Source organism: Serratia sp. CY82433 (assembly GCF_052166535.1).
GTDB classification, from domain to species: Bacteria; Pseudomonadota; Gammaproteobacteria; order Enterobacterales; family Enterobacteriaceae; genus Serratia; species Serratia sarumanii.
In genome coordinates, this window is record NZ_JBJNOR010000002.1 from 113,232 (window position 1) to 228,574 (window position 115,343).

The 115,343-nt window shown below is 60.7% G+C and carries 99 protein-coding genes, 1 riboswitch and 1 other annotated feature (2 of these 101 cut by a window edge); of the genes, 37 read left to right on the plus strand and 62 right to left on the minus strand.

Annotated elements, in window-relative coordinates:
* The 3 genes in view from ppdD to hofC are tightly spaced (at most 5 nt apart) and all read left to right on the plus strand, a layout consistent with a single transcriptional unit that may run on beyond the window.
* Nucleotides 1-390, plus strand: the 3' portion of a protein-coding gene (ppdD, locus tag ACJ8PI_RS14125) for a prepilin peptidase-dependent pilin (protein WP_041033285.1). 48 nt of this gene lie to the left of the window's left edge; only the last 390 of its 438 coding nucleotides appear in the window; its start codon lies off the left edge, out of view; its stop codon occupies nt 388-390.
* A gap of 5 nt (nt 391-395) precedes the next feature.
* Nucleotides 396-1,838: a type II secretion system protein GspE gene (gene gspE / locus ACJ8PI_RS14130; protein ID WP_164134593.1), complete on the plus strand. Its 1,443-nt coding sequence runs from the start codon at nt 396-398 to the stop codon at nt 1,836-1,838.
* Nucleotides 1,835-3,034 (plus strand): protein transport protein HofC, encoded by a 1,200-nt coding sequence (gene hofC / locus ACJ8PI_RS14135; RefSeq protein WP_049213093.1) that lies wholly within the window; start codon nt 1,835-1,837, stop codon nt 3,032-3,034. Before gspE ends, hofC begins: the two co-directional genes overlap by 4 nt.
* Nucleotides 3,035-3,087: 53 nt before the next feature.
* Here hofC and ACJ8PI_RS14140 read toward each other — a convergent pair whose 3' ends face one another.
* Nucleotides 3,088-4,131, minus strand: a complete 1,044-nt coding sequence (locus ACJ8PI_RS14140) for a GMP reductase (RefSeq protein ID WP_015376656.1) — start codon at nt 4,129-4,131, stop codon at nt 3,088-3,090.
* A 362-nt stretch (nt 4,132-4,493) separates the two neighbouring features.
* Between ACJ8PI_RS14140 and coaE the strand changes: the two genes are divergently transcribed.
* Genes coaE through yacG form a run of 3 tightly spaced genes read left to right on the plus strand, consistent with a single transcriptional unit; the run spans nt 4,494 to nt 6,109 of the window.
* Nucleotides 4,494-5,108 (plus strand): dephospho-CoA kinase, encoded by a 615-nt coding sequence (coaE, locus tag ACJ8PI_RS14145; RefSeq protein ID WP_033637119.1) that lies wholly within the window; start codon nt 4,494-4,496, stop codon nt 5,106-5,108.
* Nucleotides 5,109-5,113: 5 nt separating this feature from the next.
* Nucleotides 5,114-5,866, plus strand: a complete 753-nt coding sequence (gene zapD, locus ACJ8PI_RS14150) for a cell division protein ZapD (protein ID WP_039568833.1) — start codon at nt 5,114-5,116, stop codon at nt 5,864-5,866.
* Nucleotides 5,867-5,917: 51 nt separating this feature from the next.
* Nucleotides 5,918-6,109 (plus strand): DNA gyrase inhibitor YacG, encoded by a 192-nt coding sequence (gene yacG, locus ACJ8PI_RS14155; protein WP_004932737.1) that lies wholly within the window; start codon nt 5,918-5,920, stop codon nt 6,107-6,109.
* Between the two features lie 39 nt (nt 6,110-6,148).
* On the opposite strand, the gene mutT is transcribed toward yacG, so the two are convergent.
* The 3 genes from mutT to secM form a co-directional block, all read right to left on the minus strand.
* Nucleotides 6,149-6,553, minus strand: a complete 405-nt coding sequence (mutT, locus tag ACJ8PI_RS14160; protein ID WP_033652916.1) for an 8-oxo-dGTP diphosphatase MutT — start codon at nt 6,551-6,553, stop codon at nt 6,149-6,151.
* 79 nt (nt 6,554-6,632) lie between these two features.
* Nucleotides 6,633-9,341 (minus strand): preprotein translocase subunit SecA, encoded by a 2,709-nt coding sequence (gene secA / locus ACJ8PI_RS14165; protein ID WP_033637114.1) that lies wholly within the window; start codon nt 9,339-9,341, stop codon nt 6,633-6,635.
* Between the two features lie 82 nt (nt 9,342-9,423).
* The gene (secM, locus tag ACJ8PI_RS14170) at nt 9,424-9,954 is read right to left on the minus strand and encodes a secA translation cis-regulator SecM (protein ID WP_033649205.1); all 531 of its coding nucleotides are present in this window, start codon (nt 9,952-9,954) and stop codon (nt 9,424-9,426) included.
* Between the two features lie 26 nt (nt 9,955-9,980).
* On the opposite strand from secM, the gene ACJ8PI_RS14175 reads away from it, so the two are divergent.
* Nucleotides 9,981-10,496 (plus strand): DUF721 domain-containing protein, encoded by a 516-nt coding sequence (locus ACJ8PI_RS14175; protein ID WP_033637110.1) that lies wholly within the window; start codon nt 9,981-9,983, stop codon nt 10,494-10,496.
* Between the two features lie 104 nt (nt 10,497-10,600).
* Here the strand turns inward: ACJ8PI_RS14175 and lpxC are convergent, their stop codons facing one another.
* From lpxC to mraZ, 16 genes are all read right to left on the minus strand, one after another.
* Entirely contained in the window at nt 10,601-11,518 is a 918-nt protein-coding gene (gene lpxC / locus ACJ8PI_RS14180) for a UDP-3-O-acyl-N-acetylglucosamine deacetylase (protein ID WP_025159644.1), read from the minus strand.
* A gap of 103 nt (nt 11,519-11,621) precedes the next feature.
* Nucleotides 11,622-12,776 (minus strand): cell division protein FtsZ, encoded by a 1,155-nt coding sequence (ftsZ, locus tag ACJ8PI_RS14185; RefSeq protein WP_004932757.1) that lies wholly within the window; start codon nt 12,774-12,776, stop codon nt 11,622-11,624.
* A 74-nt stretch (nt 12,777-12,850) separates the two neighbouring features.
* Entirely contained in the window at nt 12,851-14,107 is a 1,257-nt protein-coding gene (gene ftsA, locus ACJ8PI_RS14190) for a cell division protein FtsA (protein ID WP_004932758.1), read from the minus strand.
* Nucleotides 14,104-14,955: a cell division protein FtsQ gene (gene ftsQ / locus ACJ8PI_RS14195; protein WP_033637108.1), complete on the minus strand. Its 852-nt coding sequence runs from the start codon at nt 14,953-14,955 to the stop codon at nt 14,104-14,106. The genes ftsA and ftsQ overlap by 4 nt, the downstream gene beginning before the upstream one ends.
* A gap of 1 nt (nt 14,956) precedes the next feature.
* Nucleotides 14,957-15,877: a D-alanine--D-alanine ligase gene (locus ACJ8PI_RS14200; RefSeq protein WP_033641257.1), complete on the minus strand. Its 921-nt coding sequence runs from the start codon at nt 15,875-15,877 to the stop codon at nt 14,957-14,959.
* Nucleotides 15,870-17,345, minus strand: a complete 1,476-nt coding sequence (gene murC, locus ACJ8PI_RS14205; protein WP_033637105.1) for a UDP-N-acetylmuramate--L-alanine ligase — start codon at nt 17,343-17,345, stop codon at nt 15,870-15,872. Before murC ends, ACJ8PI_RS14200 begins: the two co-directional genes overlap by 8 nt.
* An 83-nt stretch (nt 17,346-17,428) precedes the next feature.
* Nucleotides 17,429-18,493, minus strand: a complete 1,065-nt coding sequence (gene murG, locus ACJ8PI_RS14210; RefSeq protein WP_004932773.1) for an undecaprenyldiphospho-muramoylpentapeptide beta-N-acetylglucosaminyltransferase — start codon at nt 18,491-18,493, stop codon at nt 17,429-17,431.
* A gap of 3 nt (nt 18,494-18,496) precedes the next feature.
* Complete coding sequence (ftsW, locus tag ACJ8PI_RS14215; protein ID WP_004932776.1) at nt 18,497-19,699, minus strand: cell division protein FtsW; 1,203 nt, start codon at nt 19,697-19,699, stop codon at nt 18,497-18,499.
* Nucleotides 19,696-21,015, minus strand: a complete 1,320-nt coding sequence (murD, locus tag ACJ8PI_RS14220; RefSeq protein ID WP_033652914.1) for a UDP-N-acetylmuramoyl-L-alanine--D-glutamate ligase — start codon at nt 21,013-21,015, stop codon at nt 19,696-19,698. Before murD ends, ftsW begins: the two co-directional genes overlap by 4 nt.
* A gap of 2 nt (nt 21,016-21,017) precedes the next feature.
* A complete protein-coding gene (gene mraY, locus ACJ8PI_RS14225) occupies nt 21,018-22,100 on the minus strand; it encodes a phospho-N-acetylmuramoyl-pentapeptide-transferase (RefSeq protein WP_004932782.1) in 1,083 nt (360 codons plus the stop codon).
* Nucleotides 22,094-23,455: a UDP-N-acetylmuramoyl-tripeptide--D-alanyl-D-alanine ligase gene (gene murF, locus ACJ8PI_RS14230; RefSeq protein ID WP_101427780.1), complete on the minus strand. Its 1,362-nt coding sequence runs from the start codon at nt 23,453-23,455 to the stop codon at nt 22,094-22,096. The genes mraY and murF overlap by 7 nt, the downstream gene beginning before the upstream one ends.
* The gene (murE, locus tag ACJ8PI_RS14235) at nt 23,452-24,939 is read right to left on the minus strand and encodes a UDP-N-acetylmuramoyl-L-alanyl-D-glutamate--2,6-diaminopimelate ligase (protein WP_164134595.1); all 1,488 of its coding nucleotides are present in this window, start codon (nt 24,937-24,939) and stop codon (nt 23,452-23,454) included. The genes murF and murE overlap by 4 nt, the downstream gene beginning before the upstream one ends.
* On the minus strand, nt 24,926-26,689 hold the full coding sequence (locus ACJ8PI_RS14240) for a peptidoglycan glycosyltransferase FtsI (RefSeq protein ID WP_004932790.1): 1,764 nt from the start codon (nt 26,687-26,689) through the stop codon (nt 24,926-24,928). The genes murE and ACJ8PI_RS14240 overlap by 14 nt, the downstream gene beginning before the upstream one ends.
* Before the next feature lie 42 nt (nt 26,690-26,731).
* Complete coding sequence (gene ftsL / locus ACJ8PI_RS14245; protein WP_012005204.1) at nt 26,732-27,052, minus strand: cell division protein FtsL; 321 nt, start codon at nt 27,050-27,052, stop codon at nt 26,732-26,734.
* Nucleotides 27,049-27,990, minus strand: a complete 942-nt coding sequence (rsmH, locus tag ACJ8PI_RS14250) for a 16S rRNA (cytosine(1402)-N(4))-methyltransferase RsmH (protein ID WP_033637099.1) — start codon at nt 27,988-27,990, stop codon at nt 27,049-27,051. Before rsmH ends, ftsL begins: the two co-directional genes overlap by 4 nt.
* A 2-nt stretch (nt 27,991-27,992) precedes the next feature.
* Nucleotides 27,993-28,451, minus strand: a complete 459-nt coding sequence (gene mraZ / locus ACJ8PI_RS14255; RefSeq protein ID WP_025159638.1) for a division/cell wall cluster transcriptional repressor MraZ — start codon at nt 28,449-28,451, stop codon at nt 27,993-27,995.
* 862 nt (nt 28,452-29,313) lie between these two features.
* On the opposite strand from mraZ, the gene ACJ8PI_RS14260 reads away from it, so the two are divergent.
* On the plus strand, nt 29,314-29,754 hold the full coding sequence (locus ACJ8PI_RS14260) for an L-alanine exporter AlaE (RefSeq protein ID WP_033637098.1): 441 nt from the start codon (nt 29,314-29,316) through the stop codon (nt 29,752-29,754).
* Nucleotides 29,755-29,791: 37 nt separating this feature from the next.
* On the opposite strand, the gene cra is transcribed toward ACJ8PI_RS14260, so the two are convergent.
* The 5 genes from cra to leuO form a co-directional block, all read right to left on the minus strand.
* On the minus strand, nt 29,792-30,796 hold the full coding sequence (gene cra / locus ACJ8PI_RS14265; RefSeq protein ID WP_004932801.1) for a catabolite repressor/activator: 1,005 nt from the start codon (nt 30,794-30,796) through the stop codon (nt 29,792-29,794).
* A gap of 218 nt (nt 30,797-31,014) precedes the next feature.
* Complete coding sequence (gene ilvN / locus ACJ8PI_RS14270; protein ID WP_004932806.1) at nt 31,015-31,506, minus strand: acetolactate synthase small subunit; 492 nt, start codon at nt 31,504-31,506, stop codon at nt 31,015-31,017.
* A 2-nt stretch (nt 31,507-31,508) separates the two neighbouring features.
* Complete coding sequence (ilvI, locus tag ACJ8PI_RS14275) at nt 31,509-33,227, minus strand: acetolactate synthase 3 large subunit (protein WP_033637097.1); 1,719 nt, start codon at nt 33,225-33,227, stop codon at nt 31,509-31,511.
* Nucleotides 33,228-33,543: 316 nt separating this feature from the next.
* A complete protein-coding gene (locus tag ACJ8PI_RS14280; RefSeq protein WP_049213084.1) occupies nt 33,544-35,352 on the minus strand; it encodes an AMP-dependent synthetase/ligase in 1,809 nt (602 codons plus the stop codon).
* Nucleotides 35,353-35,818: 466 nt separating this feature from the next.
* A complete protein-coding gene (gene leuO, locus ACJ8PI_RS14285) occupies nt 35,819-36,766 on the minus strand; it encodes a transcriptional regulator LeuO (RefSeq protein ID WP_033649194.1) in 948 nt (315 codons plus the stop codon).
* A gap of 872 nt (nt 36,767-37,638) precedes the next feature.
* Here leuO and leuA point away from each other — a divergent pair.
* From leuA to leuD, 4 genes are read left to right on the plus strand one after another with little or no spacing between them, the layout of a single operon-like run.
* A complete protein-coding gene (gene leuA / locus ACJ8PI_RS14290) occupies nt 37,639-39,213 on the plus strand; it encodes a 2-isopropylmalate synthase (protein WP_004932820.1) in 1,575 nt (524 codons plus the stop codon).
* A 2-nt stretch (nt 39,214-39,215) separates the two neighbouring features.
* Nucleotides 39,216-40,307, plus strand: coding sequence for a 3-isopropylmalate dehydrogenase (leuB, locus tag ACJ8PI_RS14295; protein WP_033649192.1), 1,092 nt, complete (start codon nt 39,216-39,218; stop codon nt 40,305-40,307).
* A 1-nt stretch (nt 40,308) separates the two neighbouring features.
* On the plus strand, nt 40,309-41,709 hold the full coding sequence (leuC, locus tag ACJ8PI_RS14300) for a 3-isopropylmalate dehydratase large subunit (protein WP_164134596.1): 1,401 nt from the start codon (nt 40,309-40,311) through the stop codon (nt 41,707-41,709).
* 9 nt (nt 41,710-41,718) lie between these two features.
* Nucleotides 41,719-42,321 carry a 3-isopropylmalate dehydratase small subunit gene (gene leuD, locus ACJ8PI_RS14305; protein WP_025159634.1) on the plus strand — a complete coding sequence of 201 codons (603 nt, stop codon included), beginning with the start codon at nt 41,719-41,721 and terminating at the stop codon, nt 42,319-42,321.
* 38 nt (nt 42,322-42,359) lie between these two features.
* Here leuD and ACJ8PI_RS14310 read toward each other — a convergent pair whose 3' ends face one another.
* The 3 genes from ACJ8PI_RS14310 to sgrT form a co-directional block, all read right to left on the minus strand.
* Nucleotides 42,360-43,832: a DASS family sodium-coupled anion symporter gene (locus tag ACJ8PI_RS14310; RefSeq protein WP_049196036.1), complete on the minus strand. Its 1,473-nt coding sequence runs from the start codon at nt 43,830-43,832 to the stop codon at nt 42,360-42,362.
* 144 nt (nt 43,833-43,976) lie between these two features.
* The gene (locus ACJ8PI_RS14315; RefSeq protein WP_033652907.1) at nt 43,977-45,173 is read right to left on the minus strand and encodes a sugar efflux transporter; all 1,197 of its coding nucleotides are present in this window, start codon (nt 45,171-45,173) and stop codon (nt 43,977-43,979) included.
* Between the two features lie 154 nt (nt 45,174-45,327).
* On the minus strand, nt 45,328-45,504 hold the full coding sequence (sgrT, locus tag ACJ8PI_RS14320; RefSeq protein ID WP_170310358.1) for a glucose uptake inhibitor SgrT: 177 nt from the start codon (nt 45,502-45,504) through the stop codon (nt 45,328-45,330).
* An 88-nt stretch (nt 45,505-45,592) separates the two neighbouring features.
* On the opposite strand from sgrT, the gene sgrR reads away from it, so the two are divergent.
* The 7 genes from sgrR to ilvN (ACJ8PI_RS14355) all read left to right on the plus strand — a co-directional run bounded on the left by sgrR (nt 45,593) and on the right by ilvN (ACJ8PI_RS14355) (nt 53,033).
* Entirely contained in the window at nt 45,593-47,254 is a 1,662-nt protein-coding gene (gene sgrR, locus ACJ8PI_RS14325; RefSeq protein WP_164134597.1) for an HTH-type transcriptional regulator SgrR, read from the plus strand.
* Nucleotides 47,255-47,291: 37 nt separating this feature from the next.
* A riboswitch (TPP riboswitch) is annotated at nt 47,292-47,410 on the plus strand.
* 57 nt (nt 47,411-47,467) lie between these two features.
* Nucleotides 47,468-48,454 carry a thiamine ABC transporter substrate binding subunit gene (gene thiB, locus ACJ8PI_RS14330; protein ID WP_033637088.1) on the plus strand — a complete coding sequence of 329 codons (987 nt, stop codon included), beginning with the start codon at nt 47,468-47,470 and terminating at the stop codon, nt 48,452-48,454.
* The gene (gene thiP / locus ACJ8PI_RS14335; RefSeq protein ID WP_164097704.1) at nt 48,430-50,037 is read left to right on the plus strand and encodes a thiamine/thiamine pyrophosphate ABC transporter permease ThiP; all 1,608 of its coding nucleotides are present in this window, start codon (nt 48,430-48,432) and stop codon (nt 50,035-50,037) included. Before thiB ends, thiP begins: the two co-directional genes overlap by 25 nt.
* Entirely contained in the window at nt 50,024-50,728 is a 705-nt protein-coding gene (gene thiQ, locus ACJ8PI_RS14340; protein WP_025301552.1) for a thiamine ABC transporter ATP-binding protein ThiQ, read from the plus strand. The genes thiP and thiQ overlap by 14 nt, the downstream gene beginning before the upstream one ends.
* Before the next feature lie 88 nt (nt 50,729-50,816).
* On the plus strand, nt 50,817-50,930 hold the full coding sequence (gene ivbL / locus ACJ8PI_RS14345) for an ilvB operon leader peptide IvbL (protein WP_154747116.1): 114 nt from the start codon (nt 50,817-50,819) through the stop codon (nt 50,928-50,930).
* A gap of 111 nt (nt 50,931-51,041) precedes the next feature.
* Complete coding sequence (ilvB, locus tag ACJ8PI_RS14350) at nt 51,042-52,736, plus strand: acetolactate synthase large subunit (protein ID WP_060388135.1); 1,695 nt, start codon at nt 51,042-51,044, stop codon at nt 52,734-52,736.
* Nucleotides 52,737-52,739: 3 nt separating this feature from the next.
* Nucleotides 52,740-53,033: an acetolactate synthase small subunit gene (ilvN, locus tag ACJ8PI_RS14355; protein ID WP_016929110.1), complete on the plus strand. Its 294-nt coding sequence runs from the start codon at nt 52,740-52,742 to the stop codon at nt 53,031-53,033.
* 26 nt (nt 53,034-53,059) lie between these two features.
* Here the strand turns inward: ilvN (ACJ8PI_RS14355) and ACJ8PI_RS14360 are convergent, their stop codons facing one another.
* Complete coding sequence (locus ACJ8PI_RS14360; RefSeq protein ID WP_033637083.1) at nt 53,060-53,830, minus strand: DedA family protein; 771 nt, start codon at nt 53,828-53,830, stop codon at nt 53,060-53,062.
* Between the two features lie 214 nt (nt 53,831-54,044).
* Between ACJ8PI_RS14360 and ACJ8PI_RS14365 the strand changes: the two genes are divergently transcribed.
* The 3 genes from ACJ8PI_RS14365 (at nt 54,045) to rluA (ending at nt 60,272) form a co-directional block, all read left to right on the plus strand.
* Nucleotides 54,045-56,411, plus strand: coding sequence for a DNA polymerase II (locus tag ACJ8PI_RS14365; RefSeq protein ID WP_164134598.1), 2,367 nt, complete (start codon nt 54,045-54,047; stop codon nt 56,409-56,411).
* A 246-nt stretch (nt 56,412-56,657) separates the two neighbouring features.
* Complete coding sequence (gene rapA / locus ACJ8PI_RS14370) at nt 56,658-59,564, plus strand: RNA polymerase-associated protein RapA (protein ID WP_060428665.1); 2,907 nt, start codon at nt 56,658-56,660, stop codon at nt 59,562-59,564.
* 57 nt (nt 59,565-59,621) lie between these two features.
* Nucleotides 59,622-60,272 (plus strand): bifunctional tRNA pseudouridine(32) synthase/23S rRNA pseudouridine(746) synthase RluA, encoded by a 651-nt coding sequence (rluA, locus tag ACJ8PI_RS14375; RefSeq protein WP_033637080.1) that lies wholly within the window; start codon nt 59,622-59,624, stop codon nt 60,270-60,272.
* A 142-nt stretch (nt 60,273-60,414) separates the two neighbouring features.
* Here the strand turns inward: rluA and djlA are convergent, their stop codons facing one another.
* The gene (gene djlA, locus ACJ8PI_RS14380; RefSeq protein WP_033637079.1) at nt 60,415-61,236 is read right to left on the minus strand and encodes a co-chaperone DjlA; all 822 of its coding nucleotides are present in this window, start codon (nt 61,234-61,236) and stop codon (nt 60,415-60,417) included.
* A gap of 227 nt (nt 61,237-61,463) precedes the next feature.
* Here djlA and lptD point away from each other — a divergent pair, with 227 nt between their 5' ends.
* From lptD to apaH, 6 genes are all read left to right on the plus strand, one after another.
* Nucleotides 61,464-63,818: an LPS assembly protein LptD gene (gene lptD / locus ACJ8PI_RS14385; RefSeq protein WP_060457181.1), complete on the plus strand. Its 2,355-nt coding sequence runs from the start codon at nt 61,464-61,466 to the stop codon at nt 63,816-63,818.
* Between the two features lie 65 nt (nt 63,819-63,883).
* Nucleotides 63,884-65,185 (plus strand): peptidylprolyl isomerase SurA, encoded by a 1,302-nt coding sequence (gene surA / locus ACJ8PI_RS14390; protein ID WP_033637077.1) that lies wholly within the window; start codon nt 63,884-63,886, stop codon nt 65,183-65,185.
* Nucleotides 65,172-66,164 carry a 4-hydroxythreonine-4-phosphate dehydrogenase PdxA gene (pdxA, locus tag ACJ8PI_RS14395; RefSeq protein WP_164134609.1) on the plus strand — a complete coding sequence of 331 codons (993 nt, stop codon included), beginning with the start codon at nt 65,172-65,174 and terminating at the stop codon, nt 66,162-66,164. Before surA ends, pdxA begins: the two co-directional genes overlap by 14 nt.
* Complete coding sequence (gene rsmA, locus ACJ8PI_RS14400) at nt 66,157-66,975, plus strand: 16S rRNA (adenine(1518)-N(6)/adenine(1519)-N(6))-dimethyltransferase RsmA (RefSeq protein ID WP_033637076.1); 819 nt, start codon at nt 66,157-66,159, stop codon at nt 66,973-66,975. The genes pdxA and rsmA overlap by 8 nt, the downstream gene beginning before the upstream one ends.
* Before the next feature lie 12 nt (nt 66,976-66,987).
* On the plus strand, nt 66,988-67,365 hold the full coding sequence (gene apaG / locus ACJ8PI_RS14405; protein WP_016929119.1) for a Co2+/Mg2+ efflux protein ApaG: 378 nt from the start codon (nt 66,988-66,990) through the stop codon (nt 67,363-67,365).
* A gap of 2 nt (nt 67,366-67,367) precedes the next feature.
* Complete coding sequence (apaH, locus tag ACJ8PI_RS14410; protein ID WP_033637075.1) at nt 67,368-68,219, plus strand: bis(5'-nucleosyl)-tetraphosphatase (symmetrical) ApaH; 852 nt, start codon at nt 67,368-67,370, stop codon at nt 68,217-68,219.
* 44 nt (nt 68,220-68,263) lie between these two features.
* Here the strand turns inward: apaH and ACJ8PI_RS14415 are convergent, their stop codons facing one another.
* From ACJ8PI_RS14415 to ACJ8PI_RS14430, 4 genes are all read right to left on the minus strand, one after another.
* On the minus strand, nt 68,264-70,153 hold the full coding sequence (locus ACJ8PI_RS14415; protein WP_041033219.1) for a PhoX family protein: 1,890 nt from the start codon (nt 70,151-70,153) through the stop codon (nt 68,264-68,266).
* Nucleotides 70,154-70,333: 180 nt separating this feature from the next.
* Entirely contained in the window at nt 70,334-70,816 is a 483-nt protein-coding gene (gene folA / locus ACJ8PI_RS14420; protein WP_033637073.1) for a type 3 dihydrofolate reductase, read from the minus strand.
* Nucleotides 70,817-70,959: 143 nt separating this feature from the next.
* Complete coding sequence (locus ACJ8PI_RS14425) at nt 70,960-71,424, minus strand: threonine/serine exporter (RefSeq protein ID WP_033637072.1); 465 nt, start codon at nt 71,422-71,424, stop codon at nt 70,960-70,962.
* Nucleotides 71,421-72,221, minus strand: coding sequence for a threonine/serine ThrE exporter family protein (locus ACJ8PI_RS14430; RefSeq protein ID WP_041033215.1), 801 nt, complete (start codon nt 72,219-72,221; stop codon nt 71,421-71,423). Before ACJ8PI_RS14430 ends, ACJ8PI_RS14425 begins: the two co-directional genes overlap by 4 nt.
* A 127-nt stretch (nt 72,222-72,348) precedes the next feature.
* Here ACJ8PI_RS14430 and ACJ8PI_RS14435 point away from each other — a divergent pair, with 127 nt between their 5' ends.
* Complete coding sequence (locus ACJ8PI_RS14435) at nt 72,349-72,963, plus strand: LysE family translocator (RefSeq protein ID WP_049234047.1); 615 nt, start codon at nt 72,349-72,351, stop codon at nt 72,961-72,963.
* A gap of 35 nt (nt 72,964-72,998) precedes the next feature.
* On the opposite strand, the gene kefC is transcribed toward ACJ8PI_RS14435, so the two are convergent.
* The 8 genes from kefC to pvcA all read right to left on the minus strand — a co-directional run bounded on the left by kefC (nt 72,999) and on the right by pvcA (nt 84,734).
* Nucleotides 72,999-74,852 carry a glutathione-regulated potassium-efflux system protein KefC gene (kefC, locus tag ACJ8PI_RS14440; protein ID WP_033637070.1) on the minus strand — a complete coding sequence of 618 codons (1,854 nt, stop codon included), beginning with the start codon at nt 74,850-74,852 and terminating at the stop codon, nt 72,999-73,001.
* Nucleotides 74,845-75,402, minus strand: a complete 558-nt coding sequence (gene kefF / locus ACJ8PI_RS14445; protein ID WP_033637069.1) for a glutathione-regulated potassium-efflux system oxidoreductase KefF — start codon at nt 75,400-75,402, stop codon at nt 74,845-74,847. Before kefF ends, kefC begins: the two co-directional genes overlap by 8 nt.
* A gap of 176 nt (nt 75,403-75,578) precedes the next feature.
* Nucleotides 75,579-78,803 carry a carbamoyl-phosphate synthase large subunit gene (gene carB, locus ACJ8PI_RS14450; protein WP_038873387.1) on the minus strand — a complete coding sequence of 1,075 codons (3,225 nt, stop codon included), beginning with the start codon at nt 78,801-78,803 and terminating at the stop codon, nt 75,579-75,581.
* 17 nt (nt 78,804-78,820) lie between these two features.
* Nucleotides 78,821-79,969: a glutamine-hydrolyzing carbamoyl-phosphate synthase small subunit gene (gene carA, locus ACJ8PI_RS14455; RefSeq protein WP_048232622.1), complete on the minus strand. Its 1,149-nt coding sequence runs from the start codon at nt 79,967-79,969 to the stop codon at nt 78,821-78,823.
* Nucleotides 79,970-80,439: 470 nt separating this feature from the next.
* Nucleotides 80,440-81,261: a 4-hydroxy-tetrahydrodipicolinate reductase gene (dapB, locus tag ACJ8PI_RS14460; protein ID WP_033649157.1), complete on the minus strand. Its 822-nt coding sequence runs from the start codon at nt 81,259-81,261 to the stop codon at nt 80,440-80,442.
* Nucleotides 81,262-81,524: 263 nt separating this feature from the next.
* Complete coding sequence (locus tag ACJ8PI_RS14465; protein ID WP_049234044.1) at nt 81,525-82,784, minus strand: glycosyltransferase; 1,260 nt, start codon at nt 82,782-82,784, stop codon at nt 81,525-81,527.
* A gap of 24 nt (nt 82,785-82,808) precedes the next feature.
* The gene (locus ACJ8PI_RS14470) at nt 82,809-83,672 is read right to left on the minus strand and encodes a TauD/TfdA dioxygenase family protein (protein ID WP_033649154.1); all 864 of its coding nucleotides are present in this window, start codon (nt 83,670-83,672) and stop codon (nt 82,809-82,811) included.
* Nucleotides 83,673-83,768: 96 nt separating this feature from the next.
* Complete coding sequence (gene pvcA, locus ACJ8PI_RS14475) at nt 83,769-84,734, minus strand: L-tyrosine isonitrile synthase (protein ID WP_033637062.1); 966 nt, start codon at nt 84,732-84,734, stop codon at nt 83,769-83,771.
* A 211-nt stretch (nt 84,735-84,945) separates the two neighbouring features.
* On the opposite strand from pvcA, the gene ACJ8PI_RS14480 reads away from it, so the two are divergent.
* Nucleotides 84,946-85,851: a LysR family transcriptional regulator gene (locus ACJ8PI_RS14480; protein ID WP_223182365.1), complete on the plus strand. Its 906-nt coding sequence runs from the start codon at nt 84,946-84,948 to the stop codon at nt 85,849-85,851.
* 274 nt (nt 85,852-86,125) lie between these two features.
* Here ACJ8PI_RS14480 and ispH read toward each other — a convergent pair whose 3' ends face one another.
* Genes ispH through ribF form a run of 5 tightly spaced genes read right to left on the minus strand, consistent with a single transcriptional unit; the run spans nt 86,126 to nt 91,842 of the window.
* Nucleotides 86,126-87,079: a 4-hydroxy-3-methylbut-2-enyl diphosphate reductase gene (gene ispH, locus ACJ8PI_RS14485; protein ID WP_033637058.1), complete on the minus strand. Its 954-nt coding sequence runs from the start codon at nt 87,077-87,079 to the stop codon at nt 86,126-86,128.
* Nucleotides 87,060-87,530, minus strand: coding sequence for an FKBP-type peptidyl-prolyl cis-trans isomerase (gene fkpB / locus ACJ8PI_RS14490; protein WP_033637057.1), 471 nt, complete (start codon nt 87,528-87,530; stop codon nt 87,060-87,062). Before fkpB ends, ispH begins: the two co-directional genes overlap by 20 nt.
* A 1-nt stretch (nt 87,531) precedes the next feature.
* Nucleotides 87,532-88,041: a signal peptidase II gene (lspA, locus tag ACJ8PI_RS14495; RefSeq protein ID WP_041033196.1), complete on the minus strand. Its 510-nt coding sequence runs from the start codon at nt 88,039-88,041 to the stop codon at nt 87,532-87,534.
* Nucleotides 88,042-88,054: 13 nt separating this feature from the next.
* Nucleotides 88,055-90,871 carry an isoleucine--tRNA ligase gene (ileS, locus tag ACJ8PI_RS14500; RefSeq protein WP_049196019.1) on the minus strand — a complete coding sequence of 939 codons (2,817 nt, stop codon included), beginning with the start codon at nt 90,869-90,871 and terminating at the stop codon, nt 88,055-88,057.
* 32 nt (nt 90,872-90,903) lie between these two features.
* The gene (gene ribF, locus ACJ8PI_RS14505; protein WP_033649147.1) at nt 90,904-91,842 is read right to left on the minus strand and encodes a bifunctional riboflavin kinase/FAD synthetase; all 939 of its coding nucleotides are present in this window, start codon (nt 91,840-91,842) and stop codon (nt 90,904-90,906) included.
* Between the two features lie 390 nt (nt 91,843-92,232).
* On the opposite strand from ribF, the gene rpsT reads away from it, so the two are divergent.
* Nucleotides 92,233-92,496 (plus strand): 30S ribosomal protein S20, encoded by a 264-nt coding sequence (rpsT, locus tag ACJ8PI_RS14510; RefSeq protein ID WP_004932960.1) that lies wholly within the window; start codon nt 92,233-92,235, stop codon nt 92,494-92,496.
* 71 nt (nt 92,497-92,567) lie between these two features.
* Here the strand turns inward: rpsT and nhaR are convergent, their stop codons facing one another.
* The 4 genes from nhaR to dnaK form a co-directional block, all read right to left on the minus strand.
* Nucleotides 92,568-93,467 (minus strand): transcriptional activator NhaR, encoded by a 900-nt coding sequence (nhaR, locus tag ACJ8PI_RS14515; RefSeq protein WP_004932962.1) that lies wholly within the window; start codon nt 93,465-93,467, stop codon nt 92,568-92,570.
* Nucleotides 93,468-93,659: 192 nt separating this feature from the next.
* A complete protein-coding gene (gene nhaA, locus ACJ8PI_RS14520) occupies nt 93,660-94,826 on the minus strand; it encodes a Na+/H+ antiporter NhaA (protein ID WP_033649145.1) in 1,167 nt (388 codons plus the stop codon).
* A 236-nt stretch (nt 94,827-95,062) separates the two neighbouring features.
* Nucleotides 95,063-96,187: a molecular chaperone DnaJ gene (dnaJ, locus tag ACJ8PI_RS14525; RefSeq protein ID WP_033637051.1), complete on the minus strand. Its 1,125-nt coding sequence runs from the start codon at nt 96,185-96,187 to the stop codon at nt 95,063-95,065.
* Nucleotides 96,188-96,293: 106 nt separating this feature from the next.
* On the minus strand, nt 96,294-98,207 hold the full coding sequence (gene dnaK / locus ACJ8PI_RS14530; RefSeq protein ID WP_004932972.1) for a molecular chaperone DnaK: 1,914 nt from the start codon (nt 98,205-98,207) through the stop codon (nt 96,294-96,296).
* Nucleotides 98,208-98,532: 325 nt separating this feature from the next.
* Between dnaK and satP the strand changes: the two genes are divergently transcribed.
* Nucleotides 98,533-99,132 carry an acetate uptake transporter gene (gene satP, locus ACJ8PI_RS14535; RefSeq protein WP_033638663.1) on the plus strand — a complete coding sequence of 200 codons (600 nt, stop codon included), beginning with the start codon at nt 98,533-98,535 and terminating at the stop codon, nt 99,130-99,132.
* A gap of 44 nt (nt 99,133-99,176) precedes the next feature.
* On the opposite strand, the gene ACJ8PI_RS14540 is transcribed toward satP, so the two are convergent.
* The 3 genes from ACJ8PI_RS14540 to tal all read right to left on the minus strand — a co-directional run bounded on the left by ACJ8PI_RS14540 (nt 99,177) and on the right by tal (nt 102,300).
* Entirely contained in the window at nt 99,177-100,484 is a 1,308-nt protein-coding gene (locus tag ACJ8PI_RS14540; protein WP_164134599.1) for an MFS transporter, read from the minus strand.
* 124 nt (nt 100,485-100,608) lie between these two features.
* Complete coding sequence (gene mog / locus ACJ8PI_RS14545) at nt 100,609-101,196, minus strand: molybdopterin adenylyltransferase (RefSeq protein WP_004932980.1); 588 nt, start codon at nt 101,194-101,196, stop codon at nt 100,609-100,611.
* A 150-nt stretch (nt 101,197-101,346) separates the two neighbouring features.
* A complete protein-coding gene (gene tal, locus ACJ8PI_RS14550; RefSeq protein ID WP_033637049.1) occupies nt 101,347-102,300 on the minus strand; it encodes a transaldolase in 954 nt (317 codons plus the stop codon).
* Nucleotides 102,301-102,683: 383 nt separating this feature from the next.
* Between tal and ACJ8PI_RS14555 the strand changes: the two genes are divergently transcribed.
* Entirely contained in the window at nt 102,684-104,120 is a 1,437-nt protein-coding gene (locus ACJ8PI_RS14555; RefSeq protein WP_033637048.1) for an alanine/glycine:cation symporter family protein, read from the plus strand.
* 106 nt (nt 104,121-104,226) lie between these two features.
* On the plus strand, nt 104,227-105,003 hold the full coding sequence (gene yaaA, locus ACJ8PI_RS14560; protein ID WP_033638662.1) for a peroxide stress protein YaaA: 777 nt from the start codon (nt 104,227-104,229) through the stop codon (nt 105,001-105,003).
* A gap of 46 nt (nt 105,004-105,049) precedes the next feature.
* On the opposite strand, the gene thrC is transcribed toward yaaA, so the two are convergent.
* The 5 genes from thrC to ACJ8PI_RS14585 all read right to left on the minus strand — a co-directional run bounded on the left by thrC (nt 105,050) and on the right by ACJ8PI_RS14585 (nt 110,781).
* Nucleotides 105,050-106,339, minus strand: a complete 1,290-nt coding sequence (gene thrC / locus ACJ8PI_RS14565) for a threonine synthase (protein WP_033649143.1) — start codon at nt 106,337-106,339, stop codon at nt 105,050-105,052.
* 3 nt (nt 106,340-106,342) lie between these two features.
* On the minus strand, nt 106,343-107,272 hold the full coding sequence (gene thrB / locus ACJ8PI_RS14570) for a homoserine kinase (RefSeq protein ID WP_047569370.1): 930 nt from the start codon (nt 107,270-107,272) through the stop codon (nt 106,343-106,345).
* Between the two features lies 1 nt (nt 107,273).
* Nucleotides 107,274-109,733: a bifunctional aspartate kinase/homoserine dehydrogenase I gene (gene thrA / locus ACJ8PI_RS14575; protein WP_085286467.1), complete on the minus strand. Its 2,460-nt coding sequence runs from the start codon at nt 109,731-109,733 to the stop codon at nt 107,274-107,276.
* A 24-nt stretch (nt 109,734-109,757) separates the two neighbouring features.
* Nucleotides 109,758-109,875, minus strand: a sequence feature (Thr leader region).
* Nucleotides 109,814-109,900: a thr operon leader peptide gene (gene thrL / locus ACJ8PI_RS14580; RefSeq protein WP_071525951.1), complete on the minus strand. Its 87-nt coding sequence runs from the start codon at nt 109,898-109,900 to the stop codon at nt 109,814-109,816. It overlaps the preceding feature by 62 nt.
* A gap of 194 nt (nt 109,901-110,094) precedes the next feature.
* A complete protein-coding gene (locus ACJ8PI_RS14585; protein ID WP_164134600.1) occupies nt 110,095-110,781 on the minus strand; it encodes a tRNA/rRNA methyltransferase in 687 nt (228 codons plus the stop codon).
* 629 nt (nt 110,782-111,410) lie between these two features.
* On the opposite strand from ACJ8PI_RS14585, the gene arcA reads away from it, so the two are divergent.
* Nucleotides 111,411-112,127: a two-component system response regulator ArcA gene (gene arcA / locus ACJ8PI_RS14590; protein WP_004933003.1), complete on the plus strand. Its 717-nt coding sequence runs from the start codon at nt 111,411-111,413 to the stop codon at nt 112,125-112,127.
* A gap of 51 nt (nt 112,128-112,178) precedes the next feature.
* Here the strand turns inward: arcA and creA are convergent, their stop codons facing one another.
* Entirely contained in the window at nt 112,179-112,658 is a 480-nt protein-coding gene (gene creA, locus ACJ8PI_RS14595; RefSeq protein ID WP_033637043.1) for a protein CreA, read from the minus strand.
* Between the two features lie 342 nt (nt 112,659-113,000).
* Here creA and robA point away from each other — a divergent pair, with 342 nt between their 5' ends.
* Nucleotides 113,001-113,870, plus strand: coding sequence for an MDR efflux pump AcrAB transcriptional activator RobA (gene robA, locus ACJ8PI_RS14600; protein ID WP_033637041.1), 870 nt, complete (start codon nt 113,001-113,003; stop codon nt 113,868-113,870).
* Here the strand turns inward: robA and gpmB are convergent.
* Nucleotides 113,867-114,514, minus strand: coding sequence for a 2,3-diphosphoglycerate-dependent phosphoglycerate mutase GpmB (gene gpmB, locus ACJ8PI_RS14605; protein WP_025305227.1), 648 nt, complete (start codon nt 114,512-114,514; stop codon nt 113,867-113,869). The two genes, robA and gpmB, sit on opposite strands and share 4 nt — an antisense overlap.
* A gap of 101 nt (nt 114,515-114,615) precedes the next feature.
* Here gpmB and yjjX point away from each other — a divergent pair, with 101 nt between their 5' ends.
* A complete protein-coding gene (yjjX, locus tag ACJ8PI_RS14610; RefSeq protein WP_033637040.1) occupies nt 114,616-115,134 on the plus strand; it encodes an inosine/xanthosine triphosphatase in 519 nt (172 codons plus the stop codon).
* An 11-nt stretch (nt 115,135-115,145) separates the two neighbouring features.
* On the opposite strand, the gene trpR is transcribed toward yjjX, so the two are convergent.
* A protein-coding gene (trpR, locus tag ACJ8PI_RS14615) for a trp operon repressor (protein ID WP_004933017.1) crosses the window boundary here: on the minus strand, nt 115,146-115,343 show its 3' portion. It continues 132 nt past the right edge of the window; only the last 198 of its 330 coding nucleotides appear in the window; the start codon falls outside the window, past its right edge — the gene reads right to left on this strand; the stop codon is at nt 115,146-115,148.

Consider the following 115,343-nt stretch of genomic DNA (forward strand, 5'->3'; position numbering starts at 1 on the left):
GCCATCATCGCCATCCTCAGCGCCATCGGCATTCCCGCCTACCAGCGCTACATCCAGAAAGCGGCGATGACCGACATGCTGCAAACCATGTCGCCGTACAAACTGGCGGTCGAGCTGTGCGTGCTGGACGAAGGCGCCCCCACCGGCTGTGAAGCCGGCAGCAAAGGCATTCCCACCGGCGGCACGTCGCGTTACGTCAGCGGGGTGAAAGTCGTCAAAGGCGTGATCACACTGACCGGCACCCAAACGCTGCAGGGGCTGGCGGTGGCATTAACCCCCAAAGTGAACGCCGATGGGCTGACCCGCTGGAGCCGGCTGTGCAGCAGCGAAAACGCAACGCTGGTTGAAGTGTGCCAGGAAGTCTTCCGCTTCGACAACGCGGCGGAGTAACGGCGATGAACGCGCAAATCAGCGAAGAAGTTCACGCCCTGTGCCGGCGCTATCAGGCGCTGGCGCTGAACGAAGATCCGACCACCCTGACGATCGCCCTCAACGAAGAGGCGCCGCAAGGGCTGCTGGCGGCGCTGCGTTTCGCCACCGGCAAGCGCATCCATCTGGAGCAATGGCCGGCGGCCAGGCTGGAGCAGGCGCTGAACCAACGCCAGGAACCGCTACCGGCGCCGCTGGCGGCTGAAGAAGACAGCGCCGACATCGCCTACCCCGACGACGGCGACGCGCCGGTGGTGCAGTTCATCAACCAGACGCTGCGCCTGGCCATTCAGCGTCGCGCCTCGGACGTCCACTTCGAGCCCTTTCGGCAGCATTTTCGCATTCGCCTGCGCATCGACGGCGTGCTGCAAACCCTCGCCTCGCCGTCACCCCAGCTGACCGCACGCCTCATCGCCCGGCTGAAGATCCTCGGCCAGCTGGATATCGCCGAGCGCCGTCAGCCTCAGGACGGGCAGCTCAGCCTGACGCTGGACGGCGCGCGCTATGCCATGCGTATCGCCACTCTGCCGACGCTACACGGCGAAAAGGTGGTGCTGCGCGTTCAGCAGGGCGAACAGCAGGAGCTGCCGCTGGATCAACTGGGCATGAGCCGAGCGGATCTGGCGCGCTACGCGGCGGCGCTGGCCTGCCCGCAAGGTTTGATCCTGGTGACCGGCCCGACCGGCAGCGGCAAGACGGTAACGCTGTACAGCGGCCTGCGCCAGTTGAACGATGCGCAAAGCAACCTGTGCAGCGTCGAAGATCCTGTCGAGATCCCGCTGTTCGGCGTCAATCAGACCCAGATCAACGCCAAAACCGAGCTGAGCTTCGCCCGGGTGCTGCGCGCCCTGCTGCGCCAGGATCCGGATGTCATCATGATCGGCGAGATCCGCGATGCGGAAACCGCCGAGATCGCGGTCAAGGCCGCGCAAACCGGCCACCTGGTGCTGTCGACGCTGCATACCAACTCCACCGGCGAAACCCTGACGCGCCTGATGCACATGGGTATCCCCGGCTACCTGCTCGCCGGCTGCCTGAAGCTGGTCATCGCGCAGCGGCTGGTGCGCAGGCTGTGTCGCCACTGCCGCTACCCGCACAGCCAACCCACGCATTTTCCTGCCTCGGTCTGGCCGGAACCGCTGACCGCCTGGCGCGCCGATGGCTGCGAGCATTGCTTCGGCGGCTACTACGGGCGCATCGGCGTGTATGAACTGTTGCCCATTACGCCGGAAATACAGGCGGCGTTGCTGGCGAACGCCGCTCCCAGCCGGCTGGCGGATATCGCCCGCGAACAGGGGCAGCTTTCGCTGCTGCAGGCGGGCCTGGCGCTGGCCAGCGAAGGCGCGACCTCGCTGGAAGAGCTGTACCGCGTGATCGACGTCGTCCAGCTCGGCGTAACCGCGCCATGAAAGCGCGCCGGCTGTTTCTGTGGCAGGCTTTCGACGCCCAGGGTGCCCTGCGCCACGGCGAACTGATGAGCGATGAAAAACGGCAGGTGAGCCGGTTACTGATTGAGCAAGGTATGCAACCCTGGCGGATCGGGCACGGCAAACGCGTCACGCCCGGCCAGTGGCGCGGAGAACCTTTGATCCACTTCACCCGCCAACTCGCCACCCTGCTGCAGGCCGGGTTGCCGCTGGTCAATACGCTGCAGCTTCTGGCGGCAGAGCACCCTTCGGCGGCCTGGCGTTGCCTGTTGCGCCAGTTGGCAGAACAGGTGCGCGAAGGGCAGCCGCTCTCCGAAACCCTTGCCGCGCAGCCAGGCGTTTTTCCACTTATCTATCGCCAACTGATCGCCATCGGCGAGCTAACCGGCAATCTCGATCGCTGCTGCCTGCAGCTGGCGCAGCAGCAGGAAGCCCAATTGCTGCTGCGCCGCAAAGTGACCAAAGCGCTGCGCTATCCCCTCTTCATCTGTGCGGTGGCGCTGCTGGTCAGCGTGCTGATGCTGGTGATGGTGCTGCCGGAATTCGCCAAGGTTTATCAGTCGTTCGATGCGCCGCTGCCCTGGTTTACCCAAGGGTTATTGGGGTTGTCCGCGCTGCTGATCGCCGTTGGCCCCTATTTGGCGCTGCTGCTCGGCGCATTGCTGTTCGGCTATTGCCGCTGGCTGCATCCGCGCCCGCCGTGGCGCCGACGTGAGCAGGCCGCCTTGCTGCGCCTGCCGCTGATCGCCCGGCTGGTGAGCGGCGGCGCGCTGAGCCAAACGTTTCGTATTCTGACCATGACCCAACGCGCGGGTCTGACGCTGGTGGAAGGGTTGAACGCGGCGGCGCTGGCGGCCGACCATCTGCTGTACCGACAGGCGCTGGAGCAGGTGCAGCGGCAGCTCGCCGAAGGCGAGGCGTTTCATCACGCCCTCGCCCTGCAACCGCTGTTTCCGCCGCTGTGCCGGCAGCTGGTGCGGGTGGGCGAAGAATCGGGCTCGCTGGACGTCTTGCTGGATAAATTGGCGCAGTGGTATGAACGGCAGACGCACGAGCTGGCCGATACGCTGGCGCAAACGCTGGAGCCGCTGCTGATGCTGGTGGTGGGCGGGATTGTCGGCGCTTTGGTGATCGCCATGTACCTGCCTATCTTTCAACTGGGGAGCGTGCTGGGATAAAGGAGAGGTATAGCGGGCGCCGCGGTACGCGACGCCCGAATGCAAGGTGCGGCTTATTTGCTGCCGAAGACGCGGTTTTCCTGCTCCGCCACGCGGATAAAGGTGGTGCGCTTGGTCAGCTCTTTCAGGCGCTCGGCGCCAACGTAGGTGCAAGCAGAGCGCAGGCCGCCGAGGATATCGCGCACGGTAAACTCCACCTCGCCGCGCAGCGGCAGTTTGACGGTTTTGCCTTCGGCCGCGCGATACTCCGCCACGCCGCCGACGTGGCGCTTCATCGCCGACTCGGAGCTCATGCCGTAGAACAGCATGAACTTTTCGCCGTTCTCTTCCACCACGGTGCCTTCACACTCGTCGTGGCCGGCCAGCATGCCGCCCAACATCACGAAGTCAGCGCCGCCGCCGAAGGCTTTAGCGACGTCGCCCGGCACCGAGCAGCCGCCGTCGCTGACGATTTGGCCGCCCAGCCCGTGGGCCGCATCGGCGCATTCAATCACCGCCGACAGCTGCGGGTAGCCCACGCCGGTCTTCACGCGGGTAGTACAGACTGAGCCCGGGCCGATGCCAACCTTAACGATGTCGGCGCCGGAGAGGATCAGCTCTTCCACCATCTCGCCGGTCACTACGTTGCCGGCGCAGATCACGTGATTCGGGCAGGCTTCGCGCGCTTTCTGCAGGAAGGCGACGAAATGTTCAGAGTAGCCGTTGGCCACGTCGATGCAGATGAATTTCAGCGCCGGAGACAGAGCCAGGATCTGCTGCATTTTGGCGAAGTCGGCTTCGGAGGTGCCGGTGGACACCATCACGTGGCGCAGCACCGATTCCGGCATGCGCTGCACGAAGTCAGCCCATTGCTCGACGCTGTAATGTTTGTGTACGGCGGTGAGAACGTCGAAAGAAGCCAGGGCCTCTGCCATGCGGAAGGTGCCCACCGTGTCCATGTTGGCGGCGATAATCGGCACGCCGGACCAGCTGCAACCTGAATGCTTGAAGGTAAACTGACGTTCCAGTTCAACCTCGGAGCGGCTTTTCAGCGTGGAGCGCTTAGGGCGGATCAACACGTCTTTAAAGCCCAACTTCAAATCTTCTTCAATACGCATGACTTATGATTTCCTGGTTAATGGCGACGGATCGCAAGGAGGATATTCGAACCTCTGCCCGACGGCTTTCCAGTGGCGCAAAAAGACGGCGGCGAGATTAATGCCAGTTCCAGTGACGTTATAATACGCGCTAATAATCGCCGAACAAGACTGCGAATTCGCCTTTATTTACGCTACAATCCGACAAATTTACCTGCATAATCGCAGTGTGATTGCCCGCTCATTTTTGCCGTGCCGCTGCACTTTTTCTCGCCGCCCGAACGGTGCCGACGCGCAAGCGCCGCCTGCCGACTTGCACTTCTGCGCGATCGCTTTATGATTCGACTATTATTTTTTTATGAACATCGGATGCACCTAACACCATGGCCTACATTGTTGCGTTGACCGGGGGCATAGGCAGCGGCAAGACGACCGTCGCGAACGCCTTTGCGCGCCACGGCGCAACCCTTGTCGATGCCGACGTGATCGCCCGTCAGGTCGTCGAGCCGGGCACCCCTGCCTTGGCCGCGATCGCCGAACGATTTGGTAATGAAATGTTGCTGCCGGACGGCGCGTTGAACCGTGCTGCGCTGCGTCAGCGCATCTTCAGCCATCCCGATGACAAAACCTGGCTGAACCAGCTGCTGCATCCGCTGATACACCGTGAAACCCAGCGCCAACTGGCGCAGGCCGCCAGCCCGTACGCGCTGTGGGTGGTGCCGTTGCTGGTGGAAAACGGCCTGCAGGATCGCGCCGATCGGGTGCTGGTGATCGACGTCGACGCCGAAACCCAGCTGGCTCGCACCATCGCGCGCGACGGCGTCAGCCGTGAGCAGGCGCAAAGCATTCTCGCCGCCCAGGCCACGCGCCGGCAGCGCCTCGCCGTGGCGGATGACATTATTGACAACAGCGGCGCCGCTCAGGGGATAGAGCCACAGGTCGCCGCACTGCATCGTCGCTACCTTGAACTGGCGGCAACAGCGCCCCAACAGGATTAAACTGCATGAGTGATGTTTCCCCAACCGTTCTCTTTGAACACCCGCTGAACGAAAAAATGCGCACCTGGCTGCGCATCGAATTCCTGCTGCAACAGCTGCACGGCCAACGCGCCCTGAGTGAAACCGCCATCGCCCTCACCTTCTTTCGCACCGTCTCCGACTTGCTGGACGTGCTGGAGCGCGGCGAAGTGCGCACCGAACTGCTCAAAGAGCTGGAGCGCCAGCAGCAAAAACTGCTGGCCTGGGCCGATGTGCCGGGCGTGGACATGGCGCTGATCGACCAGCTGCGCGGCCAGTTGAAGTCGCGCGCATCGGCGCTGATGGCGGCGCCGCGCCTCGGCCAGGCGCTGCGCGAAGACCGGCTGATCGGCCTGGTGCGCCAGCGGCTGAATATTCCCGGCGGCTGCTGCAGCTTCGATCTGCCGACCCTGCACATGTGGATGCACGCGCCGCAGCAGGATCGCGACGCCGACGTCGCCACCTGGCTGCAGTCGCTGGATCCGCTGAACCAGGCGCTGACCATGGTGCTGGATCTGATCCGCCAGTCCGGACCGTTCCGCAATCAAATCAGCCTGAACGGCTTTTTCCAGGACAACGCCGAAGGGGCGGATCTGCTGCGCCTGCGCCTCCATCTGGCGCCACAGCTTTATCCGCAGATTTCCGGCCACAAGACGCGTTATGCCATTCGTTTCCTGCCGCTGGACAGCGAAAATGGCGTGGTGCCTGAACGCCTGACGTTCGAACTGGCCTGTTGTTGAACTTGTGAAAGAAAGCCTTCTCAGCACTGACAGAAGGCGTAAGGAACCGTTATGACGACCGTAGTAAAATGCCCAACCTGTGGCACCGGCGTGGTTTGGGGTGAAGTCAGCCCGTTCCGGCCGTTTTGCAGCAAGCGCTGCCAGCTGATCGATCTCGGCGAGTGGGCCGATGAAGAGAAGCGCATTCCGAGCAACAGCGATCTGTCGGAAAGCGAAGACTGGAGTGAAATGGACGATCGCTGATCGCCCACGGTTGGCCTGGCGGGCGCCAGGCCACGCTTGTCATTGCGCGGCGTTCGCCTGCGCCACCAACAGTCGGATGATGCCGACGTTGGCTTCCGGGAATTCGTCTTCACGCAGATCCGCCTGTTTTACCCAGCGCATCGGTTGCCCTTCACGGCCGAACGGCTCGCCTGCCCAGGCCTCCACCAGATAAAAATTCAGCGTCACGATGCGATCGCTGAAGCGATGCTCCACCACCTCCAGCAGCTCGGCACGTTCGGCTTCGATACCGGTCTCTTCCCGCAGCTCGCGGCTCAGCGCCTGTTCCGGCGTTTCACCCTGTTCGATCTTGCCGCCGGGAAACTCCCAGAACCCGGCCATGTGCGCGTCGGCGGCGCGGCGGGTAATAAAGATCTCCCGTTGCGCATTGCGGATGATGCCCACGGCGATATTCAGATGTTTCATCTCACCCTCCTGATGGGTGTCAAAAAACAGGGGCTCAGCAAGCTGAACCCCTGGTGTTATCGGTTAACCGCGGCCGGCATTACTGCAGGCGGCCGTGGCACTGCTTGTATTTCTTGCCGGAGCCGCATGGGCATGGATCGTTGCGGCCCACTTTACGCTCGGCGGTCGCCGGCGCGTTCGGATCTTCGGTCACCAGCGCGTTCTCGTCGTGGTGGCTCAACTGTTGGTGCTGCGCCAGGCGCTCGGCCTCTTCACGGCGCTGCTGTTCCAGCGCTTCCACCTCTTCCGGCATCCGCACCTGAACCTTGCTCAGCACGCTGATCACTTCATATTTCAGCGATTCCAGCATGGTGGCGAACATGTTGAAGGATTCGCGCTTGTACTCCTGCTTTGGATCCTTCTGCGCATAGCCGCGCAGGTGGATACCCTGACGCAGGTAGTCCATCGCCGCCAGGTGTTCTTTCCATAGGGAATCCAGCGTCTGCAGCATCACGCCCTTCTCGAAGTTGCGCATCATTTCGCTGCCGACCACGTCTTCCTTACGCTGGTACTGCTCTTTGGCGTTCTCCAGAATGCGTTCGCGCAGCGTCTCTTCGTGCAGCTCCGGCTCTTTGTCCAGCCATTGTGCGATCGGCATCTCCAGATCGAAGTCGTTCTTCAGGCGCTCTTCCAACCCCTGAATGTCCCACTCTTCTTCCAGCGACTGCGGCGTGATGTAGTTGTCGATGGTGCTCTTGAACACGTCCTCGCGGATGCTGGCGATGGTTTCGCTCACGTCGGACACGTCCAGCAATTCGTTACGCTGGCTGTAGATGGCGCGGCGCTGATCGTTGGCGACGTCGTCGTATTCCAGCAGCTGCTTACGGATGTCGAAGTTGCGGCTCTCTACCTTGCGCTGGGCGTTGGCGATCGCCTTGGTCACCCACGGGTGCTCAATCGCTTCGCCTTCTTTCATACCCAGTTTACGCATCATGCCGGACACGCGATCCGAAGCGAAGATACGCATCAGGGCATCTTCCATCGACAGGTAGAAGCGGGATGAACCGGCATCGCCCTGACGACCGGAACGGCCGCGCAGCTGGTTATCGATACGGCGCGATTCATGGCGCTCGGTGCCGATGATATGCAGGCCGCCTGCCGCCAGCACCGCGTCGTGGCGTTCTTTCCAGGCGGCTTTGATGGCTTCAATCTGCTCTTCGGTCGGCGCTTCCAGCAGCGCTACTTCGGCCTGCCAGCTGCCGCCCAGCACGATATCGGTACCACGGCCCGCCATGTTGGTGGCGATGGTCACCGCGCCGCTCTGGCCGGCCTGGGCGACGATATCCGCTTCCATGGCGTGGAACTTGGCGTTCAGCACCTTGTGGTCGATGCCCGCTTTGGTCAGTTCGCGGGAAACCACTTCGGATTTCTCGATCGAGATGGTGCCCACCAGCACCGGCTGGCCTTTGGCGGTACGCTCGCGGATGTCTTCGATGATGGCGCCGATCTTCTCTTTCTCGGTCATATATACCAGATCCGGCATGTCCTTACGGATCATCGGACGGTTGGTTGGCACCACGATGGTGTCCAGCTTGTAGATCGAGCTGAATTCGAAGGCTTCGGTATCGGCGGTACCGGTCATCCCCGCCAGCTTCTCGTACAGGCGGAAGTAGTTCTGGAAGGTGATCGAAGCCAGCGTCTGGTTCTCGTTCTGGATCTCCACGCCTTCTTTGGCTTCCACCGCCTGGTGCAGGCCGTCGGACCAACGGCGGCCCTGCATGGTACGGCCGGTGTGTTCGTCGACGATGATCACTTCGCCATCTTTCACGATGTAGTCAACGTCGCGGGTGAACAGCACGTGGGCGCGCAGCGCGGCGGTAACGTGGTGCATCAGCATGATGTTGGTCGGCGAGTACAGCGACTCGCCCTCATCCATGATGCCGGCTTCCACCAGCATCTCTTCGATCAGGATCAGGCCGCGTTCGGTCAGGTGGACCTGGCGCGCCTTCTCATCCACCGAGAAGTGCCCTTCACCCTTGAAGGTGTCGGAGTCTTCTTTTTCCTGGCGGATCAGTTTAGGGATCAGCTTGTTGACCTTGATGTACATCTCGGAGCTGTCTTCGGCCGGGCCGGAGATGATCAGCGGCGTACGCGCTTCATCGATCAGGATGGAGTCCACCTCATCCACCAGCGCATAGTGCAGTTTGCGCTGCACGCGCTCTTCCGGGCTGAACGCCATGTTGTCGCGCAGGTAGTCGAAGCCGTATTCGTTGTTGGTGCCGTAGGTGATGTCGGCGGCGTAAGCTTCACGCTTGGCCGGCGCCGGCATGCCCGGCAGGTTGATACCGATGCTCAGGCCGAGGAACTCGAACAGCGGACGGTTGTTTTCGGCGTCACGCTGCGCCAGATAGTCGTTGACGGTCACGACGTGCACGCCGCGGCCGCTCAGGGCGTTCAGGTAAGCCGGCAGCGTCGCGGTCAGGGTTTTACCTTCACCGGTGCGCATCTCGGCGATGCAGCGATCGTTCAGCACCATGCCGCCCAGCAGCTGCACGTCGAAGTGACGCATGCCGAACACGCGTTTGCTCGCCTCACGCACTACGGCGAAGGCTTCCGGGATCAGGCTTTCCAGCGATTCGCCCTTCTCCAGGCGCGCGCGGAATTCGTTGGTTTTCGCTTTCAGCTCATCATCGGACAGTTTTTCCATGTCCGGTTCCATGCGGTTGATCTGCTCAACCACTTTGCGCATGCGGCGCAGGGTACGATCGTTACGGCTGCCAAAAACTTTGGTTAATAATTTCACTAACATGATGTTTGATATCTCTGTCATGACGGCCTGACACGGCAGTCAACTTGCTATTATTTATGGTTTTTGTGCCCGAAGGGCGGAGTCAGACGAGCGCGGCAGGCCCGGCGCGAATGCCCTGTACCTGCGCCACCCACAGGCCGGTCTGGTGCCGTGCCAGCGTTGGCAGCACCTCAAGGTGGGTGTGGCGAATGATGGTCGGCGGCTTCGGCTCGTGCGTCAGCAGCGCGTTGAGGGTGGACAGCAGCGCCAGTTGCGCCACCTGCAAAGGGGGTTCCGCTTCGGCTTCGCTCTCCTGCACCCGCGCATAAACCGCCTGCGGCGCCAGCGCGAAAGAGAGGTGACGAATGACGGTGCGCAGCGCATGTTGCTGCCAATAATCTACGCTGAAGGTAGGACGGCGGTGCGCGTCCTGCAGCAGGGCCAGGCTGTTGAAGGTGCCATTGGCCGCATTTTGCCGGTTAAGGCTGGACGACGTATTCGGCAGTGCGGCCTGATCGGGGGCGCCGGACAAACTGGAAGACGCGCCAAGCGTGGCCGCAACCATCCCTAACAGGAGATGGGGCCAGAAATAACGTCTGCCAAATTGTCGCCAACGATTTAGAATACCGATCACGAGTTTATAATCCGCCGGAGCCCATTATGCGCGATAGCCGTCCACAATTATTAGATGTCCTGTTCGACGACGCGTCTGCCGGCAGCAAAGGGCCGCTGCATAACGTCCAGCAACGCGCGGTGGCGCTGCTCAAGCTTAACCGTGCAGTGAAGGGCCTGTTGCCCGCTCCCCTGCATCCCTGGTGCCGCGTCGCGAATTTCCGACAGGGTATTTTAGTGCTCGAAACGGCAAATGCCAGTTGGATGATGCGCTTGCGCTACGAACAACCCGCTTTGCTGTCTGCACTACGAGCGCAAATTCTACCATCATTGTCGTCGATCGACATCAGGATTAATCCGGCCTTGATGGCGAAAGGCAGCCACCAGGTGCAAAACGCAGAGAAAGCGCCGGAAAAACCGGTGCCGATGCGGCATTTGAGTCTGGAAAGTGCGGAAGAACTGAGAGGATTGGCGAGCCGTAGCCCGGAAAAACTGCGCAAGATATTGGAACGGCTGGCTGCATTGGCCGGAGAGGGTACCAACACAACCAGTCGTGATAAGTAATCAGCGACACAACTGCAAAACATCAGACCGCATCACGAGCCTGAATGCTCAGGCTCTCAGAGGATGCGCCTGCCGTTATTCGCAGCGGGCGAGGAATTCAGACCTTACGCCAATACGGTAGACGGTGCCTTGAATGCCAACGGCATTTCGGCTTCGTCCTGGAAGGTCACGTATTCCCACGCTTCCTGCTTGGCCAGCACGGCCTGCAGCAGTTTGTTGTTCAACGCGTGGCCAGACTTGTACGCGGTAAACGCGCCAATGATGTTGTGGCCGCACATGAACAGGTCGCCGATGGCGTCCAGCATTTTGTGACGTACGAATTCGTCTTCGAAACGCAGGCCGTCTTCGTTCAGCACGCGGTAGTCATCCACCACGATGGCGCAGTCGAAGCTGCCGCCCAGGGCCAGGCCGCGGGACTGCAGGTATTCGATGTCGCGCATGAACCCGAAGGTGCGCGCGCGGCTGATTTGACGCACGAACGACTCAGCCGAGAAATCAAGACGATAGCGCTGAGAGCTGGCGTCGATAGCCGGGTGATTGAAGTCGATGGTGAAGTCCAGGCGGAACCCGTTATGCGGGGACAGCTCGGCCCATTTGTCGCCATCTTCAACACGCACGGTCTCTTTCAGACGCAGGAATTTCTTCGCCGAGTTCAGCTCTTCGATGCCGGCATCCAGCAGCAAGAACACGAACGGACTGGCGCTGCCGTCCATGATTGGGATTTCAGCGGCGTCGACTTCGATGACAATGTTGTCGATGCCCAACCCAGCCAGCGCGGCGTTGAGGTGCTCAACGGTCGAAATACGCACGTCATGCTCATTCACCAGGCAAGTACAGAGCATGGTATCACGCACGGATTTTGCATCAGCCGGAAAATCAACCGGTGGATTCAAGTCAGTGCGACGATAGATGACCCCGGTATTAGCCGGCGCTGGGCGCATTGTCAGCGTGACTTTCTTGCCGGTATGCAAACCGACGCCAGTCGCCTGAACAATACGTTTTAATGTCCTTTGTTTGATCATCGTTTTATCTCGCAATGTTATCCATCCTACCAGCCAAGCATACAGCATGGCTGGCGGGACAGTTTAGCACAAAGAGCGGAGATTCCAAATTCTCAGGATATTCTTAGTCTGCCTGTTTACGCAGGAAGGCTGGAATATCAAGATAGTCGGGCTCTTTATTCGGTTGCGCAGCTTGGTCGTTGACCACCTTGGCGGCAGGTTTTACTTCCTGCGGCAGAGGCGACATGCCGTGCTGCTGATAACGGTGATCCATCACCGGCTGGCTGGCCTGCTTATTGGTCACCAGGGTGATTTCAGGACGTTTGTCCATACCGATACCGGTTGCAACCACGGTAACGCGCAGTTCGTCGTTCATTTCCGGATCCAGCGAGGTACCGATAACCACGGTCGCGTTGTCGGAAGCGAACGCACGGATGGTGTTACCCACGGTTTCGAACTCATCCAGACGCAGGTCGAAGCCGGCGGTAATGTTGACCAGCACGCCGCGCGCGCCGGACAGGTCGATGTCTTCCAGCAGTGGGCTGGAGATCGCCATTTCGGCCGCTTCTTCGGCACGGTCTTCACCGCAAGCCACGCCGGAACCCATCATCGCGTAGCCCATTTCGGACATCACGGTGCGCACGTCGGCGAAGTCGACGTTCATCAGGCCCGGACGGGTGATCAGCTCGGCGATACCCTGCACCGCGCCTTTCAGCACGTCGTTGGCCGCGCCGAACGCGTCCAGCAGAGAGATGCCGCGCCCCAGAACTTTCAGCAATTTGTCGTTCGGGATGGTGATCAGCGAGTCCACGTGTTTGGACAGCTCAGCGATACCCTGCTCCGCGAATGCCATGCGCTTCTTGCCTTCGAAGTTGAAAGGCTTGGTCACCACGGCCACGGTCAGAATACCCAAATCTTTAGCCACTTCAGCCACCACTGGCGCCGCACCGGTACCGGTACCGCCGCCCATGCCGGCCGCGATGAAGACCATGTCTGCGCCGTCCAGCGCTGCGCGCAGGGCTTCGCGGTCTTCTTCCGCTGAATTGCGACCCACTTCCGGGTTCGCGCCCGCACCCAGACCTTTGGTAATACCGCTACCGATCTGGATGGTTTGGCCAACCGCCGTTTTGCGGAGCGCCTGGGCGTCCGTGTTCACAGCGAAGAATTCAACACCTTCGATGCGCTCGCGCACCATGTGTTCAACGGCGTTGCCACCGCCGCCGCCGACGCCGATGACTTTAATCACCGCGTCATTGGTTAGTTCCATTGGTTCAAACATAGTTTCTCTCCGTTTTGTGCCTGTCGCTGCGAGATCATAAAAAGATTACTCAGCATGATCTCTTTGTTGAAACATTAAAACTCTTTTCTCAGCCAGCTATTGATGCGTTTAAACCAATTGCCCACCGAGGCGCGTTTTTCTACTTCCGTCTCACCGCTCAGGTGAGACTCTTTTCCATAGTGCAGCAGACCTACCGCCGTCGAGTAGTAAGGCTCCTGCGCATAATCCGTCAGACCCGTGATGTTCAAGGGTTGGCCGATGCGTACCTGAGTGTGAAACACCCGTTGCGCACAGGCTGCCAGGCCATCAATCTGGGCGGCGCCACCGGTCAGCACGATACCTGCCGCCAGATGATGCTTCACCCCTTGCTGACGCAGTTGCTCCTGCAATTGCAAAATTTCATCGTTAACCAGATTCAACAGTTCGGTGTAGCGTGGCTCAATGACTTCAGCCAGCGTCTGTCTTTGCAGACTGCGCGGAGGACGTCCCCCGACGCTAGGCACCTCTACATTCTCATCCTTGCTAACAATCGACCCAAGCGCACAGCCGTGTCGAACTTTAATCGCTTCCGCGTCGGTCGGCGGCGTGCCGAAGGCGTAGGCGATATCGCTGGTGACCACGTTCCCGGCATAAGGGATCACTTTGGTGTGGCGCAGCGCACCGCCGGTGTACACCGCCATATCCATGGTGCCGCCGCCGATATCCACCACGCAAACGCCGAGTTCGCGTTCATCTTCGGTCAGCACCGCGTAGCTCGCGGCCAGACCGGCGAAAATAAGTTGGTCAACTTTCAGGCCGCAACGTTCCACGGCCTTGACGATGTTCTTCGCCATATCGTTATGGCAGGTAATCAGATGCACCTTGGCCTGCATGCGCACGCCGGACAGCCCAACCGGGTTTTTGATGCCTTCCTGATAATCGATGGCGTATTCCTGAGGAATCACGTGCAGAATGCGGTGTTCGTCGCGCACGCGCACCGATTTGGCGGTATGCACCACGTTCTCCACGTCATCCTGCGTCACTTCCTCTTCCGAGATCGGCACCATGCCGATTTCGTTCTGGCAGCTGATGTGTTTGCCCGACAGCGCCAGATACACCGAGGAGATCTGGCAGTCCGCCATCAGCTCGGCCTGATCGATGGCGCGCTGTACGCACTTCACCACCGACTCCAGGTCGTTTACGCCACCCTTATCCATGCCGCGAGACGGGCAGCTGCCCACCCCGATAATGTTGACCATGCCATCGGGCAGAACTTCCCCTACCAACGCGGAGACTTTTGCAGTACCGATCTCCAGTCCAACTACCAGTTTTCTGTCCGTCGACTTGATCATTGTTGTTTTGCCTGTGCCTGATTCTGTTGCTGATTACTGTTTTGCTGACCGCCAAGCGCCTGCGGATCGACCAACACCGGAGCCCACCCTACCGAAGCGCCGGACTCGTAGCGCAGATCGACATAGCTGACACGCTTGCTCTCCGCCTGGCCCTGCTGCTGCAATACCGGGTAAAGCTCGATAAACCGCTGCAAACGCCCATTGCGGTCATCGCGCCCCAGCTCAAGCCGGACATCGTTGTCCAGCGCCAGCTGCCAGGAATGGCGCGCGGTCATCGCCGCCATTTTCAGCGTATATTTGCTGGCCGCCAACGAAGCGCTCATCGCCCGATAGCCTTCCAGCACATCCTGCTCGCTCCCTTCCGGCCCGTAGAGCAGCGGCAACTTCTGCTTGCCCGCCCGCTCCGCCGGCACGCTGAACGCTTTGCCTTCGGCGTCCACCATGTGCAAATCGTTCCAGCGCGCCACCGGGACGTACTCCACCAGATGGATCTTCAGCTCATCCGGCCATTGTTTGCGCACGCTGGCCTGCTTGATCCACGGCAGACGTTCGATCTGCTGCTGGATGACGTCCACATCCTGCGTCATAAAGGTGCCGGGCGCGCCCAGCGCCAGGATCGCCTGACGAATATCATCGTTGGTGGTGTAGTGGCGTTCGCCGGTCACCACCAGCCTTGAGAGCGGCAGGCGACTGGCGTCTTTCATCCAGCCAAGCACCGCCCAACCGCTCCACACGACCGTTCCCAACACCATCAGCAGGAAAATCATTCCCGCCAACTGGGTTCCATTGCTGCGGCGCGGGCCGTTATCGACCTCGCGATCGCGCGCATTCAGGGCAGCTTGCGACATATCAGTCGGCCAACTCCAAAATTCTCGCCACCAACTGCGAGAAGCTTAATCCAAACTGGCGCGCCGCCATCGGCACCAGGCTATGACTGGTCATGCCCGGAGAGGTGTTCACCTCAAGCAGATAGAAGCTGCCATCGCTGTCTTGCATCACGTCGACGCGGCCCCAGCCGCTGCAGTCCAGGCCGCGATAGGCGCGCAGCGCCAACGCCGCCATCTCGGCTTCCTGCTCGGCGCTCAAACCGCTCGGGCAGAAGTACTGCGTGTCATCCGAAATGTACTTGGCCTGGTAGTCGTAAAACACGCCGGCCGGCTGGATGCGGATCGACGGCAGCACCTGGTCGCCCAGCATCGCCACGGTATATTCCGGGCCGCTCAGCCACTTCTCCACCAGCACATCGTCGTCATGACGGAAGGCCTCTTCCAGCGCGGCTTCCAACGCGGCGCTCTCGGTGACCTTGCTCATGCCGACGCTGGAGCCTTCTCGGCTCGGCTTGACGATCAGTGGCAGGCCGAGATCCGCCACGCGCGCCAGCAGCGCCGCTTTTTCAGCGCCGAGATACAGCTGGCGATTCAGCGCCACGTAAGGCGCCACCGGCAAGCCCATCGACTGCCACACCATCTTGGTGCGCCATTTGTCCATGGTCAGCGCCGAGGCCATCACGCCGCTGCCGGTATAAGGCAGCTCGAGGAACTCCAGCAGCCCCTGCAGGGTGCCGTCCTCGCCGCCGCGGCCATGCAGCGCGATAAACACTTTGGTGAACCCCTGCTCTTTCAGCTGGGTCACCGGGAAATCGCGGGTATCGACGCCGTGCGCATCGATACCGGCTTCGCGCAACCCGGCCAGCACCGCGGCGCCGGATTGCAGGGAAACGTCACGTTCAGCGGAGGTGCCGCCCAGCAGAACTGCAACTTTATCAGCCATGGTGCTCCTCCTCTTTCTTCGGCGGCTGCAGCTTCAGCTCGGCCAGTTTACGGGCGATTTTGCCCACGTTGCCGGCGCCTTGCACCAGCACCAGGTCTTCATCCTGCAGCAGCTGCGCCAGGGTTTCCGGCACGGTATCGGCATCGGAAACCAGGATCGGATCCAGCTTACCGCGGCTGCGGATGGTGCGGCACAGCGAACGGCTGTCCGCGCCCGGGATCGGCGCTTCGCCGGCGGCGTACACGTCGAGCATCAGCAGCACATCCACCTGCGACAGCACGTTGGCGAAATCGTCGTACAGATCGCGGGTGCGCGTATAACGGTGCGGCTGGAAGATCATCACCAGACGCTTGTCCGGCCAGCCGGCGCGCGCCGCTTTCAGCGTGGCGTCCACTTCGGTCGGATGGTGGCCGTAGTCGTCCACCAGCATCGCGCTGCCTGCTTTGCCGTTGACCGGCTCCAGCGGGAACTCACCGAGGAAATCGAAGCGGCGCCCGGTGCCCTGGAAGCCCGCCAGCGCGCGCAGGATATCTTCGTCGTCGATGCCTTCTTCGGTCGCTACCGCTACCGCCGCTGCGGCGTTCAACGCATTGTGGCGGCCCGGCGCGTTCAGCGTCACCGTCAGCAACGGCTTGTCCTGACGGCTCAGGGTAAAGTGCCCCTGCGGCCCAATCTGCCGGTAGTCTTCGATGCGCACATCGGCATCGTCACTGAAGCCATAGGTGGTGATGTGGCGACCCACGCGCGGCAACAGCTCGCGCACTACCGGATCGTCGATGCACATCACCGCGCGGCCGTAGAACGGCAGGTTGTGCAAGAAATTGATAAACGTCTGCTTCAGGTTCTCAAAGTCGCCCTGGTAGGTGTCCATGTGGTCGGCTTCGATATTGGTGACCACGGCCACCATCGGCTGCAGATGCAGGAACGACGCATCGCTCTCATCCGCTTCCGCGATCAGATAACGGCTGGACCCCAGTCGCGCATGGGTGCCCGCCGCCTTCACCAGCCCGCCGTTGACAAAGGTCGGGTCCAGGCGGGCTTCGGCGTAAATGCTCGAAACCATCGCCGTGGTGGTGGTTTTGCCGTGCGTGCCGGCGATAGCGATGCCGTGGCGAAAACGCATCAGCTCCGCCAGCATCTCTGCGCGGCGGATCACCGGGATGCGCGCTTCACGGGCGGCGACGATCTCCGGGTTGTCGGCGGAGATGGCGGTAGACACCACCACCACGCTCGCATCCAGCACGTTTTCCGGACGGTGATTGAAGTAAATCGTCGCCCCGAGCGCGCTCAACTGTTGGGTGACCGGATTCGGCGCCAGGTCGGAGCCGCTGATCTGATACCCTTCGTTTGCCAACACTTCGGCGATACCACCCATGCCGGCACCACCGATGCCGACAAAGTGAATGTGCCGGACGCGACGCATCTCGGGCACGATAGTACGTAGTTTCGCCAGTTGTTGTGTATTCATCACTCTCTCTAATCCGGATCCGGTACCCCGGCCCTACATCACATTGCTTTTATTCAGGTTCGGCGCACCGACCCCTGCACTCGTTACTTGGCGAGCCGCACCAGCTCCGCCGCCACGCGCTCGGTGGCGTCCGGAATGGCGACCGCGCGCGCTTTCTCGGCCATGGCCAGCAGCGTCTTGCGATCCCAGCTCGCCAGCAGTTCGGCCACCACATCGGCGTTGAACTGCGGCTGTTCGATAATCTTCGCCGCGCCGGCTTCTTCCAGCGGGCGCGCGTTCCAGTACTGCTGACGATCCTTATGCATGAACGGCACGAAGATCGCCGGCAGCCCCGCCGCCGCGATTTCGCTGACGGTCAACGCGCCGGAGCGGCAGACCACCACGTCGGCCCAGGCGTAGGCGGCGGCCATGTCGTCGATGAACTCGGTCACCTTGTGCTGCGTCTGCCCTACCCTTTCGTAGTCGCGCAGCACCGTTTCCAGCGCGCCCTTGCCAACCTGATGCCAGAGCGTAATTCTATCGCCCAAACGCGCCGCGACTTCAGGAACTGTCTGATTCAGCACGCGCGCGCCCTGACTTCCGCCAATCACCAGCACGCGGATCGGGCCTTCGCGCCCCTGCAACCGCTCCGCCGGCAGCGGCAGCGCCAACACGTCGGTGCGCACCGGGTTGCCCACCACCTCGGCGTTCGGGAACGCGCCGGGGAAGGCCTGCATCACTTTGGCGGCGATGCGCGCCAGCCAGCGGTTGGTCAAGCCGGCGATGCCGTTCTGCTCGTGCAGCACCACCGGGATGCCGCACTGCCAGGCCGCCAGGCCGCCGGGGCCGGAAACGTAACCGCCCATCCCCAGCACCACATCCGGCTGATAGCTGCGCATGATGGCTTTCGCCTGGCGCACCGCCTGCCAGATCCGCAGCGGCGCAGTCAGCTGGGCCTTCAGGCCTTTGCCGCGCAGGCCGGAGATGCGGATAAAATCAATCTCGATCCCGTGCTTCGGCACCAGATCGGCTTCCATTCGGTCTGCGGTTCCGAGCCAGCGCACCTGCCAGCCCTGCGCCATCAGATGATGCGCGACCGCCAGCCCCGGGAACACGTGCCCGCCGGTACCGCCTGCCATCACCATTAAACGCTTAGGTTTCCCGCTCATCCCTTACCTCTTCACAAACGCCTGAGCCTTGGTCAGGCGCGTTTCATAATCAATTCGCAGCAACAGTACGATGGCCGTCGACATAATCAGCAAACTTGAACCGCCGTAACTGATCAGCGGCAGCGTCAGACCTTTGGTCGGCAGCATGCCCGCCGCGGCGCCGACGTTAACCAGCGCCTGGAAGCTGAACCATACGCCGATCGCGCAGGCCAGGAAGCCGGAGAAGCGTTGGTCGATCTCCAGCGCGCGGCGCCCGATGGACATCGCGCGAAAAGCGACGAAGAATACCATTAACAGGGCTAAAACCACACCGATATAGCCCAGTTCTTCACCCAAAATGGAGAAGATGAAGTCGGTGTGCGCTTCCGGCAAATACTCGAGTTTCTGCACCGAGTTGCCGAGCCCCTGCCCCCAGAACTCGCCGCGGCCAAACGCCATCAGCGACTGGGTCAGCTGGTAGCCGCTGCCGAACGGGTCGGCCCACGGGTTCCAGAACGAGGTCACGCGGCGCATACGGTACGGTTCCGCGATGATCAGCAGCACCACGGCGAACACGCCGGAGCCGATGATCGCCAGGAACTGCCACATTTTCGCGCCGGCCAGGAACAGCATCGCCAGCGTGGTGATGAACAGCACCACCACGGTACCGAGGTCCGGCTGCGCCAGCAGCAGCACCGCCAGCACCACCATCACGCCCATCGGCTTGCAGAAGCCCCAGAAGTTGCTGCGCACCTCTTCCACCTTGCGCACCAGATAGCTCGCCAGGTAGCAGAACAGCGACAGCTTGGACAGCTCCGCCGGCTGAATACGCAGCGGGCCGAGCGCGATCCAGCGCGAGGCCCCGTTTACCGAGCTCCCCACCACCAGCACGATCAGCAGCATCACGATCGACATCAGCAGCATCACGTTGCTGTAACGCTGCCAAACTTCCATCGGGATACGCAGCGTCACCAGCGACAGACCGAACGCCAGGCCGAGGTACAGCGCGTCACGTTTGGCGAACAGGAACGGATCGTCTGCCAGGCGTTGGCCGATCGGCATCGACGCCGAGGTCACCATCACGAAGCCGATGATCGCCAACCCGAAGGTCAGCCACAGCAGGGTGCGATCGTACAGCACCATGTTGACCGCATCGTTGTCGCGCGCGCCGGTCACCCAGTCTTTCATCCGTTCTGTCAGCCCGAAGTTCGGCAAGCGTAGTTTCATCCGCCAAGCTCCTGCGCCAAGCGGGCGAACTCATCGCCGCGCACTTCAAAATTACGGAACTGATCGAGGCTGGCGCAGGCCGGCGACAGCAATACCATGTCGCCGGGCTGTACGCGGCCGGCGATGGTGCGCATCGCCTGCTCCATGGTCTCGGTCAACGTCGCCACTTCCGGCCGCAGCTGTGCCAGCTGGGCGCCGTCGCGGCCAAAGCAGTACAGACGCACGTTGTCGCCCTGCAGATAGCGCGCCAGCGGCGAGAAATCGGCGGACTTGCCGTCACCGCCCAGCAGCAGATGCAACGTGCCGTCTACCTGCAGGCCGTTCAGCGCCGCTTCGGTGCTGCCGACGTTGGTGGCTTTGGAATCGTTGATCCAACGCACGCCGTTGTTCTCCCAAGCCAACTGGAAGCGGTGCGCCAGGCCGGTGAAGGTGGTCAGCGCCTTCAGGCTGGACGCGCGCGGAATATTGACCGCATCCGCCAACGCCAGCGCCGCCAGGGCGTTGGTGTAATTGTGGCGGCCGGTCAGTTTCATCTCGCGCGTATTCAGCACTTTCTCACCGCGCACCCGCAGCCAGGTTTCCCCCTGCTGACGGTTCAGGTGATAGTCGCCCACGTCGGCGCCGAAGCTGACGCAGCGCGCGTCGGCGCCGCGCACCGGCATGGTCAGCGCGTCGTCGGCGTTCACCACGCACACCGCGGCGTTTTCATACACGCGCAGCTTGGCGCCGCGATACTGCTGCAGGCCGAACGGATAGCGATCCATATGATCTTCGGTCACGTTCAGGATGGTCGCCGCCGCCGCTCGCAGGCTATACGTCGTTTCCAACTGGAAGCTGGACAACTCCAGCACGTAAAGCTGGCATTCCTGACGCAGCAGGCTCAGCGCCGGCAGGCCGATATTGCCGCCCACGCCCACCGCCCAACCGGCGGCTTTCGCCATCTCGCCCACCAGGGTGGTGACGGTGCTTTTACCGTTGGAGCCGGTGATCGCCACGATCGGCGCCTGCGCTTCACGGCAGAACAGTTCGACGTCGCCGACGATTTCCACGCCGGCGTCCGCCGCGGCGCTCAATGCCGGGGTCGCCAACGCGACGCCCGGACTGGCGACGATCAGATCCGCCGCCAGCAGCCAGTCCTGATTCAGATCGCCCAGATGGCGCTCCACGCTTTCAGGCAGTTTGTCCAACCCTGGCGGCGCGATACGGGTATCCATCACGCGCGGCGTCACGCCGCGCGCCATGAAGAAATCGACACAGGACAGGCCGGTGAGGCCCAACCCGATGATGACGACTTTTCTACCCTGATAGTCTGCCATGATTAACGCACCTTCAGCGTTGCCAGGCCAATCAGCACCAGCATCAGCGAAATGATCCAGAAGCGCACGATAACGCGCGGCTCCGGCCAGCCTTTCAATTCATAGTGGTGGTGAATCGGCGCCATGCGGAAAATGCGTTGCCCGCGCAGCTTGAACGATCCCACCTGCAGGATCACCGAGAGCGTCTCTACCACGAATACGCCGCCCATGATCACCAACAAGAACTCCTGACGCAGCAGCACCGCGATGGTGCCCAGCGCGCCGCCCAGCGCCAGCGAACCGACGTCGCCCATAAACACCTGGGCCGGGTAAGTGTTGAACCACAGGAACCCGAGGCCGGCGCCGACGATGGCGGTACACACGATCACCAGCTCACCGGCATGACGCAGATACGGAATATGCAGGTAGTTGGCGAAGTTCATGTTACCGGTCGCCCAGGCCACCAGCGCGAAGCCGGCCGCCACGAATACCGTCGGCATGATCGCCAGGCCGTCCAGGCCATCGGTCAGGTTGACCGCGTTGCTGGTGCCGACGATGACGAAATAGGCCAGCAAGATATACAGCAGGCCCAGCTGCGGCATCACGTCCTTAAAGAACGGCACAACCAGCTCGGTGGCTGGCGTGTCTTTTCCTACGGCGTACATGGCGAATGCGACAATCAGCGCAATCACCGACTGCCAGAAATACTTCCAGCGGGCGATCAGCCCTTTGGTGTCCTTACGCACCACCTTGCGGTAGTCGTCGACGAAGCCGACGATGCCGTACCCCACCAGCACGAACAGCACGCACCAGACATACGGGTTGGACGGGTAAGCCCACATCAGCACCGAAATGGTGATGGAGGTCAGGATCATGATGCCGCCCATGGTCGGCGTGCCGCGCTTGCTGAAGTGCGACTCGGGGCCGTCGTTGCGCACCACCTGGCCGAAGGACATTTCTTGCAGACGCTTGATCACCCGCGGGCCCATCCACAGCGACAGGAACAGCGCGGTCAGCAGGCTGACAATGGCTCGGAACGTCAGATAAGAAAAGACGTTGAAGCCTGAGTAATACTTGACCAAATGCTCGGCCAGCCAAACTAACATGGTGCTTTCTCCTGTAACGCGCGTACTACCTGCTCCATTGCGGCACTACGTGAACCTTTGATTAACACGGTAATGACCGCATGTTCCGACAGTAATTCCGCCACGCGCGCGATCACTGCAGTCTTGTCCTGATAATGTTCGCCGTTGCCGGACGCTTCGCTCAGCACGCGGCTCAAACCACCGACGCTGATCACTTTGTCGACCCCGGCCAGACGGGCGGCTTCGCCCACCTGACGGTGACACTCTTCCGCTTCCGCACCCAGCTCGGCCATATCGCCGACCACCATCACGCGGTAGCCCGGCATCTCTGCCAGCACCTGCGCCGCCGCGGTCATCGACCCGACGTTGGCGTTATAGCTGTCGTCCAGCAGCAGCTTGCCTTCGGCCAGCGCCACCGGAAACAGACGCCCCGGCACCGCCTGCAGCTGTTTCAGCCCCTGACGCACCGCTTCGAGGGTGGCGCCCACCGACATCGCCAGCGCCGTCGCCGCCAGCGCATTGGCCACGTTGTGGCGCCCCGGCAGCGGCAGCGCGATCTCGGCGGTGCCGAACGGGCTGTGCAGCGTGAACTGCGTGCCCGCGCCGTTTACCCGCACGTTATCCGCGAAGAAGTCCACGCCTGCGGCGGCCTGCGGCGAGAAGCGCCAGACGGTTTTGCCGCCCAGCATGTTCTGCCAGTGCGGCCAGTCGTTGTTATCGGCGTTGATGATCGCCACGCCGTCGGCCGGCAGGCCGGTAAAGATTTCACCTTTCGCCTGGGCGACGCCGGCCAGCGAGCCAAAGCCTTCCAGGTGAGCCGCCGCCAGGTTGTTCACCAAAGCGGTTTGCGGCCGCGTCAATGCGGTGGTGTAAGCAATTTCGCCAATGTGGTTAGCGCCCAGCTCTATCACGGCAAAATCATGCTGCGGTTCCAGACGCAGCAACGTCAGCGGCACGCCGATGTCGTTATTGAAGTTGCCGGCGGTATACAGCACTTCGCCGCATTCGCGCAGAATGGCGGCGGTCATTTCTTTCACCGATGTCTTGCCCGAGGAGCCGGTCAGCGCCACCACTCGCGCCGGCACCTGCTGACGCACCCAGGCGCCAAGCTGCCCCAGCGCCAGACGGGTGTCTTGCACCACCAGCTGCGGCACGTCCACCAATAAGCGCTTACTGACCAGCAGCGCCCCGGCGCCTGCGGCTACGGCATCCGCCGCGAAGTCGTGAGCGTCGAAACGCTCGCCTTTCAGCGCCACAAACAGGCAACCGGCGGTCACCTTGCGGGTGTCTGTCGTCACCTCGACAATTTGGCAATCGGCGCCAATCAGCTCAGCGCTCAATACCTCAGCCAGTGTCTGAAGAGAGACAGGGATCATGCCAGCACCCCCAGCAGTCGGGCGACCGTCGTGCGGTCGGAGTAATCCAGGCGGCGGTTGCCCACCAGCTGATAATCTTCGTGGCCTTTGCCCGCTACCAACACCACGTCCTGTTCCTGCGCCTGCATGATGGCGCTGGTTACCGCTTCGGCGCGGCCGTGGATCACCAGCGCCTGCCCGGCGTCCAGCAATCCGGTCAGGATGTCGTTGATAATCGCGCGCGGCTCTTCGGTACGCGGGTTGTCATCGGTGATCACCACGCGATCGGCGAACTGTTCGGCGATGCCGCCCATCAGCGGACGCTTGCCCTTGTCGCGATCGCCGCCGCAGCCGAACACGCACCACAGCTGCCCCTGGCAGTGCAGGCGCGCGGCTTCCAGCGCTTTCTCCAGCGCATCCGGCGTGTGGGCGTAATCCACCACTACCGTCGGTTTGCCCGGCGCGTTAAACACTTCCATGCGGCCGCAGACCGGCTGCAGACGGCTGCCGGTTTCCACCAGCGCCTCCAGCGGATAGCCCAGCGACAGCAGCGTCGCCAAGGCCAACAGCAGGTTGCTGACGTTGAACGCGCCCATCAGGCGGCTTTCGATCTCGCCGTCGCCCCAGCTGGAGCTGAAGCGAACGGTGGCGCCGTTGTCGTGATAGTCGACCGCCGTGGTTTTCAGCCAGCGACCGTGACAGCCCGGCTGCAGGTTGCCCTGCATCGTCACCGCCACCGCATCCGGCAGCTTGCTCAGCCAGCGCTGACCGACTTCATCGTCGGCGTTGATGATCGCCTGCCCCACGCTGTGGGCGGCGAACAGCGACCATTTGGCCGCCTCGTAATTGGCCATATCACCGTGGTAATCCAGGTGATCGCGGCTCAGGTTGGTGAAGACCGCCGCGGCGAACGGCAGCGCCGCCACCCGGTGTTGCACCAGACCGTGCGAAGAAACTTCCATGGCGGCGAAGGTCGCGCCCTGTTCCGCCAGCTCGTTTAATACGTGTTGAACATCCACCGCAGAACCGGTGGTATTCTCGGTCGGGCACACCTGGCCCAGCAGGCCGTTGCCGACGGTGCCCATCACCGCGCTGGTTTCGCCCAGCAGTTGGCTCCACTGCGCCAGCAGCTGCGTAGTGGTGGTTTTGCCGTTGGTGCCGGTCACGCCGACCAGACGCAGACGCTCGCCCGGCTGGTGGTAAAAACGCCCGGCCAGCGCGGAAAGGCGCTGGTTCAGTTGGCTCAGGTAGATCACCGGCGCGCCGTGCATTTCAACGATGGCGCCGTCTTCGGCCTGACCGTCAGCTTCGGCGATCACGGCGGCGACGCCCTGCGCGATGGCCTGCGGAATATAGCGGCGTCCATCCGTTTGATGGCCGACAACGGCGACAAACAGATCCCCGGCAGCCGCCACACGGCTGTCTAATGTCATTTCCCGCAGCGCGCGCCCGGGGGCCGTCGGCACCCACGGGGCGAGTAAGTCGCGCAAATTACGATCTGCCACCTGAACCCTCTTTCTTGTTAATCACTAATTCGCTTTTGTCACCGGTAGGCAACGCGTCAGGCTCGACGTTCATGGTGCGCAATACGCCGCCCATGATGGCGCCGAACACCGGCGCGGAGATTGCGCCACCATAGTATTTCCCACCCTGCGGGTCGTTGATGACGACCACCAGGGCAAAACGGGGGTTACTTGCCGGCGCGACGCCGGCGGTATAAGCGATGTATCGGTTGACGTATTTGCCGTCCGGGCCCACTTTTTTCGCGGTACCGGTTTTGATGGCGATACGGTATCCCTTGATGGCGGCTTTCACGCCGCCGCCGCCCGGCAGGGCCACGCTTTCCATCATGTGCACCACGGTGCGCACCAGAGGTTCAGGGAAAACGCGCTCGCCGGCGACCGGAGGGTCAACCTTGGTGATCGACAATGGGCGATATACGCCCAGGCTGCCGATCGTTGCATAGACTCGCGCCAACTGTAACGGAGTTACCATCAGCCCGTAGCCGAAAGAGAAGGTGGCCCTCTCTATGTCAGACCACCGTTGTTTTTTTGGGTATATGCCACTGCTTTCTCCGACCAGCCCCAAATTGGTCGCTTTTCCCAGCCCAAAACGAGAGTAAGTATCTACTAACGCTGAGGACGGCATCGCTAACGCCAGCTTTGAAACACCGACGTTACTCGACTTCTGCAAGATCCCGGTCAATGACAGCTCCGAGTACCGCGCCACGTCTTTGATCTCGTGGCCCTGAATGCGGTACGGGATGGTGTTCAGCACGCTGTTTTCTCTCACCACGCCGTTTTGCAGCGCGGTCATCACCACCATCGGCTTCACGGTTGAACCGGGTTCAAAAATATCGGTGATAGCACGGTTACGCATGGTCTCTTTCGGCGTACCGGCCATGTTGTTCGGGTTGTAAGACGGGCTGTTGGCCATCGCCAGCACTTCGCCGGTGTTCACGTCGATCAGCACCGCAGTGCCCGACTCGGCCTTGTTGAACGCCACCGCGTTGTTCAGCTCGCGATACACCAGCGCCTGCAGGCGTTCATCGACGCTCAGCACCAGGTTGTGCGCCGCCTGGCTGTCGACGGAGGAAATATCTTCGATCACCCGGCCGAAGCGGTCCTTACGCACCGTTCTCTCGCCCGGTTGCCCGGTCAGCCAGCGGTCGAAGCTCTTCTCGACGCCTTCGATGCCTTGCCCGTCGATATTGGTCACGCCGATGATATGCGACGTCACCTGCCCCGCCGGATAGTAACGGCGCGACTCCTGCCGCAGGTAGATCCCCGGCAGCTTGAGTTTGTGGATGTAGTCGCCGATCGCCGGGTTCACCTGGCGCGCCAGATAAACGAAGCGCCCTTTCGGGTTAGCGTTGATGCGGTTTGAGAGTTGGTCCAGCGGGATGTTCAGCGCATCGGAAAGCGCTTTCCAACGGCTGTCCAGCGTGATGCCGCCGCGCTCGTTCAGCTCTTTCGGATCCGCCCACACCGCATTGACCGGCACGCTGACCGCCAACGGCCGGCCGGCGCGATCGCTGATCATGCCGCGCGCGGTCGGCACTTCCTGCACGCGCAGCGAACGCATGTCGCCTTCTTTCACCAGACGATCGGGGTTGATGACCTGCAGGTACGCGACGCGCAGCATCAGGCCGACCATCGCCAGCAAAATGCAGCCGCACAGCAACGCAAAACGCCAGCTGACAAAGCTGGCCTGATCTTCCTGGCGTCTCAACTTACCGGGGCGCGCTGCTTTCATGCGTTTCCTTTCTACTCCGTGTCATTATTCCGGTTAAACCATTCATTGTTTAACGATGATATTTTCCTGCGATGGATCAACGTGTTGCATCTGCAGTTTTTCTGTCGCGATACGTTCAACCCGGCTGTGATCGCCGAGGGCGTTCTCTTCTAAAATCAGGTTGCGCCACTCGATATCCAGCGCATCGCGCTCCAGAACCAGCTGTTCGCGCTCGGCGGTCAGCAGGCGGGTGCGGTGCGCGGTGGTCACCACGAAAACCGCGGAGACCAGTGACGCAATCAGTAAAATCAGGGGGATCTTGGCATTGCGCAGCAGATCGCCGCCAATCACCCCGACCAGGCCGTGACGTTCGTTGCCAATCACGCGGGCATCCTCTCAGCAATACGCAGCACCGAGCTGCGCGCACGCGGGTTGTCCGCCACTTCCGCTTCCGACGGCATCATTTTGCCCAGCGCTTTCAGCGTTCGCCCGCCCATGCTGCGCAGTTGCTCTTCGGTCAACGGAATGCCCGCCGGCACCTGGGCGCCGCGGCTGTGGTGACGCATAAAGCGTTTGACGATGCGGTCTTCCAGCGAGTGGAAGCTGATGATCGACAAACGGCCCCGTGGGGCCAGCACTTCCAGCGCGCCGTCGAGCGCACGCTCGATCTCTTCCAGCTCGCTGTTGATATAGATGCGGATCGCCTGGAAGCTGCGCGTCGCCGGATGCTTGTGCTTTTCACGGAACGGGCTGGCATCGGCAATCAGATCCGCCAACGCTTTGGTGCGCGTCATCGGCTCCACGCGGTTTCTTTCCACGATGGCGCGCGCGATGCGCTTGGCGAAACGCTCTTCGCCAAAGGTTTTCAGCACCCAGGCGATGTCGTCCGCTTCGGCCTTCATCAGCCACTCTGCGGCGGACAGGCCGGTGGAGGGATCCATGCGCATGTCCAGCGGGCCATCGCGCATAAAGGAAAACCCGCGCTCTGCGTCGTCAAGCTGCGGCGAAGAAACGCCCAGATCGAGCAGAACGCCGTCGATCTTGCCCACCAATTCACGTTCCCGCACGTAGTGCGACAACTCGGAGAATGGGCCGTGTACGATGGTAAAACGAGGATCTTCAATAGATTTGGCGGCTGCAATCGCCTGAGGGTCACGGTCAATCGCCAGCAAGCGTCCTTCCGGCCCCAGTTGGGACAGAATCAGACGAGAATGGCCACCGCGACCAAAAGTACCGTCGATATATATGCCGTTGCTGCGGATGTTGAGGCCGTTGACGGCTTCGTCCAGCAGGACGGTGGTGTGTTTATAGTTTTCCAACATGCTTATAGCGACAAGTCCTGTAGCCGCTCAGACAACGGTTCCTGAGTCGACTGTTCAGCGTCAATATCATCCTTGACTTGTTGATACCAGGTCTGTTCATCCCACAGTTCAAACTTGTTGAACTGACCGACCAGCATCACTTCTTTCGTGAGCCCGGCGTGTTGCCGCAGCGTATTGGCGAGCAGCAAACGGCCGGCACTATCCATCTGACACTCACTGGCATGCCCCAGCAGCAGGCGCTGAACGCGGCGCTCGGCGGGATTCATGCTCGACAGACGTGATAATTTTTGTTCAATAATTTCCCATTCGGGCAAAGGATAAAGCAGCAGGCAGGGCTGATGGAGGTCAATGGTACAGACCATTTGGCCTTGCGATTCCTCGTTGAGCAATTCCCGATATCGGGTAGGTACGGCGAGCCGCCCTTTGCTGTCGAGGTTGACCATCGTCGCTCCACGGAACATTCCTGAGCTACCCCTTAGTGACCGTTTTCACCACTTTACCCCACAAATTCCCACACAATGGAGTTTACGGAGGGTATGAAAACCTTGTCAAGCCAGAGCGCCAGCGCTTTGGCAATATTTCTCTGGTCATTTTGGGAGCTGACTCGCGAAAGAAACTCTGATTATTCGACGATTAAAAATTAACACCATGATAAACGGAGAGAATTTTCTAAGCGGAAAGAATCTGATTAAAAACCTTACGAACTGGCGATTAATTAACTCATTACTTCCTTCTGCAAGCCATGTCTCATTTTTCAGCTCGGCAATCTCAGTGCGGTAACCGCTGGCGAGCCGCGCCCGCCAAGGCTCGGCGCCTGGCGAATCGATCGCGGAATAAGGCCATAACTCCTTGAGTTAATAACGCTCAATCGTTATTCACCGTAAAACCGGTCGCTATTTTACTTCAATTTGCACTGCCGTGATGAGGCCGCGAAAAAAATAAATGGCTCGGATATTACGAGCAGAAGTAATTTCGATTTAAATCAATTTGGTAAGATTATTCCCAAAATACCTGTTTACAATTATGGTTTCATTTTCTTACACCTTTATTTCCACAATTTCTGCCGGAAAAAATCCTCACTTGAAGCAAAAAATCGCAACCACATGTTTTTAATGAGTTTATTTTAAAATGCCGATTTTAATCCCTCCGCCCTCACCTCTTCCCCGGTTCCGCGGGACAAAAACCGAACAAATGTTAAAAATAAAAATATAAACCTAGTTAAAAAACATAATGCAGATTAGTACACTATAAAAAACGCAAAAACCCAGATTTAACATCCAAGCATTAATAATTTAACAGCAGGTTAACCAAGGGGGATGACACATGCTTTCGCCCGCCGCTCACTGGCGTAGCGCCGCTGCCGATACGTTCGCACTGGTGGTGTACTGCTTTATCGCCGGCATGGCGATAGAAGTGTTGATCTCCGGCATGAGCTTTCAGCAATCCCTCTCTTCGCGCCTGCTGTCGATTCCGGTCAACATCCTGATCGCCTGGCCCTACGGCCGCTATCGCGATCTGTTTATTCGCACGGCGCGCCGCTGCCCGCGCGGCCAGTTCGTGCTGCGCAACCTCGCCGATCTGCTGGCCTACGTCAGTTTCCAGTCGCCGGTTTATGCCGCCATTCTGTGGAGCGTAGGCGCCGACGGCCCACAAATGCTGGCGGCGGTGACCAGCAATGCGCTGGTCTCCATGGCGATGGGCGTGGTGTATGGCTATTTCCTGGAATATTGCCGGCGGCTGTTCCGGGTGGCGGGCTATGTCTAAACCAGGAGCCCGACAACGCGAGCTCCCGTAGAGCGAACTATTTGCGGCTCAGGCTGCCGCGGCGGAACAGATTGCGGCGAATACGCGTCAAACCCGGCTTGGGTTTACGCGGTTCGTCCAGGCTGGCCAACACCAGCTCGAGCACGCGTTCGGCCACGTCGCGATGGCGCTGCGCCACCGCGAGCACCGGGCACTCGAGGAAATCCAACAGTTCATGGTCGCCGAAGGTGGCAATTGCCAGATCGGTCGGCAAACGGCCGCGTTGCTTCAGCGTCACGTCCATCACGCCCTGCAACAGCGAGAACGAAGTGGTGAACAGCGCCTGCGGCATCGGGTGCGTTTTCAGCCATTCGGCGAACAGCGCGCCGGCGGCTTCACGTTCATAGCTGTTGGCGTACAGGTAATCGACATGGCGGGGATCCTCTTGCCAGGCCTGACGGAAGCCCTGCTCGCGCAGGAAGCTCACCGAAAGCTCCGGCAAGGCGCCCAGATACAGCACCGATTCCGCCGGGAAGGTGCGCAGCTCCTGCGCCAGCGCAAAGGCGTCTTCCTGATCGGCCCCGACGACGCTGATGAAATGCTCGCGATCCAGCGCGCGGTCCAGCGCGATGATCGGCAGCGGATCGTTGGCCCAGCGTTGATAGAAAGGATGCTCCGGCGGCAAGGCGGTGGAGACGATGATGGCGTCCACCTGGCGCTGCAGCAGGTGCTCGATACAGCGCATTTCGTTGTCCGGCTGATCTTCGGAACAGGCGATCAGCAATTGGTAACCACGCTGGCGCGCCTGGCGTTCCAGGTAGTTGGCGATGCGGGTATAGCTGGTATTTTCCAGATCCGGGATCACCAGACCGATAGAACGGGTACGCCCGGCGCGCAGCCCCGCCGCGACGGCATTCGGGTGATAGTTATGCTCCCTGACCACGGCCATCACTTTCTCGACGGTTTTATCGCTGACACGATACTGCTTCGCCTTGCCGTTGATGACGTAACTGGCCGTCGTGCGCGAAACGCCCGCGAGACGCGCGATTTCATCCAGTTTCACATGAACCCCTTAATGACGCTGAAAATAGAAGTGAAGGCTGTGCTCGGATTAACCATGACATCCCGTGCGGTTATTCAATCCAGCCTCTGCGATCTAACAGCAGAAAACACTGCCTAGCAACCGCTTTTGCCGAAAGGTGCCAGCAATCGGGCAAAAAATACCGAAAAACAAAGGGCGCAGCCACGCCGCGCCCCTGATTATTCACCGCCAGACCGCACTCAGCGCATGATTTTGTCGCCACGCGACACGCCGACCACCCCGGAACGGGCCACTTCCACGATCTCCGCCACTTCACGCACCGCGCTCAGGAAGGCGTCGAGCTTGTCGCTGGTGCCAGCCAGCTGTACCGTGTACAGCGTCGCCGTCACATCCACGATCTGGCCACGGAAAATGTCGGCGCAGCGCTTCACCTCTTCACGGCCGTAGCCGCTGGCCTGCAGCTTCACCAGCATGATCTCGCGCTCAACGTGGGCGCCCTGCACCAGCTCGCTGACGCGCAGCACGTCCACCAGCTTGTGCAGCTGCTTCTCAATCTGCTCCAGCACTTTCTCGTCGCCGACGGTCTGGATAGTCATGCGCGACAGCGTCGGATCGTCGGTCGGCGCCACCGTCAGGCTCTCGATGTTATAACCGCGCTGGGAGAACAGCCCGACCACGCGCGACAAAGCGCCGGATTCGTTTTCCAGCAAGACAGATAAAATACGGCGCATGATCAGGTCCTCTCCGTTTTGCTAAGCCACATTTCGTCCATGCTTCCGCCGCGGATCTGCATCGGGTAAACATGTTCGGTTTCATCGACGGTCACGTCGACGAACACCAGCCGCTCTTTTTCCGCCAGCGCCTGCGCCAGCTTGCTTTCCAGCTCATCCGGCGTGCGGATGGCGATGCCGACATGGCCGTAAGCCTCGGCCAGCTTGACGAAGTCCGGCAGCGAATCCATGTAGGACTGCGAGTGACGGCCGGAATAAATCATGTCCTGCCACTGCTTTACCATGCCCAGATAGCGGTTGTTGAGGTTCACCACCACCACCGGCAGGTTATATTGCAGCGCGGTGGACAGCTCCTGAATATTCATCTGAATGCTGCCGTCGCCGGTCACGCACACCACGGTTTCCTCCGGCAGCGCCAGCTTGACGCCCAGTGCCGCCGGCAAGCCGAAGCCCATGGTGCCGAGGCCGCCGGAGTTGATCCAGCGGCGCGGTTTATCGAACGGATAATAGAGCGCGGCGAACATTTGGTGCTGGCCCACGTCCGAGGTGACATACGCATCGCCTTTGGTCAGGCGGTGCAAGGTTTCGATCACCGCCTGCGGTTTGATGGTGCCGCTGTGCTTGTCGTAACCCAGGCAGTCGCGGGCACGCCACTGCTCGATAGACTGCCACCAGTCGCGCAGCGCGTCGTGATCCTGCGCTTTCTCGTCCTGAGCCAACAGCTCCAGCATCTGCACCAACACCTGCCTGGCATCGCCGACGATCGGAATATCGGCGTCCACCGTTTTGGAGATCGAGGTCGGATCGATATCGATGTGCAGCACGGTGGCGTCCGGGCAGTATTTGGCCAGATTGTTGGTGGTGCGATCGTCGAAACGCACGCCGACGGCGAAGATCACGTCGGCGTGATGCATGGTTTTGTTGGCTTCATAGGTGCCGTGCATGCCGAGCATGCCGACGCTCTGCCGGTGGGTGCCGGGGAAAGCGCCCAACCCCATCAGGCTACTGGTCACCGGCAGGTTCAGCTGTTCCGCCAACGCCAACAGTTCGGCTTCGCAACCGGCGTTGATCGCGCCGCCGCCGACGTACATCACCGGCTTTTTGGCCGCCAGAATGGTTTGCAGCGCGCGTTTTATCTGCCCGCGGTGCCCCTGCACCGTCGGGTTGTAAGAACGCATGCTCACGTCCTGCGGGTAGGCATAAGGCATCCGCACCGCCGGGCCGACGATATCTTTCGGCAGATCGATCACCACCGGGCCGGGCCGGCCGCTGGAAGCCAGGAAGAACGCCTTCTTCAACACCGCCGGGATGTCTTCGGTGCGTTTTACCAGGAAGCTGTGCTTCACCACCGGGCGCGAAATCCCCACCATATCGCACTCCTGGAAGGCGTCGTAGCCGATCAGCGAGCTGGGCACCTGCCCCGACAGCACCACCATCGGGATCGAGTCCATATAGGCGGTGGCGATACCGGTAATGGCGTTGGTGGCGCCGGGGCCGGAGGTCACCAGCACCACGCCCACTTCACCGGTGGCGCGCGCGTAGCCGTCGGCCATGTGCACCGCCCCCTGCTCGTGGCGCACCAGAATATGATCGATCCCTCCAACCGTATGCAGGGCGTCGTAGATATCGAGCACCGCCCCGCCGGGGTAGCCGAATACATGTTTAACGCCCTGATCGATCAACGATCGGACGACCATCTCGGCTCCTGACAACATCTCCATGGGTTTGCCTCCAGGCTTGCTTATTCTTCTCTGGCGCCGGAACGTAGCGCCTGCTGCGGGGCAATGCCCCAAAGTTTTTATGGGTTGTCGCTATCGAATTAACATAACGTCAGAATTTGGGGCAGGCAAACGACAAAATGGCTTAGCGGAGGCATGGTTATTGCCAAGCGGCTGGATATCACGGCTTTATAAAAACAATGCGCTAGCCGCAGGGTTGTCAGGCTAGGCATTGTTTCGAACAGAGGGAAAATTACAGAACTAAATCAGGTGAAGGATATGCCGCTTTTTTCGCCGGGCACATGGCCCGGCGGCGGCGTCAGGCCTGTTCCTGGTACATTGAATCGATTTCGCGCTGATAGCGCTGCAGGATCACTTTGCGGCGCAGCTTCAGCGTTGGCGTGAGCTCTCCCAGCTCCATGGAAAAGGCCGCCGGCAGCAGCGTGAACTTCTTCACCTGTTCGAAGCGCGCCAGCTCCTTTTGCATCTCGCGCAGACGCTTTTCGAACATCTCGAGGATTTCACCGTTGCGCAGCAGCTCCAGGCGATCCTGATACTTCAGATTGACTGACTTCGCATACTCTTCCAGCGACTCAAAGCACGGCACGATCAGCGCGGAAACGAACTTGCGCGCATCGGCGATGATCGCCACCTGCTCGATAAAGCGATCCTGCGCCAGCGTGCCTTCCAGCATCTGCGGCGCGATGTATTTGCCGCCGGAGGTTTTCATCAAATCCTTCAGCCGTTCGGTGATGAACAGGTTGCCCTCTTCATCGATCGCCCCGGCGTCGCCGGTTTTCAGCCAGCCGTCCTCGGTAAAGGTCGCGGCGGTTTCCAACGGTTTGTTGAAATAGCCGCGCATCACGATCGGCCCGCGCACCTGGATTTCATTTTCCTCGCCAATGCGCACCTCGACCTCCGGCAGCGGTTTGCCGATAGAGCCGAAGCGGAAATGCCCCTCTTCCCAGCAGGAGACGGTGGCGCAGGTTTCGGTCATGCCGTAACCGTACTTGATGTTGACGCCCATCGCCTGGAAAAACAGGATCACATTGTCGTCCAGCTTGGCGCCCGCCGCCGGCAAAAAGCGCACCCGGCCGCCGAGGATACCGCGCAGCTTGCTCAACACCAGCTTGTCGGCCCAGCGGTGGGTGAAGTCGAACACTTTGCCCAACGGTTTGCCGGCCCGCTCCTGCAGGAACTTGCGCTCGCCGCAGACGATCGCCCAGTGGAACAACGCACGGCGCAGCCAAGGGGCGCGCGCCACTTTTTCATGCACCGCACTGAAAATCTTCTCGTAGAAACGCGGCACCGCACACATCAGCGTCGGGCGGACCTGCCCCATCGCTTCCCGCACCCAGTCGGTATTCGGCAGGAAGACGTTCTGCGCGCCGGAATGCATCACAAAGAAGCTCCAGGCCCGCTCGAACACGTGCGACAGCGGCAGGAAGCTGAGCGACACATCCTCTTCGCCGACCGTCAGCCTTTCATCATGCAGGTAGAGCTGCGCCGCCAGGTTGCGGTAGTCCAGCATCACCCCTTTCGGCTCGCCGGTAGTACCCGAGGTATAAATCAGGGTGAAGAGATCCTGCAGGGCGCACTCTTCAATACGCTGCCGACGTTGAGCGGCAAAAGCCGCCGGATCGGCAGCGCGCTCGAAGGCGCTCAGATGCTGTGCGATCTCGCAGCCGCGCAGATCGGCCCCCTCGTCGAAGACGATAATGTGCCGCAGCTGTGGGCAGACGCCGCGCAGCGCGATGACGGCGTCAAGCTGCGCCTGCTCACCGACGAACAGTATGCGGATGTCGGCGTCGTTGGTGACAAACGCCGCCTGCGCCGGCGTATTGGTGGAATAGAGCGGTACGCTGACGCCACGCAGGTGCAGGATCGCGAGATCGGTCAACGACCAGGCCATCGTGTTATTGGCGAAAATACCGATGCGTTCTTGCACTTCGACGCCCAGCCCCAGCAGCCCGGCGGCGATGCGATCGATGCGGGCGGCGGCCGCTCCCCAGGTCAGTTGCAACTCGCCGTTGGGCGACCATTGGCGAAAAGCTGTGCGATCGGCTCGGTGGGTGATTTGATGCTGTATACGATGGATCAGATGGTATTGCAGCAGATTAGTGATCATAGTGCTCTAAGCCTGAAATGAATCATACAGTTAAGCCTGAACGACGCCTTGCGGCCCTCATCTCAGCTTACACGTGTTTACTTTTTTCCGCGCAGTCTACCTACTCTCAGGCAGGGGGAAAAGCGATTTCAGCGTAGAAGTGTGAGCCAAAACTCAGGCCGGCTTTCGCGCTTTCATCAGTTGGACAGAACGGGAAGGAAAAGGTTTGCCGGCGGCAATAAAACGCGGCCCATCCGGGCCGCCGCATCGAGTTAGTTTAAAATACTAGCCGGAAAGTAAAAATCAGAATATTAATTTATATTAATTATTTTTGCTGAACGAACAAACCCACTATGAAAATAAGTTATTTTATCGCCGTAAAACCAAGAAACATCTTAATAAAAACACAGATAGTTCTTAGTTTTTATCATGAGAAAAAAACGCTCAGTTGAATATTATCTTTATATGGCTCCCATTTTTTATCGATTTACTTTGGGTTACCTGCCTCAATCAGGACGGATTTCATCCACTGGTGCCCTTTATCCCGCTCGGAGGATTCATGCCAGGAAAGATAGCAGGTTGCTTTATTGTGATTGGCGCACAAAGGAACCGCCTTTATTTTCAACGCCTCCGTCTGTTGTCTCACCAGCCAGGCAGGTGCAATCGCCACCATCTCCGTTTGCGACACCATATTCAACACGCTGTAGAGATCCGTGCACTGCTGCGTCACGGCGCGCAGCATCGGTTCCTCTAAATAAAAAGGCTTACTGAACGATCCAAAACTTTCCAGGGATACCGCCGCGTGCTGTTCGGCCAGCATTTGCTCCGGCGTCGCCTCCTCGCCCATTCTCGGGTGCGCCTGCGCGGCCGCCAGCACTAATTCGTCGTCGAACATCGCCAAACTGCGAAACTCTGCCGATTCGAAACGGCTGTAGCCGATGACAAACTCGACGTCCTGATAACGCAATTGATGTTCGATATTATTGTTGATGTATGACTTTATTTGCAGGTTAAGCTGCGGCGCGATCTGTTTGACGTGATTGATTATCCCGGCGCCCAGGCGCAAATCGAGCGGACTGCACAGCGACAAGGAAAACGCTCGCGTGCTGGTCAGCGGCTCGAACTCGGCGCCCGGCAATTCATTCTGCACCAGCTGCAACGCTTGCCGCACCGGGCCAAACAGCTGCCTGGCCCGCATGGTGGGCTGGATCCCGCGCCCGCAGCGCACGAACAGTTCGTCGTTGAACATCACCTTCAGGCGCGCTACCGCGTTGCTCACCGCCGGCTGCGACATCCCTAGCGAATTAGCGGCTCGCGTAATATTTTGCATTTGCATCACGGCGTCAAACACCGTTAGCAAATTAAGATCGACGCTGCGCAAATGAATGTCCGCCGGCTCTTTGACCATAGTGATTTCTGAATCATATTCAGCCATATTTCACTCCACTAAATCCTGTGTAGATAATCTAATCCTTATGCTCGACAAACAATGAAACGCCGCATTGTCATATCTTTGCACGACAAATCCTGCCATTACCGTCATCAACCGATAAAAAACCTCGTGTTATCGACACGATATAAGTCGTATATGGAATACATGTCAGTAGTTTCTCCCGTCAGCGGGAAGAATGCCACCTGGGTAGTACTAATAATTAGGTATCAACAATGATTAATACAACTAAACAACATAGCTGCACTGTATGAGACAAACTATAAAAACACATCATAAGCAATCAAACCATCTAAAAACACCGCTCACTTTGTGTAAAATTACATTATTTTGTTATATTATGACTAAAATAATCAATTAATCATATGAATTCAATTTAAATCATTTGTATAAAAAATGTTATTTTGTTGCCCCCCGTGATTAATCCCTCTTATTTTTTCATCGCAAATCTTAACGCAACGAAATCCAGAAGCAATTAGCGCAGTATATATTCGATTCGTTTATGCTAAGCAGCGCGCAAACTGGCCCCATTTTTTCTCTAAGGCGTCGCTTTTTTGCCGAATGATCCTCTGTTTGGCCAATGGGCTGGTGCATTGTCCCCGCATTCAATCAGGTGTTGACATCGCCAGGCCAATCACGTATCAAATTAGGCAGACACCCAATTTAAGAGAAGCTGAACCCTTATGATCCGTACTCATCGTCTACTAGGCCTACTACTCAACGCATCTTGTTTGCGCGGTATGCCTGTGGACGAAGTTCGGAGCTGACTCAGCCGATCACCCATAAGAAACCCGCGCTACTGCGCGGGTTTTTTTTTGCCCGCTTAGCGTGAAATCAACACGATAAGGAATGCACCGATGAGCCAACAAGTCATTATTTTCGATACCACGCTGCGTGATGGCGAACAGGCGTTGCAGGCCAGCCTGAGCGTAAAAGAGAAGATTCAGATTGCGCTGGCGCTGGAAAGAATGGGCGTCGACGTGATGGAGGTCGGTTTCCCGGTCTCTTCGCCGGGCGACTTCGAGTCGGTGCAAACCATCGCGCGCCAGATCAAGAACAGCCGCGTCTGCGGCCTGGCTCGCTGTGTGGACAAAGACATCGACGTGGCCGCCGAAGCGTTGCGCGTCGCCGAAGCATTCCGCATCCACGTATTCCTGGCCACCTCAACCCTGCACATCGAATCGAAACTGAAGCGCTCGTTCGACGAAGTATTGGAGATGGCAGTGCGCTCGGTCAAACGCGCCCGCAACTACACCGACGACGTAGAGTTCTCCTGTGAAGACGCCGGCCGCACGCCGATCGACAATCTGTGCCGCGTGGTCGAAGCCGCCATCAACGCCGGCGCCACCACCATCAATATTCCGGACACCGTCGGTTACACCACGCCGAACCAGTTCGGCGGCATCATCACCACCTTGTATGACCGCGTGCCGAACATCGACAAAGCCATCATTTCCGTGCACTGCCACGACGATTTGGGCATGGCGGTCGGCAACTCCATCGCCGCGGTTCAGGCCGGCGCCCGTCAGGTGGAAGGCACCCTGAACGGCATCGGTGAGCGCGCCGGCAACTGTTCGCTGGAAGAGGTGATCATGGCGATTAAGGTGCGCCAGGACATCATGAACGTGCACACCAACATCAATCATCAGGAAATCTTCCGCACCAGCCAGATCGTCAGCCAGCTGTGCAACATGCCGATCCCGGCCAACAAGGCGATCGTCGGCTCCAACGCCTTCGCCCACTCCTCCGGCATTCACCAGGACGGCGTGCTGAAAAACCGCGAAAACTACGAAATCATGACCCCGCAGTCGATCGGCCTGAAGGACGTGCAGTTGAACCTGACCTCCCGCTCCGGTCGCGCGGCGGTGAAACACCGCATGGAAGAGATGGGCTACCAGGAGCAGGACTACAACCTGGATACCCTGTACGCCGCCTTCCTGAAGCTGGCCGACAAAAAGGGCCAGGTGTTCGACTATGACCTGGAGGCGCTGGCCTTCATCAACAAACAGCAGGAAGAGCCGGAGCACTTCAGCCTGGGCTACTTCAGCGTGCAGTCCGGCAGCAGCATCATGGCCACCGCCTCGGTGAAACTGATCTGCGGCGGCGAAGAGAAAGCCGAAGCCGCCACCGGCAACGGCCCGGTCGATGCGGTTTATCAGGCAATCAATCGCATCACCGACTACCCGATCGAGCTGGTGAAGTACCAGTTGACCGCCAAGGGCCATGGCCGTGACGCGCTGGGCCAGGTGGATATCGTGGTCTCTTACAACGGCCGCCGCTTCCACGGCGTGGGTCTGGCGACCGACATCGTCGAATCTTCCGCCAAGGCGATGGTGCACGTGTTGAACAATATTTGGCGCTCACAGCAGGTAGAAAAAGAAAAGCAGCGCCTGCAGCAAAACAAACATCAAAATAATCAGGAAACGGTGTGAACATGACGAAGACTTATCACATTGCCGTCTTGCCCGGAGACGGCATCGGCCCGGAAGTAATGGCTCAGGCGCGCAAAGTGTTGGACGCGGTGCGTCAACGCTTTGACATTCGCATCACCACTGCCGAATACGACGTCGGCGGCATCGCCATCGATCGCCACGGCAGCCCGCTGCCGCCGGCGACCGTCGCCGGCTGCGAGCAGGCCGACGCCATCCTGTTCGGATCGGTAGGCGGCCCGAAATGGGAACACCTGCCGCCGGCCGAGCAGCCGGAACGCGGCGCGCTGTTGCCGCTGCGCAAGCACTTCAAACTGTTCAGCAACCTGCGCCCGGCGCGCCTGTATCAAGGGCTGGAGGCATTCTGCCCGCTGCGCGCCGACATCGCCGCCCGCGGCTTCGACATTCTGTGCGTGCGCGAACTGACCGGCGGCATCTACTTCGGCCAGCCGAAGGGCCGCGAAGGCCAGGGCATGCAGGAGCGCGCTTTCGATACCGAGGTGTATCACCGTTTCGAGATTGAACGCATCGCGCGCATCGCCTTCGAATCCGCCCGCAAGCGCCGCCACAAGGTGACGTCGATCGACAAGGCCAACGTGCTGCAAAGCTCCATCCTGTGGCGTGAAGTGGTCAATCAGGTCGCCAAGGATTACCCGGACGTGTCGCTGTCACACATGTATATCGACAACGCCACCATGCAGCTGATCAAGGATCCGTCCCAGTTCGACGTCTTGCTGTGCTCCAACCTGTTCGGCGACATTCTGTCCGACGAGTGCGCGATGATCACCGGCTCGATGGGCATGTTGCCGTCCGCCAGCCTGAACGAGCAAGGCTTCGGCCTGTACGAACCGGCGGGCGGTTCCGCGCCGGATATTGCCGGCAAAGGCATCGCCAACCCGATTGCGCAGATCCTGTCCGCCACCCTGCTGCTGCGTTACAGCCTGGGCGCCGATGAAGCGGCCGACGCCGTGGAGCGCGCCATCAACCAGGCGTTGGAACAGGGCTACCGCACCGCCGATCTGGCCGGTGACGGCAAAGCCGTCAGCACCGATGAAATGGGCGACATCATCGCTCGCTTTGTAGCTCAGGGGGCATAACATGGCCAAGACCTTATACCAGAAGCTGTACGACGCCCACATGGTGCACGAAGCGCCGAACGAAACGCCGTTGCTGTATATCGACCGTCACCTGGTGCACGAAGTCACTTCGCCGCAGGCGTTCGACGGCCTGCGTGCCATGGGCCGTAAGGTGCGCCAGCCCGGCAAAACCTTCGCCACCATGGATCACAACGTGTCGACCCAGACCAAAGACATCAACGCCAGCGGCGAGATGGCGCGCATCCAGATGCAGGAGCTGATCAAGAACTGCGCGGAATTCGGCGTTTCGCTGTATGACCTGAACCACCCGTTCCAGGGCATCGTGCACGTGATCGGGCCTGAGCAAGGCATGACGCTGCCGGGCATGACCATCGTTTGTGGCGACTCGCACACCGCCACCCACGGCGCTTTCGGCTCGCTGGCGTTCGGCATCGGCACCTCCGAAGTGGAACACGTGCTGGCGACCCAGACCCTGAAGCAGGGCCGCGCCAAGACCATGAAGATTGAAGTCACCGGCGACGCCGCCGAGGGTATTACCGCCAAAGACATCGTGCTGGCGGTGATCGGCAAAACCGGCAGCGCCGGCGGCACCGGCCACGTGGTGGAGTTCTGCGGCAAGGCGATCGAAGCGTTGAGCATGGAAGGACGCATGACCCTGTGCAACATGGCGATCGAAATGGGCGCCAAGGCCGGGTTGGTCGCGCCGGACGACACCACCTTCGCCTACCTGAAGGGGCGTCAGTTCGCGCCAACCGGCGAAAACTGGGAGCAGGCGGTCGCCTATTGGCGCACGCTGAAGTCCGATGCCGACGCCCAATTCGATACCGTGGTGACGCTGCGCGCCGAAGAGATCGCGCCGCAGGTCACCTGGGGCACCAACCCCGGCCAGGTGATCGCCGTCAATCAGGCGATCCCGGCGCCGGAATCGTTCAGCGATCCGGTCGAGCGCGCCTCCGCGGAAAAAGCCTTGGCCTACATGGACTTGAAACCGGGCATCAAATTGACCGACGTGCCGATCGACAAAGTGTTCATCGGCTCCTGCACCAACTCGCGCATCGAAGATCTGCGCGCGGCGGCGGCGATCGCCAAGGGGCGCAAGGTCGCCAGCGGCGTGCAGGCCATCGTGGTGCCGGGCTCCGGCCCGGTGAAGGCCCAGGCGGAAGCCGAAGGGTTGGACAAAATCTTTATCGAAGCCGGTTTCGAATGGCGTTTGCCGGGCTGCTCGATGTGTCTGGCGATGAACAACGATCGCCTGAATCCGGGCGAGCGCTGCGCGTCCACCAGCAACCGTAACTTCGAAGGGCGTCAGGGCCGCGGTGGGCGCACCCACCTGGTCAGCCCGGCGATGGCCGCCGCGGCCGCCGTTGCCGGTCACTTCGCCGACATCCGTGATATTCACTAAGGGGCTAACGTGGCTAAATTTACTCAACATACCGGCTTAGTGGTGCCTTTGGATGCGGCCAACGTCGACACCGACGCCATTATTCCCAAGCAGTTTTTACAGAAGGTCACCCGCACCGGCTTCGGCCAGCACCTGTTCAACGACTGGCGCTTCCTCGACGACGCCGGCCAGCAGCCGAACCCGGAATTCGTGCTGAACAAACCGCGCTATAAAGGCGCCAGCATCCTGTTGGCGCGCGAGAACTTCGGCTGCGGCTCCTCGCGCGAACACGCGCCCTGGGCGCTGACCGATTACGGATTCAAAGTGGTGATCGCGCCAAGCTTCGCCGATATCTTTTACGGCAACTCGTTCAACAACCAGCTGTTGCCGGTGACGCTGAGCGAACAGCAGGTGGATGAGCTGTTCAAGCTGGTGGACGCCAACGAGGGAACGGAGTTCGTGGTGGATCTGGAGAACCAGACGGTCAACGCCGGCGGCAAAAGCTATCCGTTCGAAATCGACAGCTTCCGCCGCCACTGCATGATCAACGGGCTGGACAGCATCGGCCTGACGCTGCAGCACGAAGCGGACATCTCCCGCTACGAAGCGCAGCAGCCGGCGTTTTTGAATTAATCCCCTTCACCCGCCGCCCGGCGGGTGAGTTTTTTTCCTCACCAGTAGCCCAGCAGCTTCCACCATGCTCCGCCGATCACTATCCAGATCAGCAAGTTAACCACGCTCATCACCCATCCCGCTTTCCACCATTCCCCCAGCGTCACGTAGCCGGAGCCGAAGACGATCGGCGCGGTGCCGGTGCCGTAATGCGTCAGCGACATCATCAGCGAGGAAGAGAACGCCAGGATCAGGCCCAGCAGCGCCGGTGGCGCGCCGAGCGCGATGCCGGCTGCGAAGAAGGCGGCGAACATCGCCGTCACGTGCGCGGTGGTGCTGGCGAAGAAATAGTGCGAATACAAATAGATGAGGGTCAGCAAGATCGTGCCGCCCACCCAGCTCATGCCCATATGGTCGATGCCGTTGCCCACGGTTTGCGACAGCCAGCCGATCAGCCCCAGCTTGCCAAGGAAGCTGGCCATCATCACCAGCGCCGAGAACCACACCACGGTGTCCCACGCGCCTTTATGCTTGAGCACATCCTCCCAGCTCAGCACCCCGGTGGCCAGCAGCACCGCCAGGCCGATCAGCGCCGCGGTGGTGGGATTGACCGCCAGCGCCGGGCCGAAGATCATCGCCGGAATGCCGGCCCACAGCACCAGCAACAGCGCGAACACCCCGAGGGTGATTTTCTCCGGCAGCGTTACCGGCCCCAGCGCCTGCAGTTTTTCGCGCGCGAAGCGCGGCGCGTCCGGGGTACTTTTCACCTCCGGCGGATACAGCAGATAGATGACCAGCGGCATCACGATCAGCGAGCACAGTCCCGGCACCAGCGCGGCGACTGCCCACATCGACCAGGACAGCTCGAAGCTGCCGTGTGTGCCTTTGGCGATCAGGCTGACAATCAGCGGGTTAGGCGCGGTAGCGGTGATAAACATCGCCGAGGTGACCGGGTTGATGTTGTAGTTCACCAGCGACAGGTAGCGGCCGATTTTGCCGGAGGTATTGAGCTCGGGTTTGGAGCCGAAGCTGTCGGCGATCGACTTCATGATCGGGTGAATGATGCCGCCGCCGCGCGCGGTGTTGCTCGGCGTCACCGGCGCCAGCGTGGTTTCCGCCAGCGTCAGCGCATAGGCGATGCCCAGCGTTTTTTTGCCGAACAGCGAAATAAAGTAATAGCCGATGCGCGCGCCCAGCCCGGTTTTATTCAGGCTGAGGGAGATCATGATCGAAAAGCCGATCAGCCAGATCAGCGGGTTGGAAAAGCCGCTGAGCGCGTCGTCCAGCGCGGCGCCCGGCTTGCCGGGATTGGTGACGCCGGTCACCGCCACCAGGGCGATGGCGATCACCGAGACTGCGCCGATCGGCATCGCCTTGCCGATGATGGCGATGATGGTGCCGATAAACAGCGCCAGCAGCTGCCAGGCATTAGGCGCGACGCCCTCCGGCACGGGAATGAGGAACCAGATAATCAGCGTGGCGGCAAGGGCGCACAGGGAAGGAAGCGGTTTGAGCGGTGTGAGTTTATCCATAACGTTCCCACTGTTCTAAACGACAAGGCGGCATCTCAATAGCGAGATGGGCGTGGGCGCAACGATCGCGCGCCATATGTCTTCAGCTTGGGCGTCCGGTTCAGCCTTCTCAATGACTTGCATCAAGAATGCCGTCGTTTGACCTCACACTTCACGCACTTTGGCGCTCATCCCGAGCGCCGCCAGCGCCAACAGCGCCGCCATCCAATACACCGAGCCATGACCGAAATTCTCCACCAGCGCGCCCTGCAGCACCCCGGCCAGGATCACCCCGGTAGAGATGCTGTTGGTGAACAGCGTGGTGGCGGCGCCCGGCCGGCCCGGCATCAAATCCTGAAAATAGAGCATGCCGATACCGGCGACGATGCCGATAAACACCGCGTTGAGCAACTGCAGCGCGATCAGGGCCGGCTTGCTCTCCAGCACCGTCAGCCCGAGATAAAACAGCACGCCCGCCGCCACCGCCAGCAGCATCATGTTGCGTTTGCCGAAGCGTTGGACGTAATAACCGGCCAACAGCATCGCCGGGATCTCCAACCCGGCGGCGGTGCCCATCAGCACCCCGGCCAGCCCCTCCGGCAGGCCGAGATCGGCGGTGATATACAGCGGCATATCGATGATATACAAGGTATTGCAGGTCCACATCAGCATCGAGGCGATGAACAGCAGCCGCACATCGCGATTGCGCCAGGCGCTGGCGGGCGCAATCGGCGCGGAAGCGCCTTCCCGCAACCCTTCGCCATCCGCCGCGCGCGGCACCGAAGGCAGCATGAATCCTACCAGCAGCACGCAGACCGCGAAGGTAGCCGCGGCGATCAGGAACATCACGGTGAACCCGTAGCTGAGCGCCAGCGCAAACGACAGCGGCGGGCCAATCACCCACGCCAGCGATAGCTGGGCGCGCATCACCGAGCTGAACATCACCACTTCACGCGCCTCGCTGTCGGCGTATTCCCGCGCCAGCGCGAAAATCTGCGGCATGGCGGTGTTGGCAACGGCGGACATCAGCACCCCGGCGGTGATCAGCGTCAGGTAGTCGCGGTTAAAGGCAAACAGCAGACAGTTGCCGACCGCCATCAGGCAGCACAGCAGGATCAGCCTGCGCCGATCGCCGCGGGTATCGGAGCGTTTGGCCAGCAGAAAACTGACGACGATGCCGGCCACCGCGTTGGCGGTGTAAAACAGCCCGACCCACAGCGGCCGCACCTTGACCTCGGTGGTCAGAAACAGGCTGAGCGTCGGCGTCAGCAACGCGCCGGCGATGCCAGAAAGAAAAGCAATCAGCAGGAATGCGGCAAAGATGGGATTGATGCGCTGTGACAACCGGCTCAGGCGTTGCATATCGTCTTCCCTGACCTCAAAGCAGAAAAAAGAACCTTAGGCCACGGCGAGAAAAATGCAAGCGCATTGCCATGACCACGCATAAAAAAACCAGTGGGTCGCCCCACTGGCTGGTGAAACAGCACCATTACTCAGAAATTGGTTGCCGGAGCCCCTACAGGTGCTCGCGATACTGCTTATCGGTCATCTCTTTGATGTCCCATTGCGTCAGGTGCGCCAGCATCGCCAGCCGCGCCTGCTCGGGCACCACACTCAGCCAGTCTGCGCGCTGGCGGCGCACCGCGCTGAAATAGCGCTGGTAGAACTGTCTGGATAAGAAAGCTTTCATCATTACGCCCTCCCCCTTTCATTGATGAAAATTATCGGCGTAATATAGGGAAAGAAAAATTGACGAGTTGAGGCAGGAGCGTTCCTCTTTTATGTCCACGTCCCGATTGCAGCAGCAGTTCATCCGTCTGTGGCAGCGCTGCCACGGTGAAACCACCGACACCACGCTGCAGGATCTGGCGGAGGTGCTGAGCTGCTCGCGGCGCCACGTGCGCTCCCTGCTGAGCGCCATGCAGCGAGAGGGCTGGCTCACCTGGCAGGCGGAGTCGGGGCGCGGCAAACGTTCGCGGCTAACCTTCCACTACACCGGCCTGGCGCTGCAGCAACAGCGGGCCGAGGAGCTGTTGGAACAGGACCGCATCGATCAGTTGGTGCAGCTGGTGGGCGACAAAAACGTGGTGCGCCAGATGCTGCTGTCGCAGCTGGGGCGCAGTTTCCGCCAGGGGAAACATATCCTGCGGGTGCTCTACTACCGGCAGCTGTACAACCTGCTGCCCGGCTCGGCGCTGCGGCGTTCGGAGACCCATTTGGCGCGCCAGATCTTCAACGGCCTGACGCGCATAAATGAGGAAAACGGGGAACTCGAGTCCGATCTGTCCCACCATTGGCAGGCGCTGACGCCGCTGCACTGGCGGTTTTACCTGCGCCCGGCGATCCATTTTCATCACGGCCGCGAGCTGGAGATGGCGGACGTCATCACTTCCCTCTCGCGTCTGACCTCGCAACCGCTGTTCTCGCATATCGAGAGCGTCACCTCGCCGACGCCGTTCGTGATCGACGTGCAGCTGCGCAGCCCCGACCACTGGCTGCCCTGGCTGCTGGGCAGCGTGCAGGCCATGATCCTGCCGCGCGAATGGCGCGAACTGCCTGATTTCGCCCGCCATCCGGTCGGCACCGGCCCCTACCGCATGATGCGCAACCATCCCAGCCAGATGAAGATCCACGCCTTCGACGACTATTTCGGCTATCGGGCGCTGATCGACGAGGTGAACATCTGGGTGCTGCCGGAGTTTTCCGAAGAGCTGGTGCACTCCGGCGTACAGCTGCAGGGCGATGAAACCGGCAACAGCGAGCTGGAAAGCCGGCTGGAAGAGGGCTGCTATTTCCTGCTGTTCGATCAGCGCTCCCCGCTGGCCGCCGATCCCGCCATTCGCAGTTGGCTGTGCGAATTGATCAACCCCATTTCGCTGCTGAGCCACGCCGGGCCGCTCTACCAGCGCTATTGGTCGCCGGCGTACGGCCTGCTGCCGCGCTGGCACCACAACCGCACGCTGGCGCAGCAGCCCAAGCCCGCGGGCCTGACCGAACTGACGATGACCCACTTCAATGAGCATTCGGAGTTTCACGCCATTCGCCAGGCGATCGAACCGCTGCTGGCGCAGCACGGCATCCGCCTGATTGTGCAAAGCGTGGATTACGCCACCTGGCACCAGGGCGACGCGCGCAGCGATCTGTGGCTCGGCAGCGCCAACTTCTATCTGCCGCTGGAGTTTTCGCTGTTCGCCACGCTGTACGAACTGCCGCTGGTGCAGCACTGCATGAACGAAGATCTGGCGCAGGACGCGGCGCTGTGGCGCGCCAACCGCTTGCCGCTGGCGGAGTTCTGCCAGCGTCTGGTCAGCAACCACCAGCTGCATCCGCTGTTCCATCACTGGCTGCAGTTGCACGGCCAGCGCAGCATGCGCGGCGTGCGGATGAACACCCTCGGCTGGTTCGACTTCAAGTCCGCCTGGTTTGCCCCGCCGGAGGCATAAGCGCCTTTCGCCCGGGTCGGTTAATCTTTACAATAGCGCCGTCTCAACGGGGTGCGGTAAGTCGGGCCGCATGATAAGCCCGATTTTCCGCTGAGAGCACACCCGTCGAACCTGATCCGGTCAATACCGGCGGAGGGATTTGAGCCCAGCGAACCGGCGACGCCGCCTCGCCCCCTCAGATGCCCTTGCCCCCTTATTTTTCAGGAGTGCAACGTGGTCAAAACATATCTGCCCTGCTTATTGCTGCTGTGCGCCGCGCCGGTGTTCGCCAAGCCGACGCTGACGGTTTACACCTACGATTCCTTCGCCGCCGACTGGGGCCCCGGCCCGGCGGTGAAAAAAGCCTTCGAAGCCGAGTGCGACTGTGAATTGAAGTTCGTCGCGCTGGAAGACGGCGTCTCGCTGCTGAACCGCCTGCGCATGGAAGGCAAGAACAGCGCCGCCGACGTGGTGCTGGGGCTGGACAACAACCTGTTGCAGGCGGCGCAGCAAACCGGCCTGTTCGCGCCGAGCGGCGTCGACACCGCCAAACTGACGGTGCCGGGCGGCTGGCAGGACGCGACCTTCGTGCCTTACGACTACGGTTACTTCGCCTTCGTCTACAACAAAGAAAAGCTGAAGAACCCGCCGAAAAGCCTGCAGGAGCTGGTCAGCAGCGATCGCAACTGGAAAGTGATCTACGAAGATCCGCGCACCAGCACGCCGGGCCTCGGCCTGCTGCTGTGGATGCAAAAAGTGTATGGCGACAAGGCGCCGGCCGCCTGGCAGCAGTTGGCGAAGAAGACCGTCACCGTCACCAAAGGCTGGAGCGAAGCCTACGGCCTGTTCCTGAAAGGCGAAGGCGATCTGGTGCTCAGCTACACCACCTCTCCCGCCTATCACCTGATCGAAGAGAAAAAAGATCTCTACGCCGCCGCCACGTTCAGCGAAGGCCACTACCTGCAGGTAGAAGTGGCGGGCAAGCTGAAGGCCGCCAAACAGCCTGAGCTGGCGGAGCGCTTCATGCAGTTCATGGTGACGCCGGCGTTCCAGAACACCATCCCGACCGGCAACTGGATGTACCCGGTGATCAACACCCCACTGCCCGTCGGCTTTGAGCAGATGAACGTGCCGCAGACCGCGCTGCAATACAGCGCCGAAGAGGTGGCCAAACAACGCGGCGGCTGGATCCGGGCATGGCAAACCGCCGTCAGCCGCTGATCCCCCGCTGGCTCTGGCCGGGGCTGCTGGCCGCCGGCGTGATCCTGCTGGTCGCCGCGCTGGCGATGGGCTCGCTGTGGCGTCACGCGCCGGACAGCGACTGGCGCGGCCTGTGGCAGGACAGCTACCTGTGGCACGTGGTGCGCTTCACCTTTTGGCAGGCGCTACTGTCGGCGCTGATTTCGGTGCTGCCCGCCGTTCTGCTGGCACGCGCGCTCTATCGCCGCCGTTTCCCCGGCCGTCAGCTGCTGCTGCGGCTGTGCGCCATGACGCTGGTGCTGCCGGTGCTGGTGGCGGTGTTCGGCCTGCTCAGCGTCTATGGGCGCCAAGGCTGGCTGGCGACGCTGTGCGGCTGGCTGGGCATCGAATATGGCTTCTCGCCCTACGGTCTGCAGGGCATTCTGCTGGCGCACCTGTTCTTTAACCTGCCGCTGGCCACCCGCCTGTTGCTGCAGGCGCTGGAGAACATTCCGGTGGAGCAGCGCCAGCTGGCCGCCCAACTGGGCATGAACGGCTGGCAGCAGTTCCGCTTCGTCGAATGGCCGGCGCTGCGCCGCCAGATCCTGCCGAGCGGCGCGTTGATCTTCATGCTGTGCTTCGCCAGCTTCGCCACCGTGCTGTCGCTGGGCGGCGGGCCGCAGGCCACCACCATCGAACTGGCGATCTACCAGGCGCTGAGTTACGACTACGATCTGGGCCGCGCCGCCATGCTGGCGCTGATCCAGTTAAGCTGTTGTCTGGGGCTGGTGTTGCTCAGCCAGCGGCTGAGCCAGGCGCTGCCGGTGGGCCATACCCACGCCCAGCGCTGGCGCAACCCGGAAGACAGCCTGTGGCGGCGCGTCGGCGATTTTCTGCTGATCGCCGCCGCGCTGTTGCTGTTATTGCCGCCTCTGCTGGCGGTGATCGCCGACGGCGCCAATCAGGCTATCGTCAGCGTGCTGCGCCAGCCGGTGCTGTGGCAGGCGCTGTTCACGTCGCTGCGCATCGCCCTCGGCGCCGGGCTGCTGTGCGTGGCGCTCACGATGATGCTGCTGTGGAGCAGCCGCGAGCTGAAGCTGCGGCAGCATCTGCGCGGCGGCCAGGCGCTGGAGCTGAGCGGCATGGTGATCCTGGCGATGCCGGGTATCGTGCTGGCCACCGGCTTCTTCCTGCTGCTGAGCGATACGATCGGGCTGCCGCAGTCACCCTATGCGCTGGTGATCCTCACCAATGCGCTGATGGCGGTGCCCTATGCGCTGAAGGTGTTGGAGAACCCGATGCGCGACCTCGCCGAACGCTACAACCCACTGTGCCTGTCGCTGGATATCCACGGCTGGCAACGGCTGCGGCTGATCGAACTGCGCGCGCTGCGCCGCCCGCTGGCGCAGGCGCTGGCCTTCGCCTGCGTGCTGTCGATCGGCGATTTCGGCGTAGTCGCCTTGTTTGGCAACGAGCATTTCCGTACCCTGCCTTTTTACCTGTATCAGCAGATTGGCGCCTACCGCAGCAACGACGGGGCGGTGACCGCGCTGCTGTTGCTGCTGTTGTGCTTCCTGTTGTTTACCCTGATCGAACGCTTACCGGGGCGCCATGCTGACGCTTGAAAAACTGACCTATCTGTATGAACACTTGCCGATGCGCTTTGATCTGCGCATCCAGCCGGGCGAGCGCGTCGCGGTGCTCGGCCCCAGCGGCGCCGGTAAAAGCACCCTGCTGAGCCTGATCGCCGGTTTTCTGCCGGCGGCCAGCGGCCGGCTGCTGCTGAACGGCGAAGACCACACCGCCACACCGCCGGCCAAACGGCCGGTGTCGATGCTGTTTCAGGAGAACAACCTGTTCGCGCACCTGACGGTAGCGCAGAACATCGGGCTGGGGTTGGATCCCGGTCTGCGCTTGACTGAACAGCAGCGCCAACAGCGGGCGCATATCGCCCGTCAGGTCGGCCTGGAAGAGCACCTGGAGCGTCTGCCGTCGCAGCTTTCCGGCGGCCAGCGTCAGCGCGCCGCGCTGGCGCGCTGTTTGATTCGCCAACGGCCGATCCTGCTGCTCGACGAGCCCTTCTCAGCGCTCGATCCGGCGCTGCGCAACGAGATGCTGCAGCTGCTGCAGACGGTGTGCGAACAGCGCAACCTGACGCTGCTGATGGTGTCGCACAACCTCGACGACGCGGCGCGCATCGCGCCGCGCACGCTGCTGGTGGTCGACGGCCGCATCTACTACGACGGCCCGACGCAGGCGCTGCTTGACGGCAGCGCGCCCGAAGCGCGCGTGCTGGGCATTTCGGGTAAAGCGTGATCTGACGCGCGTTTTTTATGCTGCGCCAATAAACCTGTTGTGCGAATTTTGCGCCTGTGTTTTTATAAAAACCTGACTCTTTTTACTGATGATAAGGTTCCCTGTGATCGCATCCTCGCTGACTTCGACCCTACTAGTTACCGCGCTACCAGCCGCGGTGGTCGTCGTGCGTGTGGTGGTGGTCGTCGGCAATGCGCCGTAGGGTCCGAATCAACGCATCGATTCCCAAACCCCGCCGGCGCAAACCGGGCGGGGTTTCTTGTTTTAGCACCCTGCCCAGAAAAGCTCACCGGCCTTGAGAAAGGACAGGAACATGGCAACTTCGGGCACGCCTCAACCGGGCACCAGCTTCACCGGCGCACAATTGATCGTTCATCTGCTGGAGCGGCAGGGCATCACCACCGTCGCCGGCATCCCCGGCGGCGCCGCGCTGCCGCTGTATGACGCGCTGAGCCAAAGCACTCGCATTCACCACGTGCTGGCGCGCCACGAACAGGGCGCGGGCTTTATGGCGCAGGGCATGGCGCGCGCCAACGGCAAAGCGGCGGTGTGCATCGCTTCCAGCGGGCCGGGCGCCACCAACCTGGTCACCGCCATCGCCGACGCCAAGCTCGACTCCATTCCGCTGGTGTGCATCACCGGTCAGGTACCCTCCTCGATGATCGGCACCGACGCCTTTCAGGAGGTGGACACCTACGGCATTTCCATCCCGATCACCAAGCACAACCATCTGGTGCGCGATATCCGTGAGCTGCCGCAGGTGATCGGCGACGCGTTCCGCATCGCCGAATCCGGCCGCCCCGGCCCAGTCTGGATCGATGTGCCGAAAGACGTGCAGACCGCCACCATCACCCTGGAAGAGCTGCCGCCGATCGCCGTGCCGGACGCCGCCCCAACCTTCGATCCGGCGCTGGTTGCGCAGGCCGCCGCGATGATCAACCAGGCGAAACGCCCGATCCTCTACCTGGGCGGCGGCATCATCTGCGCCGAGGCTCACCGGCAGGCGCTGGAACTTGCCGAACGCGCCGGTCTGCCTACCACCATGACGCTGATGGCGCTGGGGGCGATGCCGGTGGAACACCCGCTGTCGCTGGGCATGCTGGGCATGCACGCGGCGCGCAGCACCAACTTCATTCTGCAGGAGGCCGATCTGCTGATCGTGCTGGGCGCGCGCTTCGACGATCGGGCAATCGGCAAAACCGAGCAGTTCTGCCCTAACGCCGCCATCATTCACGTGGATATCGACCGCGCCGAGCTGGGCAAGGTCAAGCAGGCCAACGTGGCGATCCATGCCGACGTCGGCCAGGTACTGCAACAGCTGCTGCCGCAGATCGACACGCAGCCGCGCAGCGCGTGGCTGAGCACCGTCAACGACCTGAAGCGCGAGTTCCCGTTCAACATGCCGAACGCCGACGATCCGCTGAGCCATTACGGCCTGGTGCTGGCCGCCGCGCGCTGCGTGGACGACAGCGCCATTATCACCACCGACGTGGGTCAGCATCAGATGTGGGTGGCGCAGGCCTATCCGCTGAGCCGGCCGCGCCAGTGGCTGACGTCGGGCGGCCTGGGCACCATGGGCTTCGGTCTGCCGGCGGCGATCGGCGCGGCGCTGGCAGAGCCCGAGCGTAAAGTGCTGTGCTTCTCCGGCGACGGCAGCCTGATGATGAACATTCAGGAAATGGCCACCGCCGTCGAACACGATCTGGACGTGAAAATCATTTTGATGAACAACCAGGCGCTGGGGCTGGTGCACCAGCAACAAACCCTGTTCTACCAGCAGCGCATCTTCGCCGCCGCCTATCCGAAACGCACCGACTTCCTGAAGATCGCCGCCGGATTCGGGCTGGATACCTGCGATTTGAACGCCGCGGAAGATCCGCAGGCGGCGCTGGCCGAAGCGATCCAACGCCCGGGGCCCTGCCTGATCCACGCGCTGATCGATATCAACGAAAAAGTGTTCCCGATGGTGCCGCCGGGCGCCGCCAACATCGACATGATTGGAGAATAAGCCATGCTGCAACCACAAGATAAACCCCAGGTGATCCTGGAGCTGGCCGTGCGCAACCATCCCGGCGTCATGTCGCACGTTTGCGGGCTGTTCGCTCGCCGCGCGTTCAACGTCGAAGGCATTCTGTGTCTGCCGCTGAAGGACGGCCAGCAGAGCCGCATTTGGCTATTGGTCGCCGACGATCAGCGGCTGGAGCAAATGATCAGCCAGGTGGAAAAGCTGGAAGACGTGCTGCAGGTGAAGCGCCACAGCGAAGACGTGCGGGTATTTGAACAGCTGGAAGCGTTCTTTCAGTAATACGAAGGGGGCTTACGCCCCCGCAATCATTGCCCGGACAGCACCTGCCACAGCAGGTGCCGATACACCGGCATCAAGGGCTGCTGGCTCAGCAGATAACCGACCGCCAGCGCCGCCAGCCAGCTCAATCCGCAAACCACGCGCAGCCGCAGCGGCGTCAGCCAACGGCTCAGCCGATCGGCGCTGCGCTTATCCTCACGCCACCAGCGCCAACTCAGCCACACCGCCAGCCAGATCGTGAGCGCCGCGGCGAGCAGCAGCCACTTGAACATCGCGCTGTTGGCGCCGGCGGGAATGTCGATCGCCACGCCCGCCAGGATACCGGGGAAGAAATAGACCGGCGGCCAGGTCAGGCAACCGATGATGTTCGGCAAGGCAAACTTGTACGGCGGCAGATCGAGCATGCCGGCCACCATCGGCACCAGCGGGCGCGTCGGGCCAACGAAGCGGCCGATCAGAATGGTCGCCATGCTGTGCTGGTGCAAGGCGTGCTCGGTTTTGTCGAGCAGCGCTTTGTTCTTCTTCAGGAACGACCAGCGGTGCAAGGGCCCTTTGAAGGCGCGGCCGACGAAATAAGAGATCCAGTCGCCGAGCAGGCAGCCGACGATCCCCGCCGCCCAGGCGTAGTAGAAGTCCACCTTGCCGCTGCCGATCAGCGCGCCGATGCTGGCCATCATCACCGTGCCGGGCAGCAGCAGCCCCACCAGCGCCAGCGACTCGAGAAAAGCGACCAGCAGGACGACCATCAGGGTGAAAGCCAGCGACTGGGTGATCAAATCTTGTAAATAGGCTTCCATTACACCTCTGCGGATTATTCGGCCAAACGGGGCGAAGGATTTTCCAGCGCCGCCGCTGGCGAGTCAATCGATGAATTGTATGCGTATTTGGCAGCGCCGAACGCCGATGGACAATGACTGTATAAAAACACATACTATAATTTATCTATATTAGCGCCAAAACCGACATCTCGCTGAATGTCGCGCACGCCGCCCGGCGGAAGACGAAGGGGTTATGACAGCACTGCAACAGGGTTTCCTGCTCACTCGCCACTGGCGCGACACGCCCGCCGGCACCGAGGTCGAATTTTGGCTGGCGACCGACGCGGGTCCGTGTCAGCTGCGCTTGCCGCCGCAAACCTCGGTGGCGTTTATCCCCGCCGAACAAAAGCCGCGCGCGGAACTGCTGCTGCGCGAAGAACGGCAGGTGGAACTGAAACCGCTGGCACTGACGGATTTTCATCACCGCCCGATGCTGGGGCTGTACTGCCGCCAGCACCGTCAGCTCATCAAGCTGGAAAAACTGCTGCGGGAAGGCGGCGTTACGGTCTACGAGGCCGACATTCGCCCGCCCGAACGCTATCTGATGGAGCGCTTCATCACCGCGCCGGTGTGGTTCAACGGCCAGGCCAACGGCGGCGGGCCGTTGCTCAATGGCCAGATGAAGCCGGCGCCGGACTACCGCCCGACGCTCAGGCTGGTGTCGCTGGATATCGAAACCACCGCCCACGGCGAGCTTTACTCCATCGCGCTGGAAGGCTGCGGCCAGCGGCAGGTCTACATGCTGGGGCCGGCCAACGGCGGCGATGCGCCGCTGGATTTCGATCTGGAATACTGCGCCAGCCGCCCCCAACTGCTGGAACGACTCAACGCGTGGCTGGAGCGCCACGATCCCGACGCCATCATCGGCTGGAACCTGGTGCAGTTCGATCTGCGGGTGCTGCAAAAGCACGCCGAACGCTACCAAATCCCGCTGCGGCTGGGGCGCGGCGGCAACCTGCTGGAGTGGCGCGAGCACGGCTTCAAGCAGAATCACTTTTTCGCCGCCGCCGCCGGCCGCCTGATCATCGACGGCATCGAAGCGCTGAAGTCCGCCACCTGGAACTTTCCCTCCTTCAGCCTGGAATACGTTTCGCAGGAACTGCTGGGTGAAGGCAAGGCGATCGACAACCCTTATCAACGCATGGCGGAGATCGACCGGCGCTTCGCCGAAGACAAACCGGCGCTGGCCCGCTACAACCTGAAGGACTGCGAGCTGGTGACGCGCATCTTCGCCAAGGCCGATCTGCTCAACTTCCTGCTGGAACGCGCCACCGTCACCGGGCTGGCGGCCGATCGCAGCGGCGGATCGGTGGCGGCCTTCAGCCACCTTTATATGCCACGCATGCACCGCCTGGGCTTTGTCGCCCCCAACCTCGGCGAACAGCCGGAGGAACACAGCCCCGGCGGCTTCGTGATGGACTCCCGGCCCGGCCTGTACGATTCGGTGCTGGTGCTGGACTATAAAAGCCTGTACCCGTCGATCATCCGCACCTTCCTGATCGATCCGGTCGGACTGGTGGAAGGCATGCGCCACCCAAACGACGCCGATTCGGTGCCCGGCTTTCGCAACGCCCGCTTCTCGCGCAGCAAACACTGCCTGCCGGCGATCGTCGAGCAGATCTGGCAGGGGCGCGAGGCCGCCAAGCGCCAACACAACAAGCCCCTGTCGCAGGCGCTGAAGATCATCATGAACGCGCTGTACGGCGTGCTGGGATCGAGCGGCTGCCGCTTCTTCGATCCGCGGCTGGCGTCGTCGATCACCCTGCGCGGCCACGAGATCATGCGTCAAACCCGCGAGCTGATCGAAGCCGAAGGTTATCAGGTGATTTACGGCGATACCGACTCCACCTTCGTGTGGCTGAAACAGCCGCATGACGAGCAGCAGGCGGCGCAGATCGGCCGGACGCTGGTGCAGCGGGTCAACGCCTGGTGGCAGCAGCATCTGCAGCAGCAGTTCGGGCTGGAGAACGCGCTGGAGCTGGAGTTCGAAACCCACTATTCCCGCTTCCTGATGCCGACCATTCGCGGCGCCGAACAGGGCAGCAAGAAGCGCTACGCCGGCCTGATCGCACGCGGCGGCGGCGAGGAAGAGATGGTGTACAAAGGCCTGGAAACGGTGCGCACCGACTGGACGCCGCTGGCGCAGCAGTTCCAGCAGCAGCTCTATCAGCGCATCTTCAAACGGCAGCCCTACCAGGACTATGTGCGCGACTACGTCGGCAAAACCCTGAACGGCGACTTCGACGATCAGCTGGTGTACCGCAAGCGCCTGCGCAGGAAACTCGACGACTATCAGCGCAACGTGCCGCCGCACGCCCGCGCCGCGCGCATCGCCGACGACTACAACCGCAGCCAGGGGCGGCCGCTGCAGTATCAGAACGGCGGCTGGATCAGCTACGTGATGACCGTCGCCGGGCCGGAACCGCTGGAAACGCGCCATTCGCCCATCGACTATCAGCATTACCTCGAACGCCAGCTGCAACCGGTGGCAGACGCTATACTCCCTTTCTTGCACGACGATTTCACCACGCTGGTCACCGGGCAGATGGGGCTGTTTTGAGATTGCGCCAGGTTAAGAAAAATCATCCGGTTTTGCAGGTGACGAACGCGCCGCCTTCCATTACCATAGCGCCCTTCCCAAAACTGAACCACGCTTAGCCCTGCCGTCTCACGACGTCTGCATGGCGTGAACGGCTATTGCCCGTCAAATTTAAAACAAACCGGGATAGCAGACGTTCAGTACAGGTGCCGCGGCCCTTCCCGCCCGGTAACAAGACTTACTTACAAAGAATCGAGCCGACAATATATGCCTTTTACTCTTGGTCAACGCTGGATCAGCGACACGGAAAGCGAATTAGGACTGGGCACCGTCGTGGCGCTGGACGCGCGCATGATTACCCTGCTTTTCCCCGCCACCGGTGAAAACCGCCTCTATGCCAGAAACGATTCGCCGATCACCCGCGTGATGTTCAACCCGGGCGATACCGTCAGCAGCCACGAAGGATGGCAGCTGCAGGTGGAAGAGGTGAAAGAGGAAAACGGTCTGTTGACCTATATCGGCACCCGCCAGGACACCCAGGAGAGCGGCGTGGCGATGCGCGAAGTCCTGCTGGACAGCAAGCTGACCTTCAGCAAGCCGCAGGATCGCCTGTTCGCCGGCCAAATTGACCGCATGGACCGTTTCGCGCTGCGTTTTCGCGCGCGCAAGTACCAGAGCGAGCAGTATCGCCTGCCGTTCGCCGGCCTGCGCGGCATGCGCGCCAGCCTGATCCCGCACCAGTTGCACATCGCCCATGAAGTCGGCCAGCGCCATGCGCCGCGCGTGCTGCTGGCGGACGAAGTCGGCCTCGGCAAAACCATCGAAGCCGGCATGATCATCCACCAGCAGCTGCTGGCGGGCCGCGCCGAGCGCGTGCTGATCGTGGTGCCGGAAACGCTGCAGCACCAGTGGCTGGTGGAGATGATGCGCCGCTTCAACCTCTACTTCTCGCTGTTCGACGACAGCCGCTACGCCGAAGCCAAGCTCGACAGCAGCAACCCGTTCGAAACCGAACAGCTGGTGATCTGCTCGCTGGACTTCGTGCGCCGCAACAAGCAGCGCCTGGAAGAGCTGGCGGACGCCCAGTGGGATCTGCTGGTGGTTGACGAAGCGCACCACCTGGCCTGGAGCGAAGAAGCGCCGAGCCGCGAATATCAGGTGATCGAACAGCTGGCCGAGCATATCCCCGGCGTGCTGCTGCTGACCGCCACCCCGGAACAGCTGGGCCAACAGAGCCACTTCGCGCGCCTGCGCCTGCTCGATCCAAACCGTTTCCACGACTACGGCGAGTTCGTCGCCGAGCAGCAGAAATACCGCCCGGTGGCCGACGCCGTCACCCTGCTGCTGAGCGGTAAACGCCTGGCCGACGACAAATTGAACCTGTTGGGCGAGCTGATCGACGAGCAGGACATCGAACCGCTGCTCAAAGCCGCCAACAGCGAAGGCGACAACGCCGAGCAGGCGCGCCAGGAGCTGGTTTCCATGCTGATGGATCGCCACGGCACCAGCCGCGTGCTGTTCCGCAACACCCGTAACGGCGTGAAGGGCTTCCCGCACCGCAACCTGCACCAGATCAAGTTGCCGTTGCCGACCCAGTATCAGACTGCGATCAAAGTGTCCGGCATCATGGGCGCCAAGAAGTCCGTCGAAGCGCGCGCGCGCGACATGCTGTACCCGGAGCAGATCTACCAGGAATTCGAGGGCGAAAACGCCACCTGGTGGAACTTCGACCCGCGCGTCGAGTGGCTGCTGGACTACCTGCTGGCCAACCGCAACGAAAAAGTGCTGGTGATCTGCGCCAAGGCCGACACCGCGCTGCAGCTGGAGCAGGTGCTGCGCGAGCGTGAAGCGATCCGCGCCGCGGTGTTCCACGAAGGGCTGTCGATTATCGAGCGCGACCGCGCCGCCGCCTACTTCGCCTCCGAAGAGGAAGGCGCGCAGGTGCTGCTGTGTTCCGAGATCGGCTCCGAAGGCCGCAACTTCCAGTTCGCCAGCCAGCTGGTGATGTTCGATCTGCCGTTCAACCCGGATCTGCTGGAACAGCGTATCGGCCGTCTGGACCGTATCGGCCAGATGCACGATATCCAAATCATGGTGCCTTACCTGGAGCACACCGCGCAGGCGGTGCTGGGTCGCTGGTTCCACGAGGGGCTGGACGCCTTCGAACACACCTGCCCGACCGGCCGCACCATCTACGACAGCTGCTACGAGCAGTTGATCGGTTATCTGGCCGCGCCGACCGAACAGGAAGGCTTTGACGAATTCATCCACGCCTGCCGCCAGCAGCACGATCAGTTGAAAGCGCAGCTGGAACAGGGCCGCGACCGCCTGCTGGAGATGCACTCCAACGGCGGCGACAAAGCCCAGGCGCTGGCCGCCGCCATCGCCGAGCAGGATAACGACGTCAATCTGGTGGGCTTCGCGCTCAACCTGTTCGACATCGTCGGCATCAACCAGGAAGACCGCAGCGACAACCTGATCGTGCTGACGCCGTCCGACCATATGCTGGTGCCGGACTTCCCGGGCCTGCCGCAGGACGGCTGCACCGTCACCTTCGATCGCGATCGGGCGCTGTCGCGCGAAGACGCGCAGTTCGTCAGCTGGGAGCACCCGATCATCCGCAACGGCCTGGATCTGATCCTGTCCGGCGATACCGGCAGCTGCGCGGTGTCCCTGTTGAAAAACAAAGCGTTGCCGGTCGGCACCCTGTTGGTTGAGCTGGTGTACGTGGTGGAGGCTCAGGCGCCGAAGCACCTGCAGCTGACCCGCTTCCTGCCGCCGACGCCGATCCGCATGCTGATGGATCGCAAGGGCACCAACCTGGCGGCGCAGGTCGAGTTCGAAAGCTTCAACCGCCAGTTGAACGCGGTCAACCGCCACACCTCCAGCAAGCTGGTCAACGCCGTGCAGCAAGACGTGCACGCCATGCTGCAGCAGGCGGAAAGCCTGGTGGAAGTGCAGGCGCGCACGCTTATCGAACAGGCGAAGCAAGAGGCGGACGACAAGCTGAGCGCCGAGCTGGCGCGTCTGGAAGCGCTGAAGGCGGTCAACCCGAACATCCGCGACGACGAAGTCGAAGCGCTGGAGTTCAACCGCCGTCAGGTGCTGGCCAACCTCAATGAAGCCGGCTGGCGTCTCGACGCCATTCGTCTGGTGGTGGTCACCCACCAGTAACCGGCGCGACGCGGGGCGGCAACCGCCTCCCCGTTCGGCCCTTTTCGCGGAGCCAAGATGGAACCCTACAATCCCCCGCAGGACCCGCTGCACATCCTGTATCAGGATGAACACATCATGGTGGTCAACAAGCCCAGCGGCTTGCTGTCGGTGCCCGGCCGCGCGCCGGAAAACAAAGACAGCCTGATGACCCGCATTCAGGCCGATCATCCGGCCGCCGAATCGGTGCACCGGCTGGATATGGCCACCAGCGGGGTGATCGTGGTGGCGCTCAACAAGGCCGCCGAGCGCGAGCTGAAGCGTCAGTTCCGCGAACGCGAACCGAAGAAATCCTATATCGCCCGCGTTTGGGGGCATATGGCGCATGACGAAGGGTTGGTGGACTTGCCGCTGATCTGCGACTGGCCGAACCGGCCGCTACAAAAGGTGTGTTTTGACACCGGCAAAGCGGCGCAGACGGAGTATCAGGTGCTGTCGCGCGACGCCGACGGCAGCACGCGCGTGAAGCTGACGCCGATCACCGGCCGCTCGCACCAGCTGCGGGTGCACATGCTGGCGCTGGGGCATCCGATCCTCGGCGACGGTTTCTACGCCCCGCCGGAGGCCAAGGCGATGGCGCCGCGGCTGCAGCTGCATGCGCAAGAGTTGCGCATCACCCACCCCGCCTTCCAGACGCCGATGCACTTTCGCGCCGAACCGGATTTCTGAGGCTAATCTCAGGGATACCCTAAATAATTCGAGTTGCAGGAAGGCGGCAACTAAGCGCAGCCCCGGGAGCGTACAAAAAGTACGTGACCGGGGTAAGCGCAGGCAGCCAACACACCTGTAGCTCGAAGTATGACGGGTATCGTTATTTGAAGCCTTTCTCGCGTTTGATCAGATCGTACGCCGCCTGAATTTCCTGCGCTTTCTGCTTGGCCATTTCCATCATCTGCGGCGGCAAGCCCTTCGCCACCAGCTTATCCGGATGGTGTTCGCTCATCAATTTGCGGTAGGCGCGTTTGATGGTGGCGGCATCGTCGCTGCTGCGCACGCCGAGCACCTTGCACGCATCGTCGAGCGTCGGGCCGCGCTGAGCCTGCTGATAGCCGCCCTGCGAATACCCGCCCTGCTGACCGCCGCCGAACTGACGCCCGCCCTCCATCATGCTGAGAAACTGATCGAACTGCGCATGCGAAATGCCCAGCTCTTCGGCGATGACATACAGCACCTGGCGTTCATTCGGGTGTAGCGAGCCGTCGGCGAACGCCGCCTGAATCTGAATTTCCAGAAACATCCGAATCAAATCGAAGCGGCCAAAACAGATGCTGCGGAACTGCTGCAGCGTCTCACGCAGCGGGAACTGGCTCTGTTTCCCCTCGCGGAACGCCTGCTGCGCCGCGGTGCGCGCTTCGCCGTGCAGCTGCAGGCGATCCATGAACAGGCTGGCGATCTGGATATCTGCCTCGGTAACGCGTCCTTTGGATTTGGTCAGGTGGCCCATCACCTGAAAAGTGGTGCGGAAAAACAGCGTTTGCCGCGTTTGCTGGTCGGTGAAGAAACCCCGGCTGCGCTTATTGCTGCGCGCCGTATCGATCATATGACCGATAATCAGCCCCAGAACTACACCCCAGAATCCCGCGCCAGACCAAATGGCGACGATGACGCCGAGCAGTTTTCCCCAATACTGCATATACTCCTCAATTATCATGCCGAAAGCCGCCCGCCCCCTTCGCTTCAGGAAAGGGCGCAGGCGATTTTTCCCAGAATTTGGATTATCATACCTGTCATTTATCTTTGCGCCTAACGACGACGCAAGTAAACGGCTGGATTTAGCACTAGCGCAACGCAGATGAGTAATATAGTCTCTGACCGTTTGCCGGACATGACGCCTCTGATGACGGAACACCAAAACCGCGTATGAAAAAAAGTTTCCCAACACTGCTGGCCACGATGATTTGGACGGCACTCTACAGTCAGCACGCGCTGGCTGATCTGGCCGAGCAATGCATGCTTGGCGTTCCCGTTTACGACAAACCTTTGGTCAGCGGCGATCCGAACAGCCTGCCGGTCACCATCAATGCCGATGACTCGCGCGCCGACTATCCGAAAAGCGCCCTGTTCAGCGGTAACGTGCATATCGAGCAGGGCAACAGCACCCTGACCGCCAAAGAAGTCGAGCTGAACCAGACGCAAAACCCTGGCCAGGCGGAGCCGGTGCGCACGGTTACCGCCACCGGCGACGTGCACTACAGCGACAATCAGATCAAACTGAAAGGCCCGAAGGCCTGGTCGAACCTGAACACCAAAGATACCGACGTCTATGAAGGCGACTACCAAATGGTAGGCCGTCAGGGGCGTGGCGACGCCGACAAGATGAAAATGCGCGGCGCCAACCGTTACACCATTCTGGAAAACGGCACCTTTACCTCCTGTCTGCCGGGCGACGACAGCTGGAGCGTGGTCGGCTCCGAAGTGATCCACGATCGCGAAGAGCAGGTGGCGGAAGTGTGGAACGCCCGCTTCCGCATCGGCGGCGTGCCGGTGTTCTACAGCCCGTACCTGCAATTGCCGGTCGGCGACAAGCGCCGTTCCGGCTTCCTGATCCCGAACGCCAAGTACGGCAGCAACAACGGCTTCGAGTTCATGTTGCCGTACTACTGGAACATCGCGCCGAACTACGACGCCACCATCACGCCGCATTATATGTCCAAGCGCGGCCTGCAGTGGCAGACCGAGTTCCGCTATCTGGTGCAGCCGGGCCTCGGCCTGATGGAGTTCGACTGGTTGCCGGACGACAAGGAATACGGCAAAGATCATGACGACAGCAAGCGCTGGCTGTTCTACTGGAACCACAACGGCGTCATGGATCAGGTGTGGCGCTTCAACGTCGACTACACCAAGGTCAGCGATTCCAAATACTTCACCGATCTGGACTCCAAGTACGGTTCCACCACCGACGGCTACGCCACGCAGAAATTCAGCCTCGGCTACGCCAACGAGAACTGGAACGCCACGCTGAGTTCCAAGCAGTTCCAGATTTACGACGATACCGATCGCTCGCAGTCGGAATCGTATAAAGTTCAGCCGCAGCTGGATCTGAACTACTACAAAAACGACCTCGGCCCGTTCGATTTCCATATTTACGGCCAGGCGGCCAAGTTCACCAGCGTCAACCCGTACAGCCCGGACGCCACCCGTCTGCATATGGAGCCGACGCTCAACCTGCCGCTGACCAACGGCTGGGCCAGCCTGAACACCGAAGCCAAGGTGATGGCGACCCACTACCAGCAGGATATTCCTGACGGTTTCGCCGCCAACTACCAGAGCCGCAAAGGCGCCGTTGCACCGGAGCTTGATGATTCGGTCAACCGCGTATTGCCGCAGTTCAAGGTCGACGGCAAGCTGGTGTTCGAACGCCCGATGATCTGGGCCGAAGGCGCCACCCAGACGCTGGAGCCGCGCGTACAGTACCTGTACGTGCCCTACCGCGACCAGAGCAACATCTACACCTACGACACCACGCTGCTGCAGACCGACTACTCCGGCCTGTTCCGCGACCGCACCTACAGCGGCCTGGATCGCATCGCTTCGCAGAACCGCGTCTCCACCGGTTTGACCACCCGCATTTATGATGACGCGCTGGTTGAACGTTTTAACGCTTCCGTGGGTCAAATCTACTACTTCAGCCGTTCGCGCACCGGCGATCAGGTAACCGGGTACGACAACAACGACGATACCGGCAGCGTGGCCTGGGCCGGCGATACCTATTGGAAAATCGACGATCGTTGGGGCCTGCGCGGCGGCCTGCAGTACGACACCCGCCTGAACAGCGTCTCGCTGGGCAACGGCGTGGTGGAATACCGCCAGGATGCCGAGCGCGTGGTGCAGTTGAACTACCGTTACGCCACGCCGGAATACATCCAGACGGCGTTGAACACCAAAACGGTTCCGGCCTTCCAGGACGGCATATCGCAGGTGGGCATCACCGGCAGCTGGCCGATCGCCGATCGTTGGGCGGTGGTCGGGGCGTATTACTACGACACCCGCGCCAAACAATCCGCCGATCAGCTGGTGGGGCTGAAGTACAACACCTGCTGCTGGGCAGTGACCCTGGGCTATGAGCGCAAGATCACCGACTGGAACAACAGCAACAGCGTTTACGACAACAGAGTTTCGTTCAACGTCGAACTGCGCGGCCTGAGCAGCGATCATAGTCTCGGCTCCGCAGAAATGCTGCGCTCCGGCATTCTGCCGTATCAGCGCGCATTCTGACGCTTTGCAACACTTTGAAAACGAGAACTTTCACCCGCATTTGCGGATTACATAATGGGAAATGTATGAAGAACTGGAGAACGCTTATTCTCGGATTGGTGGTTTGCGCCAATGCCGCGTTCGCAGCACCCCAAGAAGTGGATAAAGTCGCCGCCGTCGTGGATAACGGCGTGGTACTCGAAAGCGACGTCAACGGTCTGTTGCAGTCAGTGAAGCTCAACGCCCAGCAGGCCGGCCAGCAATTGCCGGACGACAAGACGCTGCGCCATCAGATCATCGAACGCCTGATCATGGATAACATCCAGCTGCAGATGGCCAAGAAAATGGGCATCACCGTGTCCGACGCCGATCTGGACAAGGCGATCGCCAACATCGCCGCGCAAAACAAGATGAGCGTCGATCAGCTGCGCAGCCGCCTGTCGTACGAAGGGTTGAACTACAACACCTACCGTTCGCAGATCCGCAAAGAGATGCTGATCTCCGAAGTGCGTAACAACGAAGTGCGCCGTCGCGTCACCATCCTGCCGCAGGAAGTGGACGCGCTGGCGAAACAGGTGGGCGCGCAGAACGGCAGCGACACCGAAATGAACATCAGCCACATCCTGATCCCGCTGCCGGAGAATCCGTCGCAGCAGCAGGTCGACAAAGCCGAAGAGCTGGCCAAACGCCTGGTGGGTGAGATCAACAGCGGCGCCGACTTCGGCAAGCTGGCGATCACCTACTCCGCCGATTCTCAGGCGCTGAAAGGCGGCAACATGGGCTGGGGCAAGCTGCAAGAGATCCCGACCCTGTTCGCGGAACGTCTGGTGAGCGCCAAGAAAGGCGACGTCGTCGGCCCAATCCGTTCCGGCGTCGGCTTCCACATCCTGAAAGTGAACGACATCCGCGGCGCCAGCCAGTCGGTGTCGGTTACCGAAGTGCACGCCCGTCACATCCTGCTGAAACCTTCGGTGGTGCTGACCGACGATCAGGCGCGCGCCAAGCTGCAATCCGTGGCGGAAGCGATCAAGAGCGGCCGCGCCAAGTTTGCCGACGAAGCCAAACAGCTGTCGCAGGATCCGGGTTCTGCCATGCAGGGCGGCGATCTGGGCTGGGCTTCCCCGGACATCTACGATCCGGCCTTCCGCGATGCGTTACTGAAGCTGAGCAAGGGTGAAATCAGCGCGCCGGTCCACTCTTCCTTCGGCTGGCACCTGATTCAGCTGCTGGACACTCGTCAGGTGGATAAGACCGACGCCGCGCAGAAAGATCGCGCTTACCGCATGCTGTTCAACCGTAAATTCGCCGAAGAAGCGCAGACCTGGATGCAGGAACAGCGCGCCCAGGCTTACGTGAAGATCCTCGATGGCAGCGATGCACAGCAATAAACGCGTCGTCATTACCCCCGGCGAACCCGCCGGGGTAGGGCCGGATTTGGTGGCAGCGCTGGCGCAACAGGATTGGCCTGTTGAGCTGGTGGTGTGCGCCGATCCGGCCCTGCTGCTTGAACGCGCCAAGCGTTTGGGCCTGCCGCTGACGCTGCGCGACTACCAGCCGCAGCAACCGGCCGAAGCGCAACGCGCCGGCACGCTGACCGTGCTGCCGGTGCCGCTCGCTCAGCCGGTCACCGCCGGGGAGCTGAACGTCGGCAACAGCGCCTACGTGGTGGAAACCCTGGCGCGCGCCTGCGACGGCTGCCTGAACGGCGAATTCGCCGCGCTGATCACCGGCCCGGTGAACAAGGGCGTGATCAACGACGCCGGCGTGCCGTTTATCGGCCATACCGAATTCTTTGCCGATCGCAGCCGCTGCGATCGCGTGGTGATGATGCTCGCGACCGAAGAGCTGCGCGTGGCGCTGGCGACCACCCACCTGCCGCTGCTGGCGGTGCCGGGCGCCATCACGCAACAGAGCCTGTTCGAAGTCATCCGCATCCTCGACCACGATCTGAAAACCAAATTTGGCATCCCCCGGCCGCACATTTACGTTTGCGGTCTGAATCCCCACGCCGGGGAAGGCGGCCATATGGGGCACGAAGAGATAGACACCATCATCCCGGCGCTCGACGCGCTGCGCGCTGAGGGCATCCATCTTGTCGGCCCGCTGCCGGCGGACACCCTGTTCCAGCCCAAATATCTGCAAGATGCCGATGCGGTGCTGGCGATGTATCACGATCAGGGGCTGCCGGTGCTAAAATACCAAGGGTTCGGCCGCGCGGTGAATATCACCCTCGGTTTGCCTTTCATACGCACCTCGGTCGACCACGGTACCGCTCTGGAACTGGCCGGCACCGGCACCGCCGATGTCGGCAGTTTCCAAACGGCCCTGAATCTCGCCATTAAAATGATAATTAATTGTAATGAATAACAGAGTCCACCAAGGGCACTTTGCCCGCAAACGCTTTGGACAAAACTTTTTAACCGATCAGTTTGTCATCGATAGCATTGTCTCCGCCATTCACCCGCAGCCGGGCGAAGCGGTGGTCGAGATCGGCCCCGGCCTCGGCGCCTTGACCGAGCCGGTCGGCGCGCGCATGGACCGCATGACGGTGATCGAACTGGACCGCGATCTGGCCACCCGGCTGGAAAACCACCCGCGGCTGAAAGACAAGCTGACCATCCACCAGCAGGACGCCATGACGGTGAATTTCGCCGAACTGGCCGAGGAAGCTGGCCAACCGCTGCGCGTATTTGGTAACCTGCCGTACAATATTTCGACGCCGCTGATGTTCCACCTTTTCAGCTATACTCAGGCAATCCGCGACATGCACTTTATGTTGCAAAAAGAGGTGGTCAACCGTCTGGTGGCCGGCCCGAACAGCAAGGCCTACGGGCGTTTGACCGTAATGGCGCAGTACTACTGCAACGTCATTCCGGTGCTGGAAGTGCCGCCGACCGCGTTCGCGCCGCCGCCGAAGGTCGATTCCGCCGTGGTGCGTCTGGTGCCGCACAGCGTGCTGCCGAATCCGGTGGGCGACGTGCGCATGCTGAGCCGCATCACCACGCAGGCGTTCAACCAGCGGCGGAAAACCATCCGCAACAGCCTGGGCGACCTGTTCACGCCGGAGCAGCTGACGGAGCTGGGCGTCGATCCTTCGCTCAGAGCAGAAAATATTTCTGTGGCGCAGTACTGCAAGCTGGCGAACTGGCTGTCAGCCAATCCGGCGCCGCAGCAATAAGGAGTTGTTGTCATGATTGATTCGCCCCGCGTGTGTATTCAGGTTCAGAGCATCTATGTGGAATCACAGTCGATCCCTGAAGAAGAGCGTTACGTCTTCGCCTATACCATCACCATCCGCAATCTGGGGCGGACCGACGTGCAACTGCTGGGCCGTTACTGGCTGATCACCAACAGCAACGGCCGCCAAACCGAAGTTCAGGGCGAAGGCGTGATCGGCGAACAGCCCGTCATTCCGCCCGGCGGAGAGTTTCAGTACACCAGCGGCGCCATTCTGGAAACGCCGCTGGGCACCATGGAAGGCCATTACGAAATGGTTGACCACCAGGGTCAGCCGTTCCGCACCGCTATTCCCGTGTTTCGCTTAGCCATTCCAACGCTGATCCATTAATTATGTCGACATACCTTATCGGCGACGTTCACGGCTGTTTCGATGAACTGAAGTCGCTGCTGGCTCAGGTTGCGTTCGATCCCGAGCGCGATCAACTGTGGCTGACCGGCGATCTGGTGGCGCGCGGCCCCGCCTCGCTGGACGTGCTGCGCTTCGTGCGCTCGCTCGGCCCGGCGGTGCGCATGGTGCTGGGCAACCACGATCTGCACCTGCTGGCGGTTTACGCCGGCATCAGCCGCAACAAACCCAAAGATCGCATCACCCCGCTGCTGGAGGCGCCGGACGCCGACGAGCTGATCAACTGGCTGCGCCGCCAACCGGTGCTGCAGGTGGACGATGAGCAAAAGCTGGTGATGGCGCACGCCGGCATCACCCCGCAGTGGGATATCGACACCGCGAAAATGTGCGCGCGCGAAGTGGAAGCGGTATTAAGCAGCGACAGCTACCCGCTGTTCCTCGACGCCATGTACGGCGATATGCCGAACAACTGGACGCCGGAGCTGAGCGGCCTGGCGCGTCTGCGTTTCAGCACCAATGCGCTGACGCGCATGCGTTATTGCTTCCCCAACGGCCAGCTCGACATGATCTGCAAAGATGCGCCGGGCACCGCACCCGCGCCGCTGAAACCGTGGTTCGAGCTGCCGCGCCTGGTGGATCCGGAATACACCATCGTCTTCGGCCACTGGGCCTCGCTGGAAGGCAAGGGCACGCCGGAAGGCGTGATCGGGCTGGACACAGGCTGCTGCTGGGGCGGCGATCTGACGATGCTGCGCTGGGAAGACCGCCGTTACTTCACGCAGCCCGCTAATCGCGGCGAGGCGCCCGACCACGCCGGCAGGCTGGCCGCGTTCTGAAAACATCAAGGCGGCCCCAGGCCGCCTTTGCTCTCTTTACCGCCTTACGCCCCAATCACCCCGCCATCTTCACGCGTGATCATCAACACCGATGAACGCGGGCGCGGGCTGTTGTTTGGGAAGTGCGAATCGCCCTCTTCTCCCGGATGCTGCACGTTGACGAACATCGTCTTGTAGTCCGGGGTGAAGGTGATGCCGGTCAGTTCGCAGGACTTCGGCCCCACCATGAAACGGCGAATTTCGCCGCTGATCGGATCGCCCACCAGCATCTGGTTGTTGCCCTGCCCGGCGTAATCGCCCTTGTTGCTGTACTTGCCGTCGGTGAGGATCCACAGGCGGCCGGCGCGATCGAAGCCCAGCCCATCCGGGCTGTTGAAGGTATTTTCCGCCGTGATATTCGGCGTGCCACGGTTGACGCCTTCCGGGTGGGCGATCGGGTTGCCGCACAGCGCATAGATGTCCCAGGCGAAGGTGCCGGCGGTGGCGTCGCCGCCCTCGTCCCAGCGAATGATCTGGCCATAGATATTGTTCGGCCGCGGGTTGGCGGCGTTCAGCGGCATCCCTTCCTCGCCGCGCTTGCTGTTGTTGGTCAACGTGCAGTACGCGCGGCCGTCATGCGGGTTCACCGCGATCCACTCCGGGCGATCCATTTTGGTGGCGCCGACCTGCTGCGCCGCCTTGCGGGCGAAGATCAGCACTTCGGCCTCGTCGCGGAAACCGTTCTCCGGCGTCAGGCCGTTCTTGCCGAACTCGAGCGCAATCCAGCGCCCTTTGCCCTTCAGCGGCGTGCCGGCCTCATCGCCGTCGAACTGCGCCACGTACAGCGTCCCTTCGTCCAGCAGCGTGCGATTGTTGGCCGGATTGGCGGCGTCGACCACGCCTTTGGAAACGTACTTATAGATATGTTCGCCGCGTTCGTCGTCACCCATGTACACCACCAAACGGCCATCTTTGGCCACGGTCACCGCCGCGTTCTCGTGCTTGAAGCGGCCCAGCGCGGTGTGCTTGATGGGCGTCGAGGTCGGATTCAGCGGGTCAATCTCGACGATCCAGCCGTGGCGGTTGAATTCGTTGGGGTTCTTCGCCACGTCGAAGCGCTCGTCATAGTCCGGCCAGTTGCGCTCCGGTTCGCTGGCCTTCAGCGTGTAGCGCTTCTGTTCCGGCGTGGTTTTGTAATCAGCCTGATGAGTGCCAAAGTAGGTATCGAAGTTTTCTTCGCAGGTCAGGTAGGTGCCCCACGGCGTCTTGCCGTTGGCGCAGTTGCCGAAAGTGCCCAGCACCTTGCGCCCGCTCGGATCGGCGGCGGTCTGCAGCAACGGGTGCCCGGCGGCCGGGCCGCTGAACTGCATTTCGGTATTGGCGGTGATGCGGCGGTTATAGCGCGACGGGCGCTCCACCTCCCAGCGCTGGCCGTCGCCGACGCGCTTTACCGCCACGATGGAGACGCCGTGCGCCGCCTGCGATTTACGCACCTCTTCCAGGCTGGTAGCCTTGGCGCCGCCGTGAGCGAACAGGTACTGCTCGTTAACGTATTCGTTATTGATGGCCATCACGCCGTGATTGTCATCGATCGGGAAGAAGCTCATGCCGTCGTTATTGTCGCCGAACTGTTTTTCCTGATCGGCGGCGCTGTTGTTGCCCTGCGGATCGAAGGCCGGCGCGCCGTCCACCAGCGGCTCGCCCCAGGAGATCAGCACCTCGGCGCGGTAGCCAGGTGCGATGGTCACCTCATCGGCGGTAGACGCGGCGATGCCCTGAAAACCCAACAGCTTGTTCGGCGGCAGATCCTCGGCCAACGCCTCACTGGAGACCGACCAGATGCCGCCGCCGAGAAAACCGGCCAGGCCGACGGCGCCGGCGCTGCCGAGCAGCAGTTTGCGGCGAGTGGGATCGATCAGGCGGTCGGCGTCTAATTGCTCAATTTGCTTGGTCATAGCGTGGTTACCTTTTTAGTTATGGCGCCGCAGTCAAGATTCACCAGAGTTGCCGTGGCGCTCGGAGTTGGGCTTCATACTAATCAGGTAATGTGACGGAAAGGTTACAAACGACGGGCGCAAAAAGGCCGGGGGCGCAATTGCTTGCGCCCCCGGGGAGAGTTGGCTAACGCGCTTAGATCAGCGGCGCTGCAGGATTTCGAAGCAGTAGCTGTGCGAGTTCAGATCGTCGGCGTCGTGGAATTCGCTGAACGTGGTTTCCCACTCGTCCGGCTCGTAATCCGGGAAGTGGGTATCGCCGCCGACTTCGGCGTCGATGTGCGTCAGGTACAGGCGATCGGCGCGCGGCAGCAGCTGGGTATAGATGCGCCCACCGCCGATCACCATCACTTCTTCCACCTCGCCCGCGGCGGCCAGCGCTTCATCCAGCGAGGTCACCCAGGTCACCCCGGCGGCATTGCCCGGGCGGCTGCTCAAAACGATATTGTGGCGGCCCGGCAGCGGGCGGCCGATGGACTCGAAGGTCTTGCGGCCCATAATAACCGGCTTATTCAACGTGTTGCGTTTAAACCACGCAAGGTCCGCCGGCAGGTGCCACGGCATGGCGTTTTCCATGCCAATAACGCGATCCGCCGCCAAGGCAGCGATCAGGCTGATAATCATTGTTTAACCCTGTGTAGGCAGCAAAATTGGTGACACTATACGTAAAGGCCTGAGTGCCGTCGATAGGCTAATCAAGCAAGATGAATATATAAGATAGCTCTTATCAGTATATCTAATAACCAACGATCTCCCGCCAGGTCATTTCACACGCCGGGGCGTTTACGGTACAGCCACAGGCCCGGCAACGACAGGCCGATCGACAATGCGCCAACGATAAAACTGGCCTTGAGGAAGTTGGTGATCATGGTCTCCATCAGGGCTTCGCTGTAGCCCAGATGCGAGATCTCCACCACCGTTATCATCGCGGTATAGGCGGAAATGCCGGGGAACATCGGGATCACCGCCGCCACGGTGAACACCTTCGGATGCGCCAGCAGCCAGCGCGACCAGTAGATACCGATGATACCGATCAGGATCGCCGCCAGCAGCGAGGCCCACTCGATGTTCATGCCGCCATGCATCATCAGCATGCGCGAGCCGCGCCCGATAGCCCCGAGCAACGCGCAATAGCGCAGCGCGCGCAGCGGCACGTTGAACACCATGGCGAAGCCCAGCGCCGGCACCGCCGCCAACAGCATCTCCTGCAACAAGGCCCACAGCAGACTCATGACCACCCCCGCAGATCCCACAGCGACATCGCCATCACCACCCCGATGCAGGTCGCCAGCGTCAGCAGGCTGGCCATCGCCCAACGCGCCAGCCCGGTATTGACGTGCCCCTTGAACATGTCTGCCACCGCGTTGATCAGCGGGAAGCCCGGCACCAGCAACAGCACGCTGGCGGCCATCGCCACGCTCGAGGTGTCTTTAAAAGCCGGCAGGCGCAGCAGCAGTCCGGAGATCGACGTAGCGACAAACGCCGTCAGGCAAAAATTGATCAGCGGATTCATATGGCGGGCGGTGAGGATTTGGCGCACCAGCATCGCCGCGCCGCTGGCGATAAAGGTCACCAGGAAAGCATCGCCGCCGCCGCCGTTGAGCATGCTGAAACACCCGCAGGACAACCCCACCATCAGCACCACCAGCCAGCGCGGGTAGCGTAACGGTCGGATCCTGTCAAAGCGGCGCGCCACGTCGTGCGCATCCGCCAGGTGGTGCTCGGCGAGGATCACGATATGCTGCACTTCGGTCACCACCTGCATATTGATGCCGCGATCGACGTTCTTGCGGGTGGTGGTCAGACAGGCGCCGTGACTGAGGGTGGTCAACACCACCGCATTGGCGGAGATCGAGCTTTCCACGCTGTCCATCCCCAGCGCCAGCCCCAGGCGGGTCGACAGCTGTTCCACCACCGTGCTCTCGGCGCCGTGCTGCAACAGCAGCAGCGCGCATTGAATGCACAGGCGGGTAATTTCACGCTGTTGCCGGTGCGGCTCCGGCCGGTCTGTGGCGTTAGTCTGCTGCATGATGCTCCGTTGCTGGCGATAGATGAATTATTATCATAGAGCCTAACAATACCTCATTGGGTTGATGCGCATCAGAGGAAGCGGCGTTATTATCGCCAGAACTCTGTCTTTTGCGCGAGACGCTCCCATGCTTGAAACTTCGCTGTTCGTCGCCGGCATTGCCGCCCTCGGCATGCTCTCCCCCGGCCCGGATTTTTTCCTGGTGATCAAAAACGCTGCCCGCTATCCGCGGCTGGCCGCCATGATGACCGCCTTCGGCGTGATCTGCGGCGTCGCCACCCACATGTCCTACTGCGTCGCCGGGCTGGCGGTGGTGATCACCACCACGCCGTGGCTGTTTAACCTGCTGAAATACGCCGGGGCGGTCTATCTGGTGTGGATCGGCATCCAGGCGCTGCTGTCGCGCGGCGGCGGCAAGATGAACGTCAGCAATCTGCCGCAGCAGCCGGTCAGCCTGAAGAGCGCCTTTGCGCAAGGCTACCTGTGCAACCTGCTGAACCCGAAGGCCACCCTGTTCTTCCTGGCGGTGTTCACCCAGGTGCTGCAGATCGATTCCGGTCTGGGCGACAAGCTGTGGTACGCGGGGATTATTCTCGGCCTGTCGGTTATCTGGTGGCCGCTGCTGGTGTTCCTGATCCAGAGCGGGCCGGTGCGCCGCGGGTTGGAAAAGACCCAGAAGATCGTCGACAAGCTGCTGGGCGGCATGCTGATCGCCCTAGGCATCAAGGTCGCGCTGAGCTAAGCAAAAGAAGGGGCGCCGATCTGGCGCCCCTACTCTTATCCTTTGGCTTCCACCACCTCGTCCTCCGGCGCCTTGCCATCGATACTGCCGCGCCAGCCGGTCTGCTGCACCCGCGCCAGCCGATTCTGATCCTGCTCGATGGCCGCGCTGAGCATCTCCTTGGCCCGCTGCAGGCTGGCGATGCGGAACTCGGTGTCCTGATAATTCTCCAGCGTGTCTTCCAGCATCTTCAGGTTATAGCGGCGGAACGTGTCCGCCTTCTCGCGCGCCTCATAGGCGTCCAGCCCCAGCAGCTCCAGCGTTTCACGGCCGACGCGCAGCGAGCTTTCGAAGGTTTCGCGCTCCGGTTTTTCCACCCCCAGCTGCCGCAGCTGATACCAGTGATCGACGTCGCGCGCCCGCGCCACCACCTTCAGATGCGGGAAGTGCTGCCTGGCCAGCTCGGTTAGCGCCAGGCTGTCTTCCACGTCATCGATGGCGTTGATCAGCACCTTGGCGTGGGCGGCGCCAGCGGCCTCCAGCAGATCGGCGCGCGTGGCGTCGCCGTAGAACACCTTGGTGTCGAATTTGCGCAGCGTTTCGATATGGTCCGGATCGTGATCCAGCACCACGGTGTGTACGCCGTTGGCCAGCAGCAAGCGGCCGGCGATCTGGCCGAAACGGCCGAAGCCGGCGATGATCACGCTGGCATTTTCGTCGTCGATGACGTCCGCCGGGCGCTCCTCTTTCGGCGCATTTTTCTCCAGCTGCGCGGCGATCACCAACAGCAGCGGCGTGGCCGCCATCGACAGCGCCACCGCCAGCGTCAGCGACTTGGCCCATTCGACCGGCAGTACGCCGGCCAGCTGCGCGGCGCTGAAGATCACGAAGGCGAATTCACTGCCCTGCCCCAGCAGAATGGCAAACAGGCCGCGCTGGCGCTTCGGCACGCCGAGCAGCGGCCCAATCAGCCACAGCAGCGCTGCCTTGATCAGCATAAAGCCCAGCAACAGCGAGGCGATCAGCAGCGGGTGATGGAACAGCGTGCCGAAGTCGATCGACATGCCGACGCCGATAAAGAACAGCCCCAGCAGCAGCCCTTTGAACGGCTGAATATCGCTCTCCAGCGCGTGGCGGTATTCCGAGCTCGCCAGCAGCACCCCGGCGAGGAACGCCCCCATCGCCATCGACAGCCCGGCCATCTCCAGCAGGATGCCGAAACCGAACACCAGGAACAGCGCCACGGCGCTGAACACTTCGCGCATGCCCGAACGGGCGACGAAGTGCAGCAGCGGGCGGGTGACGTAGCGGCCGAGCAGCACCACCATCGTCAACGCGCCCACCACCTTGGCCGCCGACAGCACGAAAGCGCCCAGCGTGGTGGTGGCGCCGCTGCTGGCCAGCAGCGGGATCATCGCCACCAGCGGGATCGCCGCGATATCCTGGAACAGCAGCACCGCAAACGCGCTGCGGCCGATCGGCGACGGCGTCAAATTACGTTCGCTCATCGCCTGCATGGCAATGGCGGTGGATGAGAGGGCCAGCGTCAAACCTATCAGCAGCGCCACCTTCCAGTTGAGGCCGAGGAAGTAACAGAAGGCGCTCAGCGCCAGGCCGCAGCCCACCATCTGAATGCTGCCGCCGCCGAATACCGAGGCGCGCAGCGTCCACAGCCGCTTGGGATCCAGCTCCAGGCCGATGATAAACAGCATCAGCACCACGCCGATCTCGGCGAAGGTCAGGATCGATTCGGCGTCCGACACCAGCTTCAGCCCCCAGGGGCCAATGATACAGCCGGCGATCAGGTAGCCGAGCACCGAGCCCAGCCCCAGACGCACCGCGATCGGCACGAACAGCGCGGCGGAGCCGAGGTAGATCAGCCCCTCGATCATCATGTGGTGATTATCCATGGCTGGCCTCCCGAGTTTCCGCTTCGGCATGTTCCATCAGATAGTCGACCAACCGCTGCCGGTAGGCTTCGCCGGCGGCGAGCAGCGCCGGTTCGTTGCAGGTAAAAGTATTATGTACGGCAAAATAGGGTTGCCAGTTCATGCCGCAGTAGATCGCCGTGGCCTGCAGCGGCTGCGCCAGCGCAGCAAAGTTGGGAAAGTCGCCCAGCTCGAAGTGGTGCTCGTCGCCGCCGCTGGTCACCGCCCACAGGCAGTCTTTACCCACCAGCGCGTTGCCGTCGTGGCCGTAGGCCCAGCCGTGCTCCAGCACTTTATCGATCCACAGCTTCAACAGCGGCGGGAAGCTGTACCACTGCATCGGATGCTGCAGCACCACCAGGTCGGCGCGCTCCAGCGCCCGCTGCTCGGCGTTGATATCGATATTGAAATCGGGGTACAGCTCATACAGCGAGCGCACCTCTACCTCGGGGAGATCCCTCACCGCCTGCAGCAGGCGCTGATTGGCATGCGAATGCCGGGGATACGGGTGAGCGTAAATTATCAGAATCATTGTTATCGTCGTTCCTTCGTTCCTTGCCAATACACCAAGCATATACCAATCACACAGGGTGACAGTTTGCCCACTGATTGATAGCGGAAATTTTTAACGCCTGCCGACAAATTCGCTGAATAAAAAAAGGGCGCTGCATTGAACTGCAGCGCCCCTGGCGTAGCGTTATCGCGCGGTTACTTGCCGATGCGCGCGTGCATTTCCTGCACCGACGTCACCTGCTCGGTCGGATCCGCTTTCAGCGCCATCGCGGTAGCGAAGCCGCCGTTCAACGTGGTGTCGTAGTGCACCTTGTACTGCAGGGCGCTGCGGCGAATCAGCTTGGAGTCCTCAATCGCCTGACGGCCGGCCGTGGTGTTGACGATGTAGGTGTACTCGCCGTTTTTGATACGGTCCTGAATGTGCGGACGCCCTTCGTGCACCTTGTTGACCAGGCGCGGGTTGATGCCCGCTTCGCCCAGCACCACCGCGGTGCCGTGGGTGGCGTCCAGCTCGAAGCCTTGCTTCAGCAGGCTGGCGGCCAAATCGACCACGCGAGCCTTGTCGCCTTCACGCACCGACAGCAGCGCGCGGCCCTGTTTCTTCATGCCCGAGTTGCTGCCCAGCATCGCTTTGGAGAAGGCTTCCGCAAAGGTGCGGCCCACGCCCATCACTTCCCCGGTAGAGCGCATTTCCGGCCCCAGAATCGGGTCGACGCCCGGGAATTTGTTGAACGGCAGCACCACTTCTTTCACCGAGTAGTACGGCGGGATAATTTCTTCGGTCACGCCCTGCTCGACCAGCGTTTTGCCCGCCATCACGCGCGCGGCCACCTTGGCCAACGGCACGCCGGTCGCTTTGGAGACGAACGGCACGGTGCGCGCGGCGCGCGGGTTGACTTCAATCAGGTAGACTTCGTTGTCTTTCACCGCGAACTGCACGTTCATCAGGCCGCGTACCTGCAGCTCGAACGCCAGCTTTTCCACCTGGCGACGCATCACGTCCTGAATTTCCTGGCTCAGAGTGTATGCCGGCAGCGAACACGCGGAGTCGCCGGAGTGCACGCCCGCCTGCTCGATGTGCTCCATGATGCCGCCAATCAGCACGCGCTCGCCGTCGCAGATGGCGTCGACGTCCACTTCCACCGCGTCGTCCAGGAAGCGGTCCAGCAGCACCGGCGCATCGTTGGACACGCTGACCGCAGTCTGGAAGTAACGGCGCAGGTCGGTTTCGTCATAGACGATTTCCATCGCCCGGCCGCCCAGCACGTAGGAAGGGCGCACCACCAGCGGATAGCCGATGCCCGCCGCCTTCTCCACCGCCTGCTCGATGGCGGTGACGGTGGCGTTGGCCGGCTGCTTCAGGCCCAGACGGTTAACCGCCTGCTGGAAGCGCTCGCGGTCTTCGGCGCGGTCGATGGCGTCCGGGCTGGTGCCGATGATCGGCACGCCCGCGGCTTCCAGCTCACGCGCCAGCTTCAGCGGGGTCTGGCCGCCGTACTGCACGATCACGCCCTTCGGCTTCTCAATGCGCACGATTTCCAGCACGTCTTCCAGCGTTACCGGCTCGAAGTACAGGCGGTCGGAGGTGTCGTAGTCGGTGGAGACGGTTTCCGGGTTGCAGTTGACCATAATGGTCTCGTAGCCGTCTTCGCGCAGCGCCAGCGAGGCGTGCACGCAGCAGTAATCGAACTCGATGCCCTGGCCGATACGGTTCGGCCCGCCGCCCAGCACCATCACTTTCGGCCGGTCGTTGGTCGGGTTGGACTCGCACTCTTCTTCATAGGTGGAGTACATGTAGGCGGTGTCGGTGGCGAATTCCGCCGCGCAGGTATCCACGCGCTTGTACACCGGATGCAGGCCGTGGCTGTGGCGCAGCTTGCGAATTTCGCTCTCGGCGACGCCGGCCAGCTTGGCCAGACGCGCATCGGCGAAGCCCTTGCGCTTCAGGGTGCGCAGGAACGCTTTGTTCAGGCCGTTGATGCCCGCTTCGGCCACCTGCTCTTCCAGGCGCACCAGCTCTTCAATCTGCACTAGGAACCAGCGGTCGACGTTGGTCAGGTTGAAGACGCCGTCAACCGACAGACCGGCGCGGAAGGCGTCGGCGATGTACCAGATGCGGTCGGAACCGGCGTCTTTCAGCTCGCGGCGGATTTTGGTCAGCGCTTCCGGATCGTCCAGGCTCACTTTCGGGTCGAAGCCGGTGGCGCCCACTTCCAGGCCGCGCAGCGCTTTTTGCAGCGACTCCTGCTGGGTGCGGCCGATGGCCATCACTTCGCCGACCGATTTCATCTGGGTGGTCAGGCGGTCGTTGGCGCCGGCGAACTTCTCGAAGTTGAAGCGCGGGATCTTGGTCACGACGTAGTCGATGGACGGTTCGAACGATGCCGGGGTGCGGCCGCCGGTGATGTCGTTCATCAGCTCATCGAGGGTGTAGCCCACCGCCAGCTTGGCGGCGATCTTGGCGATGGGGAAGCCGGTGGCTTTCGACGCCAGCGCCGAAGAGCGCGACACGCGCGGGTTCATTTCGATAACGATCAGGCGGCCGGTTTTCGGGTTGACCGAGAACTGCACGTTGGAGCCGCCGGTTTCCACGCCGATCTCACGCAGCACCGCCATCGAGGCGTTGCGCATGATTTGGTATTCCTTGTCGGTCAGGGTCTGGGCCGGCGCGACGGTGATCGAGTCGCCGGTGTGGATGCCCATGGCGTCGAAGTTTTCGATCGAGCAGACGATGATGCAGTTGTCGTTCTTATCGCGCACTACCTCCATCTCGTACTCTTTCCAACCGATCAGCGATTCGTCGATCAGCAGCTCGTTGGTCGGCGACAGATCCAGACCGCGTTCGCAGATCTCTTCGAACTCTTCGCGGTTGTAGGCGATGCCGCCGCCGGTGCCGCCCATGGTAAAGGAAGGGCGGATGATGCACGGGAAGCCGACGTCAGCGGCGACCGCCAGCGCTTCTTCCATGGTGTGCGCAATGCCGGAACGCGCGGTGTCCAGACCGATTTTCTTCATCGCCACGTCGAAACGGCGACGGTCTTCGGCCTTGTCGATCGCATCGGCGGTGGCGCCGATCATGGTCACGCCGAACTCGGCCAGCACGCCCTGACGCTCCAGCTCCAGCGCGCAGTTCAGCGCCGTCTGGCCGCCCATGGTCGGCAGCACCGCATCCGGGCGCTCTTTTTCGATGATCTTGCGCACCACTTCCCAGTGGATCGGCTCGATGTAGGTCGCGTCGGCCATTTCCGGGTCGGTCATGATGGTCGCCGGGTTGGAGTTGACCAGAATGACGCGGTAACCCTCTTCGCGCAGCGCTTTACACGCCTGGGCACCCGAGTAGTCGAACTCACACGCCTGGCCGATAACGATCGGGCCAGCGCCGAGGATCAGGATGCTTTTTATGTCTGTACGTTTTGGCATTTTTTTACTGCTCCTGATTATTTGGCGTTAGAACGGTAAGTCTCAATCAGTTCGATAAAGTGATCGAACAGCGGCGCGGCATCGTGCGGGCCTGGGCTGGCTTCCGGGTGACCCTGGAAGCTGAACGCCGCCTTGTCGGTGCGGTGAATGCCCTGCACCGTGTGGTCGAACAGCGATTTGTGCGTGACGCGCAGGTTCGCCGGCAGGTTGTTTTCATCGACGGCGAAGCCGTGGTTCTGCGCGGTGATCATCACGGTGTTGTTGTCCAGATCCTTCACCGGGTGGTTGCCGCCGTGGTGGCCGAGCTTCATCTTCATGGTTTTCGCCCCGCTGGCCAGCGCCAGCAGCTGGTGGCCCAGGCAGATGCCGAACACCGGGATGTCGGTTTCCAGGAACTGTTTGATGGCGGCGATGGCGTAGTCGCACGGCTCCGGGTCGCCCGGGCCGTTGGACAGGAAGATGCCGTCCGGATTCATTTTCAGCACCTCGTCGGCGGGGGTCTGCGCCGGCACCACGGTCAGGCGGCAGCCGCGATCCACCAGCATGCGCAGGATGTTGCGCTTGGCGCCGTAGTCATAAGCCACCACGTGGAACGGCAGCTCCGCGGCGGTTTTGGCTTCGGGCAGGTCGCCTTCAAGCGTCCAACTGCCTTGCTGCCAGCTGTAAGCCTCTTGGGTGGTGACCTCTTTCGCCAGATCCATGCCCTTCAACCCCGGGAAACCTTGCGCCTTGGCCAGGGCCAGCGCGGCGTCCGGCGAGTCAGCGGCGATGATGCAGCCGTTCTGGGCGCCCTTCTCGCGCAGCAGGCGGGTTAATTTACGGGTATCGATATCGGCGATCGCCACGATGTTGTGACGCTTGAGGTAGTCGGACAGGCTTTCTTCGTTGCGGTAGTTGCTGGCGATCAGCGGGAGGTCACGAATGACGAGGCCTTGGGCGTGTACTGCGGAGGATTCTTCGTCGGAAGCATTGGTGCCGACATTGCCGATATGAGGATAAGTAAGAGTAACGATCTGGCGGGAATAGGAAGGATCAGTGAGGATTTCTTGATAACCGGTCATCGACGTATTGAAGACCACTTCCCCCACTGCCGTTCCCTCTGCCCCGATGGCCCGACCGTGGAATTGGGTTCCGTCTTCCAGAACCAATAGCGCTGACTTTATCAAAACATCCTCCGAGGAATAATCAATCACAATATTTGCATATTAATTCAGATATCGCGATCTAAATCAATGCAAAAACCGTCCGCGAGGCCAATTTTTGGCAAATTGGGCGCATTTTAATGATGAGTGCCCGGCTTGTCTACCCAAACTGCCGTTTTTTGTTTTATTTTTGCAGTTCTCGGCGCTCATGCGGCTTGAGCGTCGATAAAAACACAGAAAACCGGGGCTGGAAAACGGTTGCGAAGCTGAATGACGGAAAATGGCGCCAGAATGGGCTCAAAAAGACGCTGAAATGGGATCTGGTGGATGAAAACGGAGTGATTAGCGAGATAAGCACCGATAAATAACAATTATGACAACAAAAACACACCAACACTTCATTTTTCATGTTAAAAAAAAGGACAATAAATTTATTGTCCGATTATCATAGCATTATGATCAATACAACCACATCACGATGGTATGCAAATTAATTATAATTGGTCCAAATTCAACACGTCGCGCATATCAAACAGACCTTTATCACGGTTATGTAACCAGGAAGCCGCGCGCACCGCGCCGCTGGCAAAAGTCATACGGCTAGAGGCTTTATGGGTGATTTCCACCCGTTCACCGATGTCGGCGAACATCGCGGTGTGCTCGCCAACGATGTCTCCGGCGCGAATGGTGGCAAAGCCGATGCTTTTCGGATCGCGCTCGCCGGTATGGCCTTCGCGCGCATAGACCGCGCAGCTTTTCAGATCGCGCCCCAGCGCGCCGGCGATCGCTTCGCCCATGGCCAACGCCGTGCCCGACGGCGCGTCCACTTTGTGGCGGTGGTGCGCCTCAACGATTTCGATATCGGTATAGTCGCCCATCACCTGCGCGGCCTTCTCCAGCAGTTTCAGCACCAGGTTGACGCCGACGCTGAAGTTGGCGGCGAACACGATGCCGATATGCTGCGCCGCATCGCGGATCGCCTGCTTGCCGGCGTCATCGAAGCCGGTAGTGCCAATCACCATCGCCTTGTGGTGCGCCACGCAAAAATCCAGGTAGCCCCGGGTACTTTCCGGGCGGGTGAAGTCGATCAAAATATCGAACTCGTTCGCCACCTTCTCCAGACTGTCGCTCACCTTGACGCCCAGCGCGCCAATGCCCGCCAGCTCACCGGCGTCGACGCCGATCAGGCTGGAACCCGGGCGCGACAGCGCCGCCCCCAATACCACGCCTTCCGCCTGCTGCACCGCCTGGATCAACTGACGGCCCATCCGGCCGCCGGCGCCCGCAATCGCAATGCGGATTTGTGTATCACTCATGCTTGCTCTCTTCTTGATTTGACGCCTATCCCATTAGGCTATCGATTCAGGGTAACCGCCCCGCTTCAGCGTCGCCAGAGGATTCATTTCATAATTAGAAAATTATGATATTCCCCCGCTTTCATCAGCGGCGCTGTCGTGAGATTAACATTCAACCGATTTGGCGGCCTGCGACGATTGTACATAATCATGCAGTTTCCATGGCAAAAAAATGCGGAAAAAAGGCGCCGAAAACGGCGCCTGGGGAAGGGAGAACGGCGAGGTCAGGCGGTAATGGCGGCCACTTCGTTGGCGATCGCCGTCAGCGCGTCGTGGCGGGCATAGTCCTCACGCACCAGCGCCGCACGTTGCCGATAGATCGGCTGCTGCAGAATGCGCGTCGCCGCCGCCAGGATCTGTTCGGCGCTCGGCGTGCTGGTGTGCAGGCTGATGCCGCAGCCGGCGGCCACCACGCGCGCGGCCGCCTCCAGCTTGTCCTCGCCGGTGCCGGCGACGATCAGCGGCACGCCGCTGTCCAGCGCATAGTTGATCGAGCCGTAACCGCCGTTGGTGATCAGCAGCGCCGTCTCCGGCAGCCAGCGTTCGAAGGAGATAAACTCCCGCACTCTGGCATTGCCCGGCAGCGCGTCCATCAGCCCTTCCGTCGCCCGTCCGCCGGTGGTGGCCAGCACTCGCACCGGCAAATGCGCCAGCGCTTGCAGCGTCGGCACGATCAGCTGATGCAGATCGACATTGGCCAGCGTGCCCTGTGTCACAATCACCAGCGGCCGACGATCGTCCGCCTCCCACAGCGTCTCTTCCACCGCCGGCTGGCCGCCGCTGCGCAGCGGGCCAACGAATCGCACGCCGCTCGGCAGATCGTCACGCTCATATTCCAGCGCCGTGGTAGCCAGCTGCAGGAAACGCTCGCAGCCACCGATCAGCGCGTCGGTGAACGGGCGATCCAGCGCCCGCCCGCCCGCCTGCAGCAGCGCCGCATCGAAGCTCTGCTGCACGTCATCGATCAGCACGCGCGTTTCCTCATCCACCAACTGCTCACGGGTCAACGCCTGCGGCAGCAGCGCTGGCGGGATACGCGGGCCATAAAAAATAGCATCGCGCGAAGAATACGACAGCGGCGTAACGCCGATACCGAAGACCGGTGGCCGCTCGGCGGACTGCAGCAGCGGCAGCACGCCGTAGAAGCAGTTCTCCACCATCAGCAGATCGGTCTTTTCGGCGGCGATGGCCGCACGCAGCTGCCGATCCAGCAACGGGATCGGTGCGGCGAAGAAATCCTTCAGCGCCAGCGCCATCTGCGCATTGCCCGGCGGCAGCGCGGCGCGCTCGGGGAAGTGCTCTTCCAGGTGGCGGTAATCGAAATCCACCTGCGCGTCGAACGGCACGAAGCTCGCGCCCGCCGCCTCGGCGCGTTCGCGAAACAGCGCGCCGGTCATCACCCGCACCTGATGCCCTTGGGCAATCAGGTGGCGAGCGATGGCTAACATCGGGTAGACGTGCCCCGGAGTGGCGACCGCCGCCATCAGTATCCTTGCCATAATGCTCCTTTACGCTTCTGCGTTGGCCGGCTTCAGCGCCAGATTGGCGCACACCGGGTTGCTCTGAATATGCACGCGCTGCAAATGACGCGCGGAACGGGCGGTAAAACCTTCACGGCCGTGCAGCAGCGAGAAGTTGTCCGCCACCACCACGTCGCCCTGCTGCCACTGATGGGCATAATAGTGACGCGGATCGTACAGGTGCTGCTGCAGAGTGTGGTGGAACTGTTCCTGCTGGTGTTCCGGCACGCCGTGGTATTCCAGCGCATGTTGATTGAGGAATTTTTTTCCTTCCGTCGGCGGTTCATTGTAGCGCATGATTAAGCCCCTGCCGTTCGGGTGCTGCACCACCAGCGGCGAACAGACTTCGCCGCCGTAATGCACCACCTGCTTGATGCGGTAGGTGATCGAGACCGACAGCCACTGATCCAGCAGCGCTTCGTCCGCATTGGCCAACAGCCGCGTGGTGTCGACGAAGGTGGTGCATCCGCCTTCGTCCGGCGACGGCGCCGCCACGCAGTGGAACAGCTGGAACTCGGGGATGGTCGGCTTATACATGCCATCCCAGTGCAGCGGGACGTAACTGCTGTCGAAGATATGATCCTTGGCGTCCGGATGCTCCTTCACGTCCAGCACCGCGCCGAACGGCCACATCATGATCTCGCCCCACTGCTCAGCGTAGCGAGTCAGAACTTCCGCCTCGCTGAAACCCGAGTCGAATCCGCGCAGCACCAGCAAGTGGTGTTCCTGCGCCAGCGCCCGCAGCGCCGCCACCGGCAGCTCGCCGATCTTTTGCCCCGGATGCTGCGGCGTCAGGATCGCGCCGAACGGGGTATTCGGTTGAATATGGCAATTAAGCGGTTGGTTGTTCATCGGTGATTCTCCTTGCATCGAATGTGCTGCTCACACGGCAACGTGCCGTCAAAAACGCGCCCGCCAGGATTTCGGGCGCAAAAGCCCGCCACGGCCTCAGGCCATCTGCGGTTGTTCGATCAGGTAATGGCTCGGCGTGCCGCGGATCTCCACCAGTTCGCCGTCCAGGCTCTGCGCGTCTTTACGCTTCATCAGCACGAACTGGCCGTTCACGTTGGCCGCCACGCCGTGCCACGGCGTCAGCCAGTCGTCTTTGGTCGGCATCATGTGGATGCCCATTTTCAGGCTGTCGGCCGGCTGCGGGTGAATCGACAGGCGGATCGCCGCCGGGAAATGCTGCGCCAGCAGGTTGCCCCAGGCCCAGCTGCGCTGGATCACGCCGCAGGCGCGTTGTTTGGCGTCTTTCTGCAGCGCGGCGTTGGAACCGCTGTAGCCCGGCAGCTGGCTGTCTTCATACAGGAAGCGCGTGATGGCGCGGTACAACAAGAGGCCCTGTTCGTCCTGCATCAGCTGTTGCTTGATCGCCTCTTCCGATTCGGCATAGCCCTCCACCAACAGCCGGCGCAGCAGATCGTAATCATCGGTATGCTCCGCCAGGCCTTTGACGTCGCCGAGGTTGAACACGCTCAGGTGCGTCGCACCCACTTCATGCAGCAGGCTTTCAATCTCACGCTGATAGTGGTTGATCGCTTCATCGCTGACGCGGATCAGATCGCCGAACACGTGGCCGTCGGAGCAGATAACGATATGCGCCCCCGGCGGGTAATAGAGTTGAATGCGCTGGCACAGCGAGTTGAGGAAGATCAGCGACAGCCGCTCCGCCATGTCCGGCACCGCGCCGATCACCTTGTTGGTGTTGGGCGACTTGGTGGGAAAAGCCGGCAGCACGAATTCGATACGTTGCTCGTTTTCAATGAATGCCCGAATGCGCGGCAATTGCACCTGAGTGACCCGCCGTTCTTCTTCAGCAATCGAGGTATCGTCACCGGGGAAGCGGCGGCGGTATTGCAATAATTCACGTAGGATTTTTAACGATATTTCTTCTTTCTGAGCGCTGTCCACAATGAGCTCCTGTTGCGATGTGGCGCGGGTGCATTATTGATAAGCGCAATAAGATTTATCAAAAAGAGAAAAAACTCTGCGAAATAATAATCAGCCCGGCGTTTATGTGCTTCAGGCAATATAGAAGAGATAGTGCTATATTATTAGCCCGTATAATTCACAATCTTGGTTAAGTTGTGCTTAACAAACTATGAGCAATATTTTAAAACGCATGGCCATTTTCTCAAAAGTGGTCGATTGCGGCGCATTCAGCATGGCGGCAAAAGAATTGGGCATGACGACTTCCGCCGTCAGCCAGCATATTCGCCAGTTGGAAGAACATCTGGGCATTCAATTACTGCTGCGCTCGACGCGCTCATTGAGTCTGACCGAAGCCGGACTGTGCTTTTATGAAGATTGCCTGCTGATGATCCACGCCGCCGAACGTGGCCAACAACGGATCGCCGCGCTGCGCGGCGAACTGGTCGGTGAGCTGCGCGTCGCCACCTCCACCGAATTCGCCACTCACTATCTGGTGCCGGCGCTGCAAAGTTTTCTCGACGAACATCCCCGTCTCACGCTGCGGCTGGAAATTCACGATGAGAAGATAGATCTCATCACGCAGCGCATCGATCTGGCGATACGCGGCGGCGTGCTGGCCGACTCCAGCTACGTTTCCACGCGGCTGGCGCGCTGCCGCGAAGTGCTGTGCGCCTCGCCGGCTTACCTGGCGCATCACGGCGTGCCGGATTCGCCACAGGCGCTGACGCACCACCAATGGGTCACCTTTACGCCGCTCGGCAACCCGCAGTTTGTCCGCCTGATCCATCGCAACGGCGGTGAACACCGCATGCGTATGACCGGGCGCTTGTTCACCAACAGCGGTATGGCGATGAAGGAGTTGGCGCTGACCGGCAAGGGTATCATTCGCAATTTCTTCGCCAACGTTGAACGTGAATTGCGCAGCGGCGAGCTGATTGAAATATTGCCCGATTGGCGGTTACCGGAAATTAATTGCTATGCCATTATGCCGCGCAGGGAGATCCAGCCATTAAAAGTCAGACGATTGCTTGAACATATGAAACTCTATTTGCAGGAGAAGGGATTAAGCCCCGTAGAACATATTCGGCAGGAATAAAATAAGAAACATCTGCAACATCTATTATTGTAATTATTGTAATCACCTTGCCAACACCGGGCCCCATTTAGATTGCAGCCTAATGATATTTTTATTAATGACTTTTCGCCAGCCTATATAATTAATCACATCGACGTTATTTCAAATACTCAGAATAAATTTGACTTTAGTTAGCAGAAAATTTGAATATGCATGGAACATTATTTTTTTACGCGGCGCGCTTTCCAAAAAAAACGGGAAGCCTAAGCTCCCCGTTGTCATCCGCCGGCGCATGTCAGTCGATCTGACGAACGTCCACGCGCAGCTCTTTAGGCACTTCAAACACGATGTTCTCTTCACGCCCGCTGATTTCATGCACGTCCAGGCCACCCAGCGCTTTCAGGCGAGAGATCACCTCCTGCACCAGCACGTCCGGTGCCGAGGCGCCGGCGGTAACGCCGATATTGCGCGCTTCGCTCAGCCAGCTTTCCTGAATATCCGCCGCCGAGTCGATCAGATAAGCCGGTTTGCCGACGCGCTGCGCCAGTTCCGCCAGACGGTTGGAGTTGGAGGAGTTCTTCGACCCCACCACCAGCACCACGTCCGCATCGCCGGCCAGGTTGCGCACCGCTTCCTGACGGTTGGTGGTGGCGTAGCAGATATCATCCTTACGTGGCCCGATAATTTTCGGGAAACGCTGACGCAAGGCGTCGATCACGTCCGAGGTATCATCCACCGACAGCGTGGTCTGCGTCATGAAGCACAGGTTGTTTTCGTCTTTCACCTGCAGCTTCCACACGTCTTCCGGCGATTCGACCAGGTACATGCCACCCTGCGGGTTGCTGTACTGGCCCATGGTACCTTCCACCTCCGGGTGCCCGGCGTGGCCGATCAGGATCGCTTCGGTGCCGCGGCGGCTGGCGCGCGCTACTTCCATATGCACCTTGGTCACCAGCGGGCAAGTGGCGTCGAACAGCATGGTCAGATCGCGCGCCTTGGCTTCGGCGCGCACCGCCTGAGAAACGCCGTGCGCCGAGAAGATCAGGATAGAGCCGTCCGGCACTTCGGCTATCTCTTCGATAAACACCGCGCCGCGCTCACGCAGGCTGTCGACCACGTAGCGGTTGTGCACCACTTCATGCCGCACGTAGATCGGCGCGCCATACAGTTCCAGCGCGCGTTCCACGATGCTGATCGCACGATCAACCCCGGCGCAGAAGCCGCGCGGGTTAGCCAGCAATATTTGCATGCATCTCCTCCTGCTGCGGATCGATCTCCAGCACTTCGATATCGAAGGTCACCGGATGGCCCGCCAGCGGATGGTTGAAATCGACGGTGATCGAATCTTCCGCCACCGCGCGCACCACGCCCGGCATTTCACTGCCGTCGATGGCGGTAAACAGCATGATGGTGCCCACGTCCGGCACGCCGGTTTCCGCGAAGTCGCGGCGCGAGAAGAACTGAACCAGATCCGGGTTCTCCGCGCCGAACGCCGCTTCCGGCTGCAGGGTAAAGGCGCATTTGTCGCCCGCGCGCAGGCCGAGCAGCTGCGCCTCCAGCGGCGCCGACAGGCTGCCGTCACCCAGGCGGAACAGCGCCGGCTTGCCGCTGCTGCGGGTGGATTCGGCGGTCGAACCGTCTTCCAGTTTCAGCGTAAAGTGAACCAGCACCGCGCTGTCACTGATAACCTGAGCCGTCATATTACTCACCTTTACTCTTTGCGCTTTTGTTCGCCGGCGACAGGAAACCTTCCAGCACGATCATCGCCGCGCCCACGCAGATAAAGCTGTCCGCCAGGTTGAAGGTCGGGTAGTGCCAGTCACCGACGTAGAAGTCGATGAAATCGACCACGAAACCGTGCCACAGGCGGTCGAACAGATTGCCCAGCGCCCCGCCGATGATAAAGGCGTAGGCGATGTTGTTCAGCTTCTGCTGCGCCGCACTGCGGTACATCATCACCAGCAGCACCGCAACGATGGCGATGGCGATGCCGGCGAAGAACCAGCGCTGCCAGCCGCCGTGATCGGCGAGGAAGCTGAACGCGGCGCCGTAGTTGCGCGCGTAAAACAGGTTGAACGACGGGATCAATGGCTGGGACTGGCCCAGCGTAAAGTTAGCGAGGATCCACTGCTTGCTGCCGAAATCCAGCGCCAGCACCGCCACCACAACCCACAGCCAACGCAGGCCGGTCGAACAAATTGATTTACTCATCAGGCGCGAGTTCTCAGGCAAAGTTACGCTTCTCGCCGTCACCGGCGACGTTGCTTACACAGCGGCCGCAGATGTCTGCATGCTCCGCCACCAGGCCGATATCGGTGGTGTAATGCCAGCAGCGCGGGCACTTCTCACCCGGTGCCGTGCTGAAGGCGATCTTCAGCCCTTTCAGCAGCTCGGAAGCCTGCGCGTCAGCCGGCGCCTCCGCCAATGGCGCCACGCTCGCCGCAGAGGTCAGCAGCACGAAGCGCAGCTCATCCTGCAGGCTGTTCAGGCGCGCCGCCAGCTCGCTGTCGGCATACAGCGTTACCGCCGCTTCCAGCGAACCGCCGAGGCGTTTGTCGGCACGCGCCTGCTCCAGCACCTTGTTCACTTCGCCGCGCACTTTCAGCAGCTCGGCCCAGAAAGCGTCGTTCATCGGCTCGCCTTCCGCCAGCCCGAACAGGCCGTCGTACCACTCTTCGGTGAACACGTACTGCGCGCGCTTGCCCGGCATGAAGCCCCAGATCTCGTCCGCAGTGAACGACATGATCGGCGCCATCCAGCGCACCAGCGCTTCCACGATGTGATACAGCGCGGTCTGGCAGCTGCGGCGGGCGACGCTGTCGCTCTTCGCGGTGTACTGACGATCCTTGATGATATCCAGGTAGAAGGAGCCCATCTCGACCGAGCAGAACTGCATCAGACGCTGCACCACTTCGTGGAAATCGTAGTTGGCGTAAGCCTGCTCGATATCCTGCTGCGCCGCCAGCGCACGGCCGACCGCCCAGCGGTCCAGCACCACCATGTCTTCCGGTGCCACGCAATCGGTGCTCGGCTCGAACCCGTTCAGGTTGGCCAGCAGGAAGCGCGCGGTGTTGCGGATGCGGCGATAAGAGTCGGCGGAACGCTTGAGGATCTCGTCGGACACCGCAATCTCGCCGGTGTAATCGGTCGACGCCACCCACAGGCGCAGAATGTCGCCGCCCAGCTTGTTCATCACGTCCTGCGGGCTGACGGTGTTGCCGATCGACTTGGACATCTTGCGGCCCTGGCCGTCAACGGTGAAGCCGTGGGTCAGCACTTCTTTATAAGGCGCCTTGCCTTTCATCGCGGTGGAGATCATCAGCGATGACATGAACCAGCCGCGGTGTTGGTCGGAGCCTTCCAGATACATGTCGGCGCTGTGGCCGTGGAACTCAGGACGCACGTCGACCACCGAAGCGTGGGTGGAACCAGAGTCGAACCACACGTCCAGCGTATCCGGCACTTTCACGTAGTCGGCGGCGTCCGCGCCGAGGATGTCGGCGGCGTCCAGATCCCACCAAGCCTGAATGCCGTCTTGCTCGACGCGCTTGGCCACTTCTTCCATCAGCTCAACGCTGCGCGGGTGCAGCTGCTCGGTTTCTTTATGCACGAACAGCGACATCGGCACGCCCCAGGTGCGCTGACGCGAGATGCACCAGTCCGGGCGGTTGGCCACCATCATTTCGATGCGCGCCTGACCCCAATCCGGGATCCACTGCACGCCTTTGATCTCTTCCAGCGACTGCTGACGCAGGCCTTTCTGATCCATGCTGATGAACCATTGCGGCGTGGCGCGGAAGATGATCGGCGTCTTGTGGCGCCAGCAGCACGGGTAGCTGTGCAGGAACTTCTCGACGTGCAGCAGCGCACCTTTCTCACGCAGCAGGTCGACGATCAGATCGTTGGCCTTGAAGACGAACTTGCCGTCCAGCAGCGGATGGGTACCGGTCAGGTAGCAGCCGTTCGGCCCTACCGGGTTGGCGATCTCCAGACCGTATTTTTGGCTGATGACGAAGTCATCCGGACCGTGGCCACCTGCGGTATGCACCGCACCGGTACCGGCGTCCAGCGTCACGTGCTCGCCCATAATGGCCGGCACGTCGAAGCCCATAAACGGGTGTTTGAAGCGCAGCAGCTCCAGATCGGCGCCTTTGCAGCTGCCCAGCACCGCCCATTCGGTGATGCCGGCGCGTTTCATCACGCTTTCCACCAGCTCGGCCGCCAGGATCAGGCACTGGCCGTCAACCTGCACCAGCTGATAGGTGAAGTCCGGGTGCAGCGAGATCGCGCGGTTGGCCGGCAGGGTCCACGGGGTGGTGGTCCAGATAACCAGGGAGATGGCGCCGCTGAAGTTGCTCACGCCGAACTTGGCCGCCACGGCAGCCGCGTCGGCCGCATGGAAAGTCACGTCGATCGACGGCGAAGTCTTGTCGTAATACTCCACTTCCGCTTCCGCCAGCGACGATCCGCAGTCGGTGCACCAGTGAACCGGCTTGGCGCCTTTCAGCAGGTGGCCGTTGCTGATGATCTTGCCCAGCGCGCGGATGATGTTGGCTTCGGTTTTGAAGTCCATGGTCAGGTACGGACGATCCCAGTCGCCCAGCACGCCCAGGCGGATGAAGTCCTTTTTCTGGCCTTCAACCTGCTCGGCCGCGTACTCGCGGCACTTCTGGCGGAACTCGGCCGCCGTCAGCTTCTCGCCCGGTTTGCCGTACAGCTGTTCAACCTTCAGTTCGATAGGCAGGCCGTGGCAGTCCCAACCCGGCACATAAGGCGAGTCGAAGCCGGCCATCCCTTTCGACTTGATGATAATGTCTTTGAGAATCTTGTTAACCGAGTGACCAATGTGAATGCTGCCGTTCGCATACGGAGGGCCGTCATGCAAAATGAAGGTTTTTTTGCCCTTTTTGGCAGTACGAATAATCCCGTACAGATCCTGTTCATACCAACGTTGCAGCATGCCAGGTTCGCGCTTGGCGAGATCGCCGCGCATCGGGAACCCTGTTTCCGGCAAGTTCAGGGTATTCTTGTAGTCACTCATTAGATTCTCGGTTCCGTTTTCGGCTATAGAGATTAAACCGGTGTCTGTAGCCCGAAGAACTTCCGGGCCGTCACCACATCATTGGCGATTTGCTGCTTCAGGGCATCGAGCGAAGCAAACCGCTGTTCATTGCGCAATTTTGCGCGGAGCACCACCTCAATATGGCGCCCGTAAAGATCCATTGTGACATCCAGCAGATGCACTTCCAGCTGCTGGCGCACGCCGGCGACGGTCGGGCGCGTACCGATATTGGCCACGCCCGGCAGCGGCTGCGGCCCCAGGCCGTACACTTCCACCGCATACACCCCTTTCACCGGCGCCACCAGGCGCTTGAGCGGCAGGTTGGCGGTCGGGAAGCCGATGGTGCGGCCCAGCTCGTCGCCATGCACCACGCGCCCGGAGATGCTGTACGGGTGGCCCAGCAGGGTCTCCGCCAGCGGCAGATCGTCCTCACTCAGCGCGGTGCGGATCGCGGTGCTGCTGATGCGCCGATCGCCTTCGCGGAAGGTCGGGGTGCTGACCACCTCGAAGCCGTACTCTTTTCCGGCCTGCTGCAATAGCGGAAAATCGCCCTGGCGCCCGGCGCCAAAGCGAAAATCATCCCCCACCATCAGGAATTTGACGCCCAGTTTTTCCACCAGCAGCTCGGCGACGAACGCCTGCGCGGTGTTGGCGGCAAAACGCGGATCGAACTTGACGCAGAGCAGGTAATCGACGCCCGCCTGCGCCAGGTAGTTGGCCTTGTCGCGCAGGCGCGTCAAGCGGGCCGGCGCCTTGTCTGCGGCGAACATCTCCAGCGGCTGCGGCTCAAAGATCATGACCATCACCGGCAGCCCGAGGCGTTGCCCTTGTTGCTTCAACTGCTCCAGCAACGCCTGATGACCGCGATGCACGCCGTCAAAGTTGCCGATGGTGAGCACGCAACCATGGTGGCGCGCCCGGATATTGTGAATGCCGCGAATTAGCTCCATAGCTGGCTCAAAACAGTGGAAATCGGCGGATTATACCTTGTACAGCCGGTAAGGTTAACCCGCGATTGGTGCCTTTATGTAATAGACACACCATACCGGAGATAATCTGCGCGTGAAACGGCTTCGCCGCAGTTTATCCGGCGCCGCCGGGCCGATTCTCGACCGCAGCCAACGGCTTGCGCCCGCCGCGGCAAAACATTGGCGAATTTTCTCGCGAAACACTGTATTCCCAAGAGCGAAGCTGGTAAAATCCTGCGCCATCACAACGTAGCGAGTGCCGCCTGTACAAACGGCGCTTATTTGCACAAATCCATTGACAAACGAAGGCTAAAAGGGCATATTCCTCGGCCTTTGAATTGTCCTCAATAGAATATATTTGGGAGTTGGACCTTGGCTAATATCAAATCAGCTAAGAAACGCGCCGTACAGTCTGAGAAACGCCGCAAGCATAACGCAAGCCGTCGCTCAATGGTGCGTACCTTCATCAAGAAGGTAGACGCAGCTATCGCAGCTGGCGACAAAGAAGCAGCACAAAATGCATTCCTGGTAATGCAGCCACTGGTGGACCGTCAGGCAGCTAAAGGCCTGATCCACAAAAACAAAGCAGCGCGTCATAAGTCAAACCTGACTGCACGCATCAACGCAATGCAATAAGCATTTCGTTATCTGCTTGATAAAAAAACCGGCTCAGGCCGGTTTTTTTACGTCCTGCGTTCAGTGAACCGCTAGCAGGAAAACAGCGCAGAAAAATCTTTGTTGCACACGCGCTGCACCGCCGGATGCTGGATCATGCGTTCGGCGAAGATGATGTAATACTCCTCCTGCACGCTGTCGATGCGCCCAATCTCCACCACGTTGTCATCGTTGTAGGTATCCTGCGCATACAGCGTCGGCGCCACGAAAATCGCATTGTGATACATGCCGAAGGCCTTCATCAGCGCCGCATCGTCGAACTCGCCCAGGATCTCCACCTGAATGCCCTGCGTATTGAACCAGTTGAGCAGCTTGCGCCCCAGCATCGAGCGGCGGCCGGGGATCAGCAGTTTGCGCTGCTCCAGACAAGCCGGGAACGGCAGCTCCGGCGCCGGCTGGCGGCAGAAGAAGCTGATGCCGCACTCGCCCAGCTTCAGCGAGAACAGCCCTTCCTGCTGGCTGGAGTCCACCGGACAATCCGACAGGATCATATCCAGCTTGTGCTGGCTGAGCTGCTCCAGCAGCATCTCGTGCGTCGATTCAAAGCAACGCAGGTGGATCTGTTCGTTGTCCACCACCACCGCCGTTTCCAATACCTGGCTGACCAGGCGCTTCGACAGCGCATCGGCCACGCCGACGTCGAACAGCAGATTCGACTCTTTGCGGTAGTTGACGATATCCAGCATTTCCTGGCTGAGCATAAACATCTTGTCGGCATAACGAAACACCAGTTGCCCCAGCTCCGAAGGCACCAACCCGCGCCCCTGGCGTTTGAACAGCTTGCCGTCCAACCGCTCTTCCAGCGCTTTGATCTGGCCGGTGATGGTCTGCGGCGTCAGAAACAACGCTTCGGCGGCACCGACCACGGAACCGGCCTTGCAGACCTGCCAGAAATAGTAAAGGTGATTAAAGTTGATATGCGACATCCTCACGAGCGGCTCTCCTTAACAACGTTTCGCAGCGGCAAACGGTGTGCCGTGACGAGCGACAAACTTCCTTTCCCTGCTTCAGACAACGTATAGCCCCATTAGTCCCAACGAACAACGGCCGAAGCTGCACATATTTTATACCGTGCAGCTCCGACCAGCCATTTTATTATGTGCCCTTACCCGGCACATTCAGGATTAACGTACGCGCGGCAACGCCAGACGCAGCAATCCATACCCTACCACCGCCGCAGCGGTGGAGCCCAACAAGATCCCCAGGCGGGAATAGGTGCTGAGCGCCGCATCCGCATCGCCGAACGCCAGCGAGGCGATAAAAATCGACATGGTGAAACCAATGCCGCAGAGCACCGAAACGGCAAACACCTGTTTGAAGCCGATGCCTTCAGGCAAACGGGCGATGCCCATTTTCACCGCCAGCAGGCTGAAGAGGAAAATCCCCAGCGGCTTACCGATAAACAGGCCGGCCGCAATCCCAACCGGCAGCAGCGACGTCAATCCTTCCAGCGATACGCCCTGCAAAGAAACCCCGGCGTTGGCGAAAGCGAACAGCGGCAGGATCATAAACGCAACCCAGGGGTGCAGCTCATGTTCCAGCGTTTCCGACGGCGACGGCCCCTTCTTCACGTTCAGCGGGATCATAAAGCCGACGATCACCCCGGCCAGCGTCGCATGCACCCCGGACTTGAGGATCGCTACCCACAACACCAGGCCGACCATCATATACAGCGAGGTTTTACCCACGCCACGCCAGTTCATTACCGCCAATAGCACCGTCGCCGCCGCCGCCACGCCCAGCGCCACCATCGACACTTCGTGGGTGTAGAACAGCGCGATGATGATAATCACGCCCAGGTCATCGATGATCGCCAACGCCAGCAGGAACACTTTCAGGCTGGTCGGCACCCGGTTGCCCAGCAGCGCCATTACGCCCAGCGCGAAGGCGATATCGGTCGCGGCCGGGATCGCCCAGCCCTGGCGGGTGACTTCATCCGCGCCGTTGAACAGCAGGTAAATCAGCGCCGGCGCCAGCATGCCCCCCAGCGCGGCGATCGCCGGAAACACCGCCTTGTCGCGCCCGGACAGTGAGCCTTGCATCAACTCGCGCTTAACCTCCAGCCCCACCACCAGGAAGAAGATGGCCATCAGGCCATCGTTGATCCACAGCAGCAGCGGCTTGGCGATCTCCAGCGAAGCAATCTTCACCATCACCGGCAGGTTAAGGAATGCCTGATAGATCCCCTGCGCCGGGGTGTTGGCCATGATCAGGGCGACGATTGCCGCCGCGATCAGAATGATGCCGCCCGCAGCTTCCTGACGTAAAAATTGACGAATGATATTGGTCACAGTACGTCTCTCCAAATCTGTGCAGGGCGTAGCGCCCTGCAAACCACAGTCATGAAGTGAGTATAGAGGGCGTTTTAGTTCGAAAAAATAAGTTTATAAATGCTAAATAGCTCGATAAAACCGATCAAAAGCACGAATAAGTCACATTATTTATAGGGGATTGGGGGCGTGGCGTGCAAATAAAAACCCCGGGACAAACGCCCGGGGTTAGAACATAAACCAACAGAAACAGCAGGTTAGCGAGTCAGATCGTCAAAGAACTTTTTCACCCCGTCGAAGAAGCTCTTCGAACGCGGGCTGTTCTTGTCACCGGACGGGCCACCCAGGCTCTCTTCCAGCTCACGCAGCAGCTGCTTCTGCTTGTCGTTCAGATTGACCGGGGTTTCCACCACCACGCGGCACAGCAGGTCGCCCTGGCTGCCGCCACGCACCGATTTCACACCCTTGCCGCGCATGCGGAACAGCTTGCCGGTTTGGGTCTCCGAAGGCACCTTCAGTTTCACCCGGCCGTCCAGCGTCGGCACTTCAATCTCGCCGCCCAGCGCCGCCATGGCGAAGTTGATCGGCACTTCACAGTACAGGTTATTGCCTTCACGCTCGAAGATCGGGTGCGCCTTCACCTGCACCTGAACGTACAGATCGCCCGCCGGTGCGCCGTGCTCGCCGGCTTCGCCTTCACCCGCCAGGCGGATGCGGTCGCCGGTATCGACGCCGGCCGGAATTTTCACCGACAGCGTTTTGGATTTCTCTACCCGGCCGTGGCCGTGGCACTTGTTGCACGGATCTTTGATGATCTGACCGCGGCCATGGCAGTGCGGACACGCCTGCTGCACGGTGAAGAAGCCCTGGCGCATCTGCACCTGGCCCTGGCCGTGACAGGTTGGGCAGGTCACCGGCGAGCTGCCCGGCTTGGCGCCGCTGCCGTGGCAGACGTCGCACTCTTCCAGCGTCGGGATGCGGATCTCTTTGGTGACGCCACGTACCGCTTCCTCGAGGGTCAGCTCCATGTTATAGCGCAGATCGGAACCGCGGCTGGCGCGCTGACGGCGGCCTCCGCCGAAGATGTCGCCAAACACGTCGCCAAAGATATCACTGAAGTCGGCACCGCCGCCAAAGCCGCCGCCGCCCATGCCGCCCTGTTCAAAGGCCGCGTGCCCATACTGGTCGTAGGCCGCGCGTTTCTGGTCGTCGGTCAGGACTTCATAAGCTTCTTTAACTTCTTTAAACTTGATTTCGGCGTCTTGTTCCTGGTTGCGGTCAGGATGGTATTTCATCGCCAGGCGTTTGTACGCCTTTTTGATCTCACGTTCATCCGCCGTCTTGCTGACGCCGAGAATCTCGTAATAGTCTTTCTTCGCCATTCTTTTGCTTACCCTTAACATGCGTGCACGGGCGCAGAGTTGCCTCGACGCCCGTGCTGGTTTCCGGGAACGGCACCTCGGCCGCCCCGTGCCCGCTTAAGGGCGATTATTTTTTGTCTTTAACTTCTTCGAACTCAGCGTCAACCACGTCGTCGTCTTTCTGCGCCGCGTTGTCCGCGCCGGCGTCAGCACCCTGCTGAGCCTGCTGCGCCTGAGCCATTTCCAGCAGTTTGCCGGAAACCTGCACCAGAGCCTGAGTCTTCGCTTCGATCTCGGCTTTGTCTTCGCCTTTCACCGCCGCTTCCAGATCTTTCAGCGCCGCTTCGATCGCCGTTTTGTCTTCCGCCGGCAGTTTGTCGCCCGCTTCTTCCAGCTGCTTGCGCGTGCCGTGGATCAGGTGATCCGCCTGGTTACGCGTCTGCACCAGCTCTTCGAACTTGCGGTCAGCTTCAGCGTTCAGCTCGGCGTCGCGCACCATTTTCTGGATTTCGTCTTCGTTCAGGCCAGAAGATGCCTTGATGGTGATCTTCTGCTCACGGCCGGTGTTCTTGTCTTTGGCGGACACGTGCAGGATGCCGTCGGCATCGATATCGAAGGTCACTTCGATCTGCGCCATGCCGCGCGGTGCCGCCTGGATGCCGTCCAGGTTGAACTGGCCCAGAGATTTGTTATCGCTGGCGCGCTTACGCTCACCCTGCAGCACATGGATGGTTACCGCAGACTGGTTGTCTTCAGCGGTAGAGAACACCTGGCTGTGCTTGGTCGGGATCGTGGTGTTTTTGGTGATCAGCGGCGTCATCACGCTGCCCATGGTTTCGATACCCAGCGACAGCGGGGTCACGTCCAGCAGCAGAACGTCCTTCACATCACCGGCCAACACGCCGCCCTGTACCGCCGCGCCCACGGCAACCGCTTCGTCCGGGTTCACGTCTTTACGCGGTTCTTTGCCGAAGAAGTCTGCGACTTTCTTCTGCACCATTGGCATACGGGTCTGGCCGCCCACCAGGATCACGTCCTGAATGTCGGAAACCGACAGGCCTGCGTCTTTCAGCGCCACTTTCAGCGGCTCGATAGAGCGCGCAACCAGATCTTCAACCAGCGACTCGAGTTTGGCGCGAGTCACTTTGATGTTCATGTGTTTTGGACCGGTCGCGTCTGCAGTGATGTACGGCAGGTTAACGTCGGTCTGCTGAGCGGAAGACAGTTCGATCTTCGCTTTCTCAGCGGCTTCTTTCAGGCGCTGCATCGCCAACGGATCGTTGCGCAGATCGATACCCTGATCTTTCTTGAACTCTTCCACCAGGTAGTTGATCAGACGGCTGTCGAAGTCTTCGCCACCCAGGTGGGTGTCACCGTTGGTCGCCAGCACTTCGAAGGTTTTTTCGCCGTCAACGTCGTCGATTTCGATGATGGAGATATCGAAAGTACCGCCGCCCAGGTCATAAACCGCGATGGTGCGGTTGCCGACTTCTTTGTCCAGGCCGTAGGCCAGGGCCGCAGCGGTCGGTTCGTTGATGATGCGTTTTACTTCCAGACCCGCGATGCGGCCGGCGTCTTTGGTCGCCTGACGCTGGGCGTCGTTGAAGTAAGCCGGTACGGTGATAACCGCTTCAGTTACCGGTTCGCCCAGGTAATCTTCCGCCGTTTTCTTCATTTTTTTCAGCACTTCCGCAGAGATCTGCGGCGGAGCCATTTTCTGGCCTTTCACTTCCAGCCAGGCGTCGCCGTTGTCGGCTTCGACGATTTTGTACGGCATGATCGCTTTGTCGCGCTGCGCTTCTTCATCCTGGAAGCGGCGACCGATCAGGCGCTTGATGGCGAACAGGGTGTTTTCAGGGTTGGTCACTGCCTGACGCTTAGCCGGCTGGCCAACCAGAGTTTCACCGTCCTGGGTATATGCGATAATAGAAGGAGTGGTGCGGTCGCCCTCGGCGTTTTCCAGCACGCGTGCCTTGGCACCATCCATAATTGCTACGCAAGAGTTGGTAGTACCCAGGTCGATACCAATAATTTTGCCCATCTAAACGTCTCCACTAAAAAATTCATAATCAGTCAGGTTGCTAACCTATATGCGGGCGATTTTTTGCTTTTCAACTGCCCGATATCTCAGTGCGACCCGCGGTTAGCAGCTGCGGTTGCAAATAAGATGGGGCCATCCAATCCGGCATCAAGGGGCAAGGCGAAAAAAATTTCTTTTTTTTATCGTCATTCAGATCATTGTTTCCGGCTGCGGGGATCATTATGATGCGCGCGCTCTGGTGGAAAACTTCGATTTTTTGGCCATTCAGACCATTTATTATTTTACTTCGCTGTTTCCGTTAATTTTCTGTTATCGCAGAGGACTTATGCACACCAACAAGTTGGCGAATCCCGGCCCTCTCGGCCTGATGGGCTTCGGGATGACCACCGTCTTGCTGAACCTGCACAACGCGGGCTTTTTCCCACTGAACTCCGCCATCATCAGCATGGGGATTTTCTTCGGTGGCCTGGCCCAGATCCTGGCCGGTCTGCTGGAATACAAGAAGGGCAACACCTTCGGCATGACCGCTTTCACCGCCTACGGCAGCTTCTGGCTGAGCCTGGTCGGCCTGCTGCTGCTGCCGCGTCTGGGCCTGGCTGAGGCCACCGAGGCGCACGTGCTGGGCATCTACCTGGCGCTGTGGGGCATCTTCACCCTGTTCATGTTCTTCGGCACCCTGGGCGCCAACCGCGTACTGCAGTTCGTGTTCGCCAGCCTCACGCTGCTGTTCGCCCTGCTGGCCGTCGGCAACATCACCGGCAACCACGCGCTGCTGACCTTCGCCGGTTATGAAGGCATCATCTGCGGCGCCAGCGCCATTTACCTGGCGATGGCCGAAGTGCTCAACGAGCAATACGGCCGCACCGTGCTGCCGATTGGCGAACCGGCCCCGGCCCGCGTCGCGACCTCACCGGTCACCGCATAATCGCCCTTCCCTGACGAAAAAGCCCTGCATTGCAGGGCTTTTTTTTAGCTGTAGGAATCGGCTTGCCGCTCCCCGGCTTCGCTGTTCAGGTCGCGATGCAGGTAGACGCCGAGCAGCAGCCCGATGAGCGACAGCGCCAACACGTAGTAAGCGGGTGCTAACGGGGTTAATTTCATGATCAGCGTCACAAAAATAGGGGTTAGACCGCCAAAAATAGCGTACGAGACGTTATATGAGAACGAGATACCGGTAAACCGCACTTCCGCCGGGAAAGCCCGCACCATCACGTACGGCACGGCCCCCACCACGCCTACGCTGAACCCCACCAAGGCATAGCAGGCGAACAGCATTTCCGGGCGCACACCCACCGTTTGATAGAACAGCCAACTGCAGCCGGCCAGCAGCACGCTGCCGACCACCAGCGTTTTGCTGGCGCCGAAGCGATCGGCCGACAAACCGGCGACGATGCAGCCGGCGATCAGCATGATGGTGGCGATGCTGTTGGCCTGCAGCGTCAAGGCCGGCGCGATGCCGAACTGCTTTTGCAGATAGGTCGGGGTCATCAGGATCACCACCACGATGCCGGCGGAGAGCAGCCAGGTCAGCAGCATCGATACCGCCACCTCCCGTTTGTGGTTGAGCACCACCGATTTCAGCGGCAGCTCTTCAGCCAGCGCTTTACGCGCCTGCATCTCGATGAAGATCGGCGTTTCCTGCAGCCAGCGGCGCAGGTACATCGCCACCAGGCCGAACATGCCGCCCAACAGGAAAGGAATGCGCCAGCCGCCGCCGGCAATGCTCTGCGGGCTGAGCGTGGTGTTGATCACCGTCGCCACCACCGAGCCCAGCAGGATGCCCACCGTCAGCCCGGCGGTCAGCGTGCCGCAGGCGAAGCCGATGCGCCGGCGCGGCACGTGTTCGGCGACGAAGACCCAGGCGCCCGGCACCTCACCGCCGATCGCCGCCCCCTGCAGCACGCGCATAAACAGCAGCAGCAGCGGCGCAGCGATGCCGATGCTGGCGTAGGTCGGCAGCAGGCCCATCGCCAGCGTCGGCAACGCCATCAGCAGAATGCTCAGGGTAAACATCTTTTTGCGGCCGACCAGATCGCCAAAGTGCGCCATCACGATGCCGCCCAGCGGACGGGCCAGATAGCCGGCGGCGAAGATGCCGAAGGTTTGCACCAGCCGCAGCCATTCCGGCATGTCCGCCGGGAAGAACAGATCGCCGACCACGGCGGCAAAGAACACGAAGATGATGAAGTCGTAAAACTCCAGCGCGCCGCCCAACGCGGCCAACGTCAGCGTTTTGTAGTCTTGCCGGTTCAGCCGGCGATTATTGTCGTGAGGCATAGGGCACCGTCGGTAAAGGCTGTAAAAATAAAAGCCGCAGGCTTTCTGTAAAAGAATCCTTACTATAGCGGCAAATTATTTTCACACCAGACGGGCTGAAGCCGATCTCGCAGAACGCTGAAATTTAGAGGTTTATCTCGCGACGCGCGCTCTTTGGCCGAAATGCTGCTACCACCGCGGCGTGCGTTTCGACGTAAGGCCCGTCGAGCAGTTGAATGCAATAAGGCACGCTGGCGAAGATGCCGTGCACCACCGCATTGCCCTGCTCATCTTTTACCCCTTCCAGCGTTTCCTTGATCGACTTCGGCTGGCCGGGCAGGTTGATGATCAGCGCCTGCTTGCGGATCGCCCCCACCTGGCGAGAAAGAATTGCCGTTGGCACATAGTGTAGGCTGATCTGACGCATTTGCTCGCCGAAGCCAGGCATCACGCGATCGGCGATCGCCAGCGTGGCGTCGGGGGTGACGTCGCGTCGCGCCGGCCCGGTGCCGCCGGTGGTCAGCACCAGATGGCAACCCATTTCGTCCACCAGCTCGCACAGCGTCTGTTCAATTTGCGTCTGCTCATCGGGGATCAGCCGGGTTTCCAGCTTGAACGGCGTCGCCAGCGCGCCGCTCAGCCATTCCTCCAGCGCCGGAATGCCTTTATCCTGATAAACGCCGCCGGAAGCGCGGTCGGAAACGGAAACCAAACCAATACGTAAAATATCCATGCGTAACCTCTACAGCCTGATGGGGTCCGAACGGGTTCGTCCCCGTTCTGTTGTCATTGCCGAGAGTATAAGGGCTTCCCCCGCCGGCGGGAGCGTCGGGCATAAAAAAAGGTGGCCTGAGCCACCTTTTTACTGCGCGATCTGCCGGAATTACAGCAGGTCGGCGATCATTTTTTCCAGTTTGCCCTGGTCTACGGCGAACTTGCGGATGCCGTCGGTCAGTTTCTCAACCGCCATCGGATCCTGGTTGTGCTGCCAGTAGAACTCAGGTTCGGTCAGTGCGGCAGGACGCGCCTTCACTTCACCGGTGTAAGACAGTTTGCGCTCCAGCGCGCCTTCGCTCTCCGCCAGCTCTTTCAGCAGCGCAGGGGCGATGGTCAGACGGTCGCAGCCGGCCAGTTCGATGATTTCGCCGACGTTACGGAAGCTGGCGCCCATCACCACGGTGTTGTAACCGTGCTGTTTGTAGTACTGGTAAATCTCGGTCACGGAGATCACGCCCGGATCTTCATGCGGGGCGAACTCTTTCTTGTCGCCGTTGGCTTTGTACCAGTCGAGGATACGGCCGACGAACGGCGAGATCAGGTAAACGCCGGCTTCGGCACAGGCGCGAGCCTGAGCGAAGGAGAACAGCAGCGTCAGGTTACAGTTGATGCCTTCTTTCTCCAACTGCTCCGCCGCGCGGATGCCCTGCCAGGTCGAGGCCAGTTTGATCAGAATGCGATCGTTGCTGATGCCGGCTTCGTTGTACAGCTTGATCAGGCGCTTGGCCTTGGCCACGCTGGCATCGGTGTCGTAAGACAGACGTGCATCCACTTCGGTGGAGATGCGGCCCGGAACCAGTTTGAGGATTTCCAGACCGATGTTGACCGCCAGCTTGTCGGCGGCGTCGGCGATTTGCTGCTCGCGATCGCTGCTCTGGCCGCGCGCCCAGGCGATGGCTTCGTCAATCAGTTTACGGTATTCAGGAATTTGGGCTGCATTGAGGATCAGCGAAGGGTTGGTTGTGGCGTCCTGCGGTTGATACAGCTTCATTGCCGCGATATCACCCGTATCTGCAACCACCGTGGTCAGCTGGCGCAGGGAAGTTAATTTGTCGGTCATGTTGGCATTATCTCATCGTTTGTGCATGAACTTTTGGCATTGTTCAACCATGCCCTGCCCTGATAATAACATGCGCCAAGCCCGGTGCAAGGCTGGAAAACCGCGGCGCGCAGGCATCTGTTTTATCCTTGGGCGAGCAACCGTTTACGCCGATATCTTTCGCCATTACCGAGCGGATGGAAAGGCAATAACGTGCTATTGTCCGAATAAATTATGTTAAATTCGAAAAAATTGATGCAATTCGTCCGCTAATCTGCGAAAAATCTTAATCGACTGACGCCGGACAGATTCCAGCTAAGCTCTTGTAAAAAATAGGCCAATGTTTTTCACCTGCGGTGGATGCTGCAAGGTGCGCATTAAATTTCGATAAAAGGAGGGATCCCTTGACGGACCTGATGAATTTTATAAACAACATTTTGTGGGGGTCGGTGCTGATTTATCTGCTGCTCGGCACCGGCATCTACTTCACGTTGCGCACCCGCTTTATCCAGCTCCGCCACTTCAGCCACATGTTCTCGGTGTTGAAAAACAGCAATAAGAGCGACAGCGCCGGCATCTCCTCTTTCCAGGCGCTGTGCACCACGCTGGCGGCGCGCGTCGGCACCGGCAACCTGACCGGCGTCGCCATCGCCCTGACCGCCGGCGGCCCCGGCGCCATCTTCTGGATGTGGGTGGTGGCGTTTATCGGCATGGCCACCTCATTTGTGGAAAGCTCGCTGGCGCAGCTCTACAAAACCAAAGACGATAACGGCAACTACCGCGGCGGCCCGGCCTACTACATGGAAAAGGGCCTCGGCATGCGCTGGATGGGCGTGCTGTTCTCGATCTTCCTGATCATCGCTTTCGGCCTGGTGTTCAACGCCGTGCAGGCCAACTCCATCGCGCAGGCCTCCGCCGTCGCCTTCCATTTGCAGCCGCTGCACGTCGGCATCGGCCTGGTGCTGCTGAGCGGCGTGGTGATCTTCGGCGGCATCCGCTCCATCGCCAAAGTGGCCGAGCTGGTGGTGCCGCTGATGGCCGGCGCCTACCTGTTGCTGGCCCTCTGGGTGATTGGCCATAACATCGAACACATGCCGGCGATCCTGACGCTGATCTTCAAAAGCGCCTTCGGCCTGCAGGAAGCCGCGGCCGGCGCCGTCGGTTACGGCATCTCCCAAGCGATGACCCAGGGCGTGCAGCGCGGCCTGTTCTCCAACGAAGCCGGCATGGGCTCGGCGCCCAACGCGGCGGCGTCCGCTTCACCTTATCCGCCGCATCCGGCCTCACAGGGCTATGTGCAAATGCTCGGGGTGTTTATCGATACCATCGTCATCTGCAGCGCCACCGCGGCGATCATCCTCTCCTCCGGCATTCTCGATCAGCCGACCGACAGCATCAGCGGCATCGATCTGACCCAGCGCGCGCTGTCGACCGCCGTCGGCAGCTGGGGGGCGCCGTTCGTCGCCATCGCCATTTTCTTCTTCGCCTTCACCTCGATCATCGCCAACTACGCCTATGCCGAGAGCAACCTGGTGTTCCTCGAGCACAACCATCCGGGCGGCCTGCTGATTTTCCGCTGCGTGGCGTTGGGCATGGTGATGTTCGGCGCGCTGGCGGAGCTGCCGCTGGTGTGGAAAATGGCGGATACCTCCATGGCGCTGATGGCCATCACCAACCTGACGGCCATCCTGTTGCTGTCGCGGGTGGCGCTTAAGCTGGCCGATGACTACCATCGCCAACGCCGTCTGGGCAAGCTGCCGACCTTTGACGCCAACCGTTATCCGGAGCTGAAGTCGCAGCTGGAGCCGGGCGTGTGGGACGACCAAAAGCCGCCGCGCTGAGTTTTCCGGGGCGCGTGCGGTGCGCGCCCCTGCCTATTGGACCGATTGCCCCTTTTTCCCGCGCTTTTTGCTACAGTATCCGCACTTGGATAAACAGGATCTGGCCATGCTCGTTATTATTTCCCCTGCAAAAACTCTCGATTACGACAGCCCGCTGGCGACAGAACGCTTCACGCAGCCCGAAATGCTGGACAAGTCGAAACAGCTGATCAAAATTTGCCGCGAGCTGACACCGGCGCAAATCGCCAGCCTGATGAGCATCAGCGACAAGCTGGCCGGGCTGAACGCCGCGCGCTTTAGCGAGTGGCAGCCGAAATTTACCCCAGACAATGCCCGTCAGGCGCTGCTGGCGTTCAAGGGCGACGTTTACACCGGCCTGCAGGCGCAGGATTTCAGCGAAGCCGATTTCGACTTCGCCCAGCAGCATCTGCGCATGCTGTCCGGCCTGTATGGCGTGCTGCGCCCGCTCGATCTGATGATGCCGTACCGGCTGGAGATGGGCATCAGGCTTGAAAACCCGAAAGGCAAAGACCTGTACAGCTTCTGGGGCGATAAAATCACCCAAAAACTCAACGAAGCGCTGGAGCAGCAGGGCGACGACGTGGTGGTCAACCTGGCGTCCGACGAGTATTTCAAGGCGGTGAAGCCGGCCAAACTGCACGGCGCGCTGATCAAACCGGTGTTCCTCGACGAGAAGAACGGCAAGTACAAGGTCATCAGCTTCTACGCCAAGAAAGCGCGCGGGCTGATGAGCCGCTTTATCATCAAAAATCGCCTGACGCGCAGCGAGCAGCTGGTGGACTTCAACCTGGAAGGCTACGCCTTCGACGAAGCCGCCTCGCAGGGCAATGAACTGGTGTTCAAACGCCCGGAGCAGGCATAGAAAAAGCCGTCGCAAGACGGCTTTTCGCATTCTAGCCTGCCGAACCTCAGGCCGGCAGCGCCATCAGGAACTTGCGCAGCTCGGCAAAGCCGGCCGGCAGCGTGTGCGACAGCAGCGGCAGATCGGCCCGCAGCGCCAGCGCTTTCGGCAACGGCAGCTCCTGACCGAGGATCGCTTCCACGCTCTCTTTAAACTTGGCCGGATGCGCGGTGCCGAGGAACAGACCGAACTCCCCTTCCTGCAGCCGATCGCGCAGCGCGCGATAGGCAATGGCCGCGTGCGGTTCGGAGATATAACCCAGCTCGGCCAGTTCACGCATCGTTTCCTTGGTGGTCTCATCGCTGACCGCCGCGTGGCCCAGCTCTTTCAGCTGCCAGACCTTACGACGGAACAGCTCTTCCACGCGCGGCCAGTTGTTCGGCTGGCTGACGTCCATGGCGTTGGACAGCGTCGCGACCGTGGCGTGCGGCTGCCACTGGCCACTGGTCAGGAAGCGCGGCACGGTGTCGTTGGCGTTGGTGGCGGCAATAAAGCGCTTCACCGGCAGGCCCAGCGACTTGGCCAGCAGCCCGGCGGTCAGATCGCCGAAGTTGCCGCTCGGCACCGAAATCACCAGCTGATTGCGCGCTTCCTGCGGCAGCTGCGCCACCGCTTCGAAGTAGTAGCAGATCTGCGCCAGCAAGCGGCTGATGTTGATCGAGTTGGCCGAGTTCAGGTGCAGCGCGTCCTTCAATTCCCGATCGTCGAACGCCTGCTTCACCAGCGCCTGGCAAGCATCGAAGTCGCCGTCGATCGCTACGGTGTGAATGTTGCCGCCCAGAGTACAGAACAGCTTCTCCTGCAGCGGACTGATTTTGCCCTGCGGATAGAGGATCACCACCCGGACGTTTTTCAGGCCGTAGAAGGCGTGCGCCACGGCGGCGCCGGTGTCGCCGGAGGTGGCGGTCAAAATGGTCACCGGCTGATCGCCGGCCACTTCCGCCAGCATCTGCGCCATAAAGCGGCCGCCGAAGTCTTTGAACGCCAGCGTCGGGCCGTGGAACAGCTCCAGGCAGGAGACATCTTCGGTCACTTTCGCCACCGGCGCCGGGAACTCAAAAGCGGCCTGCACGCGTTTCTTCAGCGCCGCTTCCGGTACCTCTTCGCCGATAAAGGCCGACAGAATACGGCTGCTGCGGGTGACAAAGTCCTGCTCCAGCAGTTGGTCGATCTCGGTCAGTTCGAACTCCGGCAGCTCCAGCGGGAAGAACAGCCCCTGCTGCTTGCCCAGGCCTTGTTTGATCGCCTGCGCGAAGCTGACCTGCTCGTTGTGATCCTTAAGGTTGTACAGTTTCATGCGTTATCCCAGTAGTCGAGCGCCTGCGGTATCCAGACGGCAAATATGAACAAAACCTTCGTCGTTTTGCAGATAGTGTTGTTGCAGCCAGGCGGCCATGCGCTGCGCGGTGGCGCCGTCGTTGCAGACGGCGAACAGCGTCGGGCCGGAGCCGGAGATGCCGCAGGCCAGCGCGCCGATGTCCTGCGCCGCCTTGCGCGCTTCGGCGAAGCCCGGCAGCAGCCGGGTGCGGTACGGTTCGGCGATCACGTCCTGCATCAATTTGGCGGCCAGCTGCGGCTGACGGGTGTGGCAGGCATGGATAAAGCCGGCCAGATAGCGACCGTGGCTGATGCAATCCTGACGACGGTATTGCGCGGGTAAAATGGCGCGCGCTTCGGCGGTGGAGACCTTGATGCCCGGATAGGCCATGACCCACAGCCAATCGTCGAAGCACGGCACCTCCTGGCTGATGATGCCTTCTTCTTCCAGCATCAGCTGCAGGCCGCCAAGGTAGCAAGGCGCCACGTTGTCGTAATGCACGCTGCCGGAAATGCGGCCTTCCAGCTCGCCCATCAGGCCGAGCAGCGTCGTCTCATCCAGCGGCCGATCGCAGAATTCGTTCATCGCCATCAGCCCGGCCACCACCGAACAGGCGCTGGAGCCCAGCCCCGATCCGATCGGCATGTTCTTTTCCAACCGCATCGCCACCGGCACTTCGCGGCCGATCTCCTGGCAGAAGCGCTCCCAGCATTGATAAACGATGTTCTCTTTCGGCTCGGCCGGCAGCTTGCTGACGAAGCGCCCGGCATTCTGCAAACTGAACGTCTCGGCGGCTTCTACGCTGACGCAGTCGCCCAGCAGCGTGCCGTCGATCGGCGAAACCGCCGCGCCCAGCACATCGAAACCGACGCTGACATTACCGATCGAGGCCGGTGCATACACCTTAACCATATTAAACTCCCAACTTCCATGACAGTGTGCGCAGCAGATCGGCGAACACGCCCGCTGCGGTCACATCGTTACCGGCGCCGTAGCCGCGCAGCACCAGCGGCAGCGGCTGATAGTAGCGGCTGTAGAAGGCCAGCGCGTTCTCACCATTCTTCACTTTATACAACGGATCGTTGCCGTCCACCGCCTCGATGCGCACCTTGCAGCGGCCTTCGTCGATCAGGCCGACATAGCGCAGCACCTTGCCTTGCTCGGCGGCGTTGGCCACGTTGCGCGCGAACTCTTTATCCAGCTCCGGCAGGCGCGCCAGGAACTGATCCACGTCGCCCGACGCGTCGAAGGACGGCGGCAGCACCGACTCGACCTCGATATCGCTCAGCTCCAGCTTGTAACCGGCCTCGCGCGCCAGGATCAGCAGCTTGCGCGCCACGTCCATACCGGACAGATCGTCGCGCGGATCCGGCTCGGTGTAGCCGTTGGCCCGGGCCTGCAGGGTCGCCGCCGACAGCGACAGCCCTTCATCCAGCTTGCCGAAGATAAAGGACAGCGAGCCGGACAGGATGCCGGAGAAGCGCACCAGCTCATCGCCGGCGTTCAGCAGGTTTTGCAGGTTCTCAATCACCGGCAAACCGGCGCCGACGTTGGTGTCGTAGAGAAACTTGCGGTGCGAACCGGCGGCGGCCGCGCGCAGTTGCTGATAATAGTTCATCGACGAGGTGTTGGCCTTTTTGTTCGGCGTCACCACGTGGAAACCGTCCGCCAGGAAATCCACATACTGATCGGCCACCGCCTGGCTGGAAGTGCAGTCGACGATCACCGGGTTCAGCAGGTGATACTCCTTCACCAGGCGGATCAGGCGGCCGAGATTGAACGGCTCCTGCGCGCCGGCCAGCTCGTCGCGCCAGCTGTCCAGCCCGATGCCGTGTACGTTGGTCAGCATCACGCGCGAGTTGGCGATGCCGCACACCCGCAGGTCGATATGCTTTTGCTTCAGCCACGGCTGCTGGCGGTAAATCTGTTCGATCAGCGCTCCGCCGACGCCGCCGACGCCGATGACGAACACTTCGATCACCTGATCGGTGTTGAACAGCATCTGGTGACTGACGCGCACGCCGGTGGTGGCGGAATCATTGCTGACCACCACCGAAATTGAACGCTCGGAAGAGCCCTGGGCGATGGCGACGATATTGATGTTGGCGCGCGCCAGCGCGGAGAAGAAGCGCGCGGAGATGCCACGCAGGGTGCGCATGCCGTCGCCGACCACCGAGATGATCGCCAGGCGTTCCATCACGTCCAGCGGATCCAGCACGCCGTCTTTCAACTCCAGATAGAACTCCTCCTCCAGCGCGCGGCGGGCGCGCTGCAGTTCGCCCTGCGGCACGCAGAAGCTGATGCTGTATTCGGAAGAGGATTGGGTGATCAGCACCACCGAAATGCCGGCGCGCGACATCACGGCGAACACCCGCGCGGCCATGCCGACCATGCCTTTCATGCCCGGGCCGGAGACGTTGATCATCGCCATGTTGTTCAGGTTGGTGATGCCTTTCACCGGCATCGCGTCATCGGTGCTGTCTTTGCCGATCAACGTGCCGGGGGCCTGCGGGTTGGAGGTGTTTTTAATCAGGCAAGGGATTTGGAACTGGGCAATCGGCGTGATGGTGCGAGGATGCAGCACTTTGGCGCCGAAATAGGAGAGCTCCATCGCCTCCTGATACGACATCGACTTCAGTAGCCTGGCGTCCGGTACGGTGCGCGGATCGCAGGTATACACGCCGTCGACGTCGGTCCAGATTTCGCAACAGTCGGCGCGCAGGCAGGCGGCCAGCACGGCGGCGGAATAGTCGGAGCCGTTGCGGCCCAGCACCACCAGCTCACCCTTGTCGTTACCGGCGGTGAAACCGGCCATCAGCACGATGTGGTCGGCCGGGATCGCCGCCGCGGCGATGCGCAGCGTGGACTCTGCGATGTCCACGGTAGACTCCAGGTAGTGGCCTTGCGCCAGCAGTTTCTCCACCGGGTTGATCACCGTGACCGGATAGCCCTTGGCGCGGAACACCCCTTCCATGATGGCGATGGAGAGCTTTTCGCCGCGGCAGATGATCGCCGCGTTCACGCTGTCCGGGCACTGCCCCAGCAGCGAAACGCCGTGCAGCACCTGTTTGAGCTGCGCGAACTCCTGATCGACCACGCCTTTCAAGCGATCGTATTCAAAGCCCGGCAGCGCCTGCGCCAGGCCGCTCAGCAGATCGGCAAAGATCCGCTCGGCGTCGCTGATATTCGGCAGAATGTCCTGGCCCGCCACCGTTTTGTCGATCATCGCCACCAGATGGTTGGTGATCTTTGCGGGGGCGGACAAGACCGTGGCTACCTGTCCCTGACGCGCATTACTCTCCATGATGTCGGCAACGCGCAGAAAACGTTCTGCATTCGCCACCGAGGTTCCGCCAAATTTCAGCACTCGCATGTGTGATCTCTCCGAATTTAAGCCGAAAAAAAAGCCCGCACTGATTAGGTGCGGGCTTTTTTCTGTGTTTCCTGTGCGCGTCAGCCCGCCCCGTTACCTGTGGTATCGGTGGTGGTAATAATTGTGGTTTTCAGGCTGATGTTGCGCATGTTGTCTGTCTGTCTCATGAAATACTCTGTCCCCTCTATTGGTTAAAGCAATCGCTATCCCAAGTCAAACGATTTCTTTTTTTTGCTTATTTTCCGTTCAGCGACGGTAATGCGCGATGCAACAGGTGAAAAGCAAAACGACAGAACAAAAAAACAACTTAAAGCCGATTTACCAGTGGATCACGCTGGGTAACCGTCTGATGGAGCCGCTATCACTTGGCGAGTTTTTTTTCGATGTCGTGCAGCAGCGTATGCAACATCGCCGTATCGCGCTGTTGCAGCGCGCCGAGCCGCTGGTGCAGCCAGTCGCGCAATTTTTGGTCATCGCCGACCTCCAATGCGTTCAACAAGGCATCGGCGCGGCGGCGCAGCGCCTTGAGCTGCCCTTCCGACGCCGCCGTTTCCTGCGGCGTGCTGACGCCCATCAGGCTCGCCAGCTGGTAGCAGTAAACCATCACCGCCTGGCCCAGGTTAAGCGACGGATAGTCCGCCTGCATCGGCACGCCGGTCAGCAAATCCGCCAGCGCCAGCTCTTCGTTGGTCAGGCCGGAATCTTCGCGGCCGAACACCAGCGCGGCCTGGCCGACCCACTGCTTGCGCTCGCTCAGCTGTTCCAGCAGCTCGGGCGGCGTGCAGTAATAGTGAAAACGCGCGCGGCTGCGGGCGGTGGTGGCGACGGTGAAATCCACGTCCGCCAGCGCCTGTTCCAGCGTGGTGAACGTTTGCACGCCGTCGAGGATCTCGCCGGCTCCGTGCGCCACCCAGCGCGCCGCCGGCTGCAGGTGCGCCTCGCTGTCGACGATGCGCAACGACGTGAAGCCCATGGTTTTCATCGCGCGCGCCGCCGCGCCGACATTTTCCGGCCGCGCCGGAGCCACTAAAACAATATGAAGCTGCATCACTCTTCCACCGAAGGCAGGCCTGCGCTTTTGACGGTGGCACAGCACCCGCTTATATTTACAATTGCGTAACAATAAACGCGTTAATAGCAACAAACAAGATTAAACGGCTCGTTGAGCTAATAAACCCGTCGTAATAGTCATTATTCGTGCTTATGTTTTACTGCATTTATTTATCAATGAGTTAAAACAAGGCGATGATCAATAAGCGAATAATTGTATCCTATCGGGCCGGATAATGCTGAATCGTTCACAGAATTTGAGGTTCTGTGACTTAAACTGGCATTTCTGTAAGTGTTTTTCACAAATCTGTTAACGTGCTACAATTGAATTTGATATATGTCAACAAAGCGTAGTTTTGTTGGGTGATGAATTCGGCACGCGCTGTTATATTGCTGTTAATGGGGTTAGGATATGCGCCAATTTGGCACCCCAGGGGTTGTAGGGAACAGCATCCCCACCAGGCTAGCGATCTTGTTGACATGAGATGGAAAGTGCATCAAGAACGAGTTTACGTACTTTAGTCATTTGCTGAGAGGGAACGTGGCGCTATCTCTGCCCTCCTCTAAGAAAACAAAGACTTCTGTACTTCCTATTTTCTATTTTGTTGGCAATTTTAGGTAGCAAATATGCAGACCCCGCACATTCTGATTGTCGAAGACGAGTTAGTCACTCGTAACACCCTGAAGAGCATTTTCGAGGCGGAAGGCTACATTGTTCATGAAGCCAATGATGGTGCAGAGATGCACAATATCCTGTCTGAAAATGATATCAATCTGGTCATCATGGACATCAACCTGCCAGGCAAAAACGGCCTGCTGTTGGCGCGCGAACTGCGTGAACAGGCCAGCGTCGCCTTGATGTTCCTGACCGGTCGCGATAACGAAGTGGACAAAATCCTCGGCCTGGAAATCGGCGCCGACGATTACATCACCAAGCCGTTCAACCCGCGTGAGCTGACCATCCGCGCGCGCAACCTGCTGTCGCGCACCATGAACCTGGGCAGCCTCGGCGAAGAGCGCCGCCTGGTCGAGAGCTACAAGTTCAACGGTTGGGAGCTGGACATCAACAGCCGCTCGCTGATCAGCCCGGCCGGCGAACAGTACAAGCTGCCGCGCAGCGAATTCCGCGCCATGCTGCACTTCTGCGAAAACCCGGGCAAGATCCAGTCCCGCGGCGAACTGCTGAAGAAAATGACCGGCCGCGAGCTGAAGCCGCATGACCGCACCGTGGACGTCACCATCCGTCGCATTCGCAAACACTTCGAATCGACGCCGGACACGCCGGAAATCATCGCCACCATTCACGGCGAAGGCTACCGCTTCTGCGGCGATCTGGAAGAGTAATTCCGGCCTGCCGTCATGAAAACGGGGTTCAGCATGCTGAACCCCGTTTTTTTATTTCGTCTCAGCCCACGGCATGATCGGCACCGCGCTCAGCGCGTTCTTCGGCGAACCGTCGATCACCTTGTCGGAGTAGCTCAGGTAAATCAGCGAATTGCGCTTGGCGTCGTAGAAGCGCACCACCTGCAGCTTCTTGAACACCAGCGAGGTGCGTTTCTGGAATACCACCTCACCTTCCGACTTGCCGTTTTTGATCTTGTCGCTCAGCTCGATAGGCCCCACCTGCTGGCAGGAAATGGCCGCGTCGGCGGTGTCTTCCGCCAGCCCCAGGCCGCCTTTGATGCCGCCGGTTTTGGCGCGGCTGATATAACAAGTTACATTTTTAACATCCGGATCGTCGAACGCTTCCACCACGATTTTGTGGTCCGGCCCCAACAATTTAAACACGGTATCAACGGAGCCCACCTGCTCCGCCTGCGCGCTGCCAACGGTTGCGCAAACCAAACCGAATAAAAATATCCAGCCTTTTTTCATTTACTTAACTCCGATATAACCTTGCCGCAAAAATAGGTTCGGCGATCGCCATTATTTATGTCTAAGCTCACGGAATCGGTTTTTTACGGGTCCGCACCGACCGTTTTAGCACAGAGCGTGACAAAAATCTTTGAGAGTCGCGGAGTAAAAAAATTGCTATGATGCGGCGTCGTTATTTCTTTGCGCCCACTACGGTGTACCCCAATCCAACTCTGGCGCGGCAAGCGCAGCAGAGGCAAAGAGTGCAACGCATAATGGCTCATGGATCGGTCTGATAGCGCAGCACCAGCGTGACGAATCAACAGTTCGGGTTCCTACCCCCAAGCTTTACGAGGAAGATCTATGGATCAAGCCGGTATCATTCGTGATCTGCTTAGCTGGCTGGAAAGCCATTTGGACCAACCCTTGTCGCTGGATAACGTGGCGGCCAAGGCCGGCTACTCCAAATGGCACCTGCAACGGATGTTCAAAGATATTACCGGTAACGCCATCGGTGCTTACATCCGGGCAAGGAGGCTGTCCAAAGCCGCCGTCGCGCTGCGTTTGACCAGCCGGCCGATTTTGGATATCGCCCTGCAGTATCGCTTCGACTCGCAGCAGACCTTCACCCGCGCCTTCAAAAAACAGTTTGCGCAAACGCCGGCGCTGTACCGCCGCGCCGAAGACTGGAACGCATTCGGCATCTGCCCGCCGATCCGTCTGGGGGCTTTCACCCTGCCGCAGCCGGAATTCGTCTCGCTGCCGGACAAGCGCCTGGTCGGCCTGACCCAAAGCTACTCCTGTACGCTGGAACAGATCACCACCGTGCGCACCGAGCTGCGCTCGCAGTTCTGGCGTCAGTTCCTCGGTGACGTCGAAACCCTGCCGCCGGTGCTGTACGGGCTGCACCACTCGCGGCCGAGCCAGGAAAAGGACGACGAACAGGAAGTGCTGTACACCACGGCGCTGGAGCCGGATCAGGTGCCTGACAAGGCGCAGGAAGGCCAGCCGCTGGTGTTGCCGGGCGGTGAGTTTGCGATGTTCAGCTACGAAGGGCCCACTGAGGGCCTGCAAGACTTTATTCTGACGGTCTACGGCACCTGCCTGCCGGCGCTCCAACTGACGCGCCGCAAAGGGCACGACATCGAACGCTTCTACCCGAAAGGCGAGCGCCGTCCGCATCAGGCACCTATCGAGATCAAGTGCGATTACCTGATCCCGATTCGGCGTTAACGCTGCAGTTCGTCCAACGCGGGCATGTCCAGATGCGTGACATCGCCCGCCGTCTCCACGATCCAGCCGGAAGCCAGCCACGGGCTCTGCTGGTGATCGACGCGCGACAGTGAACAGTTGCGCAAGCGCAAACGGCGTTCCGCATAGGCCGGCAACCCCAGCACCGTACTGATCAAACACCCCAACGCGATGCCATGGCTGACGAGCAGCGGTTTGCTGCCTTCCGGCAGCATCAGGCAGCTCTCCAGCGCGGCGCGCATGCGCTCGCCCAGCTCCTCCATGGATTCGCCTTGAGGGATACGGCCGTCAGGAGTACCATCGACCATCTGTTTGCGCCACTGCTCTTCCTGCGGCGTCAAACTGTCGATCAGGCGTTCTTCCAGAACCCCCATGTGCAGCTCACGCAAACGCGGATCGCCTATCACTTCGCAGCCACAGGCTTCGGCGATGATCTGCGCGGTGCGGCGCGTGCGCCCCAGATCGCTGGTAATGATGTGCGTAATGCCTTCCTTACTGACGCGCCTGGCGACCAGACGGGCCTGGTGTTCACCCATGGCGGTTAACGGGCTGTCGGACTGACCCTGGATGCGGCGAGCCGCGTTCCATTCCGTTTCGCCATGGCGAACGAGGTATACCTGTAACATTTTTGTTTTCCGTTATACTGCGTGAAATTTGCGTTTATCCCCGGCCCGGCGGCGCTTTTGCCGCTGCCCGGCGTATCGGCCAGAAGGATATCAAACCCGTTATGTACCATGTTGTCGCTGCAACTACCAACCCGGCAAAGATCAAGGCTATTCAACTGGCCTTCGATGACGTCTTTGGCGCGAACCAATACCGCATTGAATCCGTTGACGTCGCCAGCGGCGTCTCGCTGCAGCCGATAGGCAACCACGAAACCCGCACCGGCTCGCGTCAACGCGTCATGGAAGCGCGCCAGGTCAGGCCCGAGGCCGATTTTTGGGTCGGCGTGGAAGCCGGGATTGAAGAGAATATGACCTTCGCCTGGATGACCATCGAGAACCCGCACATCCGCGGCGAATCCCGCTCGGCGAGCCTGATGCTGCCGGAAGTCATCTTACAAGGTATTCGCGCCGGTCGCGAATTGGGCAGCGAAATGGCGGCGATCACCGGCAATGCCGAGGTAAAGCGCCAGGGCGGCGCCATCGGCGTCTTCACCGACGGCCGGCTGAGCCGCACCAGCGTTTACCATCAGGCGCTGCTGCTGGCGCTGGTGCCGTTTCACAACGCCATCTATCAGCAATAGCACCGATCCCGCTAGGGCGCGTCGTGCAACAGCTGCTGCTCAAGCCACTGTTTCAGCTCGGGTGAAGCCGCTTTCAGGCTGTTCGAGCCGCGGGTGATGGTGGCGATCCCCGCGCCCAGTTCATTTTTCAGCTCGCGCTGGCTCATCTCGCCGCGCATCAGTTCCTGAATGATCCGCACCCGGGTGCCCAGCGCGGTGCGCTCGTCCGG

What these genes read in the sequence shown, in the direction of transcription:
- gspE (WP_164134593.1), top strand. Translation starts at nt 396, where the DNA reads ATGAACGCGCAAATCAGCGAAGAAGTTCACGCCCTGTGCCGGCGCTAT.
- hofC (WP_049213093.1), top strand. Translation starts at nt 1,835, where the DNA reads ATGAAAGCGCGCCGGCTGTTTCTGTGGCAGGCTTTCGACGCCCAGGGT.
- ACJ8PI_RS14140 (WP_015376656.1), bottom strand. Translation starts at nt 4,131, where the DNA reads ATGCGTATTGAAGAAGATTTGAAGTTGGGCTTTAAAGACGTGTTGATC.
- coaE (WP_033637119.1), top strand. Translation starts at nt 4,494, where the DNA reads ATGGCCTACATTGTTGCGTTGACCGGGGGCATAGGCAGCGGCAAGACG.
- zapD (WP_039568833.1), top strand. Translation starts at nt 5,114, where the DNA reads ATGAGTGATGTTTCCCCAACCGTTCTCTTTGAACACCCGCTGAACGAA.
- yacG (WP_004932737.1), top strand. Translation starts at nt 5,918, where the DNA reads ATGACGACCGTAGTAAAATGCCCAACCTGTGGCACCGGCGTGGTTTGG.
- mutT (WP_033652916.1), bottom strand. Translation starts at nt 6,553, where the DNA reads ATGAAACATCTGAATATCGCCGTGGGCATCATCCGCAATGCGCAACGG.
- secA (WP_033637114.1), bottom strand. Translation starts at nt 9,341, where the DNA reads ATGTTAGTGAAATTATTAACCAAAGTTTTTGGCAGCCGTAACGATCGT.
- ACJ8PI_RS14175 (WP_033637110.1), top strand. Translation starts at nt 9,981, where the DNA reads ATGCGCGATAGCCGTCCACAATTATTAGATGTCCTGTTCGACGACGCG.
- lpxC (WP_025159644.1), bottom strand. Translation starts at nt 11,518, where the DNA reads ATGATCAAACAAAGGACATTAAAACGTATTGTTCAGGCGACTGGCGTC.
- ftsZ (WP_004932757.1), bottom strand. Translation starts at nt 12,776, where the DNA reads ATGTTTGAACCAATGGAACTAACCAATGACGCGGTGATTAAAGTCATC.
- ftsA (WP_004932758.1), bottom strand. Translation starts at nt 14,107, where the DNA reads ATGATCAAGTCGACGGACAGAAAACTGGTAGTTGGACTGGAGATCGGT.
- ftsQ (WP_033637108.1), bottom strand. Translation starts at nt 14,955, where the DNA reads ATGTCGCAAGCTGCCCTGAATGCGCGCGATCGCGAGGTCGATAACGGC.
- ACJ8PI_RS14200 (WP_033641257.1), bottom strand. Translation starts at nt 15,877, where the DNA reads ATGGCTGATAAAGTTGCAGTTCTGCTGGGCGGCACCTCCGCTGAACGT.
- murC (WP_033637105.1), bottom strand. Translation starts at nt 17,345, where the DNA reads ATGAATACACAACAACTGGCGAAACTACGTACTATCGTGCCCGAGATG.
- murG (WP_004932773.1), bottom strand. Translation starts at nt 18,493, where the DNA reads ATGAGCGGGAAACCTAAGCGTTTAATGGTGATGGCAGGCGGTACCGGC.
- ftsW (WP_004932776.1), bottom strand. Translation starts at nt 19,699, where the DNA reads ATGAAACTACGCTTGCCGAACTTCGGGCTGACAGAACGGATGAAAGAC.
- murD (WP_033652914.1), bottom strand. Translation starts at nt 21,015, where the DNA reads ATGGCAGACTATCAGGGTAGAAAAGTCGTCATCATCGGGTTGGGCCTC.
- mraY (WP_004932782.1), bottom strand. Translation starts at nt 22,100, where the DNA reads ATGTTAGTTTGGCTGGCCGAGCATTTGGTCAAGTATTACTCAGGCTTC.
- murF (WP_101427780.1), bottom strand. Translation starts at nt 23,455, where the DNA reads ATGATCCCTGTCTCTCTTCAGACACTGGCTGAGGTATTGAGCGCTGAG.
- ACJ8PI_RS14240 (WP_004932790.1), bottom strand. Translation starts at nt 26,689, where the DNA reads ATGAAAGCAGCGCGCCCCGGTAAGTTGAGACGCCAGGAAGATCAGGCC.
- rsmH (WP_033637099.1), bottom strand. Translation starts at nt 27,990, where the DNA reads ATGTTGGAAAACTATAAACACACCACCGTCCTGCTGGACGAAGCCGTC.
- mraZ (WP_025159638.1), bottom strand. Translation starts at nt 28,451, where the DNA reads ATGTTCCGTGGAGCGACGATGGTCAACCTCGACAGCAAAGGGCGGCTC.
- ACJ8PI_RS14260 (WP_033637098.1), top strand. Translation starts at nt 29,314, where the DNA reads ATGCTTTCGCCCGCCGCTCACTGGCGTAGCGCCGCTGCCGATACGTTC.
- ilvN (WP_004932806.1), bottom strand. Translation starts at nt 31,506, where the DNA reads ATGCGCCGTATTTTATCTGTCTTGCTGGAAAACGAATCCGGCGCTTTG.
- ilvI (WP_033637097.1), bottom strand. Translation starts at nt 33,227, where the DNA reads ATGGAGATGTTGTCAGGAGCCGAGATGGTCGTCCGATCGTTGATCGAT.
- ACJ8PI_RS14280 (WP_049213084.1), bottom strand. Translation starts at nt 35,352, where the DNA reads ATGATCACTAATCTGCTGCAATACCATCTGATCCATCGTATACAGCAT.
- leuO (WP_033649194.1), bottom strand. Translation starts at nt 36,766, where the DNA reads ATGGCTGAATATGATTCAGAAATCACTATGGTCAAAGAGCCGGCGGAC.
- leuA (WP_004932820.1), top strand. Translation starts at nt 37,639, where the DNA reads ATGAGCCAACAAGTCATTATTTTCGATACCACGCTGCGTGATGGCGAA.
- leuB (WP_033649192.1), top strand. Translation starts at nt 39,216, where the DNA reads ATGACGAAGACTTATCACATTGCCGTCTTGCCCGGAGACGGCATCGGC.
- leuC (WP_164134596.1), top strand. Translation starts at nt 40,309, where the DNA reads ATGGCCAAGACCTTATACCAGAAGCTGTACGACGCCCACATGGTGCAC.
- ACJ8PI_RS14310 (WP_049196036.1), bottom strand. Translation starts at nt 43,832, where the DNA reads ATGGATAAACTCACACCGCTCAAACCGCTTCCTTCCCTGTGCGCCCTT.
- ACJ8PI_RS14315 (WP_033652907.1), bottom strand. Translation starts at nt 45,173, where the DNA reads ATGCAACGCCTGAGCCGGTTGTCACAGCGCATCAATCCCATCTTTGCC.
- sgrT (WP_170310358.1), bottom strand. Translation starts at nt 45,504, where the DNA reads ATGATGAAAGCTTTCTTATCCAGACAGTTCTACCAGCGCTATTTCAGC.
- sgrR (WP_164134597.1), top strand. Translation starts at nt 45,593, where the DNA reads ATGTCCACGTCCCGATTGCAGCAGCAGTTCATCCGTCTGTGGCAGCGC.
- thiP (WP_164097704.1), top strand. Translation starts at nt 48,430, where the DNA reads ATGGCAAACCGCCGTCAGCCGCTGATCCCCCGCTGGCTCTGGCCGGGG.
- thiQ (WP_025301552.1), top strand. Translation starts at nt 50,024, where the DNA reads ATGCTGACGCTTGAAAAACTGACCTATCTGTATGAACACTTGCCGATG.
- ivbL (WP_154747116.1), top strand. Translation starts at nt 50,817, where the DNA reads ATGATAAGGTTCCCTGTGATCGCATCCTCGCTGACTTCGACCCTACTA.
- ilvB (WP_060388135.1), top strand. Translation starts at nt 51,042, where the DNA reads ATGGCAACTTCGGGCACGCCTCAACCGGGCACCAGCTTCACCGGCGCA.
- ilvN (WP_016929110.1), top strand. Translation starts at nt 52,740, where the DNA reads ATGCTGCAACCACAAGATAAACCCCAGGTGATCCTGGAGCTGGCCGTG.
- ACJ8PI_RS14360 (WP_033637083.1), bottom strand. Translation starts at nt 53,830, where the DNA reads ATGGAAGCCTATTTACAAGATTTGATCACCCAGTCGCTGGCTTTCACC.
- ACJ8PI_RS14365 (WP_164134598.1), top strand. Translation starts at nt 54,045, where the DNA reads ATGACAGCACTGCAACAGGGTTTCCTGCTCACTCGCCACTGGCGCGAC.
- rapA (WP_060428665.1), top strand. Translation starts at nt 56,658, where the DNA reads ATGCCTTTTACTCTTGGTCAACGCTGGATCAGCGACACGGAAAGCGAA.
- rluA (WP_033637080.1), top strand. Translation starts at nt 59,622, where the DNA reads ATGGAACCCTACAATCCCCCGCAGGACCCGCTGCACATCCTGTATCAG.
- djlA (WP_033637079.1), bottom strand. Translation starts at nt 61,236, where the DNA reads ATGCAGTATTGGGGAAAACTGCTCGGCGTCATCGTCGCCATTTGGTCT.
- lptD (WP_060457181.1), top strand. Translation starts at nt 61,464, where the DNA reads ATGAAAAAAAGTTTCCCAACACTGCTGGCCACGATGATTTGGACGGCA.
- surA (WP_033637077.1), top strand. Translation starts at nt 63,884, where the DNA reads ATGAAGAACTGGAGAACGCTTATTCTCGGATTGGTGGTTTGCGCCAAT.
- pdxA (WP_164134609.1), top strand. Translation starts at nt 65,172, where the DNA reads ATGCACAGCAATAAACGCGTCGTCATTACCCCCGGCGAACCCGCCGGG.
- rsmA (WP_033637076.1), top strand. Translation starts at nt 66,157, where the DNA reads ATGAATAACAGAGTCCACCAAGGGCACTTTGCCCGCAAACGCTTTGGA.
- apaG (WP_016929119.1), top strand. Translation starts at nt 66,988, where the DNA reads ATGATTGATTCGCCCCGCGTGTGTATTCAGGTTCAGAGCATCTATGTG.
- apaH (WP_033637075.1), top strand. Translation starts at nt 67,368, where the DNA reads ATGTCGACATACCTTATCGGCGACGTTCACGGCTGTTTCGATGAACTG.
- ACJ8PI_RS14415 (WP_041033219.1), bottom strand. Translation starts at nt 70,153, where the DNA reads ATGACCAAGCAAATTGAGCAATTAGACGCCGACCGCCTGATCGATCCC.
- folA (WP_033637073.1), bottom strand. Translation starts at nt 70,816, where the DNA reads ATGATTATCAGCCTGATCGCTGCCTTGGCGGCGGATCGCGTTATTGGC.
- ACJ8PI_RS14425 (WP_033637072.1), bottom strand. Translation starts at nt 71,424, where the DNA reads ATGAGTCTGCTGTGGGCCTTGTTGCAGGAGATGCTGTTGGCGGCGGTG.
- ACJ8PI_RS14430 (WP_041033215.1), bottom strand. Translation starts at nt 72,221, where the DNA reads ATGCAGCAGACTAACGCCACAGACCGGCCGGAGCCGCACCGGCAACAG.
- ACJ8PI_RS14435 (WP_049234047.1), top strand. Translation starts at nt 72,349, where the DNA reads ATGCTTGAAACTTCGCTGTTCGTCGCCGGCATTGCCGCCCTCGGCATG.
- kefC (WP_033637070.1), bottom strand. Translation starts at nt 74,852, where the DNA reads ATGGATAATCACCACATGATGATCGAGGGGCTGATCTACCTCGGCTCC.
- kefF (WP_033637069.1), bottom strand. Translation starts at nt 75,402, where the DNA reads ATGATTCTGATAATTTACGCTCACCCGTATCCCCGGCATTCGCATGCC.
- carB (WP_038873387.1), bottom strand. Translation starts at nt 78,803, where the DNA reads ATGCCAAAACGTACAGACATAAAAAGCATCCTGATCCTCGGCGCTGGC.
- dapB (WP_033649157.1), bottom strand. Translation starts at nt 81,261, where the DNA reads ATGAGTGATACACAAATCCGCATTGCGATTGCGGGCGCCGGCGGCCGG.
- ACJ8PI_RS14465 (WP_049234044.1), bottom strand. Translation starts at nt 82,784, where the DNA reads ATGGCGGCGGTCGCCACTCCGGGGCACGTCTACCCGATGTTAGCCATC.
- ACJ8PI_RS14470 (WP_033649154.1), bottom strand. Translation starts at nt 83,672, where the DNA reads ATGAACAACCAACCGCTTAATTGCCATATTCAACCGAATACCCCGTTC.
- ACJ8PI_RS14480 (WP_223182365.1), top strand. Translation starts at nt 84,946, where the DNA reads ATGGCCATTTTCTCAAAAGTGGTCGATTGCGGCGCATTCAGCATGGCG.
- ispH (WP_033637058.1), bottom strand. Translation starts at nt 87,079, where the DNA reads ATGCAAATATTGCTGGCTAACCCGCGCGGCTTCTGCGCCGGGGTTGAT.
- fkpB (WP_033637057.1), bottom strand. Translation starts at nt 87,530, where the DNA reads ATGACGGCTCAGGTTATCAGTGACAGCGCGGTGCTGGTTCACTTTACG.
- lspA (WP_041033196.1), bottom strand. Translation starts at nt 88,041, where the DNA reads ATGAGTAAATCAATTTGTTCGACCGGCCTGCGTTGGCTGTGGGTTGTG.
- ileS (WP_049196019.1), bottom strand. Translation starts at nt 90,871, where the DNA reads ATGAGTGACTACAAGAATACCCTGAACTTGCCGGAAACAGGGTTCCCG.
- ribF (WP_033649147.1), bottom strand. Translation starts at nt 91,842, where the DNA reads ATGGAGCTAATTCGCGGCATTCACAATATCCGGGCGCGCCACCATGGT.
- dnaJ (WP_033637051.1), bottom strand. Translation starts at nt 96,187, where the DNA reads ATGGCGAAGAAAGACTATTACGAGATTCTCGGCGTCAGCAAGACGGCG.
- dnaK (WP_004932972.1), bottom strand. Translation starts at nt 98,207, where the DNA reads ATGGGCAAAATTATTGGTATCGACCTGGGTACTACCAACTCTTGCGTA.
- satP (WP_033638663.1), top strand. Translation starts at nt 98,533, where the DNA reads ATGCACACCAACAAGTTGGCGAATCCCGGCCCTCTCGGCCTGATGGGC.
- ACJ8PI_RS14540 (WP_164134599.1), bottom strand. Translation starts at nt 100,484, where the DNA reads ATGCCTCACGACAATAATCGCCGGCTGAACCGGCAAGACTACAAAACG.
- mog (WP_004932980.1), bottom strand. Translation starts at nt 101,196, where the DNA reads ATGGATATTTTACGTATTGGTTTGGTTTCCGTTTCCGACCGCGCTTCC.
- tal (WP_033637049.1), bottom strand. Translation starts at nt 102,300, where the DNA reads ATGACCGACAAATTAACTTCCCTGCGCCAGCTGACCACGGTGGTTGCA.
- yaaA (WP_033638662.1), top strand. Translation starts at nt 104,227, where the DNA reads ATGCTCGTTATTATTTCCCCTGCAAAAACTCTCGATTACGACAGCCCG.
- thrC (WP_033649143.1), bottom strand. Translation starts at nt 106,339, where the DNA reads ATGAAACTGTACAACCTTAAGGATCACAACGAGCAGGTCAGCTTCGCG.
- thrB (WP_047569370.1), bottom strand. Translation starts at nt 107,272, where the DNA reads ATGGTTAAGGTGTATGCACCGGCCTCGATCGGTAATGTCAGCGTCGGT.
- thrA (WP_085286467.1), bottom strand. Translation starts at nt 109,733, where the DNA reads ATGCGAGTGCTGAAATTTGGCGGAACCTCGGTGGCGAATGCAGAACGT.
- thrL (WP_071525951.1), bottom strand. Translation starts at nt 109,900, where the DNA reads ATGAGACAGACAGACAACATGCGCAACATCAGCCTGAAAACCACAATT.
- ACJ8PI_RS14585 (WP_164134600.1), bottom strand. Translation starts at nt 110,781, where the DNA reads ATGCAGCTTCATATTGTTTTAGTGGCTCCGGCGCGGCCGGAAAATGTC.
- arcA (WP_004933003.1), top strand. Translation starts at nt 111,411, where the DNA reads ATGCAGACCCCGCACATTCTGATTGTCGAAGACGAGTTAGTCACTCGT.
- creA (WP_033637043.1), bottom strand. Translation starts at nt 112,658, where the DNA reads ATGAAAAAAGGCTGGATATTTTTATTCGGTTTGGTTTGCGCAACCGTT.
- robA (WP_033637041.1), top strand. Translation starts at nt 113,001, where the DNA reads ATGGATCAAGCCGGTATCATTCGTGATCTGCTTAGCTGGCTGGAAAGC.
- gpmB (WP_025305227.1), bottom strand. Translation starts at nt 114,514, where the DNA reads ATGTTACAGGTATACCTCGTTCGCCATGGCGAAACGGAATGGAACGCG.
- yjjX (WP_033637040.1), top strand. Translation starts at nt 114,616, where the DNA reads ATGTACCATGTTGTCGCTGCAACTACCAACCCGGCAAAGATCAAGGCT.